At 72.3% G+C, this 115343-nt stretch carries 99 protein-coding genes, 4 tRNA genes and 1 pseudogene (1 of these 104 cut by a window edge); 80 read left to right on the top strand and 24 right to left on the bottom strand.

Features of this window, described 5'->3' with window-relative positions:
• Positions 1-193: 193 nt before the first annotated feature.
• Positions 194-760 carry a CGNR zinc finger domain-containing protein gene (locus AC069X_RS25310; RefSeq protein ID WP_478731682.1) on the bottom strand — a complete coding sequence of 189 codons (567 nt, stop codon included), beginning with the start codon at positions 758-760 and terminating at the stop codon, positions 194-196.
• 131 nt (positions 761-891) lie between these two features.
• On the opposite strand from AC069X_RS25310, the gene AC069X_RS25305 reads away from it, so the two are divergent.
• Both AC069X_RS25305 and AC069X_RS25300 read left to right on the top strand, forming a co-directional pair.
• On the top strand, positions 892-1350 hold the full coding sequence (locus AC069X_RS25305) for a VOC family protein (protein WP_478731680.1): 459 nt from the start codon (positions 892-894) through the stop codon (positions 1348-1350).
• Positions 1351-1373: 23 nt separating this feature from the next.
• Positions 1374-2270, top strand: coding sequence for a pyridoxamine 5'-phosphate oxidase family protein (locus AC069X_RS25300; RefSeq protein WP_478731678.1), 897 nt, complete (start codon positions 1374-1376; stop codon positions 2268-2270).
• Here the strand turns inward: AC069X_RS25300 and AC069X_RS25295 are convergent.
• Positions 2246-3208, bottom strand: a complete 963-nt coding sequence (locus AC069X_RS25295; RefSeq protein ID WP_478731676.1) for a hypothetical protein — start codon at positions 3206-3208, stop codon at positions 2246-2248. The two genes, AC069X_RS25300 and AC069X_RS25295, sit on opposite strands and share 25 nt — an antisense overlap.
• A gap of 221 nt (positions 3209-3429) precedes the next feature.
• Between AC069X_RS25295 and AC069X_RS25290 the strand changes: the two genes are divergently transcribed.
• On the top strand, positions 3430-3822 hold the full coding sequence (locus AC069X_RS25290; protein ID WP_478731674.1) for a peptidase inhibitor family I36 protein: 393 nt from the start codon (positions 3430-3432) through the stop codon (positions 3820-3822).
• A 62-nt stretch (positions 3823-3884) separates the two neighbouring features.
• Here AC069X_RS25290 and pepN read toward each other — a convergent pair whose 3' ends face one another.
• Complete coding sequence (gene pepN / locus AC069X_RS25285; protein ID WP_478731672.1) at positions 3885-6440, bottom strand: aminopeptidase N; 2556 nt, start codon at positions 6438-6440, stop codon at positions 3885-3887.
• A gap of 125 nt (positions 6441-6565) precedes the next feature.
• On the opposite strand from pepN, the gene AC069X_RS25280 reads away from it, so the two are divergent.
• A complete protein-coding gene (locus tag AC069X_RS25280) occupies positions 6566-7213 on the top strand; it encodes a mycothiol-dependent nitroreductase Rv2466c family protein (protein ID WP_478731670.1) in 648 nt (215 codons plus the stop codon).
• A gap of 135 nt (positions 7214-7348) precedes the next feature.
• On the opposite strand, the gene AC069X_RS25275 is transcribed toward AC069X_RS25280, so the two are convergent.
• The 3 genes from AC069X_RS25275 to AC069X_RS25265 all read right to left on the bottom strand — a co-directional run bounded on the left by AC069X_RS25275 (position 7349) and on the right by AC069X_RS25265 (position 11178).
• Positions 7349-8005, bottom strand: coding sequence for a superoxide dismutase (locus AC069X_RS25275; RefSeq protein WP_007264076.1), 657 nt, complete (start codon positions 8003-8005; stop codon positions 7349-7351).
• A gap of 221 nt (positions 8006-8226) precedes the next feature.
• Positions 8227-9645, bottom strand: a complete 1419-nt coding sequence (locus tag AC069X_RS25270) for an amino acid permease (RefSeq protein WP_478731668.1) — start codon at positions 9643-9645, stop codon at positions 8227-8229.
• 144 nt (positions 9646-9789) lie between these two features.
• A complete protein-coding gene (locus AC069X_RS25265; protein WP_478731666.1) occupies positions 9790-11178 on the bottom strand; it encodes an amino acid permease in 1389 nt (462 codons plus the stop codon).
• Between the two features lie 326 nt (positions 11179-11504).
• On the opposite strand from AC069X_RS25265, the gene AC069X_RS25260 reads away from it, so the two are divergent.
• Positions 11505-12089, top strand: coding sequence for a biotin transporter BioY (locus tag AC069X_RS25260; RefSeq protein WP_478731664.1), 585 nt, complete (start codon positions 11505-11507; stop codon positions 12087-12089).
• 87 nt (positions 12090-12176) lie between these two features.
• Here AC069X_RS25260 and AC069X_RS25255 read toward each other — a convergent pair whose 3' ends face one another.
• Positions 12177-13667, bottom strand: coding sequence for an amino acid permease (locus AC069X_RS25255; RefSeq protein WP_478731662.1), 1491 nt, complete (start codon positions 13665-13667; stop codon positions 12177-12179).
• 219 nt (positions 13668-13886) lie between these two features.
• On the opposite strand from AC069X_RS25255, the gene AC069X_RS25250 reads away from it, so the two are divergent.
• Entirely contained in the window at positions 13887-14375 is a 489-nt protein-coding gene (locus tag AC069X_RS25250) for a ribose-5-phosphate isomerase (RefSeq protein ID WP_478731660.1), read from the top strand.
• Between the two features lie 60 nt (positions 14376-14435).
• Positions 14436-15242, top strand: coding sequence for an Fpg/Nei family DNA glycosylase (locus AC069X_RS25245; protein WP_478731658.1), 807 nt, complete (start codon positions 14436-14438; stop codon positions 15240-15242).
• Between the two features lie 43 nt (positions 15243-15285).
• Here AC069X_RS25245 and AC069X_RS25240 read toward each other — a convergent pair whose 3' ends face one another.
• Complete coding sequence (locus tag AC069X_RS25240) at positions 15286-16521, bottom strand: GNAT family N-acetyltransferase (RefSeq protein ID WP_478731656.1); 1236 nt, start codon at positions 16519-16521, stop codon at positions 15286-15288.
• Positions 16522-16638: 117 nt separating this feature from the next.
• On the opposite strand from AC069X_RS25240, the gene AC069X_RS25235 reads away from it, so the two are divergent.
• The 5 genes from AC069X_RS25235 (at position 16639) to AC069X_RS25215 (ending at position 21270) form a co-directional block, all read left to right on the top strand.
• Positions 16639-17781, top strand: a complete 1143-nt coding sequence (locus AC069X_RS25235; RefSeq protein ID WP_478731654.1) for a SpoIIE family protein phosphatase — start codon at positions 16639-16641, stop codon at positions 17779-17781.
• Between the two features lie 118 nt (positions 17782-17899).
• On the top strand, positions 17900-18658 hold the full coding sequence (locus tag AC069X_RS25230; RefSeq protein WP_478731653.1) for an ABC transporter ATP-binding protein: 759 nt from the start codon (positions 17900-17902) through the stop codon (positions 18656-18658).
• 406 nt (positions 18659-19064) lie between these two features.
• A complete protein-coding gene (locus tag AC069X_RS25225; protein ID WP_478731651.1) occupies positions 19065-20450 on the top strand; it encodes a pyridoxal phosphate-dependent decarboxylase family protein in 1386 nt (461 codons plus the stop codon).
• Positions 20447-20911, top strand: coding sequence for an HD domain-containing protein (locus AC069X_RS25220; protein WP_478731649.1), 465 nt, complete (start codon positions 20447-20449; stop codon positions 20909-20911). Before AC069X_RS25225 ends, AC069X_RS25220 begins: the two co-directional genes overlap by 4 nt.
• A 164-nt stretch (positions 20912-21075) precedes the next feature.
• Complete coding sequence (locus AC069X_RS25215; RefSeq protein ID WP_249766035.1) at positions 21076-21270, top strand: hypothetical protein; 195 nt, start codon at positions 21076-21078, stop codon at positions 21268-21270.
• A gap of 119 nt (positions 21271-21389) precedes the next feature.
• Here AC069X_RS25215 and AC069X_RS25210 read toward each other — a convergent pair.
• Positions 21390-21460, bottom strand: a tRNA-Gly gene (locus AC069X_RS25210).
• Between the two features lie 177 nt (positions 21461-21637).
• Between AC069X_RS25210 and AC069X_RS25205 the strand changes: the two genes are divergently transcribed.
• From AC069X_RS25205 to clpX, 5 genes are all read left to right on the top strand, one after another.
• Positions 21638-21714: transfer RNA gene (locus tag AC069X_RS25205), tRNA-Pro, on the top strand.
• A gap of 179 nt (positions 21715-21893) precedes the next feature.
• Positions 21894-23273, top strand: a complete 1380-nt coding sequence (gene tig, locus AC069X_RS25200) for a trigger factor (protein ID WP_478731647.1) — start codon at positions 21894-21896, stop codon at positions 23271-23273.
• Between the two features lie 285 nt (positions 23274-23558).
• Positions 23559-24176, top strand: coding sequence for an ATP-dependent Clp protease proteolytic subunit (locus AC069X_RS25195; RefSeq protein WP_249766033.1), 618 nt, complete (start codon positions 23559-23561; stop codon positions 24174-24176).
• A 103-nt stretch (positions 24177-24279) separates the two neighbouring features.
• Complete coding sequence (locus AC069X_RS25190; RefSeq protein WP_478731644.1) at positions 24280-24933, top strand: ATP-dependent Clp protease proteolytic subunit; 654 nt, start codon at positions 24280-24282, stop codon at positions 24931-24933.
• Positions 24934-25086: 153 nt separating this feature from the next.
• Positions 25087-26373, top strand: coding sequence for an ATP-dependent Clp protease ATP-binding subunit ClpX (gene clpX / locus AC069X_RS25185; protein ID WP_007264060.1), 1287 nt, complete (start codon positions 25087-25089; stop codon positions 26371-26373).
• Positions 26374-26438: 65 nt separating this feature from the next.
• On the opposite strand, the gene AC069X_RS25180 is transcribed toward clpX, so the two are convergent.
• Positions 26439-27449 carry a hypothetical protein gene (locus AC069X_RS25180; protein WP_478731642.1) on the bottom strand — a complete coding sequence of 337 codons (1011 nt, stop codon included), beginning with the start codon at positions 27447-27449 and terminating at the stop codon, positions 26439-26441.
• 127 nt (positions 27450-27576) lie between these two features.
• Between AC069X_RS25180 and AC069X_RS25175 the strand changes: the two genes are divergently transcribed.
• Positions 27577-30198 carry a valine--tRNA ligase gene (locus AC069X_RS25175; protein WP_478731640.1) on the top strand — a complete coding sequence of 874 codons (2622 nt, stop codon included), beginning with the start codon at positions 27577-27579 and terminating at the stop codon, positions 30196-30198.
• A 75-nt stretch (positions 30199-30273) separates the two neighbouring features.
• Here the strand turns inward: AC069X_RS25175 and AC069X_RS25170 are convergent, their stop codons facing one another.
• Positions 30274-30876 (bottom strand): vitamin K epoxide reductase family protein, encoded by a 603-nt coding sequence (locus AC069X_RS25170; RefSeq protein ID WP_478731638.1) that lies wholly within the window; start codon positions 30874-30876, stop codon positions 30274-30276.
• 162 nt (positions 30877-31038) lie between these two features.
• Here AC069X_RS25170 and AC069X_RS25165 point away from each other — a divergent pair, with 162 nt between their 5' ends.
• The gene (locus tag AC069X_RS25165; RefSeq protein WP_478731636.1) at positions 31039-32187 is read left to right on the top strand and encodes a sensor histidine kinase; all 1149 of its coding nucleotides are present in this window, start codon (positions 31039-31041) and stop codon (positions 32185-32187) included.
• Here AC069X_RS25165 and AC069X_RS25160 read toward each other — a convergent pair whose 3' ends face one another.
• Complete coding sequence (locus tag AC069X_RS25160; RefSeq protein ID WP_478731634.1) at positions 32188-33237, bottom strand: rod shape-determining protein; 1050 nt, start codon at positions 33235-33237, stop codon at positions 32188-32190.
• A gap of 117 nt (positions 33238-33354) precedes the next feature.
• Between AC069X_RS25160 and folC the strand changes: the two genes are divergently transcribed.
• From folC to galE, 20 genes are all read left to right on the top strand, one after another.
• Positions 33355-34881, top strand: coding sequence for a bifunctional tetrahydrofolate synthase/dihydrofolate synthase (gene folC / locus AC069X_RS25155; RefSeq protein WP_478731633.1), 1527 nt, complete (start codon positions 33355-33357; stop codon positions 34879-34881).
• A gap of 7 nt (positions 34882-34888) precedes the next feature.
• Positions 34889-35248, top strand: a complete 360-nt coding sequence (locus tag AC069X_RS25150; RefSeq protein ID WP_361601663.1) for a DUF4233 domain-containing protein — start codon at positions 34889-34891, stop codon at positions 35246-35248.
• A gap of 64 nt (positions 35249-35312) precedes the next feature.
• Entirely contained in the window at positions 35313-35723 is a 411-nt protein-coding gene (gene ndk / locus AC069X_RS25145) for a nucleoside-diphosphate kinase (RefSeq protein WP_478731631.1), read from the top strand.
• A gap of 305 nt (positions 35724-36028) precedes the next feature.
• The gene (locus AC069X_RS25140; RefSeq protein WP_030008578.1) at positions 36029-37048 is read left to right on the top strand and encodes a rod shape-determining protein; all 1020 of its coding nucleotides are present in this window, start codon (positions 36029-36031) and stop codon (positions 37046-37048) included.
• A gap of 167 nt (positions 37049-37215) precedes the next feature.
• On the top strand, positions 37216-38166 hold the full coding sequence (gene mreC, locus AC069X_RS25135; RefSeq protein ID WP_478731628.1) for a rod shape-determining protein MreC: 951 nt from the start codon (positions 37216-37218) through the stop codon (positions 38164-38166).
• Positions 38167-38169: 3 nt separating this feature from the next.
• Positions 38170-38865, top strand: coding sequence for a rod shape-determining protein MreD (gene mreD, locus AC069X_RS25130; RefSeq protein ID WP_478731626.1), 696 nt, complete (start codon positions 38170-38172; stop codon positions 38863-38865).
• Positions 38866-38881: 16 nt separating this feature from the next.
• Positions 38882-41044 carry a penicillin-binding protein 2 gene (mrdA, locus tag AC069X_RS25125; RefSeq protein WP_478731624.1) on the top strand — a complete coding sequence of 721 codons (2163 nt, stop codon included), beginning with the start codon at positions 38882-38884 and terminating at the stop codon, positions 41042-41044.
• Between the two features lie 9 nt (positions 41045-41053).
• Positions 41054-42253 (top strand): rod shape-determining protein RodA, encoded by a 1200-nt coding sequence (gene rodA, locus AC069X_RS25120; protein WP_478731703.1) that lies wholly within the window; start codon positions 41054-41056, stop codon positions 42251-42253.
• A 147-nt stretch (positions 42254-42400) separates the two neighbouring features.
• On the top strand, positions 42401-43927 hold the full coding sequence (locus AC069X_RS25115) for a CYTH and CHAD domain-containing protein (RefSeq protein WP_478731622.1): 1527 nt from the start codon (positions 42401-42403) through the stop codon (positions 43925-43927).
• Positions 43928-44116: 189 nt separating this feature from the next.
• Positions 44117-46042 carry a TIGR03960 family B12-binding radical SAM protein gene (locus AC069X_RS25110; protein ID WP_478731620.1) on the top strand — a complete coding sequence of 642 codons (1926 nt, stop codon included), beginning with the start codon at positions 44117-44119 and terminating at the stop codon, positions 46040-46042.
• Positions 46043-46175: 133 nt separating this feature from the next.
• Positions 46176-46406, top strand: a complete 231-nt coding sequence (locus tag AC069X_RS25105) for a type II toxin-antitoxin system VapB family antitoxin (protein WP_478731618.1) — start codon at positions 46176-46178, stop codon at positions 46404-46406.
• Positions 46394-46825: a PIN domain-containing protein gene (locus AC069X_RS25100; RefSeq protein ID WP_478731616.1), complete on the top strand. Its 432-nt coding sequence runs from the start codon at positions 46394-46396 to the stop codon at positions 46823-46825. The genes AC069X_RS25105 and AC069X_RS25100 overlap by 13 nt, the downstream gene beginning before the upstream one ends.
• A gap of 40 nt (positions 46826-46865) precedes the next feature.
• Complete coding sequence (locus AC069X_RS25095) at positions 46866-47873, top strand: hypothetical protein (RefSeq protein WP_478731614.1); 1008 nt, start codon at positions 46866-46868, stop codon at positions 47871-47873.
• A gap of 109 nt (positions 47874-47982) precedes the next feature.
• Positions 47983-48762: a TIGR03936 family radical SAM-associated protein gene (locus tag AC069X_RS25090; protein WP_478731612.1), complete on the top strand. Its 780-nt coding sequence runs from the start codon at positions 47983-47985 to the stop codon at positions 48760-48762.
• Between the two features lie 234 nt (positions 48763-48996).
• Positions 48997-53148, top strand: a complete 4152-nt coding sequence (locus AC069X_RS25085; protein ID WP_478731610.1) for an Rne/Rng family ribonuclease — start codon at positions 48997-48999, stop codon at positions 53146-53148.
• Positions 53149-53428: 280 nt separating this feature from the next.
• Positions 53429-53749 carry a 50S ribosomal protein L21 gene (gene rplU, locus AC069X_RS25080; RefSeq protein WP_007264039.1) on the top strand — a complete coding sequence of 107 codons (321 nt, stop codon included), beginning with the start codon at positions 53429-53431 and terminating at the stop codon, positions 53747-53749.
• Between the two features lie 13 nt (positions 53750-53762).
• Positions 53763-54017, top strand: coding sequence for a 50S ribosomal protein L27 (gene rpmA, locus AC069X_RS25075; RefSeq protein WP_007264038.1), 255 nt, complete (start codon positions 53763-53765; stop codon positions 54015-54017).
• 172 nt (positions 54018-54189) lie between these two features.
• A complete protein-coding gene (gene obgE, locus AC069X_RS25070) occupies positions 54190-55635 on the top strand; it encodes a GTPase ObgE (RefSeq protein WP_478731607.1) in 1446 nt (481 codons plus the stop codon).
• 70 nt (positions 55636-55705) lie between these two features.
• Complete coding sequence (locus AC069X_RS25065) at positions 55706-57334, top strand: glycosyltransferase family 2 protein (protein WP_478731605.1); 1629 nt, start codon at positions 55706-55708, stop codon at positions 57332-57334.
• A gap of 16 nt (positions 57335-57350) precedes the next feature.
• Positions 57351-58364 (top strand): UDP-glucose 4-epimerase GalE, encoded by a 1014-nt coding sequence (galE, locus tag AC069X_RS25060; protein WP_478731603.1) that lies wholly within the window; start codon positions 57351-57353, stop codon positions 58362-58364.
• 70 nt (positions 58365-58434) lie between these two features.
• Here the strand turns inward: galE and AC069X_RS25055 are convergent, their stop codons facing one another.
• Positions 58435-59616 (bottom strand): glycosyltransferase, encoded by a 1182-nt coding sequence (locus AC069X_RS25055; RefSeq protein WP_478731601.1) that lies wholly within the window; start codon positions 59614-59616, stop codon positions 58435-58437.
• Positions 59613-62483, bottom strand: coding sequence for a bifunctional glycosyltransferase/CDP-glycerol:glycerophosphate glycerophosphotransferase (locus AC069X_RS25050; RefSeq protein ID WP_478731599.1), 2871 nt, complete (start codon positions 62481-62483; stop codon positions 59613-59615). Before AC069X_RS25050 ends, AC069X_RS25055 begins: the two co-directional genes overlap by 4 nt.
• 159 nt (positions 62484-62642) lie before the next feature.
• Between AC069X_RS25050 and AC069X_RS25045 the strand changes: the two genes are divergently transcribed.
• The 7 genes from AC069X_RS25045 (at position 62643) to AC069X_RS25015 (ending at position 69145) form a co-directional block, all read left to right on the top strand.
• Positions 62643-63626, top strand: a complete 984-nt coding sequence (locus AC069X_RS25045; protein WP_478731597.1) for a glycosyltransferase family 2 protein — start codon at positions 62643-62645, stop codon at positions 63624-63626.
• Positions 63623-64072 (top strand): GtrA family protein, encoded by a 450-nt coding sequence (locus tag AC069X_RS25040; protein WP_478731595.1) that lies wholly within the window; start codon positions 63623-63625, stop codon positions 64070-64072. The genes AC069X_RS25045 and AC069X_RS25040 overlap by 4 nt, the downstream gene beginning before the upstream one ends.
• Positions 64073-64150: 78 nt before the next feature.
• The gene (proB, locus tag AC069X_RS25035; protein WP_478731593.1) at positions 64151-65278 is read left to right on the top strand and encodes a glutamate 5-kinase; all 1128 of its coding nucleotides are present in this window, start codon (positions 64151-64153) and stop codon (positions 65276-65278) included.
• Between the two features lie 82 nt (positions 65279-65360).
• Entirely contained in the window at positions 65361-65756 is a 396-nt protein-coding gene (locus AC069X_RS25030) for a hypothetical protein (RefSeq protein ID WP_478731701.1), read from the top strand.
• A 227-nt stretch (positions 65757-65983) separates the two neighbouring features.
• Positions 65984-67267 (top strand): glutamate-5-semialdehyde dehydrogenase, encoded by a 1284-nt coding sequence (locus tag AC069X_RS25025; protein WP_478731591.1) that lies wholly within the window; start codon positions 65984-65986, stop codon positions 67265-67267.
• Positions 67268-67344: 77 nt separating this feature from the next.
• The gene (locus AC069X_RS25020) at positions 67345-67893 is read left to right on the top strand and encodes an SCO2584 family spore wall biosynthesis protein (RefSeq protein ID WP_478731589.1); all 549 of its coding nucleotides are present in this window, start codon (positions 67345-67347) and stop codon (positions 67891-67893) included.
• 67 nt (positions 67894-67960) lie between these two features.
• Complete coding sequence (locus tag AC069X_RS25015; RefSeq protein WP_478731588.1) at positions 67961-69145, top strand: SCO2583 family membrane protein; 1185 nt, start codon at positions 67961-67963, stop codon at positions 69143-69145.
• On the opposite strand, the gene AC069X_RS25010 is transcribed toward AC069X_RS25015, so the two are convergent.
• Positions 69129-70229: a M48 family metallopeptidase gene (locus tag AC069X_RS25010; RefSeq protein ID WP_478731586.1), complete on the bottom strand. Its 1101-nt coding sequence runs from the start codon at positions 70227-70229 to the stop codon at positions 69129-69131. The two genes, AC069X_RS25015 and AC069X_RS25010, sit on opposite strands and share 17 nt — an antisense overlap.
• A 140-nt stretch (positions 70230-70369) precedes the next feature.
• Between AC069X_RS25010 and AC069X_RS25005 the strand changes: the two genes are divergently transcribed.
• From AC069X_RS25005 to AC069X_RS24940, 14 genes and pseudogenes are all read left to right on the top strand, one after another.
• Positions 70370-70537 carry a hypothetical protein gene (locus AC069X_RS25005; protein ID WP_037859301.1) on the top strand — a complete coding sequence of 56 codons (168 nt, stop codon included), beginning with the start codon at positions 70370-70372 and terminating at the stop codon, positions 70535-70537.
• A 65-nt stretch (positions 70538-70602) separates the two neighbouring features.
• Complete coding sequence (nadD, locus tag AC069X_RS25000; RefSeq protein WP_007264023.1) at positions 70603-71220, top strand: nicotinate-nucleotide adenylyltransferase; 618 nt, start codon at positions 70603-70605, stop codon at positions 71218-71220.
• Between the two features lie 24 nt (positions 71221-71244).
• The gene (locus AC069X_RS24995) at positions 71245-72945 is read left to right on the top strand and encodes an LCP family protein (RefSeq protein WP_478731583.1); all 1701 of its coding nucleotides are present in this window, start codon (positions 71245-71247) and stop codon (positions 72943-72945) included.
• Positions 72946-73086: 141 nt separating this feature from the next.
• Positions 73087-73533, top strand: a complete 447-nt coding sequence (gene rsfS, locus AC069X_RS24990) for a ribosome silencing factor (RefSeq protein WP_045950430.1) — start codon at positions 73087-73089, stop codon at positions 73531-73533.
• Entirely contained in the window at positions 73530-74192 is a 663-nt protein-coding gene (locus tag AC069X_RS24985) for a histidine phosphatase family protein (protein WP_478731699.1), read from the top strand. Before rsfS ends, AC069X_RS24985 begins: the two co-directional genes overlap by 4 nt.
• A gap of 147 nt (positions 74193-74339) precedes the next feature.
• Positions 74340-74412, top strand: a tRNA-Ala gene (locus tag AC069X_RS24980).
• Positions 74413-74558: 146 nt separating this feature from the next.
• The gene (locus AC069X_RS24975) at positions 74559-74792 is read left to right on the top strand and encodes a hypothetical protein (protein ID WP_008738908.1); all 234 of its coding nucleotides are present in this window, start codon (positions 74559-74561) and stop codon (positions 74790-74792) included.
• 159 nt (positions 74793-74951) lie between these two features.
• A tRNA-Ala gene (locus tag AC069X_RS24970) sits at positions 74952-75024 on the top strand.
• A gap of 257 nt (positions 75025-75281) precedes the next feature.
• Positions 75282-78146: a leucine--tRNA ligase gene (leuS, locus tag AC069X_RS24965; protein ID WP_478731580.1), complete on the top strand. Its 2865-nt coding sequence runs from the start codon at positions 75282-75284 to the stop codon at positions 78144-78146.
• Positions 78147-78279: 133 nt separating this feature from the next.
• The gene (locus AC069X_RS24960) at positions 78280-79080 is read left to right on the top strand and encodes a copper transporter family protein (protein WP_478731578.1); all 801 of its coding nucleotides are present in this window, start codon (positions 78280-78282) and stop codon (positions 79078-79080) included.
• 73 nt (positions 79081-79153) lie between these two features.
• A complete protein-coding gene (locus tag AC069X_RS24955) occupies positions 79154-79999 on the top strand; it encodes a DegV family protein (RefSeq protein ID WP_478731576.1) in 846 nt (281 codons plus the stop codon).
• 547 nt (positions 80000-80546) lie between these two features.
• Positions 80547-81227: a ComEA family DNA-binding protein gene (locus AC069X_RS24950; RefSeq protein WP_478731574.1), complete on the top strand. Its 681-nt coding sequence runs from the start codon at positions 80547-80549 to the stop codon at positions 81225-81227.
• A 101-nt stretch (positions 81228-81328) separates the two neighbouring features.
• A pseudogene (locus AC069X_RS24945) lies at positions 81329-83686 on the top strand (ComEC/Rec2 family competence protein); the annotation flags it as partial.
• Between the two features lie 124 nt (positions 83687-83810).
• The gene (locus AC069X_RS24940; RefSeq protein ID WP_478731572.1) at positions 83811-84692 is read left to right on the top strand and encodes a YceI family protein; all 882 of its coding nucleotides are present in this window, start codon (positions 83811-83813) and stop codon (positions 84690-84692) included.
• A gap of 23 nt (positions 84693-84715) precedes the next feature.
• Here the strand turns inward: AC069X_RS24940 and AC069X_RS24935 are convergent, their stop codons facing one another.
• Positions 84716-84958, bottom strand: a complete 243-nt coding sequence (locus AC069X_RS24935; protein WP_385771612.1) for a hypothetical protein — start codon at positions 84956-84958, stop codon at positions 84716-84718.
• 61 nt (positions 84959-85019) lie between these two features.
• Between AC069X_RS24935 and holA the strand changes: the two genes are divergently transcribed.
• The gene (gene holA / locus AC069X_RS24930; RefSeq protein WP_478731570.1) at positions 85020-86006 is read left to right on the top strand and encodes a DNA polymerase III subunit delta; all 987 of its coding nucleotides are present in this window, start codon (positions 85020-85022) and stop codon (positions 86004-86006) included.
• 564 nt (positions 86007-86570) lie between these two features.
• Here the strand turns inward: holA and rpsT are convergent.
• On the bottom strand, positions 86571-86831 hold the full coding sequence (rpsT, locus tag AC069X_RS24925; RefSeq protein WP_030030523.1) for a 30S ribosomal protein S20: 261 nt from the start codon (positions 86829-86831) through the stop codon (positions 86571-86573).
• Positions 86832-87042: 211 nt separating this feature from the next.
• On the opposite strand from rpsT, the gene lepA reads away from it, so the two are divergent.
• The 3 genes from lepA to hemW all read left to right on the top strand — a co-directional run bounded on the left by lepA (position 87043) and on the right by hemW (position 92282).
• Positions 87043-88908, top strand: a complete 1866-nt coding sequence (lepA, locus tag AC069X_RS24920; RefSeq protein WP_478731568.1) for a translation elongation factor 4 — start codon at positions 87043-87045, stop codon at positions 88906-88908.
• Positions 88909-89100: 192 nt separating this feature from the next.
• Positions 89101-90993, top strand: coding sequence for an AMP-dependent synthetase/ligase (locus tag AC069X_RS24915; RefSeq protein ID WP_478731566.1), 1893 nt, complete (start codon positions 89101-89103; stop codon positions 90991-90993).
• 56 nt (positions 90994-91049) lie between these two features.
• Positions 91050-92282: a radical SAM family heme chaperone HemW gene (gene hemW, locus AC069X_RS24910; protein ID WP_478731564.1), complete on the top strand. Its 1233-nt coding sequence runs from the start codon at positions 91050-91052 to the stop codon at positions 92280-92282.
• 69 nt (positions 92283-92351) lie between these two features.
• Here the strand turns inward: hemW and AC069X_RS24905 are convergent, their stop codons facing one another.
• A complete protein-coding gene (locus tag AC069X_RS24905) occupies positions 92352-93161 on the bottom strand; it encodes a DUF3097 domain-containing protein (RefSeq protein ID WP_478731562.1) in 810 nt (269 codons plus the stop codon).
• 28 nt (positions 93162-93189) lie between these two features.
• Positions 93190-93921 (bottom strand): MBL fold metallo-hydrolase, encoded by a 732-nt coding sequence (locus AC069X_RS24900; RefSeq protein WP_478731560.1) that lies wholly within the window; start codon positions 93919-93921, stop codon positions 93190-93192.
• 162 nt (positions 93922-94083) lie between these two features.
• Here AC069X_RS24900 and hrcA point away from each other — a divergent pair, with 162 nt between their 5' ends.
• From hrcA to AC069X_RS24840, 12 genes are all read left to right on the top strand, one after another.
• Positions 94084-95100 (top strand): heat-inducible transcriptional repressor HrcA, encoded by a 1017-nt coding sequence (gene hrcA, locus AC069X_RS24895; RefSeq protein ID WP_478731558.1) that lies wholly within the window; start codon positions 94084-94086, stop codon positions 95098-95100.
• Positions 95101-96240, top strand: a complete 1140-nt coding sequence (gene dnaJ / locus AC069X_RS24890) for a molecular chaperone DnaJ (protein ID WP_478731556.1) — start codon at positions 95101-95103, stop codon at positions 96238-96240. It abuts the gene before it with no gap.
• Between the two features lie 165 nt (positions 96241-96405).
• Positions 96406-97479, top strand: a complete 1074-nt coding sequence (locus AC069X_RS24885; RefSeq protein WP_478731554.1) for a nitronate monooxygenase — start codon at positions 96406-96408, stop codon at positions 97477-97479.
• A gap of 56 nt (positions 97480-97535) precedes the next feature.
• Positions 97536-98282: a 16S rRNA (uracil(1498)-N(3))-methyltransferase gene (locus AC069X_RS24880; RefSeq protein ID WP_478731552.1), complete on the top strand. Its 747-nt coding sequence runs from the start codon at positions 97536-97538 to the stop codon at positions 98280-98282.
• 459 nt (positions 98283-98741) lie between these two features.
• Complete coding sequence (locus AC069X_RS24875; RefSeq protein WP_478731697.1) at positions 98742-99101, top strand: histidine triad nucleotide-binding protein; 360 nt, start codon at positions 98742-98744, stop codon at positions 99099-99101.
• An 11-nt stretch (positions 99102-99112) separates the two neighbouring features.
• Complete coding sequence (locus AC069X_RS24870; protein WP_478731550.1) at positions 99113-100027, top strand: ribonuclease Z; 915 nt, start codon at positions 99113-99115, stop codon at positions 100025-100027.
• Between the two features lie 150 nt (positions 100028-100177).
• Entirely contained in the window at positions 100178-101263 is a 1086-nt protein-coding gene (locus AC069X_RS24865; protein WP_478731548.1) for a carbohydrate kinase family protein, read from the top strand.
• A gap of 146 nt (positions 101264-101409) precedes the next feature.
• Entirely contained in the window at positions 101410-102447 is a 1038-nt protein-coding gene (locus AC069X_RS24860; RefSeq protein ID WP_478731546.1) for a PhoH family protein, read from the top strand.
• 13 nt (positions 102448-102460) lie between these two features.
• The gene (gene ybeY, locus AC069X_RS24855; protein ID WP_125603535.1) at positions 102461-102958 is read left to right on the top strand and encodes an rRNA maturation RNase YbeY; all 498 of its coding nucleotides are present in this window, start codon (positions 102461-102463) and stop codon (positions 102956-102958) included.
• The gene (locus AC069X_RS24850) at positions 102955-104262 is read left to right on the top strand and encodes a hemolysin family protein (RefSeq protein ID WP_478731543.1); all 1308 of its coding nucleotides are present in this window, start codon (positions 102955-102957) and stop codon (positions 104260-104262) included. Before ybeY ends, AC069X_RS24850 begins: the two co-directional genes overlap by 4 nt.
• On the top strand, positions 104259-104612 hold the full coding sequence (locus tag AC069X_RS24845) for an MmcQ/YjbR family DNA-binding protein (RefSeq protein WP_478731541.1): 354 nt from the start codon (positions 104259-104261) through the stop codon (positions 104610-104612). The genes AC069X_RS24850 and AC069X_RS24845 overlap by 4 nt, the downstream gene beginning before the upstream one ends.
• A gap of 204 nt (positions 104613-104816) precedes the next feature.
• Positions 104817-105182: a cytidine deaminase gene (locus AC069X_RS24840; RefSeq protein WP_478731539.1), complete on the top strand. Its 366-nt coding sequence runs from the start codon at positions 104817-104819 to the stop codon at positions 105180-105182.
• Positions 105183-105215: 33 nt separating this feature from the next.
• Here the strand turns inward: AC069X_RS24840 and AC069X_RS24835 are convergent, their stop codons facing one another.
• Positions 105216-106532, bottom strand: coding sequence for an MFS transporter (locus tag AC069X_RS24835; RefSeq protein WP_478731537.1), 1317 nt, complete (start codon positions 106530-106532; stop codon positions 105216-105218).
• 71 nt (positions 106533-106603) lie between these two features.
• On the opposite strand from AC069X_RS24835, the gene AC069X_RS24830 reads away from it, so the two are divergent.
• From AC069X_RS24830 to era, 3 genes are all read left to right on the top strand, one after another.
• On the top strand, positions 106604-107623 hold the full coding sequence (locus AC069X_RS24830) for a GlxA family transcriptional regulator (RefSeq protein WP_478731536.1): 1020 nt from the start codon (positions 106604-106606) through the stop codon (positions 107621-107623).
• Positions 107624-107729: 106 nt separating this feature from the next.
• The gene (locus AC069X_RS24825) at positions 107730-108956 is read left to right on the top strand and encodes a beta-xylosidase (protein WP_478731534.1); all 1227 of its coding nucleotides are present in this window, start codon (positions 107730-107732) and stop codon (positions 108954-108956) included.
• Positions 108957-109349: 393 nt separating this feature from the next.
• A complete protein-coding gene (gene era / locus AC069X_RS24820) occupies positions 109350-110300 on the top strand; it encodes a GTPase Era (protein WP_478731532.1) in 951 nt (316 codons plus the stop codon).
• Between the two features lie 49 nt (positions 110301-110349).
• Here era and AC069X_RS24815 read toward each other — a convergent pair whose 3' ends face one another.
• The 4 genes from AC069X_RS24815 to AC069X_RS24800 all read right to left on the bottom strand — a co-directional run bounded on the left by AC069X_RS24815 (position 110350) and on the right by AC069X_RS24800 (position 113403).
• Entirely contained in the window at positions 110350-111012 is a 663-nt protein-coding gene (locus AC069X_RS24815; RefSeq protein ID WP_478731530.1) for a class I SAM-dependent methyltransferase, read from the bottom strand.
• 128 nt (positions 111013-111140) lie between these two features.
• Positions 111141-111947: a GNAT family N-acetyltransferase gene (locus tag AC069X_RS24810; RefSeq protein WP_478731528.1), complete on the bottom strand. Its 807-nt coding sequence runs from the start codon at positions 111945-111947 to the stop codon at positions 111141-111143.
• Between the two features lie 64 nt (positions 111948-112011).
• The gene (locus AC069X_RS24805; protein ID WP_478731526.1) at positions 112012-112284 is read right to left on the bottom strand and encodes a protealysin inhibitor emfourin; all 273 of its coding nucleotides are present in this window, start codon (positions 112282-112284) and stop codon (positions 112012-112014) included.
• 36 nt (positions 112285-112320) lie between these two features.
• Positions 112321-113403 carry a M4 family metallopeptidase gene (locus AC069X_RS24800; protein WP_478731524.1) on the bottom strand — a complete coding sequence of 361 codons (1083 nt, stop codon included), beginning with the start codon at positions 113401-113403 and terminating at the stop codon, positions 112321-112323.
• Positions 113404-113768: 365 nt separating this feature from the next.
• Here AC069X_RS24800 and leuA point away from each other — a divergent pair, with 365 nt between their 5' ends.
• Positions 113769-115343, top strand: the 5' portion of a protein-coding gene (leuA, locus tag AC069X_RS24795) for a 2-isopropylmalate synthase (RefSeq protein WP_478731522.1). Its footprint extends 189 nt past the window's final position; only the first 1575 of its 1764 coding nucleotides appear in the window; the start codon lies at positions 113769-113771; its stop codon lies off the right edge, out of view.

The following is a 115343-nucleotide window of genomic DNA, read 5'->3' as shown; positions in this document are numbered from 1 at the left end:
TGGGGAGGGTTGTTATTGACCGAGACCTGACATGGCGGGTTCCCGCCGCCGCGGGGTTTCCGCCGGTGTGGACATGCCGGGGCAAGCCGGGGCGAGTCGCAGCGCCCGGTGAGTGTATTTATCGACTTTCCGACTGTCTTTCACGGTCGGATCGGAGTTCCGTCTCACGACCGGTGTGACAGTTTTCGACCGTTCAGCGCTCGCGCGTGCGCGCGTAGTGCCGCGAGGCCTTGGCGCGGTTGCCGCAGGCGGCCATGGAGCACCAGCGCCGGGTGCCGTTGCGCGAGGTGTCGTGGAAGTGCAGGACGCAGGTCTCCGAGGCGCACTTGCGGATCCGGTCGGGCGCGGTGGCCAGCAGGCCGAGGTAGTCGCGCGCCGCCGTCCATGCCGGGCCCCAGGAGGGGTCGGCGAACTCGGCCCGCTCGCCCGGGCCTTCGGCGGTGAGGGTGGCGCGGATCCGGCCGTGCTCCAGGACGGAGTCCACCAGGGAGCGGGCGCCCTCGTCGGCGGGGTCCGCCACGGCGCGGGCGATCGCCTCGCGCGCGGTCAGCAGGTGGACCAGGGTCGAGGCGTCGGCGCGGAAGCGGCCGGCCAGGCCGGCGCTCTCCAGCCACAGCGCGAGCCCCTCCACCCGGGTCAGCCCGAAGGCCCCCGCGAAGAGGTCGGCGGGCTCGCCGTCCGCCACCCAGCGCGTGTTCAGCAGGTCGAGGGAGACGGGCTCGCCGGTCAGCGGACGTGGGTCCGTGGTCGGTGCCGTCATGTCCGCCTCCTCGCGTCGCCGCTAACCCCTCAAGAGTACGTGACCGGTTGACGGGCACCGTTCTAACCCTTAATCTCGATTTAGAAGGTTAGAACTCCAGGACCTCTGGAACCTCGGGGAAGGGAACCCTCATGTCGACCACCACCGGCACGCTCCGCACCGGGCACATCGGCCTCAACGTCACCGATCTGGACCGCTCGCTCGCCTTCTACCGCGACGCCCTCGGCTTCGGGCTCCTGGGCGAGGGCAAGGAGGAGGGCCGCAGGTTCGCCTTCCTCGGCCACGACGGCGAACTCGCCCTGACCCTCTGGCAGCAGGCCGACGGCGGGTACCGGCCGCAGGCCGCCGGACTGCACCACCTCGCGTTCTCCGCCGGCGCGGTCGAGGAGGTCACGGCGTACGAGGAGCGGCTGCGCGGCCTCGGAGTCGAGTTCGCGTACGAGGGCGTCGTCGCCCACGGCGAGGGCGCCACCTCCGGGGGGATCTTCTTCCACGACCCCGACGGCACCCGTCTGGAGATCTCCGTGCCCGCCGGCCTCGAGGGCGCACCCGCCCCGACGGCTGATGCTCCGACCTGCGGATTCTTCTAGGAACTCACCGATTGGGGGTCGTCATGGGCCGGTACCACCAGGGCTCGCTGGCCGTGCAGGAACGGGTCGGCGTACGCGAGCTCGCCGAACACACCGGACGCTCGATCGGCGCGGACATCCGCGCCGTCGCCGCGGCCTTCCTCGCCCAGCAGCCCCACCTCGTGGTCGGCGCCGCCGACGGCGCGGGGCGGCTGTGGGCCTCGCTCCTCACCGGCGCGCCCGGTTTCGTACGGGCCACCGGGCCGGGCCGCGTCGAGGTCTCGGGCGGCCTCCCCGGGGGCGACCCGCTGACCGGGGCGCTGGCCACCGCCGGCACCCGGGTCGGCACCATCTCCCTCGACCCCCGCACCCGCCGCCGCATGCGGCTCAACGGCACCCTCGCCGTCCTGCCCGGCGGTTTCGCGGTGGAGGCCGAGCAGGTCTTCGCCAACTGCCCGAAGTACCTGCAGAAGCGGCAGCCGCTGGAGCTCGTCGCCGCCGGGCCCGGTGTCGTGGGGCGCGGGGACGCCCTCACCCCCGCCCAGGCGCGGGCCGTGCGCGCCGCCGACACCTTCTTCGTCGCGACCACCGCCGAGGCGGACGGGGCGGACGCCAGCCACCGGGGCGGGATGCCGGGCTTCGTGGAGGTGCTCTCGCCGACGGAACTGCTCTGGCCGGACTACGCGGGCAACGCGATGTTCCTGACCCTGGGCAACCTCGCCGCCGACGAGCGGGCCGGGCTGCTCTTCCCCGACTGGGAGGGCGGCGGGCTGCTCCAGCTGAGCGGGCGGGCCCGGACCGAGTACGGGCCCGGCGGCAGCCGTGCCGTGCGCTTCGAAGTGGAGGCGGTGGTGGAGAGCCTGCATCCGGGGCGGCTGCGCTGGAGCACCCCGGAGTACTCCCCGGCCAACCCGCCTCACCGGGGCAGTACGACCAGGTAGGCGGCGGGCTCGCGGTCGCCGGACGCCGTCAGGGCGGTCCGGACGACCGCGGCCTGCTGCTCGGGCCAGTCGCGCAGCTTGCGCGGCGTCAGGTACAGCACGGTCACCCCGAGCCGCTCCAGGGTCTCCCGCTTGCGGACGGCCTCCGACCAGTCCTCGTCCTCGCCCTGGCGGGGTGCGCGGGTGTCGATCTCGATGGCGACGGCCTGCTCGGGCCAGTACGCGTCCACCCCGCCCAGGTGCGGGCCGCCGGGCAGCCGCAGGTCCACGTTCCAGACGGGCTCCGGAAGCTCGAAGCCGCGTACGAGCTGGTACAGCCGGTCCTCCGCGATGGCCCGGCCCTCGGCGAGCAGGGACTCGACGGCGTCGACCACGTGCGGCCGGTTCAGCAGCCGGGCCACCGTCAGCTCCCGCACGACGGCGGCCGGTTCGCAGTGCCCGCCGCGCACCGCCTCGCTGAGGATCCGGCGCACCGTACCGGCGTCCGAGACCTGCGCGACGGCGTCGGCGACGGCCCGCGCCACCGGGGCCACCGGCAGCCCGGTCACCTCCACGGGGCGGGGCGGCGTGTGGGCGCGGACGATGCGGACGTCGCCGGTGGAGCGCAGGCGGCGGGTGTTCGGGACCAGGACGTCGATGTGCGAGAGGGCGAGCAGGGCGGGGGTCGCGGAGAACCGGTAGAGCGCGAGGGCGGCCAGCCCGGTGATCATGACCTCGCCGCTGCCGCGCCGGCCGGCGTACAGCAGGGCGGCGTGCAGCCGCTCCTCGCTGGTCGCGGGGCCGGAGTGGAGCAGGAACACCCCGGGCAGCACCTGCTGCCAGGGCCGCCCGGCGGCCTCGGAGGCGCTGACGCCGTGCTCGCGCAGCTGGGCGAGGGTCAGCACGCGGGGGCGGCTGGCGGTGAGGTGGGCGAGGGGGAGGGGTGCGTTCTGGTTCATGACGCGGTGATTCCCTCAGGCCATGGCCTTGCTAACCCCTGTTACACGCCCGTCGGCAAATCCGGACAAGCCGGGGCTAAAGTACGGGCGTTCGAGTGCCGAAAGGGGCCTCGTACACCGATCACCCTATGACCTCACAGGTACCGCCGAACGCGGTACCGGGCGAGTGTTTCCCCCGTACCCGGCGCCGACAGGGGCACCGGGCAGGGAGGGAAAACACCATGCGCATCATCAAGACCGCGCTCGCCGCCACCGCGGCCGCGGCCACTGGCGTCCTGCTCCTCACCGCCACCCCGGCGGCCGCACAGCCGGCGGACGCCCAGGCGGGCTCCTGCGCCTACGGCTACCTGTGCCTGTGGGAGCACGCCAACTACAAGGGAGCGAAGCTCAGCCTGACCAAGTGCGGTTCGGCGAACCTCGGGGCCCACCCCTTCCCCGGCGGAGGCACCTGGGCCGACAAGGCGTCGTCCCTGGTGAACAACCAGACCGGCGGTACCGTCTCGTTCTTCTACGACAACGGCGTCCAGGTCCTGGACCAGCACTCCTACGGGTACCGCGACAACCTGGCCTACGACGGCGTCAACGACATCATCGACAGGATCTGGGTCTGCTGAACCACCGCGCCACGGGGGCGGCAGGGTGCGGGACCGCCGGGCCCGCACCCTGCCGGACGGGGTCAGCCCGCGGCCGCGTCGCAGGCCTGGCCGCGCAGCGCGCGGGCCAGGTCGTCGCGGGACTCCAGGACCAGCCGGCGCAGCGCGGGCGCCGCGTCCGGGCGGGCGGCGAGCCACGCGTCGGTGGCGTCCACCGTGTCCCGCGCGTCCTGGAGCATCGGGTAGAGCCCCTTCACCACGTGGATGCCGATCTGGATCGACCGTTCCGCCCAGACTCGCTCGATCACCTCGAAGTAGCGCCCGGTGAAGCCCCCCAGCAGCTCGCGCTGCGAGGCCCGCTGCATCCCGTCGATGGTGGCCTCCACCAGCGCGTTCGACAGCGCGTCCGACTCCACCACCGCCGCCCACGCCTGGTCCTTGACCGCCGCCGACGGCCGGGCGGCCAGGCACCGTACCTGGTGCCGCTTGCCGGAAGCCGTGTCGTCCCGGGCCAGTTCGGCCTCCACCGCCGCCTCGTCCGCCGCGCCGTGCGCGACCAGCGGCAGCAGGAAGTCCCAGCGCAGCTCCTGGTCGACCTCCAGCCCGTCGATCCGCGCGGTGCCGTCCAGCAGGCCCAGCAGCAGCTGGAAGTCGCCCTCCGTCGCCGCGCTCGCCGCGAAGAACCGGGCCCAGGTCAGCTGGTGCTCCGACCCCGGCTCGGCCAGTCGCAGCTCGTGCAGCGCGCCCGCCGCCAGGTCGCGGCCGGTCTGCTCGCGCCGCTCCGCAGGCGTGTAGTGGGTCACCGCGCTCAGCGCCTGTGCGTGCAGCTGCTGGAGCACGCCGACGTCGGTCTCCCGGCCCGCGTGGGCCAGCACCAGCGAGACGAAGTCCCGCGCGGGCATGAGCGCGTCCCGCGTCAGGTTCCACAGCGCCGACCAGCACAGCGCCCGGGCGAGGGGGTCCGTCAGATCGCCGAGGTGGCCGCGCAGCGTCGCCAGGGAGCCCTCGTCGAAGCGGATCTTGCAGTACGTGAGGTCGTCGTCGTTGACCAGGACCAGGGCGGGCCGCTCCAGCCCGGCCGGCACCGCGACCACCGTCCGCGGGCCCGCCACGTCCGTCTCGGTCCGCGCGTACCGCACCAGCGACCCGTCGGCCTCCAGCCGGTACAGGCCCACCGCCACCCGGTGCGGGCGCAGCTCCTCGCCCTCCTGGACCACGGCCAGCTCCGTCAGCCGGCCGGCCGCGTCGGAGGTCACCACCGGCGTCAGCGCGTTCACGCCGGCCGTCTGGAGCCAGGCCCGCGACCACTCGGCCATGTCCCGCCCGGAGACCTCCCCGAGCACCGACAGCAGGTCGTCCAGGGTGGTGTTCCCGTACGCGTGCGCCTTGAAGTAGCGCCGCGCGCCGTCCAGGAACGCCTCCCGGCCCACGTACGCGACGAGCTGCTTGAGCACCGCGGCGCCCTTGGCGTACGTGATGCCGTCGAAGTTCAGCTTCGCGTCCTCCAGGTCACGGATGTCGGCCGTGACCGGGTGCGTGGACGGCAGCTGGTCGGCCCGGTACGCCCACGCCTTGCGGCTGTTGGCGAAGGTGACCCAGGCCTGGTCGAAGCGGGTGGCCTCGACCAGCCCGAAGGAGCCCATGAAGTCCGCGAAGGACTCCTTCAGCCACAGGTCGTCCCACCACTTCATGGTGACCAGGTCGCCGAACCACATGTGCGCCATCTCGTGCAGGATGACGTTCGCGCGCCGCTCGTAGGAGGCCTGCGTGACCTTCCCGCGGAAGATGTACTCCTCGCGGAAGGTCACCATCCCCGGGTTCTCCATCGCGCCGAGGTTGTACTCGGGCACGAAGGCCTGGTCGTACTTCCCGAAGGGGTACGGGTAGTCGAAGATCTCGTGGAAGAGGTCGAAGCCCTGCTTGGTGACCAGGAACACGTCGTCGGCGTCGAAGTGCTTCGCCAGCCCCTTGCGGCACATCGCGCCCAGCGGGATGGTCAGGTCCCCGCGCGTGTAGGTGTCCGTGACGTAGTGGTAGGGCCCCGCCACCACGCAGGTGATGTACGTGGAGATCGGCGCGGTCTCCGCGAAGCGCCGGGTCTGCCCCTCGCGGGACTCCTCGGCGCCGTTGCTCCACACCTGCCAGCCCTCGGGCGCGGTCACCTCGAAGCGGTAGGGCGCCTTCAGGTCGGGCTGCTCGAAGTTGGCGTACACCCGCCGGGCGTCCGCCGGCTCGTACTGGGTGTAGAGGTAGACCTCGCCGTCCTCCGGGTCCACGAAGCGGTGCATGCCCTCGCCGGTCCGGCTGTAGGCGCAGTTCGCGTCGACGACCAGGACGTTCTCGGAGGCGAGCCCGTCCAGCGCGATCCGAGCCCCGTCGAAGACGGCGGCCGGGTCCAGGGCGCGCCCGTTGAGGGTGACCGAGTTCACGGAGGGGGCGATCAGGTCGGCGAAGGAGGAGGCGCCCGGGACGGCGGCCCGGAAGCGCACGGTGGTCACCGAGCGGAAGGTGCGGGGGCCCTCGGCCGGTTCGGCCTCGTCCACCGCGGACCTCAGGTCGAGGACCACCTCGTACCCGTCGACGGACAGCAGCTCGGCCCGCTCGCGGGCCTCGTCGCGGGACAGGTTCTCTCCGGGCACGTTGCACTCCTTCGTGCGTGATCGCGGTCTTCGCTGGAATCCTCCCACGGGGAATGCGCGCGATCCCGGCCTGGTTGGCCAGTTTGAACATGACCCGTGACGCCTTATGTGACTTGAGGAGAGCCATGACCGACACCCAGGTGCGCGAGAAGACCCCGGTCGATTTCTGGTTCGACCCGCTCTGCCCCTGGGCCTGGATGACCTCCCGTTGGATGCTCGAGGTCGAGAAGGTCCGTGACGTCGAGGTCCGCTGGCACGTGATGAGCCTCGCGGTGCTCAACGAGGACAAGCTCGACGAGCTGCCCGAGCGCTACCGCGAGCTGCTCGGCCCCAAGGGCTGGGCTCCGGTGCGCGTGGTCGTCGCGGCGCAGCAGAAGTTCGGCGACGAGGTCACCGGCAAGCTGTACACCGCGCTCGGCACGAAGATCCACAACGAGGACCGGGGCGCGACCCGCGAGGTCATCGCGGACGCGCTGGAGGAGGTCGGCCTGCCGGCCGAGCTGCTCGCGTACGCCGACTCCGACGAGTACGACCAGGTCCTGCGCGACTCCCACAACGACGGCATCGAGCGCGTCGGCCAGGAGGTCGGCACCCCGGTGATCTCCGTGCCCGGCGCCGACGGCGGGGAAGTGGCCTTCTTCGGGCCGGTCGTCACGCCCGCCCCGCGCGGCGAGGCCGCGGCCCGCCTGTGGGACGGAACCCTGCTGGTCGCCTCGACCCCCGGCTTCTACGAGATCAAGCGCACCCGCACCGAGAGCCCGTCCTTCGAGTAGTCCGGAGCCCGGCGCGTACCCGCACGCACAGAAGACCCCCGTGAGTCACGTCCTCACGGGGGTCTTCCGCTGTACACGTCCGCACGCGAAGGCTGAGAAGACGATCACGAGGCGGACGGGTCTACGGGGTGCGGGTCAGCCCTTGACGGGGATCAGCAGCGGGGTGTTCGCCTTGGCGTCGGCGTAGCGCTTGGCCACGTCCTGCCAGTTGACGACGTTCCACATGGCCTCGATGAAGTCGACCTTCTGGTTCTTGTACTGGAGGTAGAAGGCGTGCTCCCAGGCGTCGAAGACCAGGATCGGCGTGCTGGCGACGCCCACGTTGCCCTGGTGGTCGTAGACCTGCTCGACGACCAGGCGGCCGCTGACGGGCTCGTACGCGAGCACGCCCCAGCCGGAGCCCTGCGTCGCGGAGGACGCGAAGGTCAGCTGCTTCTTGAACTTGGCGAAGGAGCCGAAGGACTCGGTGATCGCGTCCGCCAGGTCGCCCACGCCGTCGGCCGCGGTCGGCTCGCCGCCGCCCTCGCCGGTCTTCGGGCTCGCCATGTTGTTCCAGTAAATGCTGTGCAGGATGTGGCCGGAGAGGTGGAACGCCAGGTTCTTCTCCAGGCCGTTGAGCGCGCCCCAGTTCTCCTTGTCGCGCGCCTCCTCCAGCTGTTCCAGCGTGGTGTTGGCACCCGTGACGTAGGCCGCGTGGTGCTTGTCGTGGTGCAGCTCGATGATCTGCGGGTTGATCACCGGCTCGAGCGCCGCGTAGTCGTAAGGAAGCTCAGGAAGCGTGTAGATGGCCATGCGTGTATCCGGTCCCCTCAGCGTGCCAATCGCTTATTGCAATCAATGCGCAACTGCACGCTAGCAGCATCTATTCCCGGTCACACGTAAGGGTTACCTCTGTTGCCGCTGGGCGAAGGGGGCGCGGAGAGGGCGGGAAGACGCGGGAAAAGGGCACGAAGAGAGGCGGACCCCGTGTCGCACTCGGGGTCCGCCTCTTGTCCTCGGGAGGTGCCGGGCCGTCAGCCGCGCGCCGCCCGGCGCTGCAGCGCGTACCCGGTCGCCGCCAGCGCCGCCGTCAGCCCGCCGGTGAAGACCACCTGTACCCGCGTGTCCTCGCCCAGGGCCATCAGCACCAGCACCCCGGCGACGCCCGCCAGCGCCACCCACGTCAGGTACGGGAAGCCCCACATCTTCACGACCAGCTTCTCGGGGGCCTCGCGCTCCAGCCGCCGGCGCAGCACGAACTGCGAGACGGCGATGAAGCCCCAGACGATGAGGATGACCCCGCCGACCATGTTCAGCAGCCAGGCGAACAGGGTGTCCGGGTACCAGTAGGAGAGCAGGACGGTCACGAACCCGAAGCCCGCCGACGCCAGCACCGCCCGGCGCGGCACCCCGCCGGAGACCCTGCCCAGCGAGCGGGGGCCCTGGCCCCGCGCCACCAGGGAGTAGGCCATGCGCGAGGAGCCGTAGATGTTGGCGTTCATCGCGGACAGCAGGGCGATCAGGATCACCACGTTCATGATCTGGCCGGCCGCCGGGATGCCCAGGTGGTCCAGGGTCGCCGCGTACGGCCCGTGCCCGGTGACCGCCGGGTCGTTCCAGGGCAGCAGGGTGACGATCACCAGCATCGAGCCGACGTAGACGATCGCGATCCGCCACATGGTGGTCTTCACGGCCCTGGCCACGCCCTTGACCGGGTTCTCGGACTCGGCGGCCGCGATGGTCACCGTCTCCAGGCCGCCGTACGCGACGACCGAGGCGAGCAGGCCGACCAGCAGCCCGTCGACGCCGTTGGGCAGGAAGCCGCCGTCGTGGAGCAGGTTGCCGGCGCCGGGGGAGGAGGTGCCGGGCAGCAGGCCGAGGACGGCGAGCAGGCCCAGGCCCAGGAAGAGCGCGATGGCACCGATCTTGAGGGCGGCGAACCAGAACTCGAACTCGCCGAAGCGCGCGACGGCGCCCAGGTTGCTCGCGGTGAAGACCACCATCAGGACCAGCACCCACATCCACGACGGGGTGCCGGGGAACCAGCCCGCCAGGATGTGCGCCGCGCCGATCGCCTCGATGGCCACGCCCACGACCAGCAGGGTCCAGAACATCCAGCCGGCGGTGAAGCCCGCCCAGGGCCCGATCGCCCGCTCGGCGTGCACCGAGAAGGAGCCGGACGCCGGGTTCGCGGCGGACATCTCGCCGAGCATCCGCATCACGAACATCACGAGCAGCCCGGACACGGCGTACGCCAGCACGATCGAGGGGCCGGCGGCCGCGATGCCGGCGCCGGAGCCGACGAAGAGGCCGGCGCCGATGACGCCGCCGAGGGCGATCATCGAGAGGTGGCGCTGCTTGAGGCCGTTGCCGAGGGGCGATCCGGCCCCGGAGGCGGCGGGCGCGGTGCCCTGCCGCTGCTCGGGAGGTGTGGTGGTGGTGCTCTGACTCATGGGGCCAGTGTGCCGAGCGTCCGGTTATCGGACGTCGTTCGTCCAGTATCCGGACACCGCTCTCACCGGACGTGATCGCCCGCCCCGGAAACGGGAACGGGCCCGGGACCGAAGTCCCGGGCCCGCGCCCCGTCCGCCGAACGGTCAGGACCGCCGGCCCCGCACCTCCCGGTACCACGCCACCAGCAGCACCACGGCCGCCGCGCCCGAGGACCACAGCAGCTGCGGCCGCGCCGAGTCGTCGAACAGCATCAGCACCAGCACCACCGCCATCCCCGCCAGCGCCGCCCACGTCAGGTACGGGAAGCCCCACATCGGCAGCGTCAGCCGCTCCGGCATGTCCCGCTCCAGCCGGGGCCGCAGCCGCAGCTGCGAGACCGCGATCAGCGCCCACACGAACAGCAGCACCGCGCCGACCGCGTTGAGCATGTACAGGAAGACCGTGTCCGGCCACAGCAGGTTCAGCACCACCGACACGAACCCGAAGGCCACCGACGCCAGCACCGCCCGCGTCGGCACCCCGCTGCCCGACACCTTCAGCAGAGCCTTCGGCGCCTCACCCCGCTCGGCGAGCGAGAACACCATGCGCGAGGAGCCGTACAGATTGGCGTTCAGCGCCGACAGCAGCGCCACGAACACCACGATGTTCATGATCTGACCGGCCGCCGGGATCCCGATCGAGTCCAGCACGGCCACGTACGGGCTCTCACCCGGCTCCAGCGAGTCCCACGGCAGCAGGCTCACGATGACCAGCATCGAGCCGACGTAGAAGAAGAGGATGCGCCACACCGCGCTGCGCACCGCGCGGGACACGGACCTGGCCGGGTCGTCCGACTCGGCGGCCGCGATGGTGACGACCTCCAGGCCGCCGAAGGCGAAGACGACCGCGAGCATGCCGGCGATGACCCCGCCGATGCCGGCCGGGAAGAAGCCGCCCTGCCCGGTCAGGTTGGCCATGCCGACCGGCTCGGTGTCCGGCAGCAGGCCGAAGACCGCCAGGGTGCCCAGGATCAGGAAGAGGACGATCGCGCCGACCTTGAGGGCGGCGAACCAGAACTCGAACTCCCCGAAGTTCCGCACGGCGGCCAGGTTGCTGAGGGTGAAGACCACCATGAAGATCAGCACCCACAGCCACTGGTCGACCGCGGGCACCCAGCCGTGCGCGATGTTCGCGGCGCCGGTCGCCTCCACGGCGAGCACGACGACCAGCAGGAACCAGTACAGCCAGCCGGCCGAGAAGCCGGCCCAGCGCCCGAGGGCCTTCTCCGCGTAGACGGAGAAGGAGCCGGAGGCGGGCATCGCGGCCGACATCTCGCCGAGCATCCGCATCACCAGCATGGCGAGCACACCGGCGAGCAGGTACGAGCAGATGATCGCGGGGCCGGCGATGCCGATGCCGGCGCCGGAGCCGACGAACAGGCCGGCGCCGATCACGCCGCCGAGGCCCAGCATCGTCAGGTGGCGCTGCTTGAGGCTGTGGCTCAGGGGTTCCGGGGGCAGTTCGTCCGCGGTGACGGACAGGTCTTCGCGCATGAGCAGATTCGTACTCTCGGTAGGCAGGCGACGCCCGGGGGCCGCGCAAGGGACGGTCGGGAAGTCCAGGGAATCCGGGGGGTGTCCAGTGGGTTTGGCGGGAACCTACAGTCTGGCTGGAGGGGACCCTCGGGAGCAAAAAGGATGTGCCGTCGAATGTGGGCCGTGATCGGGATCACTTCAACTCGGGTGTAAGCCTGCACCTTTGTGTGGTCCCCACCAAACCGGACAGTATGGCTTTGTCCCGGTCGGCGGTGGGGCGGCCGATTTCCGGCGGCTAACGTCGCGGTGTCCTGCCCGACCACCCCCACCTTCCGGAGCCCTCGATGAGCACTGCTTCCGTCTCCTTCCGGCCCGGCGCCGTCCTCGCCGACCTGCTGCCCGCGAGCCGCGTCAGGGACGCCGCCCTCGTCGTCGGCGGAGCCGCGCTCACCGGCCTGGCCGCGCAGCTCTCCGTACCCGTTCCCGGCTCGCCGGTCCCGGTCACCGGGCAGACCTTCGCGGCCCTGCTCGTCGGCACCGCCTTCGGCGCCCGCCGGGGCTTCCTGGCGCTGGCGCTGTACGCCCTGGCCGGCATCGCCGGCGTGCCGTGGTTCGCGGGCGGCACCTCCGGCGCGGCCGGGGCCTCCTTCGGCTACGTGCTCGGCATGCTGCTGGCCGCGACCGTCGTCGGCGCCCTCGCGCGGCGCGGCGCCGACCGCTCGGTGCCGCGTACGGCGGGCACGATGGTGCTGGGCTCGGCCGTGATCTACGCGGTGGGCGTGCCGTACCTGATGGCCGCCACCGGGATGTCGCTCGGCGCGGCCGTCGCGGCGGGCCTGACCCCGTTCCTGATCGGCGACGCCCTCAAGGCCGCGCTGGCCATGGGCGCGCTGCCGGCCGCCTGGAAGCTGGCCGGCCGCCGCGGCTGACCCCGTACGGCCTTCCCGCCGGTGCCTGCACAGCAGCCCCGGACCGCGAGCGGGCGGTCCGGGGCTGCCGGCGTTGGCGGGGGCCGGTCAGGAGGCGTCGGCCGAGGAGTCGACGGTGACCCCGGCCGGGGCCCCGGCCACGGCGCCGGCCGCGAGCTCGGACTTGCGGCGCGCGTTGCGCACCACGCCGATCACGATCACGATCGCGGCGACCAGCAGGGACAGCACGACCGTCTCGCGGTTGCCGTCGTCGTAGAGCATGTAGCCCAGGACGAAGACGATCATCGCGGCGGTGGCCCAGGTCGGGTACGGGAAGAGCCACATCTTCACCGTCAGCTTCTCCGGGGCCTCGGCGACGAGGATCTTGCGCATGCGCAGCTGGGTCAGGCAGATGACCAGCCAGACGAAGAGCGCGATCGCGCCGGAGGAGTTCAGCAGGAAGCTGAAGACGGTGTCCGGGTTGGTGTAGTTGAAGATCACGGCGACGAAGCCGAAGACCGTGGAGCCGAGGATGGCCGCCACCGGCACGCCGCGCTTGTTGACCTTGGCGAAGGACTTCGGGGCGTCACCGCGCTCGCCCAGCGAGAACGCCATGCGGGAAGCGGTGTAGAGGCCCGAGTTCAGGCAGGACAGCACGGCGGTCAGGACGATCACGTTCATGATCTGGCCGGCGGCCGGGATGCCGATGGAGTCGAGGGCCGCGACGTACGAGCCCTTCTCGACGATCGACTTGTCGTTCCACGGCAGCAGGGTCAGGACGACGAAGATCGAGCCCAGGTAGAAGACGGCGATGCGCCAGATGACCGAGTTGGTGGCCTTGGTGACGGCGCGGCGCGGGTCCTCGGACTCGCCGGCGGCCAGGGTGACGATCTCGCTGCCCATGAAGGAGAAGACGACCATCAGCACACCGGTGAGGACCGATCCCCAGCCGTTCGGCATGAAGCCGCCGGTGTCGGTCAGGTGCGCGAAGCCCGCGCCCGGGTTGTCCGAGCCCGGCAGGACGCCGAAGACGGCGAGCATGCCGATGACCACGAAGGCGCCGATGGCGACGACCTTGATGCCCGCGAACCAGAACTCGAACTCGCCGTAGGAGGCGACCGAGCCGAGGTTGGTGGCGGTCAGCACGGCCATGACGATCAGGGACCAGGCCCACTGCGGGACGGCCGGGATCCAGCTTTCGAGGATGACGGCGCCGGCGGTGGCCTCGACGGCCAGGACGACGACCCAGAAGAACCAGTACAGCCAGCCGATGGAGAAACCGGCCCAGCGGCCCAGCGCGCGGTCGGCGTAGGCGGAGAAGGAGCCCGAGTTCGGGCTCGCGGCGGCCATCTCGCCCAGCATCCGCATGACGAAGACGACCATGGCGCCGACGAGCAAGTAGGACAGGAGGATGGCCGGGCCGGCCTTGGCGATGCCGCCGCCGGAGCCGACGAAGAGGCCGGCGCCGATGACACCGCCGATGGCGATCATGGAAAGGTGGCGGTTCTTGAGACCGGCCTTGAGACCGTCGGAGGGCTGGGCGGAACCGGGGTCGCCGGAGGGTCCGCCTGCCTTCTGAAGGGTCGTCGTCGTGCTCATGGACGAATCCTTAGGTTCTCGGGTGGAGAGTTCCGGCATTCAAACCCGATTTACCGCCAGTACGGAAGACCTTGCTCCGATAGTTACCCAAGGCCCCCATCGCGGGACCAAGGTCCCGACCCCTCCTGTCTGCGTTCTTTGGGTTTACTTGAGGTTTAGAAGTGATTTATGCGACACCCCTCCGAGCTCCCTCGAGGTCTCGCATGCCACACTCGACCCATGCGCGTGTATCTCGGATCCGACCATGCCGGCTTTGAGCTCAAGAACCACCTGGTGGACTGGCTCAAGAACAACGGCCACGAGCCCGTCGACTGCGGGCCCCACATCTACGACGCCGTGGACGACTACCCGCCGTTCTGCCTGCGTGCCGCGGAGAAGACCGCCGCGGACGCCGACAGCCTCGGCATCGTGATCGGCGGCTCCGGCAACGGCGAGCAGATCGCAGCCAACAAGGTCAAGGGCGTCCGCGCCATCCTCGCCTGGAGCGTGGAGACCGCGAAGCTCGGCCGCGAGCACAACAACGCCAACGTCATCTCCGTCGGCGGCCGCATGCACACCCAGGACGAGGCCACCGCCTTCATCGAGGCCTTCCTGGCGACCCCGTACTCCGGCGAGGAGCGCCACACGCGCCGCATCGACATGCTCTCCGCGTACGAGACCACCGGCGACCTCCCGCCGATCCCGGCCCACCACCCGCAGGACCAGTAGGCCGCCCGCGCCGCCGGACGGCCCCGTCCGGCGGCGCACACCCGACGTAGGAGCCCCGCCGTGCCCGAAGGGCATACGATCCACCGCCTCGCCCAGGACCACACCGAGCGCTTCGCCGCCCGGCCGGTACGGGTGAGCAGCCCCCAGGGCCGCTTCGCCGAGAGCGCGGCGCTGCTCGACGGGCGCGAGCTGGAGAGCGCCGAGGCGCACGGCAAGCACCTCTTCCTGGAGCTGGGCGACGCCTGGATCCACATCCACCTCGGCCTCTTCGGCAAGCTCGGTTTCGGCCCCGCACCGGCCCCGCCCGCCGCCGACACGGTCCGGCTGCGCCTGCTGAACGAGGAGCACTACGCCGACCTGCGCGGCCCGACGGCCTGCGCGCTGATCGGCGAGGGCGAGAAGAAGGCGATACACGACCGCCTGGGCCCGGACCCCCTGCGCCCGGCCGACGACCCGGCCCGCGCCTGGTCCCGGATCTCCCGCAGCCGGACCACGATCGCCGCCCTGCTCATGGACCAGAAGATCGTCGCGGGCGTCGGCAACGTCTACCGCGCCGAGGTCCTCTTCCGGCACGGCATCGACCCCTACCGGCCGGGGCGGGACGTCACCCGGGCCGAGTGGGACGCCATGTGGGCCGACCTGGTGGTCCTGATGCGCGAGGGCGTGCGCTTGAACCGCATCGACACCGTCCGCGACGAACACCTCCCCGAGGCCATGGGCCGCCCGCCGAGGGTGGACGACCACGGCGGCGAGGTGTACGTCTACCGGAGGGCGAACATGCCCTGCCACATCTGCGGGGGCGAGATCCGCACCGCCGGCCTCGCCGCCCGCAACCTCTTCTGGTGCCCCGCCTGCCAGCAGCGCTGACCGGGCGTTCCGGCCCCGGCGGCGTTTGCTGCGGCGGTTCCGGCTAGAAGCCGTGCGGGAGCCACGGCGCGACGTCGCCCGCGAAGGCCCGCGAGGCCTCCCGCAGGGCCCCCGCACGCAGCTCGCGCACGCGCCCGGCCGCAGCCAGAGAGGCCAGAGTGACCCCGCCCAGGTACGCCGAGCCCAGCTCCCGCACCGACAGCGCCAGGTCGGCGGCGTCCGCCGACGGCACGCACCGCGCGGCCCCGTCACCCTCGGCGGTCAGCCGCCACCGCCCCGCGTTCCACGGGCAGAACGCGTCCTCGACCTCCATCACCACGTCCACCGCGGCCCCGTACGCCCGTGCCTCCAGCGCCGCCGGCAGGTCCACCAGCCGCAGGTGCAGCGCGTCCCGCTGCGTCGCCCGGGTCCGCCGGATGTCGCTGACCAGGTGCAGCAGCGGATCGTCCACGGGCCGCTTGTACGCCCGTACGCGCCAGGTCAGGTCGATCTCGAAGAGGTAGCGCCACAGTGCCGCGTACACCGCCGGCTCCAGCGCGTGCACCTCGTCGACCTCGACCTTGCCGTCCGAGCCGGCCGGCTCCCAGTCCGGCTTGACCCGGTAGCGCGCGTACCCGGTCACCGCGCCGGTCTCGTCCTCCGCCACCACGCATGTGAGCGGCGACGCCCCGTCCCGGTGCTCCGGTGCGTCCACCAGCGCCTGCCGCTCCCAGCCCGGCTGCCGGGCGAGCATGCCCGGCCGGCCCGCGACCAGGGCCGCGTAGACCCGCTCGCAGTCCGCGAGGGACTTCTCCGGGTCGACGAGGCGCAGCCGCACCCCGTCCGTCCCCGGCGGCACGGAGAGCCGTACCCGGGTGGTGTCGACGTCCACGGTCATGGAGTACGCGGCCGTGCCGTACCCGAAGCGGCCGTAGATCTCCGGCTCCGAGGCCGTCAGCACGGCGATCGGCTCCTCACCCGTACGGATGTCGTCCAATTGGCGCCGCATCATCGAGGTGAGCACCCCGCGCCTGCGGTGGGTCGGCGCGACACCGACCATGGTCACGCCCGACACCGGCACCAGGGCCCCGCCCGGCACGGAGAGGCGGAAGCCGAAGGCCGACGCCGAGCCGACGCAGTCCTCGCCGTCCCACACCCCGAGGGAGCGGTCGACTTCGGTCAGAGAGCGGAACAGCTCACGGCTCTCGGCGGGTTCGGGGACGCCGCCGAACGCCAGTTCCAGGTGATCGAACCAGACATCCCACTCATTCCGCTTCAAAACCCGCATCTCAAGAGGCATGCGGTCATCCTCACGCGGGTGGTCCGCCGCAGTCGAAGGGTTTTCGCCCCGCGAAGCGCCATTGGTCCGGGGGTCCCCCTGCGCAGTCACAGCCAGGATGGATATGGTCCCGAAGCAATGGCCGGAGCACGCGTGGAAACGTTCTCGGCCCGGATGCGCATGCTGTCGCACCGGGCCCGCACAGCGCTGCGCAAATCCGCCGTCGACTACTTCCGCGGCGACGCCTCCGACTGGCTGGCCTTCGCCGGCCTCCTCCTGACCGTGCCCGCCATAGCCTGCGGCACGCTCCTGATGCCCGTCTGGTTCTCCCCGTCGGCCCTCGTCCTGCCCATCGTCGCCGGCGGCCTCCTGCTGCGGCCCGCCAGCCTCCTCGGCCTGTACGCCGCCGCCGCGGCCGCCCTGATCGTCGAGGCCCTCGTCCTCGGCCCCTACACCCAGGGACCCGCCAGGGTCACCCCCGGAACCGTGCTCGTGGTCGCCGCCTGCGGCTTCTTCGGCCTGGTCATCGCCCAGTTCCGCAGCCGCGTCGGCGTGCCCTGGAGACGCGGCGGCACCATGCTCTTCGACCTGCGCGAACGCATCCGGGTCCAGAGCAAGCTCCCCGCCCTGCCCCGCGGCTGGCACCGCGAGATGGCCCTGCGCCCGGCCGGCGGCCAGTCCTTCTCCGGCGACTTCGTCGTCGCCGCCCGCACCAACGGCGGCCGCACCCTGGAGGTCGTCCTCACCGACGTCTCCGGCAAGGGCATGGAAGCCGGCTCCCGCGCCCTCCTCCTCTCCGGCGCCTTCGGCGGCCTCCTCGGCGCCCTCCCGCCCCAGGACTTCCTGCCCGCCGCCAACGGCTACCTGCTCCGCCAGGACTGGGACGAGGGCTTCGCCACCTCCATCCACCTGGTCCTCGACCTGGAGACCGGCGACTACGAACTGCTGTCCGCCGGCCACCTCCCCGCGCTCCAGCTCTCCGCCGGCACCGGACGCTGGCAGGAGGTCGCCGGAGAAGGCCCGCTGCTCGGCGTCTACGACGGCGCCGAATTCGAACCCGCCCGCGGCAACCTGCGGCGCGGCGACGTCCTCATGCTCTTCACCGACGGACTCGTCGAGACCGCCGACCGCGAGATCAGCGAAGGCATCGACCGGCTCACCGGCGAAGCCGACCGCTACGTCGCCGCCGGCTGGGACGGCGCCGCCTGGCACCTCATCGAGAAGGTCGCCAAGGACGTCAACGACGACCGCGCCCTCCTCCTCATCCGCCGTTCGCCCTGACCCGCCGGGGTGGGGTTTACCCCACCCGCCGCCCGCCGGGCCGCTCCATGGCCGCGCCCGCACCCGGATCCGTAGCGTCGGGAACACCAACGGACACCGGTAGGGAAGGCGGCACACCATGGGGCTGAGGCGGACCAGGCGGCACGACGCGCAGACCGGACCCGCCGTGGAGCTGAGCGGCGTACGGCGCGTCTACGGCCGGGGTGCCACCGCCGTACACGCCCTGCGCGGCATCGACCTCACCCTCCCGCGCGGCAGCTTCACCGCCGTGATGGGGCCCTCCGGCTCCGGCAAGTCCACCTTCCTCCAGTGCGCCGCCGGACTCGACGTCCCCACCGAGGGCTCCGTCCGGCTCGGCGGCACCGAGATCAGCTCCATGGGCGAGAACGAGCTCACCGAGCTGCGCCGCAGCCGCCTCGGCTTCGTCTTCCAGGCCTTCAACCTGCTGCCCTCGCTCACCGTCGAGCAGAACGTCCTGCTCCCGCTCAGCCTCGGCGGCGGCCGCCAGGACCGGGCGCGCGCCGCCGAACTGCTCGCGCGCGTCGGCCTGGAGGGCAAGGGACGGCGCCGCCCGGCGGAGCTGTCCGGGGGACAGCAGCAGCGGGTCGCCATCGCCCGGGCCCTGGTCACCCGGCCCGACGTGGTCTTCGCCGACGAGCCGACCGGCGCGCTCGACACCACGACGGCGGGGGAGGTGCTCGGCCTGCTCCGCGACGCCGTGGACTCCCTCGGCGCCACCGTCGTCATGGTCACCCACGACCCGGCGGCCGCCGCCCACGCCGACGAGGTCCTCTTCCTCGCCGACGGCCGCATCGCGGACCGCCTGCCCCGCACCCCCGCCGCCACGATCGCCTCCCGCATGGCCGCCGCCTTCTGACCCCCCGGGTGCGGGCCGGGGCCGGTTCTCCGGCCTGGGGCGGGTGGGTCGTACACGGGCGCCGCCCGGACCCGCCGCCTCAATCGCCGACGCGGCACATTCGAGCCCAGCGCAGCCAAATCCAGCCCCGCCGGCGTGTGAGGCGGCGGGTCCGGGCGGCGCCCGGGGAACGGTGGAAGGGCGGGTAGGGGACACGCCCCGCGCAGCGGCACCGGCGCAGCCGGCCACGGCAGCGGCCGGGCCCACCCGGCCGGGCCGGGCCGGCCCGCCTGGGCCAGGGAGGAGGTCCCACCCCGCCCGGCCAGGGCAGCGGCGTCTCGGGTCCCGGCCAGGGCGGCGGCGGTGGGAGGCCACTTGGGGGCGATTGGCCCGTCCGGGCGGGGGCCGCGGGGGCTAGCGTCCCGGCATGGACCGCACGCTCGCCGCCGACCTCGCCCGCCTCCCCGCCCTCCTCGACGCCACCCGCCGCGCCGCCGCCGAAACCCTCAAGACCCTGGACGACCGCCCCGTCGTACCGCCGCAGGGCGCCCCGCCGCCGGCGCCGCTCCCCGCGCACGGCACCGGCACGGAAGCCGCCCTCGCCGACTTCGGGACCCGCTGGGCCCCGCGCCTCTCCGCCTCCGCCGGCCCCCGCTACCTCGGCTTCGTCACCGGCGGCGCCACCCCCGCCGCCCTCGCCGGGGACTGGCTGACCGCCGTGCACGACCAGAACTCCAACTCCGCCATGGACGGCGCCGGCCAGCACCTCGAACGCGAGACCGCCGGCTGGCTGCGCGAGCTCTTCGGCCTCTCCGAAGCCCACACCGGCACCTTCGTCAGCGGCGCCACCATGTCCAACACCGCCGGCCTCGCCATCGCCCGCGAGTGGCTCGGCGAACGCCTCGGCGTCTCCCCGGCCCAGGACGGCGTCGCCGCCCTCGGCCCCGTCCGGGTCCTCTCCGGCGCCCCGCACTCCTCCATCGCCAAGGCCCTCTCCGTCCTCGGGCTCGGCCGCGCCGCCCTCGTCCAGGTGCCCACCCTCCCGGGCCGGGAGGCCGTCGACCCCGACGCGCTCGACCGGGCCCTGGCCGACACGCCCGGCCCGGCCGTCGTCGTCGCCAACGCCGGCACCGTCAACACCGTCGACTTCGACGACCTGCGGGCCGTCGCCGCGCTCAAGGACCGCCACGACTTCTGGCTCCACACCGACGCCGCCTTCGGCGCCTTCGCGGCCCTCTCACCGGAGCACGCCCACCTCACGGACGGGCTCGACGCCTCCGACTCCGTCTGCGTCGACCTGCACAAGTGGCTCAACGTCCCCTACGACAGCGCCGTCCAGTTCACCCGCCGCCGCGACCTCCAGACCCGGGTCTTCGCCAACTCCGCCGCCTACCTCGGCCCCCTCGGCGCCGACCCCGACCTCGTCCACCTCACCCCGGAGAACTCCCACCGGCTGCGGGCCCTCGCCGCCTGGTTCACCCTCCGCGCCTACGGCCGCGAGGGCCACCGGGAGATCGTCGAACGGGACATCGCCTGCGCCCGCTCCCTCGGCGAACAACTCGACCGGGACCCGGCCTTCCGGCTGCTGGCGCCGGTCCGCCTCAACGTCGTCTGCTTCACCCTCGCCGAGGCCCCCACCGCCGAACGGCTGACCGCCCTGCGCGAGGCCGTCGCCGCCGACGTCTTCGTCACCCCCACCGTCCTCGGGGGAACCCCCGGCCTGCGCGCCGCGTTCTCCAACTGGCGCACCACGCAGGCCGACGTACGCCGGGCCGCCGAGGCCCTGGGCACGGCAGTGAAGGAGATCGGATGACGGACCGCCCCCTGACCCTGGCCGAGGTGGAGGCCCTCGCCCGCTCCGCGCACGAGGGCCAGACCGACAAGGCCGGCCGGCCCTACGCCGAGCACCTCGCGGCCGTGGCCGAGGGCGTCCGCCTGCGCGGCGGCAGCCCCGCCCAGCAGGCCGCGGCCTGGCTCCACGACTCCGTCGAGGACGACGCGCTCAGCCCGGAGCAGCTCGCGGCGGCCGCGCTCCCGGAGGAGGTCAAGGCCATGGTCCTGGCCCTGACGAAGCGCCCTGGAGAACCGCTGGAGGAGTACGCGTCCCGCGTCCTCGCCACGCCCGGCGCCCTCCTGGTCAAGGAGGCCGACCTCGCGCACAACGCCGACCCCGTACGGCTGTCCGTACTGGACGCGCCCACCCGCGACCGGCTGACCGCGAAGTACGCGTACGTCCGCTCCCTGCTCGGCATCACCGCGCCGCCCGCACCCTGACGTCCGAAATGTGCCCGTTGCGTGGGGGCTTGACGGAAAAGGCGGGTTGGCGATTCGTCACGAGGCGGATAGCGGGGCCCGGTTGGTGGGAGGATGGTGCATGTGGGGCGCGCAACGCCGCGCGCGCCGGGCCGGCCAGGGGACGACCGAAGGTGTGATCAGTAGTGGCCATTTCGCTGTCAGTGGTGGTTCTGTTGGCGATCATCCTGGTGATCCTGATCCGCGGCAAGCACATCAAGGCCGGTCCCGCGATCGTCGCGGTCCTCTTCGGCTTCTTCCTCGCGTCCAGCTCCATCGCCCCGGACGTCAACCGCTTCCTGAACTCCCTCGCGGACACCATCGCGGGCATCAAGCTCTGAGGGCTGCGGCTGCGGCTGCGGCTGGGGCCGTGGCCGGTAGCGGGCCCGGGCGCGCGGCGCGGAAACGACTCGGGGCCAGGTCCTGGAGAAGATCTCCGGCCTGGCCCCGAGTCATCGAGAGCGGGTGACGGGAATCGAACCCGCGTAGCTAGTTTGGAAGACTAGGGCTCTACCATTGAGCTACACCCGCAACACGCGCGCCGCCGGTCCGTGGACCGCGGCACGGACAGCATCCTAGCGGGTCGCGCGGGGGGAGTGCACACGGCTTTCCCGGAGTGCCGGGCTCCGCTCCGCGCGCGCGTGCGCCCGCCGGGAAAACCGGGGGCGTCGGAGGGTCTCCGGGCATGTACCCTACGTGTCGCACCGACGGGGTGTGGCGCAGCTTGGTAGCGCGTCCGCTTTGGGAGCGGAAGGTCGTCGGTTCGAATCCGGCCACCCCGACCACCAGTACCGCCCGCCACAGGGATCGTTCGCCAAGATCGCGTTGTGGGCTGATTGCCGCTTGCGGTTACTATGCAAGCTGCGTGCCCGTGTGTCTGATGTACCGGGCCGAATCCGCCGAGACCGCTGAATCGCAGCGTTCCGGCAGAACCCCCAGCAGTCAGCCACAAGGAGACCGAACCGTGAAGAGCGCCGTGGAGACCCTGAACCCGACTCGGGTTCGGCTCACTGTCGAGGTGCCCTTCGAGGAGCTCAAGGACAGCCTCGACGCGGCGTACAAGAAGATCAACCAGCAGGTCACGGTGAAGGGCTTCCGCAAGGGCAAGATCCCTGCCCGCGTCATCGACCAGCGCTTCGGCCGCGGTGCGGTGCTGGAGGAGGCCGTCAACGACGCCCTCCCGAAGTTCTACACCGAGGCCGTCAACGAGGCCGACCTGAACCCGCTGGGCCAGCCCGAGGTCGACATCACCGAGCTGAAGGACGGCGAGCTGCTGACCTTCACCGCCGAGGTGGACGTCCGCCCCGAGATCGAGATCCCGGACTACTCCGGCATCGAGGTCGAGGTCGACGCGGTCGAGGTCTCGGACGAGGACGTCGAGAAGTCCGTCGAGCAGCTGCGCGGCCGCTTCGCGTCCACCAAGGACGTCGAGCGCGCCGCCGCCGAGGGTGACGTCGTCACCATCGACCTCGAGGCCAAGGTCGACGGCGAGGTCCTCGCGGACGGTGTCGCCACCGACGTCTCCTACACCATCGGCTCGGGCGAGCTCCTCGACGGCATCGACGAGGCCGTCAAGGGCCTCGAGGCCGGCGGCGAGGCCACCTTCACCTCGCAGCTGAAGGGCGGCTCCGCCGAGGGCAAGGACGCCGAGGTCACCGTCAAGGTCACCAAGGTCTCCGCCCGCGAGCTGCCGGAGCTGGACGACGAGTTCGCCCAGATGGCGAGCGAGTTCGACACCCTCGACGAGCTGAAGGCCGACAGCCGCAAGCGCCTCGAGAACATGAAGCAGTACGACCAGGCCACGCAGGCCCAGGAGCGCGTCCTGGAGAAGCTGCTGGAGCTCGTCGAGGTCCCGATCCCCGAGAAGCTCCTCGCGGACGAGGTCCAGACCCGCAAGCACAACCTGGAGCACCACCAGCTCGGCCAGATGGGCCTGAACCTGGAGAAGTTCCTCGAGATCCAGGGCAAGACGGTCGAGGAGTTCGACGCCGAGACGACCGAGCAGGCCGTCAAGGGCATCAAGACCCAGTTCGTCCTCGACGCGCTGGTCAACAAGGAGAAGCTGGGCGTCAACCAGGAGGAGCTCACCGAGCACCTCATGCGCCGTGCCCAGTCCTCCGGCATGTCCCCCGACCAGTTCGCCCAGGCCGTCGTCGAGGGCGGCCAGGTCCCGATGCTGGTCGGCGAGGTCGCCCGCGGCAAGGCCCTCGCGGTCGTCGTCGAGGCCGCCAAGGTCGTCGACACCAACGGTGAGACCGTCGACCTCTCGGACGACGAGGACGAGACCGAGACGGCCGCCGAGGTCGTCGAGGCCGCCGTCGAGGGTGACACCGAGGCCAAGTAACACCCCGGGGAGGCCCCCTTACGGAGCCCCCTGAGCAGTGCCCCGAAGGGCCCGGACGCAGCCGCGTCCGGGCCCTTGCGCGTGCCCTCGCGGACCGCTCGCGAGCTTGCGCTCCGAGCGAACAGTTCGGGAAGCGGGATGGCGTTGTCCTACCTGCGCGTTAGGGTCCATGAATACGAGGGCACGGGAGTACCCGACGCCGCGGGCATCGCCCCCCGGTAGGTCCGCGCCCCAGAACGAGACGCTGAGACGGCATGTGGCCGTCGGAGACGAGCAGGTGGATACGTGACGAATCTGAAGCCTTACGCCGCGGGTGAGCCGTCCATCGGTGGCGGCCTCGGCGACCATGTCTACAACCGGCTGCTCGGCGAACGCATCATCTTCCTCGGCCAGCAGGTCGACGACGAGATCGCCAACAAGATCACGGCGCAGCTCCTCCTCCTGGCCGCGGAGCCGGAGAAGGACATCTACCTGTACATCAACAGCCCCGGTGGCTCCGTGACGGCGGGCATGGCGGTCTACGACACCATGCAGTACATCCCGAACGACGTCGTCACCATCGGTATGGGCATGGCGGCCTCCATGGGCCAGTTCCTCCTCACCGGCGGCGCGCAGGGCAAGCGCTTCGCGCTGCCCAACACCGACATCCTGATGCACCAGGGCTCCGCCGGCATCGGCGGCACCGCCTCGGACATCAAGATCCAGGCCCAGTACCTGCTGCGCACCAAGCAGCGCATGGCGGAGATCACCGCGCACCACTCGGGCCAGACCGTGGAGGCGATCATCCGCGACGGCGACCGCGACCGCTGGTTCACGGCGGAGGAGGCCAAGGACTACGGCCTCATCGACGAGATCATCTCCGCCGCGTCCCTGGTCCCGGGCGGCGGCGGCACCGGGGCCTGATCCCGGCCCGGCGCACGGGGTCCCGTACGGGGACCCTTGCGCCCGCCCGCCCGACCCAGGCACCCACAGCCCGCAGAACGCCACCAGGACGGTGAACACCCAGATGCAGAACAACCTCTCCGCGAGCGGCCTCTACTCCGGCCCTCAGGTCGACAACCGCTACGTCATCCCGCGCTTCGTCGAGCGCACCTCGCAGGGTGTGCGCGAGTACGACCCGTACGCGAAGCTCTTCGAGGAGCGCGTGATCTTCCTCGGCGTGCAGATCGACGACGCCTCCGCCAACGACGTGATGGCGCAGCTGCTGTGCCTGGAGTCGATGGACCCGGACCGCGACATCTCGATCTACATCAACAGCCCCGGTGGTTCCTTCACCGCGCTGACGGCCATCTACGACACGATGCAGTTCGTGAAGCCGGACATCCAGACGGTCTGCATGGGCCAGGCGGCCTCCGCCGCCGCGGTCCTGCTCGCCGCCGGCACCCCCGGCAAGCGCATGGCCCTGCCGAACGCCCGCGTGCTGATCCACCAGCCCTCCGGCGGCACCGGCCGCGAGCAGCTCTCCGACCTGGAGATCGCGGCCAACGAGATCCTGCGCATGCGCGACCAGCTGGAGTCCATGCTGGCCAAGCACTCGTCCACGCCGATCGAGAAGATCCGCGAGGACATCGAGCGCGACAAGATCCTCACGGCCGAGGACGCGCTCGCGTACGGCCTGATCGACCAGATCGTCTCGACCCGCAAGATGAACGCGGTCTGATCCTTGCCACCAGTTGGCGCGGCGGCATGGCGGAATCCCGCGATGTGAACCGCGTCAAGGGGGCCCCGAACGGGGCCCCCGGCAAGGTACCGTCGGATATGAGGCACCAGGAGCGCTGAACCAGGCGTCTCCCAGGCGAAGGGGAAGCACCTCGTGGCACGCATCGGTGACGGCGGCGACCTGCTCAAGTGCTCGTTCTGCGGAAAGAGCCAGAAGCAGGTGAAGAAGCTCATCGCAGGACCCGGTGTGTACATCTGCGACGAGTGCATCGACCTCTGCAACGAGATCATCGAAGAGGAACTCGCGGAGACCTCCGAGGTCCGGTGGGAGGAACTCCCCAAGCCCCGTGAGATCTACGAGTTCCTGGAGAGCTACGTCGTCGGCCAGGAGCCGGCGAAGAAGGCGCTCTCGGTCGCGGTGTACAACCACTACAAGCGCGTGCAGGCCGGCGAGAACGGCGGCGCGCAGGGCCGTGACGACGCGATCGAACTCGCGAAGTCCAACATCCTCCTGCTGGGCCCCACGGGCTCCGGCAAGACCCTGCTGGCCCAGACCCTGGCCCGCATGCTCAACGTCCCGTTCGCCATCGCCGACGCGACGGCGCTGACGGAGGCGGGCTATGTGGGCGAGGACGTAGAGAACATCCTGCTCAAGCTGATCCAGGCGGCCGACTACGACGTCAAGAAGGCCGAGACCGGGATCATCTACATCGACGAGATCGACAAGGTCGCCCGCAAGAGCGAGAACCCGTCGATCACGCGCGACGTGAGCGGGGAGGGCGTGCAGCAGGCCCTGCTGAAGATCCTGGAAGGCACGACGGCGTCCGTCCCCCCGCAGGGCGGTCGCAAGCACCCGCACCAGGAGTTCATCCAGATCGACACGACGAACGTGCTCTTCATCGTGGGCGGCGCCTTCGCCGGCCTGGAGAAGATCATCGAGTCGCGTGCGGGCGCCAAGGGCATCGGCTTCGGCGCGACGATCCGCTCGAAGCGCGAGATCGAGGCGAGCGACCAGTTCCAGGAGGTCATGCCGGAGGACCTGGTGAAGTTCGGGATGATCCCGGAGTTCATCGGCCGTCTGCCCGTCATCACCTCGGTGCACAACCTGGACCGCGAGGCGCTCCTCCAGATCCTGGTGGAGCCGCGCAACGCGCTGGTGAAGCAGTACCAGCGGCTGTTCGAACTCGACGGCGTCGAGCTGGACTTCGAGCGCGAGGCCCTGGAGGCCATCGCCGACCAGGCGATCCTCCGCCAGACGGGCGCGCGCGGCCTGCGCGCCATCATGGAAGAGGTCCTGATGTCGGTGATGTACGAGGTCCCGTCCCGCAAGGACGTGGCCCGCGTGGTCATCACCGCCGACGTGGTCCGCTCCAACGTCAACCCGACGCTGGTCCCGCGCATCGTCCCGAAGGACCAGGGCCCGCACGAGAAGTCGGCGTAGCGGCAAGGGCATACGAGAAGGGGCGCTCCCGGTCGGGAGCGCCCCTTCCGTGCGAGTGCGCGCGGTTACTTCTTGACGCGGGCGGACTTGTAGAGCTGCGCGGCGAGTTCCGCGTCCTGTTCCAGGGTGTAGCCCGGCTTGCTGGCCAGGATGGAGGCCGCGTCGTTGGCGCTGACCGCGGCCAGGGTGCTGTAGTCGCCCCAGATGCAGACGGGCAGGATGAATTCCTTGATCCCCTTGCTCGGGTCCTTCGGAGTGGCCTTGATCTCCTGGCACTTGAGCACGGCGCCATCGAACCCGTCGGGCGTGATCTCCTTCGGGGTGCCGACCAGCTCGACCGTCGACTTGTCGTTGTTCTGCGCGGCGTTCATCTTGAACATGGCGAAGTAGGCGTCGACCGACTTCTCCGGGTCGGCGATCTCACCGTAAAGGCCGCTGAAGGTGAGGCCCTTCTGCGTCAGCGGGTTCTTCGGGTCGCCGGCGATGTAGCTCATGCCCACCTGGGTGGGGTTCTTGATGCCGACGGACTCGGCTTCCTGCTTATCCTTGTCGCTCATGGGCTTCTCTTGGTACTTCGGGTTCTTCTGGAACTCGCCCACCGACTCCGGCGCGACCAGCTTGTAGCCCTTCGTGTCGTCCGAGACGGAGCCGCCGGCGCCGAGGAACCACCAGGCGCCTCCACCGATCAAGGCCACCGCCACGACCGCCGCGATGACCGGCACGGCCTTCGACTTCTTCGGCGGCGCCGGCGGGGGGACGTACGACGGCTGCTGCTGCGGCGTCGTCTGGTAGCCGCCGTACGCCGGCTGCGGGGGCGGCGGGGGCTGCTGGCCGTACGCGGGCTGCGGCGCCGGCGGGGGCGGGGGAGGCGTCTGGTAGCCGCCCTGCTGGGGGTAGGCGGGGGCCGCGGGCTGCTGGGGGTAGGACGGGGGCGGGGGCGGGGACTGCTGGGGGTAGCCGTAGCCGGGCTGCGGGGCGGGCTGGCCGTACGGGTTCGGCTGCTGCGGGGGCTGCTGCCCGTAGGGGCCCGGCTGCTGCGGCTGCTGGCCGTAAGGCCCCGGCTGGTTGTAACTCATCCCGCGTCCCCCTGTGAGGTGTGCTTATCCGTTTCACACATCCTGGCCGACGGCGGGTGCCCGGGGGGACCCGGGCCCCTGGATTACCGGTTTCAATACCGGACCGTTACGCCTCTAAACTGTGCCCGTGACCGAGAACACGCAGACACCCAGCAGCCCCGACTCCGAACTGCCGACCGCCTACGCGCCGGCCGAGGTAGAGGGGAAGCTCTACGAGCGCTGGGTAGAGCGTGGGTACTTCACGGCCGACCCCGCGAGCGAGAAGCCCCCGTACACGATCGTCATCCCGCCGCCGAACGTCACCGGTTCGCTCCACCTGGGCCACGCCTTCCAGCACACGCTGATGGACGCCCTGACCCGCCGCAAGCGCATGCAGGGCTACGAGTCCCTGTGGCTGCCCGGCATGGACCACGCCGGCATCGCCACCCAGAACAAGGTCGAGCAGCAGCTCGCCGAGGAGGGCAAGTCCCGCCACGACCTGGGCCGCGAGGAGTTCGTCGAGCGCGTCTGGCAGTGGAAGGAAGAGTACGGCGGCAAGATCCTCGGCCAGATGCGCCGCCTCGGCGACGGCGTCGACTGGAGCCGTGAGCGCTTCACGATGGACGAGGGCCTGTCCAAGGCCGTCCAGACCATCTTCAAGAAGCTCTTCGACGACGGTCTGATCTACCGCGCCGAGCGCATCATCAACTGGTGCCCCCGCTGTCTGACGGCCATCTCCGACATCGAGGTGGAGTACCAGGAGGACGCGGGCGAGCTCGTCTCCATCCGCTACGGCGAGGGCGAGGACTCCCTCGTCGTCGCCACCACGCGCGCCGAGACGATGCTCGGTGACACCGCCATCGCCGTCCACCCCGACGACGAGCGCTACAAGCACCTCGTGGGCCGGCTCATCAAGCTGCCGCTCACCGACCGCTCGATCCCGGTCGTCGCGGACGCGCACGTCGACCCGGAGTTCGGCACCGGATGCGTCAAGGTGACCCCGGCGCACGACCCGAACGACTTCGCCATCGGGCAGCGCCACAACCTGCCCAACATGACGATCATGGACGAGCACGGTGTCATCACCGTCCACGGCCCCTTCCTCGGCCTGGACCGCTTCGAGGCCCGTTCCGCCGTCGTCGGCGCGCTGCGCCAGCAGGGCCGGATCGTCGCCGAGAAGCGCCCGTACCTGCACTCCGTCGGACACTGCTCGCGCTGCAGCACCACCGTCGAGCCGCGTCTCTCGCTCCAGTGGTGGGTCAAGGTCGAGACCCTCGCCAAGGCCGCCGGTGACGCGGTCCGCGACGGCCGCGTCGCGATCCACCCGGTGGAGATGGAGAAGCGCTACTTCGACTGGGTCGACAACCTCAACGACTGGTGCATCTCGCGCCAGCTGTGGTGGGGCCACCGCATCCCGGTCTGGTACGGCCCGGACGGCGAGGTCGTCTGCCTCGGCCCCGACGACGAGGCGCCCACCGGCGAGGGATGGACGCAGGACACCGACGTCCTCGACACCTGGTTCTCCTCCGGCCTGTGGCCGTTCTCCACGCTCGGCTGGCCGGAGAAGACCCCGGACCTGGAGAAGTTCTACTCCACCGACGTCCTGGTCACCGGCCACGACATCATCTTCTTCTGGGTCGCCCGGATGATGATGTTCGGCCTGTACGCCATGGACGGCGAGGTCCCCTTCAAGACGATCGCGCTGACCGGCCTGGTCCGCGACGAGCGCGGCAAGAAGATGTCGAAGTCCTTCGGCAACGTCGTCGACCCGCTCGACTGGATGGACAAGTACGGCTCCGACGCCGTCCGCTTCACCCTGGCCAAGGGCGCCAACCCCGGCACCGACGTCCCGATCGGCGAGGACTGGGTCCAGGCGTCCAGCAAGTTCGCCAACAAGATCTGGAACGCCACGCGCTTCGCGCTGATGAACGGCGCCACGATCGAGGGCGAGCTGCCGCCGGCCGAGCGGCTGTCGGCGACCGACCGCTGGATCCTTTCCCGGCTGAACAAGACGATCGCGCAGGTCGACGGCTACTACGACGACTTCCAGTTCTCGAAGCTCAGCGAGGCGCTGTACCACTTCGCGTGGGACGAGGTCTTCGACTGGTACGTCGAGCTGTCGAAGACGACGTTCTTCGCGGGCGGCGAGCAGGCCAAGGTCTCCAGCCGGGTCCTCGGCGAGGTCCTGGACGTCATGCTGCGCCTGCTGCACCCGGTGGTCCCGTTCGTCACCGAGACGCTGTGGACCACGCTGACCGGTGGTGAGTCCCTCGTGGTCGCCGACTGGCCGAAGGACAGCGGCTTCCGCGACGAGGCCGCCGAGGCCGAGATCGAGAGCGTCCAGAACCTGGTCCGCGAGGTCCGCCGCTTCCGCAAGGAGCAGGGCCTCGACGACAAGCAGAAGGTCCCGGCGCGCCTCGACCTGTCCGCTACGTCGCTGGCCGCGCACGAGGCGGCCATCCGCCAGGTGCTGCGCCTCCAGCCGGAGGGCGACGCCTTCAGCGCCTCCGCGACCCTGCCGGTCGCCGGTGCCACCGTGGCGCTTGACCTGTCGGGCACCATCGACGTCGAGGCCGAGCGCAAGCGCCTGACGAAGGACCTGGGCGCGGCCGAGAAGGAGAAGCAGCAGGCCGAGGCGAAGCTGGGGAACGAGGCCTTCCTGGCCAAGGCCCCCGACAACGTCGTGGACAAGATCAAGGGCCGGCTCGCCAAGGCCGAGGCGGACATCGCCCGGATCCAGGCGCAGCTGGCCGGGCTCCCCGCCGCGTAGCCGCCTGGCCGCGTACGGGGTACGACGTACGAAGGCCCCCGCACCGTCCCGGACGGTGCGGGGGCCTTCGCGCGTTCAGAGCAGCAGGTTCGTCCCGAAGCGCGTCACGACGAGCGCGGCCACCGCCAGGTAGAGGGCGACGGGGACCAGCCAGTGGGGGAGGGCCCGCAGCGGGGAGCCGGGGCGGGTCAGGTGCCGGGTGACGTACCAGAACACCGGGATCGTCACCGCCCAGACGGCCGTGCACCACGGGCAGAGCGCGCCGATGACGTACAGGCACTGGCCGATCAGCCACAGGGTGAGGACGAAGCCGGCCGTGACGGCGGCCCACAGCCCCTGCCAGAGCCGGCGCGGCAGCCGGGCCCCGGCCGCCAGTGCCAGGCCCAGGCCCGCGAGCCCGGCGAAGGCTCCGAGGCCGAGCAGGGCGTTGGGCGGGCCCAGCAGCTCGCTCTGCCAGGCGGTCATCACGTCGCCGCAGCTCAGCACGGCGTTGATGTCGCAGCCGGGGGTGAAGAGGGGGTCCTCCAGGGTCCGGATGCGGTCGTAGGCCAGGACGCCGGAGGCGAGGGCTCCGATGAGGCCGCCGACGAGGAGGAGCAGGCCGGTGCGGCGGGCCTCGGCGGACCGGTCGGGGGTGAGGGCGGTGGCTCCGGCGGTCCCGGGGGCGGGGGTGGTCATTCTGCCGACGCTACGGCGGCCGGATCGGGCGCGGGGAGGGCGGAAGGTCGCTTCCGGCGGGGGCTTTGGGCCCTGATCCGAAGACAACCGGAGTGCCGCATATCACTTCATATGTCCGACCCGCCGATCGGATACCGGGCCCCGACCACCGATGATGGGGGAATGCACGTCAAGCCCGCCTCCTCGGCGTTCCACCGGGCCGTGGCCTCCGGCCGCCGGATGGCGGAGGGCCGGGGTGCCTCCCCCCGGGCGCAGGACGCCCTCGCGGCGCTGGGCTGCCTGGCCCTGATGGCGCTGGACCTGCCCGGCCTCGCCGCCGCCGACAACTCGCTCAGCGGGGCGGGGGCCGCCGTCGTGCTCACCGTGGGCTGCGCGACGCTGCTGCTGCGCCGCCGGATGCCGTGGGCGGCGTACCTCACCGCCCTGGTGTTCATCGGCTGGCTCCACGAGCTGACCCTGATCCAGTTCGCCCTGTACTCCGTCGGCCGCTACCGGGGCCGCCGCGCCGCGGTCCTGGCCACCACCGTGTACGTGGCCTTCGCGCTCTCGGCGTTCTGCGTGCCGGGCTGGCCCGAGCCGCGGGCCGCGACGCTCAGCTCATACCTCGGCCTGGTGGTGCCGATCGGGGTGCTCGCCTCGGCCGTCGGCATCGCCGCCTACCGGCACGACCTGGTGCGCGAGCTGGAGGCCCGGCGGGCCGAGTCGGCGGTGCTGAACGCGGTGCAGGAGGAGCGGACCTCCGTGGCCCGCGACGTCCACGACTTCGTCGGGCGCGAGCTGACCCTGCTGACGGTGCGCTCGGAGGTGCTGTCGATGCGGGCGCGCGAGACCCCGTACGCGAAGGACTTCGAGGAGCTGTCGGACACGGCCCGGCGGGCGCACCTGGTGCTCAACGAGATCATCGTGCAGCGCGGGGAGCGGGCGGCGACCCCCGGCGTGGACGGGCTGGCGGCGCTGGCGGAGGAGAGCGGGCGGGCCGGTTCGCCGGTCCGGCTGGCGATGGACCCGCAGGCGCACGCGCTGTCGCCGCTGCGGCAGGCGGCGGTCTACCGGGTGGTGCAGGAGTGCCTGACGAACGCGGCCAAGCACGCGCGCGGGGAGACCATCGAGGTGTCGGTCCGCGCGGAGGGTCCGCACGTGCGCATCGCCGTCAGCAACGGCCTGCCGGCGGGTGTCCCGGGCCGGGCCCCGGTCTCGGCGGGCTCGGGCACGGCGAGCATGGCGGAGCGGGTCCGCAGCCTGGGGGGCACGCTGACGGCGACGCGGACCGCGGACTCGTACGAGGTCGTCGCGACGCTGCCGCGCGGCTGATCAGGCCTTGGCGGGGGCCAGCAGGCCGCTGAGGGTGTCGAGGTCCTCGACGCAGCGGCCGGAACCGAGGGCCACGCAGTCCAGCGGGGCGTCCGCGACGAAGACCGGGATGCCGGTGGCGGAGGCGATGCGCAGGTCCAGGCCGGGCAGGAGCGCGCCGCCGCCGGTGAGGACGATGCCGTGCTCCATCACGTCGCCGGACAGCTCCGGCGGGCAGTCCTCCAGGGTGGTGCGGACGGCGGCGATGATCGCCTCGACGGGCTCGTCGAGGGCGGCCCGCACGTCGGGTGCGGTCAGCTCCAGGGTCTTGGGCATGCCGCCGACCTTCTCGCGGCCGCGCACGGTGAAGCCGCGGGTCTCCAGTTCGGGCCGCTCGGGGACGGGCCAGGCGGAGCCGATGGCGACCTTGACGTCCTCGGCGGTGCGCTCGCCGATGAGCAGGGAGTGCTCCTTGCGGACGTAGTCCATGATCGCGGCGTCCAGCCGGTCGCCGCCGACGCGCAGGGACTGGGAGGTGACGATCCCGCCGAGGGAGATGACGGCGACCTCGGAGGTGCCGCCGCCGATGTCCACCACCATCGAGCCGCGCGGTTCGGACACCGGCAGGCCGGCGCCGATCGCGGCCGCCATGGGCTCCTCGATCAGGTGGACCGTCTTGGCGCCGGCCCGGGTGGAGGCGTGGACGATGGCCCGCCGCTCGACGGGGGTCACCCCGGACGGCACGCAGATCACCATGCGGGTGCGGGGGCGGCGGCCGGGCACCGCCTTGCGGACGAAGTGCCGGATCATCTCCTCGGCGGCCTCGTAGTCGCAGATCACGCCGTCCTTGAGGGGGCGGATGGCGGTGATGGAGCCCGGGGTGCGGCCGATGGTCTCCTTGGCCTCGGCCCCGACGGCCAGGGCGGTGGTGGTGCCGGCCTTGACCGCCACCACGGACGGCTCATTGAGGACGATTCCGTGACCGCGCGCGTAGACGAGGGTGTTCGCGGTCCCCAGGTCTATGCCTATGTCGCGGCTGGAAGCGGTCGTGGTGGTGCTGGCCTGCGGCATTTGTTCCCCTATCTGCTGTCCGCAAGGCTTGCATAACGATCAGGTCGCTTTCGCGGCCGAAGGTCCCGAAACGGCCGGGCCGAAAGTCCTGTGGGCCCTCGTCCGTAGACTGGACCCGTGAGTGAGCAGCAGCCCGAGAGCCACGACCGCGACCGTGACCGTCCCTTCGACGAGTTCGACCAGATAGTGGCGGAAGAGTCCGACCGCGACCCCGACCTGGCGGTGATCGAGGCCGGCAGCCGCACCCTGCGCGCCCAGGCCGGTCCGCCCTCGGGCGACCCCGTGCCGGCCCGCCCCGAGGACCCCGAGGTGGCGAAGGCGCTGCTGGAGGTGGAGCAGGAGCTCGCCACCCGCTGGGGCGAGACCAAGCTGGAGCCGTCCGTCAGCCGTATCGCCGCCCTGATGGACGTCCTGGGCGAGCCGCAGCGCGCGTACCCGTCCATCCACGTCACCGGCACCAACGGCAAGACCAGCACGGCCCGCATGATCGAGGCCCTGCTGAACGCCTTCGACCTGCGCACGGGCCGCTACACCAGCCCGCACGTGCAGTCGGTGACCGAGCGCATCAGCCTGGACGGCGCGCCGATCAGCGCCGAACGCTTCATCGAGACCTACCACGACGTGAAGCCGTACGTGGAGATGGTCGACGCGGCCGAGGAGTACCGGCTGTCGTTCTTCGAGGTGCTCACCGGAATGGCGTACGCGGCCTTCGCGGACGCCCCGGTGGACGTCGCCGTCGTCGAGGTCGGCATGGGCGGCAGCTGGGACGCCACCAACGTGATCGACGGCGACGTCGCGGTGATCACCCCGATCAGCCTGGACCACACGGACCGGCTCGGCTCCACGCCCGGCGAGATCGCCCAGGAGAAGGGCGGCATCATCAAGCAGGACGCCACCGTGATCCTGGCGCAGCAGCCGGTGGACGCGGCGCAGGTGCTGCTGAAGAAGGCCGTGGAGGTCGACGCGACCGTGGCCCGCGAGGGCATGGAGTTCGGCGTCGTCTCCCGCGAGGTGGCGGTGGGCGGCCAGATGCTGACCCTGCGCGGGATGGGCGGCGAGTACGACGGCATCTTCCTGCCGCTGTACGGCGCCCACATGGCGCACAACGCGGCGGTGGCGCTGGCCGCCGTCGAGGCCTTCTTCGGCGTCGGCGGGGAGCACGCGCGGGAGCTGGACGCGGACACGGTGCGGCAGGCCTTCGCCTCGGTGACCTCGCCGGGCCGCATGGAGGTCGTGCGCCGCAGCCCGACCGTGATCCTGGACGCCGCGCACAACCCGGCGGGCGCGCAGGTCACGGCGGAGGCGGTCACCGAGGCGTTCGGCTTCAGCCGGCTGATCGGTGTCGTGGCCGCGAGCGAGGGCAAGGACGTCAAGGGCGTCTTCGAGGCCTTCGAGCCGATCTTCGCGGAGGTCGTGGTCACCGAGAACACCAGCCACCGGGCGATGGGCGCCGACGAGCTGGCGGCGATCGCGGTCGAGGTCTTCGGGCCGGACCGGGTGCAGGTGGAACCGCGGCTCGACGACGCGCTGGAGGCGGCCGTCACCCTTGCGGAGGAAGAGGCCGAATACGGTGGGGCCGGCGTCCTGGTGACCGGTTCCGTGATCACGGTGGGCGAGGCCCGCCTGCTGTTCAAGAAGGGCTGAGGGATCGATGCGCACGCTCTGCGCGAGCACGCTGATCGGTGAATTCTTCATCGTCGGCTTCGCGGGCCTGGTGGCCATGAAGAACCCGGACCTGACCCAGGCCCAGGTGTGGACGGTCTGCGGTGTGACGATGCTGGTGTCGGTGCTGCTCTGCGGGATGCTGTCGCGCCCCGGCGCGGTGCAGCTCGGCTGGGCGCTGCAGATCGGGCTGATCGCGAGCGGTTTCGTGGTCCCGACGATGTTCTTCCTCGGCGCGGTCTTCGCGGGCCTGTGGTGGTGCTCGGTGCACTACGGCCGCAAGATCGACGCGATCAAGGCGAGCTGGGCCGCGCGTCAGGCTGAAGCGGCCGCTCCTGACGCTGCGTGACGGTTCACCGTTTCGGCCCTGTAGATTCGTCGCACCGCACCCGTTTGCCGCAAGGAGCTACCAAATGACCCAGCGCACTCTCGTCATCCTCAAGCCGGACGCCGTCAGGCGCGGTCTGGTCGGCGAGATCATCGGCCGCATCGAGCGGAAGGCCGGCTGGACCATTCCGGCGATGGAGCTGCGTACGCTCGACCGCGAGATCCTTGAGACGCACTACGCCGAGCACGTCGGCCGCCCCTTCTACGAGCCCCTGATGGGCTTCATGGCGAGCGGTCCCGTCGTCGTCCTGGTGGTGGAAGGGGAACGCGCGATCGACGGCGTCCGCCAGCTGGCCGGACCCACCGACCCGATCGCCGCGGCGCCCGGTTCCATCCGCGGGGACTACGGCACCATCGTCCGCGAGAACCTGATCCACGCCTCGGATTCCGAGGAGTCCGCGGAGCGCGAGCTCAAGCTCTTCTTCCCCGCGCTCTGATTTCCCGGAACAGTCTTTCCTGACGAGACATCAGCCAAATAGCGCTCATGACCTGGGGCGACCGAAGTAATTTCGGTCGCCCTTCGGTATTGCGGGCACCGGCCGGGAACGCATGGCAAGGACACGACGTCACCACTAAGGGGGCGGGTCGCCGTTCCGGCGGTATCGCCGGAGTCCCGTCGCGCGGTACCGGTACTCGCGGCCTTACGATGGGGCCTCCACCCACACACCCACCTCGCCGACCTGACAGCAGCCGCTATCAACTGGAAGGCCAGACGCTCCTCATGGGGAACAAGGGGAACAACATGTCGTTCATCGGCCGTGACATGGCGATCGACCTCGGGACCGCCAACACGCTGGTGTACGTGAGGGGCCGGGGAATCGTTCTGAACGAGCCGTCCGTGGTCGCCATCAACACGAACACCGGTGGAATCCTGGCGGTCGGCTCCGAGGCGAAGAAGATGATCGGGCGCACGCCCGGCAACATCGTCGCCGTACGGCCCCTCAAGGACGGCGTGATCGCCGACTTCGAGATCACCGAGCGCATGCTCCGGTACTTCATCCTCAAGATCCACAAGCGTCGCTACCTGGCGCGACCGCGCGTCGTGGTCTGCGTACCCTCCGGCATCACCGGAGTGGAGCGGCGCGCCGTCATCGAGGCGTCCACGCAGGCGGGCGCCCGTCAGGTGCACATCATCGAAGAGCCCATGGCCGCCGCCATCGGGTCGGGCCTGCCCGTCCACGAGGCCACCGGCAACATGGTCGTGGACATCGGCGGCGGCACCACCGAGGTGGCCGTCATCTCCCTCGGCGGAATCGTCACGGCGCAGTCCATCCGCGTGGCCGGCGACGAGCTGGACAACGCGATCATCCAGCACATCAAGAAGGAGTACTCGCTCCTCCTCGGCGAGCGCACCGCCGAACAGATCAAGATCACCATCGGGTCGGCGTACGACCTCGACAAGGACGAGCACACCGAGATCCGCGGCCGCGACCTGGTCTCCGGCCTGCCGAAGACCGTCGTCATCTCCGCGGCCGAAGTGCGCAAGGCCATCGAGGAGCCCGTCAACTCCATCGTCGACGCCGTCAAGACCACCCTCGACAAGTGCCCGCCGGAACTCTCCGGCGACATCATGGACCGCGGCATCGTCCTCACCGGCGGCGGCGCCCTGCTGCGCGGCCTCGACGAGCGGCTGCGCCGCGAGACCGGCATGCCGATCCACATCGCAGAGGACCCCCTCGACTCCGTGGCCCTCGGCTCCGGCAAGTGCGTCGAGGAGTTCGAAGCCCTCCAGCAGGTCCTGGACGCCCAGCCCCGGCGGTGATCAAAACCCCTCCAACGGGGCATGCGGAACACAAGGATCCGCCGTACGGGTGCTACCGCGCCCGTGCGGCGGATCGTTGATATACAGGCACAGTCCGGTGCAGCCCCGGCTCCGCCGGAGCGGCTCCGCCGCACGGGTTTTCTACGAGGAAGGCACGGCCGCCGCACGTGAGGGACACACGAGAGAGCCGGCTGCTCCTGGTGCTGCTGATCGCCATCGCGTTCGCATTGATCACGGTGGACATCAGAGCGGGCGAGGAGTCACCGGTCGACGGTGCCCGCAAGGCCGCGGCAGCGGTCTTCGGCCCGGTGGAGAAGGGCGTCGCGACCGCCGTGAGCCCGGTCGCCAACGCCATAGGGGCCGTACGCGACTCCGACGAACGCCACAACCGCCTCACCCGCCTCGAACGCGAGAACGCCCTCCTGAAGACCAGGATGGGCAGCGACGAGCGCGCCAAGAGCCGCATCCGCGAACTCGACGAGATGCTCAAGCGGGCCGGCGCCGGACAGTACGGCATCAAGGGCGCCGAGGTCATCGCCATAGGAGCCGCCCAGGGGTTCTCCTGGACGGTCACCATCGACGCCGGCAGCAAGGACGGCATCGAACGCGACATGACCGTCCTCAACGGCGACGGACTCGTCGGCCGGGTCACCACCGTCGGCCCCGAGACCTCCACCGTGCTGCTCGCCAACGACCCTGACTTCACCGTCGGCACCCGCCTGGAGCAGAGCGGCGAGCTCGGCTTCGCCACCGGCCAGGGCGACCGCGCCCTCTCCGTCCAGATGCTCAACGGCCGCGCCCGGATCAGCCCCGGCGACCGCCTGGTCACCTTCGGCTCCCGCGCCAACAAGCCCTTCGTCCCCGGCGTCCCCCTCGGCGAGGTCGTCCGCGTCGACCCCTCCAACGGCGGCCTCACCCGCACCATCCACGTCCGGCCCTTCGTCGGCTTCACCCGCCTCGACATCGTCGGCGTCGTCGTCATGCCGCCCCGCGAGGACCCGCGCGACGCCGTCCTGCCCCCCAAGCCCGAACCCCCCAAGCCCACGCCGACGGTCACCGTCACGGTCACGCCCTCCCCGAGCGTCTCCGGCCGGCCCGCGGACGAGGAGGAACGCTGAGCCATGCGCTTCAACCGGATCCTGCTCTCCGCCACCCTCGTCGTGGTCGCCCTCGTCCTCCAGGTCACCATCCTCGGCCGGCTCCAGCTCCCCGGCGCCGTCCCCGACCTGATGCTGCTCACCGTCGTCGCCCTGTCCCTGGTGTACGGACCGACCTCCGGCGCCGTCCTCGGCTTCGGCGCCGGACTCCTCGCCGACCTGGCCCCGCCCGCCGACCACGCCGCCGGCCGCTACGCCCTCGTCCTGTGCATCATCGGCTACCTCGTCGGCCTGGCCCGCCCCGACAACGGCCGGTTCCGCTCCGCCTGGGGCCCCATGCTCACCGTGCTCGCCGCCGCCGTCGGATCGATCCTTCTCTACGTGGGCGTCGGCGCCCTCGTCGGCGACACCGCCGAACGCCACGTCGGCCTCGGCGGCCTGCTGTTCACCGCCGTCCTCTACGACCTCCTGCTGGCCCCGTTCACCGTCCCGTGGATCATGGCCCTCGCCCGCCGCGCCGAGAACGACCCGATGGCCGTCGAAGCGAACGGCGGCCCGCCGCAGGGAGCCGACGTGTCCACCGGCTGGCTCGCCGGCGGCACCGGCCTCAGGATCGGCAGCCAGCGCGGCGGCCTGCGGCTGCGCACCGCACGCGGCCGCGCCAACCGGGCCGGCCGGATAAAGGGCGTCAAAGGCGTGAAGAACGTCAAGAAGCTGTGACGGGGGAGCGACAGCCATGACCAACATTCCCGAGACCGGCCGCACCCCCCGGGTGCAGATCCGCCTCGTCATCATCCAGATCCTCGTCTTCTCGCTCCTCTTCACCCTCGGCGGCCGCCTCTGGTACCTCCAGATCCGCAACGGCCACGAATACGCCGACGAGGCCCGCAGCAACCACGTCCAGCGCGTCGTACAGCCCGCCGTGCGCGGCGACGTCCTCGACGCCCGCGGCGTCCCCCTCGCCGACAACGAGACCCGCCTGGTCGTCTCCGCGTCCCGCACCGACCTCATGCGGATAAAGGACCGGGGCAAGGCCGTCCTGACCCGCCTCGCCGGAGTCCTGGACATGAAGCCGCAGGACGTCATGGACAAGATCCGGCTCTGCGACTCCCAGACCCCCAAGCCCTGCTGGAACGGCTCCCCCTACCAGCCCATCCCCGTCACCACCGAGGCCACCACCCAGCAGGCCCTCCAGATCCGCGAACGCCCCGAGGACTTCCCCGGCATCACCGCCGAACCCACCGCCGTGCGCCGCTACCCGGCCGTCGGCGGCGGCCGCGCCGCACAGGTCCTCGGCTACCTCTCGCCCGTCACCGACGAAGAGATCCAGAAGGCCAAGGACACCGACTCCCCGCACCTGCGCTCCGACCAGGTGGGCCGCTCCGGCATCGAACGCACGTATGACAAGGAGTTGCGCGGCAAGGCCCAGGTGACCTCCTACGAGGTCGACAACCTCGGCCGCGTCATGGGCGAGACCAAGTCCGACCCCGGCGTCGCCGGATCCACCCTCATCACCAGCATCGACGCCCGCGTCCAGGCCGTCGCCGAATACGAGCTCGCCGAGGCGATGAAGGTCGTCCGCAACGAGACCGACAACATCACCGGCCGCAAGTACGAGGCCGACTCCGGCGCCGTCGTCGTCATGGAGACCAAGACCGGCCGCGTCGTCGCCATGGCCTCCCAGCCCGACTACGACCCCAACGTCTGGGTCGGCGGCATCTCCGGCAAGGACTACGCCAAGTTCACCAGCAAGGACTCCAACTACCCCCTGCTCAACCGGGCCATCCAGGGCCAGGCCCCGGCCGGCTCCATCTTCAAGGTCGTCTCCGCCAGCGCGGCCGTCCGCGCCGGCTACCCCTTCAACGACAAGTACAACTGCAGCGCCTCCTACAACATGGGCGGCCGCAGCTTCGCGAACTTCGAGTCCAAGGGCCACGGCCCCATCACCCTCGGCGAAGCCCTCAAGTTCTCCTGCAACACCGTCTTCTACGCCCTCGGCCACAAGGAATGGCAGCGCGACGGCGGCCTCGAACCCAAGAGCCCCCACGACTGGTTCTACAAGACCGCCCGCGAGTTCGGACTCGGCTCCGAGACGGGCATCGACCTGCCCAACGAGGTCACCGGCCGCATCCCCGACCGCCACTGGAAGCAGAGCTTCTGGGAGGCCAACAAGGACTCCTGGTGCAAGCAGGGCAAGAAGGGCGGCACCTACGTCGAGCAGATCGCCTACGAGAGCTGCCTCGAAGGCAACCAGCTCAAGGCCTACGACAGCATCAACTTCGCCATCGGCCAGGGCGACGTCCTCGTCACCCCCATCCAGATGGCCACCGCCTACGCCGCCATCAGCAACGGCGGCACCCTCTACAACCCCACCGTCGGCAAGGCCGTCGTCAGCCCCGACGGCAAGGTCCAGGAGATCAAGCCCGAATCCCACGGCAAGCTCCCCGTCGACGCCAAGACCGTCGCCGACCTCGACAAGGGCCTGCGCATGGTCGTCGAACCCGGCGGCACCGCCGCCTGGCGGTTCATCGGCTGGCCGCTCGACAAGGTCGCCCTGCGCGCCAAGACCGGCACCGCCCAGGTCTACGGCAAGCAGACCACCTCCTGGCTCGCGACCTACACCGACGACTTCACCATCGTGATGACGATCTCCCAGGGCGGCACCGGCTCCGGCGCCTCGGGCCCGGCCGTCCGCAACATCTACAACGCGATGTACGGATTCACCATGGACGGCAAGGAGACCGGCAAGGCCCTCCTGCCCAGGCCGCAGGCCCAGCTCCCCACCGTCCACCCCGACGGCACCATCGACGCCCCCGAGATCAAGCCGTACGTGCCCCCCACCCCGGAGGAGCTGGCGCCGCCCGCGCTCGCCGGCCCGCCGCCCCTGCGGCATGACTGAGACGTGATGATGCAGACCGCCAACAACTTCTCCGTATCCCGGTACGCGCCCCAGAAGGGCCCCCTCGCCCGGCTGACCGCCCGCGACTCGGTCCTGCGCCGGCTCGACTGGCCGATACTGCTGTCGGCACTCGCCCTGTCCCTGATCGGTGCCCTGCTGGTGTGGTCCGCGACCCGCCACCGCGACACCCTCAACCAGGGCGACCCGCAGTACTTCCTCTGGCGCCACCTGCTCAACACCGGCATCGGGTTCGTCCTGATGATCGGCACGGTCCTCCTCGGCCACCGCAACCTGCGCGGCGCGGTCCCGGTCCTCTACGGCCTGTCGCTCCTGCTCGTCTCCGCCGTGCTCACCCCGCTCGGCGCCACCATCAACGGCGCCCACGCCTGGATCGTCATCGGCGGCGGCTTCTCCCTCCAGCCCTCGGAGTTCGTGAAGGTCACGATCATCCTGGTCATGGCGATGCTGCTGGCGGCCCGGGTGGACGCCGGCGACCTGGAACACCCCGAACACCGCACCGTCGTCAAGGCGCTCTGCCTGGCCGCCGCACCCATGGGCATCGTCATGCTGATGCCCGACCTCGGCTCGGTCATGGTGATGGTCGTGATCGTGCTCGGAGTCCTGCTGGCCTCCGGCGCCTCCAACCGCTGGGTGCTCGGACTGATCGGCGCCGGCACCGCCGGAGCGATCCTGATCTGGCAGCTCGGCGTCCTCGACCAGTACCAGATCAACCGCTTCGCCGCCTTCGCCAACCCCGAGCTCGACCCCTCCGGCGCCGGCTACAACACCAACCAGGCCCGCATCGCCATCGGCGGCGGCGGCCTGACCGGCTCCGGCCTGTTCAAGGGCCCGCAGACCACCGGACAGTTCGTCCCCGAACAGCAGACCGACTTCGTGTTCACCGTCGCGGGCGAGGAGCTCGGCTTCGTCGGCGGCATCGTGATCCTCGGGCTGCTCGGCGTGGTCCTGTGGCGGGCCTGCGTCATCGCCCTCGCCACCACCGAGCTGTACGGCACCATCGTGGCCGCCGGGATCATCGCCTGGTTCGCCTTCCAGTCCTTCGAGAACATCGGGATGAACCTGGGGATCATGCCCGTCGCCGGCCTCCCGCTGCCCTTCGTGTCCTACGGAGGATCCTCGATGTTCGCCGTCTGGGTGGCCATCGGACTCCTCCAGTCGATCAAGGTCCAACGCCCCCTGTCGGCCTGACCCGGCCCCCGGTGCCGCCCGCCGGGGGCCGCACCGGGGCCGAACCGGGGCCGCACCGGGGCGGAACGGGCGACGGCACCAGGGCGCAACCGGCCCGAATCCGCCGTCGCCACCGCACCGCGCACCGTTCAGGACTAGATTCGATCCATGGCGGACACGAAGCGCGAGATCGAGCGGAAATTCGAGTTCACGAAGCCCAAGGCGGAGCGGCGCGGGGTCCCCGACCTCACCGGCACGGCCGGCATCGCCTCCGTCGCCGACCGCGGCGTCGCCGACCTCGACGCCGTCTACTACGACACCCCCGACCAACGGCTCGCCGCCGACGGACTCACCCTGCGCCGCCGCACCGGTGGCCACGACGCCGGCTGGCACCTCAAACTCCCCGTCGCCCCCGGCGTCCGCGACGAGGTCACCGCCGCCCTCGGCGACACGGTGCCCGCCCCCCTCGCCGCCCTCGTCCGCTCCCGGGTCCGCAACCGCCGCCTGGAACCCCAGGTCCGGCTGCTCTCCTCCCGCCGCATCAGCCACCTCCTCGACGCCGACGGCAGACTCCTCGCCGAACTCAGCACCGACGCCGTCACCGCCGAACGCGACGACACCACCGCCGGCTGGACCGAGGTCGAGGTCGAACTCGCGGACGACACCGACCCCGGCCTCCTCGACGCCGTCGAGAAGACCTTCAAGAAGGCCGGAATCAAGGTCTCCGACGCCCCCTCCAAACTCGCCCGCGCCCTCGCCGAGACCGGCGCCGAGCCCCCCGCCCGACCCCGCCCCGACCCCGCCGACGACGGAACCGCCGGCGCGTACGTCCTGGCGTACCTGCACGAACAGGTCGACGCCCTGATCGCCTACGACCCCGCCGTACGGCGCGACCAGCCCGACGCCGTGCACCAGATGCGCGTGGCCTCCCGCCGCCTCCGCAGCGCCTTCAAGACCTACCGCAAGGTCCTCGACCGCGAGGTGACCGACCCCATCGGCGAAGAACTGCGCCGGCTCGGCGCGGAACTCGGCGTCGACCGCGACCGGGAAGTCCTCCACGACCACTTCCGCACCGCCGTCGCCGAGCTGCCCCGCACCCTCCTCGCCGGACCCGTCCGCAAACGCCTGCGCACCTGGAACAACACCCAACGCACCGCCTCACGGCGCCTCGCCCTCGCCGCCCTCGACAGCCCGCGCCACCTCGCCCTCCTCGACACCCTGGAGGCCCTGCTCGCCGACCCGCCGCTGCTGCCCGGCGCCGGGAAACCCGCCGGCAAGGCCCTGCCGAAGGCGATGCTCCGCGACTACGACAGGCTCGCCCGCCGCGTCGACCACGCCCTCGCCCTCGACCCCGGGCCGGAGGCCGACCACGCGCTGCACGAAGCCCGCAAGGCCGCCAAACGCGCCCGCTACGCCGGGGAGGCCGCCGAAGCCGCCCTCGGGAAGCCCGCCGAGAAGTTCGCCAAGGCCATGAAGAAGGTCCAGAACCTGCTCGGCGAACACCAGGACAGCGTCGTCGCCCGCACCGCCCTGCGTGACCTGGCCCACCAGGCCCACGGCGCCGGCGAACCCTCCTTCACCTGGGGCCTGCTCCACGGCCGCGAGGAGGCACGGGCGGAACGCTGCGAACGCGCCCTCCCGCACACCTGGGCCGAGGCCTCCGCCCCCGGGCTGCGGGCAGCCCTGCGCATGTGACCGCAGGACAGCCGCGTCGTTGTACGGCCTGAGTGCCACCCCCGCCCCCGCCATCGCGGGGGTGACCCGCCGTGCGAGGCGTGCGACGTCCGGTGAGCGCTCTGCTCCCCGCCGATGGCGGGGATTCAGGGGGCGGCTCCGATCGGGTTACGCTAGAGAGTCGCCCCCTGCCCGCTCACGAAGGTCGCTATGCCCGCCGAGTCAGTCTTTCCTCAGCTCGAGGCCCTGCTTCCGCACGTTCAGAAGCCGATCCAGTACGTCGGCGGTGAGCTCAACTCCACCGTCAAGGACTGGGACGCGTGCGACGTCCGCTGGGCGCTCATGTACCCGGACGCGTACGAGGTGGGCCTGCCCAACCAGGGCGTCATGATCCTCTACGAAGTGCTCAACGAGCGCGAGGGCGTCCTCGCCGAGCGCACCTACTCGGTGTGGCCCGACCTGGAGGCCCTGATGCGCGAGCACCAGGTGCCCCAGTTCACCGTCGACAGCCACCGCCCGGTCTCCGCCTTCGACGTGTTCGGCCTGTCCTTCTCCACGGAGCTGGGCTACACGAACATGCTCACGGCGCTGGACCTCGCGGGCATCCCGCTGGAGGCGAAGAACCGTACGGTCGACCACCCCATCGTCCTCGCGGGCGGCCACGCGGCCTTCAACCCCGAGCCGATCGCGGAGTTCATCGACTGCGCCGTCATCGGCGACGGCGAGCAGGCCGTCCTCGACATGACCGAGATCATCCGCACCTGGAAGGCCGAGGGCCGCCCGGGCGGACGCGAAGAGGTCCTGCTGCGCCTCGCGAAGACCGGCAACGTCTACGTGCCGGGCTTCTACGACGTCGAGTACCTGGAGGACGGCCGCATCGGCCGTGTCGTGCCGAACCGCTCCGGCGTGCCGTGGCGTGTCTCCAAGCACACCGTCATGGACCTCGACGAGTGGCCGTACCCCAAGCAGCCCCTGGTCCCGCTCGCCGAGACCGTCCACGAGCGCATGTCCGTGGAGATCTTCCGCGGCTGCACCCGCGGCTGCCGTTTCTGCCAGGCCGGCATGATCACGCGCCCCGTGCGGGAGCGAAGCATCACCGGCATCGGCGAAATGGTCGAGAAGGGCCTCAAGGCGACGGGCTTCGAGGAGGTCGGCCTCCTCTCCCTGTCCTCCGCGGACCACACCGAGATCGCCGACATCGCCAAGGGCCTCGCGGACCGCTACGCGGACGAGAAGGTGGGTCTGTCCCTGCCCTCCACCCGCGTGGACGCCTTCAACGTGGACCTGGCGAACGAGCTGACCCGCAACGGCCGCCGCTCCGGCCTCACCTTCGCCCCCGAGGGCGGCTCCGAGCGCATGCGCAAGGTCATCAACAAGATGGTCTCGGAAGAGGACCTGATCCGCACGGTCGCCACCGCGTACGGCAACGGCTGGCGCCAGGTGAAGCTGTACTTCATGTGCGGTCTGCCGACCGAGACCGACGAGGACGTCCTCCAGATCGGCGACATGGCGGTCAACGTCATCGCCAAGGGCCGCGAGGTCTCCGGCCAGAACGACATCCGCTGCACGGTGTCGATCGGCGGATTCGTCCCCAAGCCCCACACCCCCTTCCAGTGGGCCCCGCAGCTCTCGGCCGAGGAGACGGACGCCCGCCTGGGCAAGCTCCGCGACAAGATCCGCGGCGACAAGAAGTACGGCCGCTCGATCGGCTTCCGCTACCACGACGGCAAGCCGGGCATCGTCGAGGGCCTGCTCTCGCGCGGCGACCGCCGCGTCGGCGACGTCATCCGCGCGGTGTACGAGGACGGCGGCCGCTTCGACGGCTGGCGCGAGCACTTCTCGTACGACCGCTGGATGCGGGCGGCCGAGAAGGCCCTGCCGGCGTACGGCGTGGACGTGGCCTGGTACACGACCCGCGAGCGCACGTACGAGGAGGTCCTGCCCTGGGACCACCTGGACTCGGGCCTGGACAAGGACTGGCTCTGGGAGGACTGGCAGGACGCCCTCGACGAGACCGAGGTCGACGACTGCCGCTGGACCCCGTGCTTCGACTGTGGGGTGTGTCCTCAGCTGGACACTCACATCCAGATCGGCCCCACCGGCAAGAAGCTGCTCCCGTTGTCGGTCGTGAAGTAGCCCGTAGCGCCTGTGCCCCCACCGTAAGACGGTGGGGGCACAGGCGTTCGTACGATGCGGGGATGTTTCTGCACGTGTCGGGGCTGGATATCCTGAGAGTGTTGCTTGGGAAATACCCCGGGAGGTGTGCTGTATGGCCAAGACGGTGATCGATCTCGACGAGGAAGCGCTCGCGCTCGCCGCCGAAGCGCTCGGAACCAAGACCAAGAAGGACACGGTCAACGCCGCCCTCGCCGAAATAGGCGCACGGGTCCGTCGGCAGCGGGCGCTCGAAGAGCTCGTCAAGCTCGACGAGGAGGGCGCCTTCGACAAGGGGCGTGAGCCCGGTTTCAAGCGGGAGGCGCGGGGGGTATGGGGCAGCTGACCGAGGGCTCGTACCTCATCGACACCTCGGCCGCGCACCGGATCACCCTTCCCGGCCCCTTCGCGGCCTGGCGGTCGGTGCTGGCCGCAGGCCGCGTCGGCATGTGCGCCGCGACCGAGGCGGAGGCCCTGTACTCCGCCCGGTCTGCCGCCCAGTACGCGCAGATGCGGAGGGCGTTCGCGGATCTCTACGTGTGGCACGAGGTCCCGGACAACGTGTGGACGAGGGTTCAGGAAGCGCAGGCCGCGCTGGCCGCTGCCGGGTGTCTGCGATCGGCGGGGGTGGTCGACCTCGTGGTGGCCGCCACTGCTGCACGGCACCGGCTGACCGTGCTGCACTACGACCGGGACTTCGAGACGCTGGCCAAGCACATCGACCTGCGGACCTGCTGGCTGGCCGAGCCCGGGTCGATTGACTGACCGGCGCAACGGAAGCCGGGATTCTGGTGTCCTTAGCGGCATGCAGATGGAGAAGGCGCAGGCCGCGCCGGGTGGGGACGGGTGTCTGACCGGGGTGGTCCGGGTGCCCGTGAAGGTCGTCGCCGTGCTCGTGGTGTTGCCCCTGCGGGCCCTGTGGGACCTGCTCGTGCTCGGGGCGCGGGCCGCGCAGCGGCATGTGCTGGCGCCGCTCGGCCATGCCCTCGGGTGGGTTCTGGTGCGGTTGTGGCGGTACCTGCTGCGGCCGCTGTTGCTCGTCCTCTTCTACTGGCCCTGGGTCGGGTTGTGGCGCCATGTCGTCGTGCCCGTCGCAGGGGTGACCTACAGGTACGTGCTGCGGCCCCTCGGCCTGGGGGTCGCCTGGGCGTGCGTCGCCTTCGGGCGGTACGTGCTGGTGCCGCTGGGGACCGGGACCGCCTGGGTGCTGCGGCACCTGGTGGTGCTGCCGTCGGGGTGGCTGTACCGGGAGGTGCTGACGCCCGTCGGGCACGGGCTGCGGTGGCTGGTGCGCGGGCTCTGCCTGCTGGTCTTCGTGTGGCCCTGGGTGGGGCTGTGGCGGTACGGGGTGGTGCCGGCCGGACACGCGCTGCTCTGGGCGTGGCGGTACACCGCGGTGCCCGTCGGGCACGGGCTGGCCTGGGTGGGGCGGTGCGTGCTCCTGCCGCCGCTCTCCCTGCTGGGGCGGTACGTGCTCCTGCCGCTCTGGGAGCTCCTCGTCGGCGCCTGGCACATCGCCGGCCGCATCACCCGCGCCCTCGGCCGCGGGCTGCGTCTGCTGTGGCTCGCCTGCGTCGCCCGCCCCGCCGCGTGGGTGTACCGGCGGGTGGCGACACCCGTCGGGCACGCCCTGCGCGAGGTGTGGCGTACCTCCCGCGCCGCGGTGCGGGAGGCGCGCGCGGAGGTGCGGCGTGCGCTGTTCGGGGGACCGCCCCGGGAACCGGCGAGGTCACGGGCGCGTACTCTGGGTAGTACGACAGCCGCCGACGCGGCACCCGCTCCCGAGATCTCCCCGCGCAAACAGCGGGGGTGAGCCGGACGGGTCGACAGACCTCAGGGCGGCGCGCGAGCCGCGACGCCCCGCACAAGGAGAAGAACCACTGGGCAAGCGACAGCCCGAAGGCCCGCCTCCCGCACCGGTGGTGCAGCGCATCCGACTGCGCTACACCAAGCGTGGCCGCCTCCGGTTCACCAGCCACCGAGACTTCCAGCGCGCCTTCGAGCGGGCCCTGCGCCGCGCCGAGGTGCCCATGGCGTACTCGGCGGGCTTCACCCCGCACCCCCGCGTCTCGTACGCGAACGCCGCTCCCACCGGGACCGGCAGTGAGGCCGAGTACCTGGAGATCGGCCTCGCCGAGGCCCGTGACCCCGAGAAGCTCCGCGAGCTGCTCGACGAGTCCATGCCGGTCGGCCTCGACATCGTCGACGCCGTCGAGGCCCGCACCTCCGGTCTCGCGGACCGGCTGACGGCCTCCGTCTGGGAGCTGCGCCTGGAGGGCGTGGAGCCCGCCGACGCCGCCCGCGCGGTGGAGGTCTTCCTCGCCGCGGAGACGGTGGAGGTGCAGCGCCGGACCAAGAACGGCATGCGGACCTTCGACACCCGGGGCGCCGTCGTCAGTCTCGACGCCCTTCCTGCCCAGGCTGATAGGCCGCTGGACAGTGCCTGTGCGATACTGCGGCTGGTTGTTCGGCATTTGACACCTGCCGTGCGACCCGACGACGTCCTGTCCGGTCTCCAAGCTGTGGCCGACCTGGCGCCGCCGGTCCCCGCAGCGGTGACCAGGCTGGCGCAGGGGCTCTTCGACGAGGAGTCCGGCACGGTGACCGACCCGCTCGCGCCCGACCGCGAGGCTGTCACGGCCGCCCCACCCACGGCCGCCGTGAACGCCGACGCGAAGGCGCCGGAAGGTCCCGCCGCGTAGGGATCGTCGTCGTCGCGCAGCCCTGGCACTCGGGAGCCACCTGGGTCGGGCAGCGCACTGACCTGAAGACTTCCGCCAGGCCGTACGACAAGACGTACGGAACCGGCGGCCATGGACTACAGCTCCCGTGTGGCGAACGCGCCCCGGAGGCCGGCTCCGCGCCCCATCGCGCGGAGCCGTGCCGGACCGGACGTCAGCCGCGGCGCCCGGGAGCGTGACGGGAGAACCGCCCGCATGCTCAACAACGAAAACGAGAACACCCCCGCCGCCGACAGTGGCAGCCCCAGCGACAACCTGCCTCCGCGCAGGCGCCGCCGCGCTGCCTCCCGGCCGGCCGGCCCGCCCGGCGGTGTCGCCGCCGAGGCGCCCGCAGCCGCCGCTCCTGCCGCCGCTCCTGCCGCCGCTCCCGTTCCGGTCGCCGAGGAGGCTCCGGCCGCTTCGGCGCCGCGTGCCCGCCGTCGTGCCACCCGCGCCGTGACCGCTCCGGCCGCCGAGGCCGCCGCTCCGGCTGCCGTGGTCGAGGCCCCTGCCGCCGAGGCCGCGCCCGCCGCCGCTCCGGCCGTCGAGGAGGCTCCGGCCGCTCCGGCGCCGCGTGCCCGCCGTCGTGCCACCCGCGCCGCCACCGCTCCCGCCGCCGAGGCCGCCGCCATCGAGGCCCCTGCCGCCGAGGCTGCGCCCGCCGCCGCTGCGGCCGCTGCTCCGGCCGTCGAGGAGGCTCCGGCCGCTCCGGCGCCGCGTGCCCGCCGTCGTGCCACCCGCGCCGCCACCGCTCCGGCCGCCGTGGCCGAGGCCGCTCCGGCCGCCGAGGCCGTCGTCGAGCCGGCTCCGGCGCCCGTCGCCGAGGAGGCTCCGGCCGCTCCGGCGCCGCGCACCCGCCGTCGTGCCACCCGCGCCGTCGCCGCTCCGGCCGCCGCCGAGCCGGTCGAGGCCGTCGTGGAGGAGGCCCCCGCCCCGGTGGTGGAGGAGGAGGCTCCGGCCGCTCCCGCCCCGCGTGCCCGCCGTCGTGCCACCCGCGCAGTCGCCGCTCCCGTCGCCGTCCCGGCCGTGGCCGAGGCCGTCGCCGAGGAAGAGGAGGCGGAGGAGGCGCAGGCCCCGGCCGTCGCGGAGGAGGCCCCCAAGGCCGCCACCCGCGCCGTCACCGTCGCCGACGCCGTGGACGCCCCGAAGCGCGGCCGCCGCCGCGCCACCCGCTCCGCCGCCGCCCCGGCCGCCCCCGCCGCCGCGCAGCCGGCCGCGCCCGCGCAGCCCGCGGCCGCCGCCGAGCCGGAGGCGCCCGCCGCCCCGAACCGTGCCGCCCGCCGTGCCGCGCGTCCCGCGGTGGCCGTCTTCCAGGCCCCGGTGTTCGCCGAGCCGATGTTCCAGACCCCGGAGACCGCCGCCCTCGCCGCCGCGGCCGCTGCCGCCGCCGCTTCCGCGGAGGAGGCCGAGGAGGAAGAGGAGACCGAGGCCGCCGCCGAGGTCCAGGCGCCCGCCGCGCAGCCGGCCGGCCGTCGCCGCCGCCGTCGCGGTGCCGCCGAGCCCGTGGCCCCGGCCGAGCCGGAGCTCGTGGAGGAGGAGCCGGAGGCCGAGGCCGACGGGTTCGACGAGGACGAGACCGACGAGTCGGGCGAGCGCCCCTCGCGCCGCCGTCGCCGCGGTGGCCGTCGCCGCCGTCGCGGTGAGGCCGCCGACCTCGACGAGAGCGCCGAGGAGGAGGCCGAGGCCGAGGCGGAGTCCGCCGAGGCGCAGGAGGCCGAGCAGGAGGACGAGGACGAGGAGTCCGAGGAGGCCCTCGGCTCCACCTCCAGCCGTCGTCGCCGCCGTCGTCGCCGCCGTAGCGGTGACTCCGCCGCCGAGGTCGAGGCCGCCGACGAGGACGGCGTCCGCACGGTGGTCAAGGTCCGCGAGCCGCGTCCGGCGCGGGAGAAGGCCGAGCCGTCCGACGAGGTCCAGTCCATCAAGGGCTCGACGCGCCTGGAGGCGAAGAAGCAGCGCCGCCGCGAGGGCCGCGAGCAGGGCCGCCGCCGCGTGCCGATCATCACCGAGGCCGAGTTCCTGGCGCGCCGCGAGGCCGTCGAGCGCGTGATGGTCGTCCGCCAGTCCGGTGAGCGCACCCAGATCGGCGTCCTTGAGGACAACGTGCTCGTCGAGCACTACGTCAACAAGGAAGAGGCCACCTCGTACGTCGGCAACGTCTACCTGGGCAAGGTCCAGAACGTGCTGCCGTCGATGGAGGCCGCGTTCATCGACATCGGCAAGGGCCGCAACGCCGTCCTGTACGCCGGTGAGGTGAACTTCGAGGCGCTCGGCATGGCCAACGGGCCGCGCCGCATCGAGTCCGCCCTGAAGTCCGGCCAGTCCGTGCTGGTCCAGGTCACCAAGGACCCGATCGGCCACAAGGGCGCCCGCCTGACCAGCCAGGTCTCGCTGCCCGGCCGCTACCTGGTCTACGTGCCCGAGGGCTCGATGACCGGCATCAGCCGCAAGCTGCCCGACACCGAGCGCGCGCGTCTGAAGACCATCCTCAAGAAGATCGTCCCCGAGGACGCGGGCGTCATCGTGCGCACCGCCGCCGAGGGCGCGAGCGAGGAGGAGCTGCGCCGCGACGTCGAGCGTCTGCAGGCGCAGTGGGAGGACATCCAGAAGAAGTCGAAGCAGATCACGACGTCGTCGCCGAGCCTGCTGTACGGCGAGCCGGACATGACCGTCCGCGTCGTGCGCGACATCTTCAACGAGGACTTCTCCAAGGTCATCATCAGCGGTGACCAGGCGTGGGAGACCATCCACGGCTACGTGTCCCACGTGGCTCCGGACCTGGCCGGCCGGCTGTCGCGCTGGACCTCCGAGGTCGACGTCTTCGCGACGTACCGGATCGACGAGCAGCTCGCCAAGGCGCTCGACCGCAAGGTGTGGCTGCCCTCGGGCGGTTCCCTCGTGATCGACAAGACCGAGGCGATGATCGTCATCGACGTCAACACCGGCAAGTTCACCGGTCAGGGCGGCAACCTCGAGGAGACCGTCACCAGGAACAACCTGGAGGCGGCCGAGGAGATCGTGCGCCAGCTGCGGCTGCGCGACCTGGGCGGCATCGTCGTCATCGACTTCATCGACATGGTCCTGGAGTCCAACCGCGACCTGGTGCTGCGGCGCATGCTGGAGTGCCTGGGCCGTGACCGTACGAAGCACCAGGTGGCCGAGGTCACCTCGCTGGGCCTGGTCCAGATGACCCGCAAGCGGGTGGGCCAGGGTCTGCTGGAGTCCTTCTCCGAGACCTGCGTCCACTGCAACGGGCGCGGCGTGATCGTGCACATGGAGACCCCGACCGCGGTCGGCGGCGGTGGCAACGGCAAGCGTGCCAAGCGCCGTGGCGGCCGTGCCGTGGAGCACGAGCACGGGCACGAGCTGGAGACGGTCGAGACCGTCGACGCCGAGGTGCTGGAGGCCGAGACCGAGGCCGAGGTGGCCGCCGAGCTCGCCGCGCCGCGCGCGCTGCCGGAGCCGGCGTTCGTCCCGGACGAGGAGCTTTACAGCAGCCCGGCCGAGGCCGAGGCCGCCGCCGGTATCAGCGGGCGCCGCAATCGCCGCCGTGCCACCCGGAAGGCGACCGCTCCGGCGGGTGCCCCCCGTGGTGCGGAGCGGGCTGCCGCCCCGGCGCCGGTGACCCCGGTGGTGGAGGCGGAGCCGGTCACGGAGCCCGCCGACACGGTGCTGGAGCCGGCCGCCGAGGTCGTCGCCGAGGCCGTGGAGGCCGCGGGGACCGTCGAGGCCGCCCCGGCCGCGCCGGTGGAGGAGGCCGCGCCGAAGGGCCGCACCCGTCGCCGGGCGACCCGCAAGGCGACCGCCCCGGAGCCGGAGCCCGTCGTGGCGCCGGAGTCCGTGGTGGTGGCCGAGACCGAGCCGGAGCCGGTCGTGGAGGCCGTCGCCGAGCCGGTGGCCGTGCCCGTGGCCGAGGAGCCGGTCGTCGAGCCCGAGCCGGTCGTCGAGCCCGAGCCCGTGGTCGAGCAGGCCCCGGCGGAGCCCGTCGTGGAGGCCGCCCCGGCCCGTCCGCGCCGTCGTGCCGTACGCAAGGCCACGGCGCCCGCGGGTGCGGCCGAGGCCGCCATCGTGGTCGTCGAGGCCCCGGCCCCGGAGTCCGCGCCGGCCGCCCCGGCGGAGGCTCCGGCCGAAGCCCCGGCCGCCGAGGCCGAGGCCGAGGCGCCGGCTCCCGCCAAGAAGGCCACCCGCAAGGCTCCGGCCAAGAAGGCGGCCACCACGGCGAAGAAGGCCCCGGCCAAGAAGGCGGCGGCCGCCAAGAAGACCGTCGCGAAGAAGGCGACGGCCAAGAAGACCACGGCGAAGCGGGCCACGAAGAAGACCGCGGCGGCGGAGCAGAGCGCTCCGTCCGTCTCGGCTCCGACCGAGGCCTGACCCGTTCCGTGACCGTGGACCCCGCCTCCGGGCGGGGTCCACGGTGCCGCGGGGCCCGGTTTGACCCTCCGGAATCAGCCCCGTAACCTAGACCGTCGGCGTGTCTTGAACGATTACCCGTTCAGCGTGCGTCGCGCTCCTGAGCACCTTCCTCCCGCACGACCGTGCAAGCGGCCGGGTCACGGGAGAGGCCGCTCGTCCAATCCGGATCACCGTGGGCCCAGGCCCGTGTGAGCGGCTGGCTTCAGGAGCATCCGTCCCGAGTGAGAGAGAGATCCGCGTGTACGCCATCGTGCGCAGCGGTGGTCGCCAGCACAAGGTTGCTGTCGGCGACATCGTTGAGGTTGACAAGATTTCCACTGCCAAGGCTGGCGACACGGTCGAGCTCTCGACCCTGCTCGTTGTCGACGGCGACGCCGTGACCAGCGACCCGTGGGTGCTGGCCGGGATCAAGGTCACGGCTGAGGTCGTGGACCACACCAAGGGCGCCAAGATCGACATCCTGCGCTACAAGAACAAGACCGGCTACCGCCGTCGCCAGGGTCACCGTCAGCAGTACACGGCGATCAAGGTCACCGGTATCCCCACGGCTGCGAAGTAAGAGGGACTGAGACATGGCACACAAGAAGGGCGCATCGTCCACCCGGAACGGGCGCGATTCCAATGCTCAGCGGCTCGGCGTGAAGCGCTTCGGCGGTCAGGTCGTTTCCGCTGGTGAGATCCTCGTCCGCCAGCGCGGCACCCACTTCCACCCGGGTGCGGGTGTCGGTCGCGGTGGCGACGACACGCTGTTCGCGCTGCTGCCGGGTGCGGTGCAGTTCGGCACGCACCGTGGCCGCAAGGTCGTCAACATCGTTCCGGCCGCCTGATCCAGCCTTCCCGCTGAATCACACGCGTTCGTAACAGCCCGAGGGCGGATCTCAGCTCTTCCCGGCGCATGCCGGGAAGAGGGGTCCGCCCTCGGCGCGTTGTCACATAGACACGTTTAATGGGCAGCAAGGCCTGCCCGGGACATTCCCGTATGTATCTGGAGGAACACCCATGACCACCTTCGTGGACCGCGTCGAGCTGCACGTCGCCGCGGGTAACGGGGGCCACGGCTGCGCCTCCGTTCACCGGGAGAAGTTCAAGCCGCTCGGCGGGCCCGACGGCGGCAACGGCGGCCGTGGCGGCGACGTCATCCTGGTGGTGGAGCAGGCGATCACCACCCTGCTGGACTATCACCACAGCCCGCACCGCAAGGCCACGAACGGCAAGCCCGGCGAGGGCGGCAACCGCTCCGGCAAGGACGGCCAGGACCTGGTCCTGCCCGTGCCGGACGGCACCGTCGTCCTCGACAAGCAGGGCAACGTCCTCGCGGACCTCGTCGGCCAGGGCACCACGTACGTGGCCGCCGAGGGCGGCCGCGGCGGCCTCGGCAACGCCGCGCTGGCCTCCGCCCGCCGCAAGGCGCCCGGTTTCGCCCTCCTCGGCGTCTCCGGTGACAGCGGCGACATCGTCCTGGAGCTCAAGACCGTCGCCGACGTGGCGCTGGTCGGCTTCCCGAGCGCCGGCAAGTCCTCGCTGATCTCGGTGCTCTCCGCCGCCAAGCCGAAGATCGCGGACTACCCCTTCACCACCCTCGTCCCGAACCTGGGCGTGGTCACCGCCGGCTCGACCGTCTACACGATCGCCGACGTCCCGGGCCTGATCCCCGGCGCCAGCCAGGGCAAGGGCCTCGGCCTGGAGTTCCTGCGCCACGTCGAGCGCTGCTCGATCCTCGTGCACGTGCTGGACACCGCGACCCTGGAGTCCGACCGCGACCCGGTGGGCGACCTCGACCTGATCGAGGAGGAGCTCAAGCTCTACGGCGGCGGTCTGGAGAAGCGTCCGCGCCTGGTCGTCCTGAACAAGGTCGACATCCCCGACGGCCAGGACCTCGCCGAGATGGTCCGCCCGGACCTGGAGGCCCGCGGCTACAAGGTGTTCGAGGTCTCCGCGGTCGCCCGTACGGGTCTGAAGGAGCTCTCCTACTTCCTCGCCGAGGTCGTCGCCAAGGCGCGCGCCCGCAAGCCCAAGCAGGAGGCGACCCGTATCGTCATCCGCCCGAAGGCCGTGGACGACGCCGGCTTCACCGTCGCCTACGACGAGGTCGAGGACGTCTACCGCGTGCGCGGTGAGAAGCCGGAGCGCTGGGTGCGCCAGACCGACTTCAACAACGACGAGGCCGTCGGCTACCTCGCCGACCGGCTCAACCGCCTCGGTGTCGAGGACGCGCTGAAGAAGGCCGGTGCCAAGGCGGGCGACGGCGTGGCGATCGGCTCCGAGGAGAACGCGGTCGTCTTCGACTGGGAGCCGACCATGATGGCCGGCGCCGAGATGCTGGGCCGCCGCGGTGAGGACCACCGCATGGAGGCGCCGCGTCCGGCCACCCAGCGCCGCAAGGAGAAGGAAGCCCGTCGCGGTGACTCCGCCCAGCAGGAGTACGACGAGTTCCGCCCCTTCTGACCGGCCGCCCCGGTCCGGTTCGAGGCCGGCTTTGAAGTCGGCTTTACGCCGTTCGCCTAGGATCCTGCGGGTGAGCAGCAGCAATTCCAGCAGTGACACCCCCTCGGTGTCCGTGGTCGTGATCGCGTACAACGACGCCGGGCTCGTGGGCGAGGCCGTTTCCTCGGCCCTCGCCCAGGGCCCGGCCGTCGCCGAGGTCATCGCGGTGAACGACGCCTCCTCGGACGGGACCGCGGAGGTGCTGGACGGGCTGGCCGCCGCCCATCCGCGCCTGAGGGTCATCCACCGCACGGAGAACAGCGGTGGCTGCGGCACCCCCCGCAATGACGGGATCGCCGCCGCGGCCTCCCCGTACGTCCTCTTCCTCGACAGTGACGACGTCCTGCCGCCGGGCGCCGCCGGGGCGCTGCTGCGGGCGGCGGAGGAGCACCGCGCCCCGGTCACGGTGGGCGCGTGCGTGCGGCGCGAGCTGCCCGAGGGCCGCGAGGTGCCCTGGATGCCCGGCCTGTACACGCCGGACGAGGTCATCGAGCGGCCCGCGGACCGGCCCGAGCTGGTCCGCGACACGCTCTGCGTCAACAAGCTGTACGACCGTTCCTTCCTGGAGGAGCACGGGATCCGTTTTCCCGACGGCCGGTTCGTCTACGAGGACTTCGTCTTCACCTCCCGCGTGCTGGCGGCCGCGCCGCGGATCGCCGTCATCGGTGACCTCGTCTACGTGTGGCACGTGCGCCGCGCCGCCGCCCGGGTGTCGATCTCCCTGGACCGCAAGGACGTCGGCAACTGGCGGTCCCGCGTCGAGGCCCACCGCACCGCCTCCCGCACCCTGGCCGCCGCGTCCCCGGAGCTGGGCCGCGCCTGCCAGGTGAAGTTCCTCGACTACGACCTGCGCATGTACCTGCGCGAGCTCGGCGAGGACCCCGAGTACCGGGCCGCCTGGTGGACCCTGACCCGGGAGTACCTGGCCGGCTTCGACCCCGCCGACGTCGCGGCCGCCCCCGCCCGGGCCCGCTGGACCGCCCGGGTGATCGCGGCCGCCGAGGCCCCGCCCGGGGACGTGGAGCGGCTCACGCGGTTCGCCGCCGAGCCCGCCCGGCTGCTGCCCCCGTACGCCCGGGACGCGGCCGGGGCGCCGGTGTGGAGCGCGGGGCTGCCGGTGCCGCTGGACGGGCTCGACGCCCTGCCGGTGGCGGAGCTGCCCGTGACCGTCGACGCCGAGCCCGCCGGGGGCGGGGCCGTCCGGCTGCGGGTGCGCGACCTGTACGGGCGGCTCGCCGCCGCGGGGCCGCGGACGGTTCAGCTGAGCTTCCCGCCCCGGGCGGGGGGCGATCCCGTCCTGGTGCGTCCGGTGGAGCTGCGGGCCGCCGCCGACGGGGACGGGTGGACCGCCGAGGTGCCGTTCCGGCTCGCCGGGCTGGCCGCCGAGGGGCGCCGCCGGGGGCTGCGCGGGATGCAGGCCTGGGACGTCCGGGTGGGCGTGCGCTGCGCCGACGGGAGCTCCCTGCTCACCTCCCTGCGCCCCCTGGGCGGTCTGCTCCGCCGCAGGGCCCTGCTCAGCAGCCGGTACGGTGTTCTGCTGGCGCAGCCCTACCGCACGGCCGCCGGAGCGCTGGCCGTGCGCCTCGCGCCCGGTGCCGGGGGCGCGCTGACCTTCGTACGCAACCGCCTCGACCGCGCCCGCACGCGCAGGTCACGCTAGAGCTCGGGAGATACGCATGACATTTCTGATCACCGGTGGTGCCGGCTACATCGGCGCGCACGTCGTCCGGGCGATGCTGCTCGCGGGTGAGAAGGTCGTGGTCTTCGACGACCTCTCCACGGGCCGGGAGGAGCGCGTCCCCGAGGGTGTTCCGCTGGTGACGGCGTCGGTGCTGGACCGGCTGGCCCTGGACGAGGCCCTTCGCGAGCACAAGATCACCGGTGTGGTGCACCTGGCGGGCAAGAAGCAGGTCGGCGAGTCCGTCGAGAAGCCGCTGTACTACTACCGGGAGAACGTGCAGGGCCTCACCGTGCTGCTGGAGGCCGTGGCGGCCGCGGGCATCCGCAACTTCCTCTTCTCCTCCTCCGCCTCCGTGTACGGCATGCCGGACGTGGACTCCGTCACGGAGGAGACCCCCTGCAAGCCGCTGAGCCCGTACGGCGAGACGAAGCTGGCCGGTGAGTGGCTGGTCCGCGCCGCCGGAAAGGCGCACGGCATCTCCACCGCCTGCCTGCGCTACTTCAACGTGGCGGGCGCGGCCACCCCCGAGCTCGCGGACACCGGGGTCTTCAACCTGGTCCCGATGGTCTTCGAGCGCTACGACGCCGGCGAGGGCGCCCGGATCTTCGGCGACGACTACCCGACCCCGGACGGCACCTGCATCCGCGACTACATCCACGTCGAGGACCTCGCGGACGCCCATGTGGTGGCCGCGCGCCGGCTCGCCGAGTGGGGCGCGGCCGGCGACCACAAGGACCTCACCCTCAACATCGGGCGGGGCGAGGGCGTCTCGGTCAAGGAGATGGTCGAGCTGCTGAACGAGGGCACCGGGCACACCTACGCGCCGGTCGTCACCCCGCGCCGCCCCGGCGACCCGGCGAAGGTCGTGGCCTCGGCCGACCGGATCGCGAGCGAGCTGGGCTGGAAGGCGCGGCACGACGTCCGCGAGATGATCACCTCCGCGTGGGCGGGCTGGGAGGCCAACCGCCGGGCCCAGCGGGACCCCCACCGGGACGTCCACGCGGTCTGAGCCCCGTACGTACGCAGCCGCCCGCCCCGGACCTGTTCCGGGGCGGGCGGCTTTCGTGTGAGGGAGGGGCTCAGCGCTCCAGGAAGGCGAACAGCGCCTCCCACCGGTCGGTGATCTCCGCGCTGGAGTAGCGCCGTACCCGGCGGAAGGCCTCGTCGCCGAGCGCCTCGCGCGTCTCGCGGTCCGACATCAGGGTGTCCAGGTGTCCGGCCAGCTCCATCGTGTTGCCCAGGCGGGCGAGCAGCCCGTCCTCGCCGTGCCGGACGATCTCGCGCACGCCCGGCGCGCAGTCGAAGGCGGCCACGGGCAGGCCCGCCGCCATCGCCTCCAGCAGGGTGATCGGGAACCCCTCGGCGCGGGAGGCCTGCGCGAAGACGGACGCCTCGCGCAGCGCGCCCAGGACGTCGGCGGTGCTGCCCATCCACTCCACGGAGTCGTCGAGGCCGAGCGAGGTGCAGTGCGCCCGCAGCGTCGCCTCCTCGGAGCCCGCGCCGTAGATGCGCAGGGTCCAGTCCGGGTGGCGGGGGGCCGCGTCCGCCCAGGCGTCGAGAAGCAGGTCGACGCCCTTCTCGAAGGCGAGGCGGCCGACGCTCGCCACGACCTTCGCGGTGCGCGGGGCGGGGGAGTCCGGCATGAACGGCAGCGGGTTCGGCATGCTGGCGACGTTCTCCATGCCGGCCCGGATCCACAGGTCCGCGTCCTCGGGGGTGAGGACCAGCATCCGGTCGACCTCGGGGTAGAAGCGTCGGACCCGCTCGCCCCGGGTGGACTTGTGGCTGGCCTCGAAGGACTCGTGGCTCATCCCGATGACCGACAGCCCCTTGGTGTCCGCGAGGGCCACCCACTCCATCGCCCACACCTGGGTGACGATCACGACGGAGCCGGGCCGCGCCGCGCGGAATAGGCCGCTCAGCGTCTCCGCCTTGGCCCGCATCCCCGCCCGGCGGGCGGCCTGGCGGCGCCGCTCGGGGGCGTTGAGGCGGCCCTTGATGCCGCGCAGCCGGCGTGCCTTCGGCGGGTGGGTCGCGTACAGGGTGGTCATCTCGTACGGGAGGTCGTCCGGGAGCCGCTGGCGGATCTCCTCGGCGACGGGCGCGATGCCCACGACGTGCACCCGGTGGCCCCGGTCGGTGAAGAGCCGGGCCATCTGGTGCGACCAAGTGGTCACGCCGCCGAGCTCGTCCACGCTGTTGGAGACGAGGAAGACGTCGCGGCCGCCCGGCACCGCGGGCTCGTGGGGCTGCTGGCTCACTTGCCGCTCCTGGTGAAGAACTTCTCGACGATCTGGCGGGCCGCGTCCCCGCGGTCGTACTCGCCGAACTCGGCGAGGAACCGCTGGCGGGCCTCGGCGTACTTGGCGTCGGCCTCGTCGAAGGCGGAGACGGCCTGCATCAGCTCGTCGGCCGTGGCCACCACCGGGCCGGGCGCCTTCTCCTTCAGGTCGAAGTAGGTGCCCCGGATGTCGGTGGAGTACTTCTCGTAGTCGTAGGCGAAGAACAGCATCGGCCGGTCCAGGACCGCGTAGTCGAACATCACGGAGGAGTAGTCGGTGATCAGCCCGTCGGCGAGCGCCAGCAGCGGGGTGATGTCGTGGTGCCGGGACACGTCGACCACCCGGCCCGCCACCGACGGGGGCAGCGAGACGCTGTTGAGGTAGTGGGTGCGCACCAGCAGCGTGAAACGGTCGCCGAGCCGGTCCGCGAACTCCTCGACGTCGAAGGGGAACTCGAAGCCCTCCACCGTGCCGTCCGCGCTCGCCCGGAAGGTCGGCGCGTACAGCAGCACCCGCTTGTCCGGGTCGATGCCCAGTTCGGCGGCGAGCGGACCGCGGACCCGCTCCCCGCTGTCCGCTTCGGCGCGGTGCGCCTCGACGAGGGCGTCGTTGCGCGGGTAGCCGGTGCGCAGCAGCACCTCGTCACGGAGGCGGAAGCCCTTGGCGAGGGTCCGTACGTCGTGCTCGGAGCGGATCAGGAAGTGGTCGAAGCGGTCGACGGCCTTCTGGAAGCGGTCCTGTGCGGGCTTGCCCTGCGCCTTGGTGCGGGGTTCGTGGAAGCCCATCCGCTTGAGCGCGGAGCCGTGCCAGGTCTGGATGTACGTGGTCCCGGGGCGCTTGGCCAGCGCGAGCGGGAAGCCCTGGTTGTCGACCCAGTACTCGGCCTGGGCGAGCGCCCGCAGGTACTGCCAGCTCCACCGCTTGACCAGGGTGGCCCCCTCGGGGAAGCCGGTGGGCTTGGCGCCCGCGTAGGACCAGATCGCCTCGAAGGGCGCGCCCTGGCGGACGAGCTCCTCGTAGATCGCCTTGGGGCTGTCGCTGTACTGCTTGCCCATGTGGCTCTCGAAGACGACCGTGCCCTTCCTGACCGGCAGCTTCGAGAAGACCTCGTGGTAGACCTTCACCTTCTGCTCGCCCGAGCCGATGCTGCGGCGCGCCTTCAGGGCCCGGCGCAGGCTGCGCTTGACGACGCCCGCGGTCTTGCCGTGCATCGCGCTGCCGAGCAGCGTCTGCGTGCGCACGGCGGCGGGGCCCTCGGCGGTCAGGACGTAGGAGAGGTTGCCCTTCTTGGTCACCTCGGGCTCGAAGCGGTCGGAGACCAGCCGGGTCAGGCGCGGGCGGACCCGCAGGCGGGCCGCGGACTCCAGGTCGACGCCGCCGACCGAGACCCGGGTGGTGAGGCGGTCGCCGCCGGCCGTGAGCTTGAGGCGTACGTCCCAGACGGCGTCGATGATGCCGAGGGGGCGGACGGTGCTGCCGATGTCGGCGGTGGCGGTCCACTCGATCGTGCTACCGGCGTGGCGCACGGTTGCCACCGGGAAGCTGAAGGAGCGCACGCCGATCTGCCGGCGGGCCCGGAGCTCCAGGGAGGCCTTGAGCTCGGCGTCCTCCGGGATGCGGCCCAGGGGGTTCACGACGGAGCCGGACAGGGTGACGGTGCCGCGCCCGTCGTCCTCGTACGAGTCGAGGCGGTTTCCGAGGACCAGGGAGGGCAGCGGCGTGGTGTGGAAGCCCTGGTCGGTGACGTCCAGTATCCGGCGGCCCTCGGCGTCGTCGAGGTGTTCGGCGCACCAGTAGACGCGTCCGTCGCGCTCGGCGAGCGGGGAGGACAGCCGGCCCTTGTTGGTCATCGCGTCGGCGGCGGCCAGGAGGTTCTTCCAGTCCTCCTTGCCGAGCAGGTAGGCGCAGATGGCCTGGAGGTGGGTGACGTTCTCGTACGCGGCCGGGTCGATGCCGGCCAGGTAGCCGTTGGCGAGCCGGGCGAACTCCTGGCGGTAGGCGTCGCCGAGGAGCGGCAGGTCGCGCAGGTGGAGCACCAGGTCGTGCTTGAGGAACTTGGCGTCCTTGGCGGTCTTGATCGCGGTGTGGCCCTTGGCGGCGAGCAGCTCGTCGACGCGGCGGTGGATCTCCATCCGGTGGACGAAGTTCGCGATCTCGTGGCGCCGGTTGCTGATCGACTTGGCGGCGGCCTTCTCGACCACGTTCCAGAAGTAGACGTGGTTCGGGATCAGGGTGATCCGGCGGGCGGCGACGTAGGCCTGTGCCGAGAACAGCAGGTCCTCGTAGTGGATGCCGACCGGGAACTCCAGGCCCTGTTCCAGCAGGAACGCGCGCCGGTAGCACTTGTTCGTGGAGAGGGTGTCGTAGACCAGCAGGTCCGGGTACTCGGTGATCGACTCCAGGGTGCGGGTCCGGGAGTAGATCCACGGGTACCACTCGGTGGTCTTGCCCCACCGGTTGTCGAGGTGGACGCGTACGCACATGCCCGAGACCAGGTCGGATCCGGTGCTCTCGGCGGCCGCGAGCATGTTGCGGCAGGCGTTGCGCTCCAGGACGTCGTCGCTGTCCAGGAACATGACGTAGGTGCCGGTGGCCTGCTTGATGCCGTGGTTGCGCGGGGCTCCGCAGCCGCCGCTGTTCTCGGGCAGCTGGAAGGCGCGCACCCGTCCCGGGTTCGCCGCTTCCAGCTCGCGGGCGACCGCGTAGGAACGGTCCTTGCTGCAATCGTCCACGATCACGACTTCGACCCCGCGCAGGGTCTGGTCCAAAACCGACTGGACGGCCGCCTGCAGACGCTCTGCGTCGTTGTAGACGATGACGACCACGGAGACGTCAGGCACGTGCACCTCGATCCCTTCGTTCCATTCCGCTTATTCAGTCAAAGCTACCGTGTGCCGCACGCGACTCGGGCAGGCCGACCACCGGCGTGCATACTTCTAAGGAAGAGGTGAGTGGCGGGTCCGGTCGCCGACAATCACCCGTTAGGACGCCAGCAGGAAGTGCTCATGACCAAGCTGTCGGTAGTTGTCCCCTGTTACAACGAAGAAGCCGTCATCGACCGGTTCGACGCCGAGATCCGCAAGGTGCTGGACGCCCTGCCCGTCGAGTACGAGGTCTGCTACGTCGACGACGGCAGCCGCGACGGGACCCTCGGCAAGCTCCGCAAGATCGCCGCCGAGCACGGGGAGCGGACCCGCTACGTGTCCTTCAGCCGGAACTTCGGCAAGGAGGCCGGCATGCTCGCCGGGCTCCGCGAGGCCACCGGCGACGCCGTGGTGATCATGGACGCGGACCTCCAGCACCCGCCCGAGCTGATCGCCACCATGCTGGAGCACTACCGGCAGGGCCACGACCAGATCATCGCCCGGCGCACCCGCGAGGGCGACAAGAAGGTCCGCTCCGCCCTCAGCCGCCTCTACTACCGCGGGGTCAACCGCTGGGTCGACGTGGAGCTCACCGACGGGGTCGGGGACTTCCGCATGCTCTCCCGCCCGGCCGTCGACGCGCTGCTCGCGCTCCCCGAGTACAACCGCTTCTCCAAGGGCCTCTTCTCCTGGATCGGCTTCGACACCGTCCACTTCGACTACCAGAACGCCCAGCGCGAGGCGGGCGAGACCAAGTGGAAGTTCGGCTCCCTGCTGAATTACGGCATGGACGGGCTGATCTCGTTCAACAACAAGCCGCTGCGCCTCGGCATCTGGCTCGGGGTGTCGCTGGTCGCGCTGACCGGCCTGTACGCGCTGTGGATCACCGTCATGGCGATCACCAACGGCATCGACTCGCCCGGTTACGTCACGATCATCGCGATGATCGCCGGCATCGGCGGCATGCAGATGATCATGCTGGGCCTGATCGGCGAGTACATCGGCCGCATCTACTACGAGACCAAGCGCCGCCCGCACTTCCTCGTCAAGGAAGCCCACGGCGCCGACGCCGAACGGATGCCCGGGATCTCCGAAGCCGTGATCGCGGAGCGCAGCCGCCGATGAGCGACCGCAGCCGACGGGACCAGCTCGGCCAGATCTTCCGCTTCGCCCTGGTGGGCGGGGTCAACACCGGCACCTTCTTCGGCATCTACCTGCTGCTGCACCCGTGGATGCCCTACTTCGCCGCCTACACGCTGGCCTTCGTGCTGTCGATGGTCGGGTCGTTCTTCATGAACACCTACTTCACCTACCGCACCCGGCCCACCTGGAAGAAGTTCCTCCTCTTCCCGCTGACGAACATCACGAACTACGTGATCCAGTCCGCCGGCCTCTACGCCCTGGTCAGCTGGGCCAGGATGGACACCCGGATCGCCCCCCTGGTCGCCGCCGTCGTCGCCATCCCGTTCACCTTCCTGCTCTCCCGCAAGATCCTCATCCCGGGCACCGGCGCCGCCGCCCCCGGCCCCGGGCCGGAGCCCGCGGCGGAGCGTTCCTCGTCCACGGTCTGAAACCGGCGGGCGGCCCCGCCGCCCCACCCCGTAGATTGGGCCAGTCGGTCAGAAGGTCTCTGCGGTGAGGGGAAAGACGTGTCAACGGCTAGGCAAGGTGTCGTGGACGCCCGCAGGATCGTGGTCAAGGTCGGCTCCTCCTCCCTGACCACCGCCGCAGGCGGGCTCGACGCCGACCGGGTGGACGCACTCGTCGACGTACTCGCCAAGGCCCGCAGCGGCGGCGAGAAGGAGATCGTGCTCGTCTCCTCCGGAGCCATCGCCGCCGGCCTCTCCCCGCTCGGCCTGGCCCGCCGCCCCAAGGACCTCGCCCGGCAGCAGGCCGCCGCCAGCGTCGGCCAGGGCCTCCTCGTCGCCCGGTACACCGCCTCCTTCGCCCGCTACGGAGTCCGCGTCGGCCAGGTCCTGCTGACCACCGACGACACCAGCCGGCGCGCCCACTACCGCAACGCCTACCGCACCCTCGACCAGCTCCTGGCCATGGGCGCCCTCCCCGTCGTCAACGAGAACGACACCGTCGCCACCGACGAGATCCGCTTCGGAGACAACGACCGGCTGGCCGCCCTCGTGGCCCACCTGGTCCGCGCCGACCTCCTCGTCCTCCTCTCCGACGTCGACGGGCTCTACGACGGAGACCCCTCCCTGCCCGGCACCACCCGCATCGACGAGGTGCGCGGCCCCGAGGACATCGCCCACGTCTCCATCGGCAGCGCCGGCAAGGCCGGCGTCGGCACCGGCGGCATGGTCACCAAGGTCGAAGCCGCCCGCATCGCCGCCGCCGCCGGGATCCCCGTCGTCCTCACCTCCGCCAGCCACGCCGCCGACGCACTCGCCGGCCGCGAGACCGGCACGCACTTCCACGCCACCGGCCGCCGCTCCGCCGACCGGCTGCTCTGGCTCCAGCACGCGTCGACCCCGCAGGGACACCTCGTCCTGGACGACGGCGCCGTACGGGCCGTCACCGAGCGCGGCAGCTCGCTCCTGCCCGCCGGCATCGCCGCCGTCGAAGGCGACTTCAGCGCCGGCGACCCCGTCGAGCTGCGCGCCGCCGACGGCCGGGCCGTGGCCCGGGGCCTGGTCAACTTCGACGCGAAGGAACTCCCGCAGCTCCTCGGCCGCTCCACCCGCGAGCTTGCGCGGGAGCTCGGACCCGCGTACGAGCGGGAGGTCGTCCACCGCGACGATCTGGTGCTGCTCCAGGGCTGAGGTTCTGCAAAACCGCCGCGCGGCGGGCCGGGGACTGGTCAACTGTGTGGGGCGGACACGCGTAGCGCAGACAGGAGGCGGGCTGGTGAGAGGAGCGCTGACCAGCGTCAACGGCGGAGGGGACGGGCAGGCCGAGGTCTCCCGGCTGTGGCACGTCACCCTGAGCGTCTCCGGCAAGCCGGCGCCGCTGTCCGAGGTGCGGCGCGGGCTGGAGCAGCTCGCACACGACCACCCCTTCCTGCTGACCAGCCGGTACGCCGACGACCACGCGGAGATCCGGTACTGGGAGGAGGCCCGCGACCTCCACGACGCGGCGGCCGTCGCCCTGCGGCTCTGGGGCGAACACCGCTCGTCGGCGCAGCTGCCGCCGTGGGAGATCGTCGGGCTGGAGGTCATCGACCGGCCGACGTACCACCAGCGCGTCGCGGAAGGCTACGGCCCACCCCCGGCCCACCCGGTGGGCGTGCACCCTTACTGACGCGGTCCTCGCGCCGACCGCTCAGCGCCGGGGCGCTTCGCGGGCTCCGGGCCCGCGGCGACCGCCACCGGCCCCGCCCCGCGGGCCGACGGACGCAGTCCGGCGCGGCGGCGCGGAGCCCGGGGGCCCGTCAGGGCCGGGCGGTGCGGGCGGCGCGTCAAGAGGAGCCGTCTCGGGGGATGGAAACCCTGGCGGGGCCCACGACGCCGGGGATTACCCTGGGCGGCATGACCTCGCTCGACGACGCCACCGCGACCTCCCCCGTCACCGCCACCGCGCAGGCGGCCCGCACCGCCGCCGCCACCATCGCCCCACTCCCGCGGTCCGCCAAGGACGCGGCCCTGCTGGCCATCGCGGACGCGCTGGAGGCCCGTACGGCCGAGATCGTCGAGGCCAACGCCAAGGACATCGACAAGGCCCGCGCCGCCGGCACCAGCGAGACCGTCATCGACCGCCTCACCCTCACCCCCGAGCGGGTCGCCGCCATCGCCTCCGACGTGCGCGACGTGGCGGCGCTCCCCGACCCCGTCGGCGAGGTCGTCCGCGGCTCCACCCTCCCCAACGGCATCGACCTCCGCCAGATCCGCGTCCCCCTCGGGGTCGTCGGCATCATCTACGAGGCCCGCCCCAACGTCACCGTCGACGCCGCCGCGCTCTGCCTGAAGTCCGGCAACGCCGTCCTGCTCCGCGGCAGCTCCTCCGCCTACGCCTCCAACACCGCCCTCGTCGCCATCCTGCGCGACGCCGTCGAGGCCGCCGGGCTGCCCGCCGACGCGATCCAGCTCGTCCCCGGCGAGTCCCGCGACTCCGTCCGCGAGCTGATGCGCGCCCGCGGCCTCGTCGACGTGCTCATCCCGCGCGGCGGTGCCTCCCTCATCAAGACCGTCGTCGAGGAGTCCATCGTCCCGGTCATCGAGACCGGTACCGGCAACTGCCACGTCTACGTCGACGCCCAGGCCGACCTCGACATGGCCGTGGACATCCTCGTCAACTCCAAGGCCCAGCGGCCCTCCGTCTGCAACGCCGCCGAGACCCTCCTCGTGCACCGCGACATCGCCGACGCCTTCCTGCCGCGCGCCCTCGACGCGCTCGCCGAGGCCGGCGTGACCGTCCACGGCGACGAGCGGGTGCTGGCCGCGGCCGAAGGGGGCAAGGTCACCGCCCTGCCCGCCACCGACGAGGACTGGGCCGCCGAGTACCTGTCGTACGACATCGCCGCCGGCGTCGTGGACTCCCTCGACGACGCCGTCGCACACATCCGCCGCTGGACCTCCGGCCACACCGAGGCGATCGTCACCACCTCGCAGGCCGCCGCCCGCCGCTTCACCCAGCTGGTCGACTCGACCACGGTCGCCGTGAACGCCTCCACCCGGTTCACGGACGGTGGCCAGTTCGGCTTCGGCGCCGAGATCGGGATCTCCACCCAGAAGCTGCACGCCCGGGGCCCGATGGGCCTTCCCGAGCTGACCTCCACCAAGTACATCGTCACCGGCGACGGTCACGTCCGGTAACCGGCGCGGGGACACGGTGTGGCCGGAATCGGGCTTACACCCTGCCCAAAGCGGCCCCCCAGGTCTAGGCTGGTCCCGTGCCGGACGACGTGGGGGGCAAGCCGTTCCCGGACGACGGGACCCCCGAAGACCATGGAAACGACCGCGGAGGCGCGGATCACGACTTCGCCTCCGTGGTGTTCGACGAGGCCTTCGTCCGGAACGCCGAGATCCATGAACCGAGCGCGGCCGAGCGCCAGCGCGCCGCCGACCGGGCGCGCGCCGAGGCCGAAGCCGCCCGCGTCGCCGGCGGCTGGGCGTCCGACGACGACTACGGCTACCCCGACGGCTACGGCGTCGACGACCCCGGATGGGAGCCCGGCCAGTACGGCCACGGCTACGCCGAAGGCCCGTACGGCGCGTACGGCGGAGCCATGCGCCCCTACCGCGGCCGCGCGCCCTGGCTGCGTCCCGTCGCCTGGGTGCTCGCCGTCGTGATGGGGCTCGGCATGGTCGCGCTGGCCTTCAGCGCCGTCTACCGCAGCGCCTCCGGCGACCAGGACCCCGCACCCGCCCCGGCCAGTACTCCGCTCAGGGAAGTCACCGGCGTCGGCGCGTTTACGCACCCCGTCGGCCGCCAACCCTGAAGGTACGACCCCACTCGTTCGCTCCGGAGCCGGGGGCTTCTCTGAAGCGGGGACAGCGGGAGAAGCGATGGCCGTACCAGGAGATCCGCCCAACGGCACCCCCGAAGGCATCGGCGGGGGTGACGACGAACCGCGCCCGGACGAGTACCGCTCCGTGGTGTTCGACGAGGACTTCGTCCGCGCCGCCCGGCTCCAGGAGTTCTCCGCCCAGGAACGCATGGGCGAGCACGCCCGGGCCGTCCGCAGCCGGTCCATCTGGTCCGGCGCCGGCGGCGGCTCCGGCCCCCGCACCGGCACCCCCGGCCGCGGCGCCCGCCAAGGCATGCTGCTCGTGCTGCTCGTCGCCACGGCCTTCGCGATCGCCGTGTACATGGGCATGCGCAACCCGTACATGCCCCCGGCCGGAGGCAACGCCGAGCCGCTGAGCAGCACCGTCGTGCCCCTGGCCCCGGCCACCCCGGTGCCGGGCGGCCGGCCGGCCGACCTCTACGCGAGCAGCCCGGCGGCCGAGTACCGGATCGGGGCGGCCGGGATCACCCTCCCGGCCGTGCGCCGCACCCACCACTTCACCGAGGGGCAGGTCGTCGCGGCCCTGTCCATCGCCAAGGACTACCTGGTGCAGTCCTCGCTCGACCCGGACGTGCTCTCCGGCGCCGCCTCCCGGCCCGTGCGGGTGCTCCTGGACCCCGGGCAGCTCGCCCAGTTCGACGAGAGCATGGCCACGCCCTCCGGCGACGGCAGGCACGCCGCCACAGGCTGGCTGGTCCGCTTCGACCCGGGCACCGCCGTCATGGCCGACTCCCGGGTCCGGGTCAGCGGGACCCTGGCCTTCCAGGAGCTGAACCCGGAGGTGCTGGAGGTCAGCACCGACCACACTTTCGTGTACGCCGTACGGCCGTCGGCCGGTCCGTCCGCCGCACCCGACGGGGCCTCGCTCTTCACCGTCCGCCGCGAGCTGCGTCTGCGCTTCGACCGGGAGGACCTCACGGCCCGCCGGGCCGAGGTGTCCTCGGCCTACGTGATGGCCGGGCCGCAGGACTGCGCCACCGAGCCCGCCGAGGGCTTCCGCCCGCTCACGGCCGGAGCCGGGCCCACCACCGTGGGCCCGCCCGCCAGCGACCCGTACGCCAGCGGCCAGCCCAGGCGCACCGCCGGGCTGTGCGGCGTACTGGCCCCGGGCGCGGCGGCGAGCAGCCCGCCGGCCGGCTCGGAGCCGCCGGAACCTCCGGCCTCCGTCAGTCCCGCTCCGTAGAGCCGGCCGGGCCCGTGGGACCGGTGGAGTCCTTGGGGGCGCCGGAGCCGCGGGCGGCGCCGCCCGTTCCGGTGAACTTGTCGCGCAGCTTGCCGCCGAGGTCGCCCGCGCCGCCCGCGATGTCGCCGACCAGCTTCATCAGCGGGTCCTTGCTGGTGCGCACCGACTCCGCGTAGTGCGAGGCGGACTGGCGGAAGGAATCGGTCACCGAGGTGTCCTTGTCCTCCTCCCGCCGCGGGTAGTGGCCGTCCATGATCCGCTGGTACTCGCGGCTCTGGGACCACTTCTTCAGCTCGGCGGCCCGCACCGTCGTGAAGGGGTGGGTCCGCGGCAGCATGTTCAGGATCTTCAGGACGGAGTCGCGCAGGTCGCCGCTCTCCTCGTACTCCTCGGCCTGGGCGAGGAAGGCGTCCACGTTCATCTCGTGGAGGTGGTTGCCGCCCGCGATCTTCATCAGGCCCCGCATCGAGGCGTTCACGTCCTGCCCCACCAGCAGACCGGCCCGGTCCGCCGACAGCTCGGACTTGCGGAACCACTCGCGCAGCGCGGTGACGATCGCCGTGATCGCCACATTGCCGAGCGGTATCCACGCGACCTTCAGCGCCAGGTTCGTCAGGAACAGCAGCACCGTGCGGTACACGGAGTGCCCGGACAGCGCGTGGCCCACCTCGTGGCCCACCACCGCCCGCATCTCCTCCTCGTCGAGGAGCTCCACCAGCGCCGTCGTCACGACGATGATCGGCTCGTCCAGCCCGATGCACATCGCGTTGGGCTTCGGGTCCTGCTGCACGTACATCTGGGGGACCTTCTCCAGGTCCAGGATGTAGCAGGCGTCGCGCAGCATCTCGTGCAGGTGCGGGAACTGGGCCTCGCCCACCCGCACCGAGTCCGACAGGAACAGCAGCCGCAGGCTGCGCTCCGGAAGCAGGCCGCTGAGGGCCTTGAACACCGTGTCGAAACCGGCGAGTTTGCGCAGCGCGACCAGCGCCGAGCGGTCCGCCGGGTGTTCGTAGGCCCGCGAGGAAATCCCCGGGAACCTCTTGCGATTGCGTGCCGGTGACGTCTCGGCTGCGGTGTCCGTCATGGCGTCCTCCCCCTGGATCGGCTGTGGTGACGTGTGTCCATACTCTCCAACGCCTGAGTCGGCGTGAGCGTGCCCCGGGCCCCCGCATACGATGTGAGGGAAGTCTCCGCTCGCTCCCCGACTCGATAGGTACCTGCCTGATGAGCCTCGCCTCCACCGCCCACAACCTGGTCGTCCTCGCCTCGGAGGGGGCCGAGCAGCACGGCGGCAACCACGACAGCCTGAACCCGTACCTGACCGGCGGTGCCGCCTTCGTGATCCTGATGCTGATGCTCTGGGTCACCACGCGCCTGAACCGCGACCGCTAGGCCGCACAGTCCCGTCCGTACCGGGCCGCCGCGCACGCGCCACCGGGCCAGTAGGCTCTGCGCTCATGGGAGAGCAGGAAATGCCTACGGGCCCGGTCAAGCGCCGGCTCGGAGTGATGGGCGGGACGTTCGACCCGATCCACCACGGACACCTGGTGGCCGCCAGTGAGGTAGCCGCCCTTTTCCACCTCGACGAGGTGGTCTTCGTACCCACGGGCGAACCGTGGCAGAAGTCGCAGCGGGCCGTGTCCCCCGCCGAGGACCGCTACCTCATGACGGTCATCGCGACGGCCTCCAACCCGCAGTTCTCCGTCAGCCGCATCGACATCGACCGCGGCGGGCCGACGTACACCATCGACACCCTGCGGGACCTGAGCGCGCTCAACGCCGACGCCGACCTGTTCTTCATCACCGGTGCCGATGCCCTCGCCCAGATCCTGACCTGGCGCAACGCGGACGAGCTGTTCTCCCTCGCCCACTTCATCGGAGTGACCCGGCCCGGCCACGTCCTCACGGACGACGGACTGCCCGAGGGCGGTGTCTCGCTGGTCGAGGTGCCCGCGCTCGCCATCTCCTCCACGGACTGCCGCACACGGGTCGCCCAGGGAGATCCGGTCTGGTATCTGGTTCCGGACGGTGTGGTGCGCTACATCGACAAGCGCGAGCTGTACCGGGGAGCCTGAGCTTCCGGAGAGAGGGGCCCCGCGGTGAACGAACCACAGGATCCGTACGACCCGTACGCCGCCCAGCAGCAGCTCATCGGATACGACGCGTCCGGCAGACCCGTGTACGGCCAGGTGACCGCGCAGCCCGTGCAGCCCGCCCCGCCCCCGTACGGGCAGCAGTACCCGCTGCACCAGCAGTACCCGCAGTACCCGCAGTACGAGCAGCCGTACCAGGAGCCCCAGGGCCACGACCCGTACCAGCAGGGGTACCCGCAGGCCGCCGCCCACGGGTACGACGTCCGGCAGGACCAGTCGCAGCAGCCCCAGCAGCCCCAGCAGTGGATCCCGCAGCAGAACACCCCCCAGCACCCCCCGGTCCAGGCCCGGCCGCCGGCGCAGGCGCCGGTTCCCGAGCCGCGCCGGGCGGCCCCCGCCGAGACCGCCGCCGGGACCGCCGCCGGGCCGGACGGCGACCGGGGCCGCGACTACCGCACGGAGCAGTTCGCCTTCATCGACCAGCCCGACGAGGACTCCGAGGACGTCATCGACTGGCTCGCCTTCACCGAGAGCCGGACCGAGCGCCGCGAGGAGGCCCGGCGCCGCGGCCGCAACAGGGTCGTCGCCCTGGCCGTCGTCCTCGCCCTCGCCGCCGCCGGCGGCCTCGGCTGCCTCTGGTACGCGGGCGGCCTGCCCTTCCTCGACGGCCCCGGACAGAAGAAGGGCGCCGCGGCCGCCGCAGGCGCCCAGCAGCGCGACATCATCGTCGTCCACCTGCACAACACGAAGCGGGGCGGCAGCTCGACCGCCCTCCTCGTGGACAACGTCACCACCGGGCAGGGCGCCACCGTCCTGATCCCCAACACCCTGGGCGTCCCCAAGCAGGACGGCACCGCGACGTCCCTCGGCAAGGCGGTGGAGGAGGGCGGGCTCGGCACCCGCGAGTCCCTCGACACCGTGCTCGGCACCCGTATCGGCGGCACCTGGCGCCTGGACACCCCCTTCCTGGAACGGCTCGTCGAGCTCGTCGGGGGCATCGAGGTCGACACCGACGCGGCGGTCCCGGCCGACGAGCAGGCCAAGACCCCGGCCGTGGCCCAGGGCGGCCGGCAGAGCCTGACCGGGGCGATGGCCGTCGCCTACGCCACCCACCGGGGCCAGGGCGAGCCCGAGGCCAGGCAGCTGGAGCGCACCGGCAGGGTGCTCCACGCCGTCCTCCGCAAGATCCCCGGCGACCCGAAGGCGGCCGCCACCACCGTCGAGAGCATGGGCCAGATCCTCGACCCGGGGCTCGACGCGCAGAACCTCGGCGGGCTGCTGGCGCGGATCGGCGAGCACGCGAAGGTCGCCGCGTACCGCACCGAGGTCCTCACGGTGAAGCCGGACGGCGGCCTGACCGACGAGGCCGGCCGTACGGTGGTCAAGGAGATCCTCGGCGGCTCCTTCACCGCGGCCCAGCCGGGCGCCGCCCCCCGCGTCGGCCTCAAGGACGCCACCGGGGACGAGAAGGCGCAGGTCGCGGCGAAGGCGGCGCTGATCAACGGCGGCTACGGCTTCGTGGACGGCGGCAAGGCCGACCGGACGGCTGCCACCACGCGGATCACGTACCAGGACGACGCGCAGCGGGACCGGGCGGTCGACGTGGCCAAGACGCTGGGGCTGCCGGAGACGGCCGTGAAGAAGGCCGAGACGGCGGTGAACGCGGACGTCGTGGTGACCCTGGGCAGGGACTACGAGGCGTCCTGACGCGGCGGGCCGGGCCGGGCAGCGCCCGCCCGGCCGGCCCCCGACCTGGGCCTTCGCCCGCGCCGGACGTTCCGCGCGGGCGGCGTCGGCGGTACGTGAGACCCTTGTAGGCATCTGTCCGCCAACCCGAAAGCATGGCCAGTGACCGCCACGGACCGCTCCATCGAGCTCATCACCACCGCCGCCCAGGCGGCGGCCGACCGGCTCGCGCACGACATCATCGCGTACGACGTCAGCGACGTGCTGTCGATCACCGATGCCTTCCTGCTCGCCTCGGCGCCCAACGACCGCCAGGTCAAGTCGATCGTCGACGAGATCGAGGAGCGCCTCCTGAAGGAGCTCGGCGCCAAGCCGGTGCGCCGCGAGGGCGACCGCGACGCCCGCTGGATCCTGCTCGACTACGTCGACATCGTGGTGCACGTCCAGCACAGCGAGGAGCGCGTCTTCTACGCGCTGGAGCGCCTGTGGAAGGACTGCCCCGAGATCGAGCTCCCCGAGGACGCCAAGCTCACCATCGGCAAGGCCGAGGAGCACGCCAAGCTGCGCGAGGCGCAGGGCGACGACGAACTGGACGGTGATCTGTTCTGAGCACGACCACGACGTCCGCCGGCAAGCCCGGCAGGAAGATCGTCCTCTGGCGGCACGGCCAGACCTCGTGGAACCTGGAGCGCCGCTTCCAGGGCTCCACGGACATCGAGCTGACCGAGACGGGTGTGGCGCAGGCGCGCCGCGCCGCCCGGCTGCTGGCCTCGCTGAGGCCCGACGCCATCGTCGCCTCGGACCTGCGGCGGGCCGCCGACACGGCTGCCGAGCTGGCCGCCGTCACGGGCCTGACCGTGGCACACGACGAGGCGCTGCGCGAGACGTACGCCGGCGAGTGGCAGGGGCTCACCCACGAGGAGATCCTCGCGAAGTACGGCGAGCAGTACGCGGCGTGGAAGCGCGGCGAGCCCGTCCGCCGCGGTGGCGGCGAGCTGGAGACCGAGGTCGCCGACCGCGCCGCTCCGGTGGTGCTGGACCACGCGGACCGGCTGCCCGGGAACGGCACGCTCGTCGTCGTCAGCCACGGCGGCACGATCCGTACGACGATCGGCCGCCTGCTGGGCCTGGAGCCGTCCCACTGGGAGGGCCTGGGCGGGCTCTCCAACTGCTGCTGGTCCGTCCTCGGCGAGGGCGCGCGCGGCTGGCGGCTGCTGGAGCACAACGCCGGCACGCTGCCGGAGCCGGTGCTCGGCGACGACGACTGAGGTCCTCCGCCGGGCCCTCCGCAGGCCCGTCCGCGGCGCCCCGAGGGGGCCCTCGGACCCGGATTTCACTTTCCGGCTGGTCACAGGCTAGAGTTCTTCTTGTTCGCAGCGAAGAACACCGGAAACGGGGGGAACGCGGCGGAGAGCGGGGCTATAGCTCAGTTGGTAGAGCGCCTGCATGGCATGCAGGAGGTCAGGAGTTCAATTCTCCTTAGCTCCACAATCAGGATCCCGTCCCCAACAGGGGGCGGGATCCTTGCGTTTGTTCCCCTTCGTGCGCTTGCTGCCCCGTCCGCTGCCGACGTGGCAGAATCGGACGGCCGGAGGGGGACACGACGGCCCGATGCGGGAGGGAGTCGCTGACGGATGGGTGCACACCGGCGGCGGTGCGACTGGTGCAACAACGGCACGCCGATCGTGCGGGACATGGACCCGGTCAATCCCGACTACCAGTACTGGTGCGAGGAATGCGCGCGGGCGCTGATCATAAAAGGCGACCCGATCGAGACGTACCGGGAGCTGGAGGGCGAGCCGATCTACGGCCGGCTGCTCGACGAACACTGCACGCTGAAGCGGTTCTACCAGTTCGCCCGGGCGTGAGGTCCGGGTCAAAACGCCTGAATCGGACAGTTCCCGGGCTCCCCGGAGGGGCCGGGGAAACCGATTTTTGGACTGGGGCCATGACCGTGTAATGTTCTCGATGTCGCCAGGGGGAACCGGCAAGGGAAACCGAGAAGGGGCCCGGCGGCAGAGAAGCAAGGGGCTATAGCTCAGTTGGTAGAGCGCCTGCATGGCATGCAGGAGGTCAGGAGTTCAATTCTCCTTAGCTCCACAGGAAGGAAGCGGGCCACCCGGATCGGGTGGCCCGCTTCTCGTTGTGCCCGGTCGGTGGAACGTCCGAGCGCCCGCGGGGACCGCTGCGGTACCCTGACGCCATGCGTGCCGTACGCCTTCTGCTTACCGAGCCGCGCTGATCAGTACCGACCCTTCGAGAAGGTCGGCATCGGCGCGGCGTCCCCTCCTGTGCGAGGGGCTTTTTCGTTTGGGCGGGCAGAGACGGCAGAGACGATCGATGGAGCTTCAGAAATCATGAGCGAGACGAACACCCCGGCCCCCGAGGCGGCCGAGGGGCACCGTTACACGGCTGCCATGGCCGCCGACATCGAGGCACGCTGGCAGGACGTATGGGACGCCGAGGGCACGTACGAGGCGCCGAACCCGACCGGTGACCTGGCCGGCGACCCGGCGGTCGTCGCGCGGCCCAAGAAGTTCATCATGGACATGTTTCCGTACCCCTCCGGTGCGGGCCTGCACGTGGGCCACCCGCTGGGCTACATCGCCACCGACGTCTTCGCGCGCCACCAGCGGATGTCCGGCCACAACGTCCTGCACACCCTGGGCTTCGACGCCTTCGGCCTGCCGGCCGAGCAGTACGCCGTGCAGACCGGCACCCACCCGCGCGTGTCGACCGAGGCGAACATCGAGAACATGAAGGTCCAGCTGCGCCGGCTGGGCCTGGGCCACGACAAGCGCCGGTCCTTCGCGACGATCGACCCCGAGTACTACAAGTGGACCCAGTGGATCTTCCTGCAGATCTACAACTCCTGGTACGACGCCGCCGCGAAGAAGGCCCGGCCGATCGCCGAGCTGGTCGCCGACTTCGAGAACGGCAGCCGTGAGGTTCCCGGCGGCCGTGCCTGGGCGGACCTGACCGCCGCCGAGCGGGCCGACGTGCTGAACGGCTTCCGCCTGGCCTACGCCTCGGACGCGCCCGTCAACTGGTGCCCCGGGCTGGGCACCGTCCTGGCCAACGAGGAGGTCACCGCCGACGGCCGGTCCGAGCGCGGCAACTTCCCCGTCTTCAAGTCCCGCCTGAGCCAGTGGAACATGCGGATCACGGCCTACGCCGACCGCCTGCTGGACGACCTGGACGCCCTGGACTGGCCCGAGGCCATCAAGCTGCAGCAGCGCAACTGGATCGGCCGCAGCGAGGGCGCGCGCGTCGACTTCGCGCTGGGCGACGAGGCCATCACCGTCTTCACGACCCGCCCGGACACGCTGTTCGGCGCCACCTACATGGTCCTGGCGCCGGAGCACCCGCTGGTCGAGCGGTTCATCCCGGCAGCCTGGCCCGAGGGCACCCACGACGTGTGGACCGGCGGCTACGCCACCCCCGCCGAGGCCGTGGCCGCGTACCGCAAGCAGGCCGCCTCGAAGTCGGACGTCGAGCGGCAGGCCGAGGCCAAGGACAAGACCGGCGTCTTCACCGGTGAGTACGCGATCAACCCCGTCAGCGGCGACAAGGTCCCCGTCTTCATCGCCGACTACGTGCTGATGGGCTACGGCACCGGCGCGATCATGGCCGTCCCCGCGCACGACAGCCGCGACTTCGAGTTCGCCCGCGCCTTCGAGCTGCCCGTCCGCTGCGTGGTCGAGCCCACGGACGGCCGTGGCACCGACACGGCCGAGTGGGAGGACGCGTTCGTCTCCTACGACGCCAAGCTGGTGAACTCCTCCGGCGAGGGCATCTCGCTGGACGGCCTGGGCGTGGTCGAGGCCAAGGCCGCCATCACCGAGTGGCTGGCCGAGCGCGGCATCGGCGAGGGCACCGTCAACTTCCGCCTGCGCGACTGGCTGTTCAGCCGCCAGCGCTACTGGGGCGAGCCCTTCCCGATCGTCTACGACGAGGCCGGCGTCGCCCACCCGCTGCCCGAGTCGATGCTGCCGCTGGAGCTGCCGGAGGTCGAGGACTACTCGCCGCGCACCTTCGAGCCCGACGACGCCACGTCGAAGCCGGAGACCCCGCTGTCGCGCAACGAGGCGTGGGTCAACGTGGAGCTGGACCTGGGCGACGGCGTGAAGTCCTACCGCCGCGAGACCAACACCATGCCGAACTGGGCCGGTTCCTGCTGGTACGAGCTGCGCTACCTGGACCCGGACAACGCGTCCGCCCTGGTGGACCCGGAGATCGAGCAGTACTGGATGGGCCCGCGCGAGGGCGCGCCGCACGGCGGCGTCGACCTGTACGTCGGCGGCGCCGAGCACGCGGTGCTGCACCTGCTGTACGCCCGCTTCTGGTCCAAGGTGCTGTTCGACCTGGGCCACGTCTCGTCGGCCGAGCCGTTCCACAAGCTGTTCAACCAGGGCATGATCCAGGCGTACGCCTACACCGACGCGCGCGGCGTGTACGTCCCGGCGGCCGAGGTCGAGGAGCGCGACGGCGGCTGGTTCTACCAGGGCGAGCCCGTCAAGCGTGAGCACGGCAAGATGGGCAAGTCCCTGAAGAACGCCGTCACGCCCGACGAGATCTGCGAGGAGTACGGCGCGGACACCCTGCGCCTGTACGAGATGGCGATGGGCCCCCTGGACGTCTCCCGTCCCTGGGACACCCGCGCCGTCGTCGGCCAGTACCGCCTGCTGCAGCGCCTGTGGCGCAACATCGTGGACGAGGAGACCGGCGAGGTCACCGTCGTCGACGGCGAGCCCGACGAGGCCACCCTGCGCGCCCTGCACAAGGCCATCGACGGGGCCGGCTCGGACATGGCGGGCCTGCGCTTCAACACGGCGATCGCGAAGATCACCGAGCTGAACAACGCCCTGACCAAGGCGGGCCGCCCGCTGGAGCGTTCCGTGGCCGAGCGGCTGGTGCTGCTGGTCGCCCCGCTGGCCCCGCACATCGCGGAGGAGCTGTGGCACCGCCTGGGCCACACCGACTCGGTCGTCCACCAGGACTTCCCCGTCGCGGACCCGGCGTACGTCGTGGACGAGACGGTCACCTGCGTGGTCCAGGTCAAGGGCAAGGTCAAGGCGCGCCTGGAGGTCCCGCCGAGCATCTCGGAGGCCGACCTGGAGCAGCTGGCCGTCACCGACGCGGGCGTCGTCGCCGCACTGGGCGGTGCCGAGATCCGCAAGGTGATCGTGCGCGCGCCGAAGCTGGTCAACATCGTCATCTGACGGGTGGCGCGGGGCGTCGGGTCCTCGGGGTGATCCCGTACGGGCAGGTTGGGGGTTCGATGGGAACCCCTGGCCTGCCCGTGGCGTTTACGGTGGAGGGGACGAGAACAGGCCGGCCGGGGAAGGGAACCTCATGGAGGTAGGCGCGTTGATCATCATCTTTGCCTTGGTGGTGCTGTTCGCCTTCCTGGGGCTGGGCGCCTGGGCCACGGTCAAGGCGGTCGGCGCGGCGAAGCGCGGGGTGGACCGGACGATCACGCAGGCCCGCCGGACGGTGGAGGACACCACCCTGAAGGCCAAGAGCATCGGCCAGGTCGGCGTCACCGGATCGCTGGCCCAGCTCCGGCTCGACCTGCGGACGTCGATGCGCGCCACGCAGGCCGCCCTCTACCAGGGCGTGCAGGCCGACAGCTCGCTGACGGAGTCCATCGCCCTCTTCGAGCGGCTGAGCCGGCACGGGCACGAGCTGGACGACGAGATGAAGCGGCTGGAGCAGGAGCCCGACCGCAAGAAGCTCGCGGAGCGTCTGCCCGAGCTGCGGGAGCGCACCCTCAAGATCACGAAGTCGGCCGAGTCGCTGAGGTGGGCCGCGCGCGACCGCGCCCGGCGGCTCGCGGACGACGACCTGACGCTCCTGTCGGAGCAGATCGAGATGGAGTCGGGCGCACTGCGCGACTGGTCCCCGGAGTCCGTCGACGAGCTGGCGGCCGCCGCGGCGGCGTGGGACGCGCGTCAGGCGGCCGCCGGGGCGTCGGCCCCGGCCGCCGGGCCCGGCGCCCCGTCGGGCTCGGAGCCCGTCACCGGGGCGGCCGGCGGGTCGGGCGCGCAGCCCTCGCAGCGGGTCGGCGAGCCGGAGCGGGCCGCGCTGGACGCCGCCGCTCCGGCCCCGTCGTACCCCTGGCAGAAGGCCCCCAGGCCGGAGGCCACCACCTGAGACGGGGACGGTCCGATGGGGCGGGGGAGGCCCGGGCTGCCGGAACACCCCCGGTGCCGGTAACCTCCGGCTCATGTCCCGCCATGTCGCGATCGTCACCGATTCCACGGCCTACCTGCCCCCGCAGGCGATGGCGCGGCACGGGATCACCGCCGTCCCCCTGACCGTGGTCCTGGGGGACGAGGCCCTGGAGGAGGGGACCGAGATCTCGGCCCGCAGCCTCGCCGCGGCCCTGCAGAAGCGCCGCCCGGTCACCACCTCCCGCCCCGGCCCGGAACAGTTCGTACGCGCCTACCGGGCCGCCGCCGACGCCGGTGCCACCGCCATCGTGAGCCTGCACCTGTCCGCCGAGTTCTCCGGCACCTACGACGCCGCCGTCGTCGCCGCCCAGACCGCCCCCGTGCCGGTCCGCGTCGTCGACACCGGCATGGTCGCCATGGCCCTCGGCTTCTGCGCCCTCGCCGCCGCCGAGACGGCCGAAGCCGGGGGTTCCGCGGACGAGGCCGTGGCCGCCGCCGAGAAGCGGGCCGCGGAGATGTCGGCGTACTTCTACGTGGACACCCTCGACTACCTCCGCCGCGGCGGCCGGATCGGAGCCGCGCAGGCCCTCCTCGGGTCGGCCCTGGCGGTCAAGCCGCTGCTCACGCTGGACGGCGGGCGGATCGAGATGCTGGAGAAGGTGCGCACGGCCTCCAAGGCCATCGCCCGGCTGGAGGAGCTGGCCGTCGAAAGGGCCGGCGCGCGCAGCGTCGACGTCGCCGTCCACCACCTCGCGGCCCCGGAGCGGGCCGAGAAGCTCGCCCAGCGGCTGGGGGAACGGATCCCCGGGCTGGTCGAGCTGCACGTGAGCGAGGTCGGCGCGGTGATCGGCGCGCACACCGGGCCGGGGCTGCTGGCCGCGGTGGTGTCACCCCGCTGATCACCGGAACGGGTGGCCGGGTTGTCCACAACGGGGCCGTCATCCACCGGAATTGAGGGCTCCGAGCGGGCGTCCCGGGACCGGCCCTAGTTTCGGTGGCATGACTCTTCGAACGCGTACTTCAGGTACTTCAGGTACTTCAGGCACTTCCGGTATGCCGTCGTCGGTTCCGGGGGTGGGTTCATCCTCCGCGTCCTCGTCCTCGTCCTCCGCGTCCTCCGCGTCTGCTGGTGCTGGTGCTGGTGCTGGTGGTGGCAGTGGGCCGGGGCGGGGGCGGGGGTCCGACGGCAGGCTCCGGGACCGGCGCCGCGCCCGGGCCAGGCCCCGGCCCGACCCCGCCGAGGTGCGGCGCCGGGCCGAGGCCCTGATGGCGGGCGGGCCGCCCGGGGGAGGAGAAGAGACCCGGGCCAGGCGGGTGGCCGACCCGCCGGGCGGGGCCCACTTCGAGCCGCCGGAGCCGGAGGCAGATCCGGAGCCTGAGGCGGTCCCTGTGTCGGGGGCGGTGCCGGAACCGGCGTTACCCGGGCCGGAGCAGGGGCCGGGGCTGGTGTTGGGGGCCGGGGAGGCGGGGCGGCTGGCCCTGCGGGAGCGGCTGCCCGTGTGGGTGCAGGTCCGGTGTGGGGTGGAGCCGCGGACGGTGGCCGCCGTCGCGGTGGTGCTGGTGGTGGCGGTCGGTTTCGCCGTCCAGCAGTACTGGTCGGGGCGGCCGCAGCCGGTGACGGCCCCCGCCGTGGTCGGCCCGGTGCCCGCTCCTTCGGCTCCGGCGTCGGCAGCGGGTCCGGCGGGTGGGGCGGCCCGGATCGTGGTGGACGTCGGCGGCAAGGTCCGCGACCCCGGCGTGCGGCGGCTGCCCGGCGGTTCCCGGGTGGAGGACGCGCTGGCCGCCGCCGGGGGAGTGCGGCCGGGCACGGACACCACCGGGCTCAACCGGGCGCGGCTGCTGGTGGACGGCGAACAGGTGCTGGTGGGGGTGACCGCGCCGCCGCCCGCGGGCGGGCCGGCCCCCGGCGGGGGTGCGGGAGGCGGCGCGGGTGCCGGGCCGCTGAGCCTCGCCAGCGCGACCGTCGAGCAGCTGGACGGACTGCCCGGAGTGGGGCCCGTGCTCGCCCGGAACATCGTCGCCTTCCGCACCGCCCGGGGCGGGTTCCGGGCCGTGGAGGACCTCCGGCAGGTCGACGGCATCGGCGAGCGGCGGTTCGCCGAGCTGCGTGGGCTGGTGCGGCCGTGAGCGCCGCCGGGGAGCGGGCCGGCGCTGGACCGGCCGGGGCTGAACGGGTCCCGGCTGATTCGGCCGGGGGCGGGCCGGGCGGGGCTGAGCCGGCCGGGCCGGTGGATCTGCGGTTGGCGGTGCCCGCCGTGGCGGCCTGGGGGGCGGCGGCCCTGGCGCTCGGGGTGCCGGCCGGGTGGTGCGCCGCCGGGGCGGGGCTCGCGGTGGCCGCGGCGGGGGCGCTGCTGCTCGCCGGAGCCGGGCGTCCGCAGCCGCTGTGGAGGGTCGGGCCCGCCGTGGCCGCCGCGCTGCTCTGCGCCGCCGCGGGGGCCGGGGTGGCCGGGCTGGAGCGGGCCGAGGCGCGGGCGGGGCCGGTGGCCCGGCTGGCCGGGGAACACGCCCGGGTGCGTGCGGAGCTCACCGTCGGCTCCGACCCCCGGGTGGCCCGGAGCGGGGGCGGTCCGCCGCTGGTGGTGCTGGACGCGGTGGTGACCGGGGTCAGCGGCCCCGACGGCGCGCGGATCCGGGTGGAGACCCCGGTACGGGTGCTGGCCGGGCATCCGGGGTGGGCCGCGCTGGAGCCCTCGACCCGGGTCGAGGTGGTGGCCCGGCTGGCGCCGGCGCGGGAAGGGGAGCGGGCCGTGGCGCTGCTCCGCCCGGCGGCGGACACCCCGCCCGGGGTGTCGGGCGGCCCCGACCGGGTGCAACGCCTCGCCGGGAGGCTGCGGGCCGGGCTGCGCGAGGCCACCGAGGGGCTCCCGCGGGACGCCAGGGCCCTGCTGCCGGGGCTGGTGGTCGGGGACACCTCCCGGGTCCCGCCCGACCTGCACGAGGCGTTCAGGGCCACCGACCTGCTGCACCTGCTGGCCGTCTCCGGCTCGAACCTGACCGTGGTGCTGTACCTGCTGATCGGGCCGCCGGCCCGCGCGCAGCACGCCGAGCGGAGCGGGCTCGCGCCCCGGCTGGGGCTCTCGCTGCGGGCCACCGCCCTGGGCGGGGCCGCGCTGACGCTGGCCTTCGTGGTGGTGTGCCGGCCCGACCCGAGCGTCCTGAGGGCCGCCGCCTGCGGGGCGGTCACCCTGCTGGCCCTCGCCACCGGGCGGCGCAGGTCCCTCATTCCGGCGCTGGCCGGGGCCGTGCTGCTGCTGGTGCTGTACGACCCGTGGCTGGCCCGCAGCGTCGGGTTCCTCCTCTCGGTGCTGGCCACCGGCGCACTGCTGACCCTCGGACCCCGCTGGGGCGAGGCCCTGCGGCGGCGCGGGACGCCGCCGCGGCTCGCCGACGCCCTGGGGGCGGCCCTGGCGGCGCAGGCCGTGTGCGCGCCGGTGGTGGCGGTGCTCTCCGCCCGGGTGAGCCTGGTCGCTGTGCCGTGCAACCTCCTGGCCGAGCTGGCGGCGGGGCCCGCCACCGTGCTCGGCTTCGCGGTGCTCGCCGTGGCCCCGGTGTGCCTGCCCGCGGCGCAGGCGCTCGCCTGGTGCGCGGGGGTGCCGGCCGGGTGGATCGCCGTGGTGGCGCGGGCCGGGGCGCGGCTTCCGGGGGCCGAGCTGCCGTGGCCGGGCGGGCTCGCGGGCGGGCTGCTGCTGGGCGCGGCCACGGTGGCCGCGGTGGGGCTCGGCGTCCGGTTCGGGCGGCGGCGCGGGGTGTGTGCCGCCGTGGCCGTGCTGCTGCTGGTCGCGGTGGTACGGCCGCCGCAGCTGGTCCGTACGGTCACGGGGTGGCCGCCGCCGGACTGGAGCTACGTGCAGTGCGCCGTGGGCCAGGGCGACGCCGCCGTGCTCGCCGCCGGTCCCGGGACGGCCGTCGTGGTGGACGCCGGGCCGGAACCGGGGCCGGTGGACGACTGCCTGCGCGCCCTGGGTGTGAGCCGGATCCCATTGGTCCTGCTGACGCACTTTCACGCCGACCACGTGGGAGGGCTCGCCGGGGTGCTGCGGGGCCGGTCCGTGGGTGTGATCGAAACCACGGTGCTGGAGGAGCCGGCCGGGCAGGCCGCGGCGGTCCGGCGGGCCGCGGCGCGGGCGCGGGTGCCCGTCGTGGCGGCGGTCCCCGGGGAGCGGCGGCGGGCCGGGCGGCTGGAGTGGCAGGTGCTGTGGCCGTCGGCGACGGCCCCGCCGCCGGAGGGCCCGAACGACGCGAGCGTGGCCCTGCTGGTGCGGACCTCGGGCCTGACGCTGCTGTTGCTCGGGGATCTCGAACCGCCCGCGCAGGAAGCGCTGTTGAGGGAGCATCCGGAGCTGGGGCCGGTGGACGTGCTCAAGGTCGCCCACCACGGTTCGGCGCGCCAGGACCCGGGTCTGCAGGACCGGATCCGGCCCCGCCTGGCGATCGTCCCCGTCGGCGCCGGCAACCGTTACGGGCACCCCGCGCCGGGTACCCTCGCGCAGCTCAGGGCCGGTGGTGCGACGGTGTTGCGCACCGATGAGGACGGTTCCGTGGCGGTCTCGGGGAGCGGTCCGGGGATGCGTGCGTTTCCAGCCGGGAGGCGTCCGGAACGGCGCGGTCATACCGGGCGCGACCGCTCTGTTTGCCCACAACCCGGCAGCATGATCGAATGCGTCGTCGCCAGAACGGTCCAAGTCCACACAGCACGGGGGTGCATTAGCCATGTTCGGTCGCAGGCGGGGGACGGATCCGGCCGCGGGTGCCGGGCCGCAGACATCCGCGACTCTGACGCTGCCGCCCACGGCGCGGCTGTTGAGCTGCCGGGTGCTCGACACGGTCCACCAGCCGATCCGCCAGGCCAAGTTCGAGGTCACCGATCCGATCGGCCGACGGGTCGTCAGCGGGGAGACCGATCCGTACGGGGGGTTCACGGCGGCCATGCCGGAGGGCGAGTACCGGCTCTCCGTCACCGCCGAGGGCTACGCGCCCTTCCACGGGGCGACGCTGGTGGGGGACCAGGCGCAGCCCGGTACGGCGGAGATCGTCCTGGACTCGGTGGAGCCGCCGCTGCTGCCGCAGCCCGGGCACTGGGAGCTCGACCCCACGCATTCGTCGATCGCCTTCACCGCCCGGCACATCGGCTTCGCCCGGATCCAGGGACGGTTCACCACCTTCGCCGGCGCGGTACGGATAGCCGAGCGCATGGAGGACTCCTCCATGCACGTGATCATCGACGCGGCGAGCATCGACACGGGGCTGCGCAGGCGGGACGACCACCTGCGGTCCGCGGACTTCCTCGACGCCGCCCGGCACCCGAGGGTGGAGTTCTACAGCGAGCGCTTCATCCACCGCAGCGGCAGCCGCTGGGCGGTCGCGGGCGCGCTCACCCTGCACGGCATCAGCCGCACGGTCACCCTCGACACCCAGTACCTGGGGCACGGGACGGGCCTGGAGGGCGAACCGCGCGCCGCCTGCCGGGCCACGGCCGAGCTGAACCGCGGGGACTTCGCCCTGAACTGGCAGTCGGTGCTGGCGCAGGGGATCGCGGCGATCGGCCCGAGCGTGGAAGTGGAGCTGGACGTCCAGATCGTCCACAAGGCGTAGCGGGAGAGCGCGGGCGCGCCGTCCTACGGGGCTTCCAGCCAGCCTTCGTACTCGGCGGCGAGCTCGTCCAGCGAGGTGGCGTCGAGCCGCTCCCGGGGGTCCTCGACGACCACCAGCCACTGGGCGTCCTCGGCGTCGTCCTCGCCGGCGAGGGCGTCGCGCACGAGCTGGGGTTCCTCCGGGAGGCCGAAGCGGTCGACGACCTCCTGGGCCACCTCCTCGGCGGCGTCGCGGTCGGGCAGGACCAGTACATGTCGCACGTTCACCCGACCATTCTCGGGCACCGGGCGCGGGGCCCTGTCAGTGCGGCGTGGGATGCTGGGGACGATGGCCACCAGGAAGAACCCCACCGACGATCCGCTCGCTCCGCTCACCCTCGCGGTGGGGCAGGAGGACCTGCTGCTCGACCGCGCCGTACGGGACGTGGTGACGGCCGCCCGCGCGGCCGACGCCGACACCGACGTACGGGACCTCACCTCCGACCAGCTCCAGCCGGGCACGCTGGCCGAGCTGACCAGCCCGTCGCTGTTCGCCGAGCGCAAGGTCCTGATCGTCCGCAACGCGCAGGACCTCGGCGCGGACGCGGTGAAGGAACTCAAGGCGTACATCGCCGCGCCGTACGAGGAGATCACCCTCGTCCTGCTGCACGCGGGCGGGGTCAAGGGCAAGGGCCTGCTGGACGCGGCCCGCAAGGCGGGTGCCCGCGAGGTCGCCTGCCCGAAGATGACCAAGGCGGCGGACCGGCTGTCGTTCGTGCGCGGGGAGTTCCGGACGCTGGGGCGCTCGGCGACGCCCGAGGCGTGCCAGACGCTGGTCGACGCGATCGGCAGCGACCTGCGGGAGCTGGCGAGCGCGGCGGCGCAGCTGTGCGCGGACGTCGAGGGCACCATCGACGAGGCCGTGGTCGGCCGCTACTACACGGGCCGGGCCGAGGCCTCCAGCTTCACGGTGGCCGACCGGGCGGTCGAGGGCCGGGCCGCGGAGGCCCTCGAAGCCCTCCGCTGGTCCCTGGCGACCGGTGTCGCCCCCGTCCTGATCACCAGCGCGCTGGCGCAGGCCGTCCGGGCCATCGGCAAGCTCGCCTCCGCCCCGCGCGGGGCCCGGCCGGGTGACCTGGCGCGGGACCTCGGCATGCCGCCGTGGAAGATCGACCGGGTGAGGCAGCAGATGCGGGGCTGGTCGGCGGACGGGGTCGCGGAAGCGCTGCGGGCCGTTGCGCTGGCCGACGCGGGGGTCAAGGGGGGCGGGGACGACCCCGAGTACGCGTTGGAGAAGGCGGTCGTGGCCGTCGCGCGGGCCTCGCGGGGGCGTTAGCGGGTCCGGGTCCGGGGTGCCGTGCCGGTGCGGGGCTGTGTGCCGCTGCGCGGGGTGTGTCCCCTACCCGCCCTTCCTCCGTTCCCCGGGCTGCGCCCGGACCCCTTCCCGGGGGCTCCGCCCCCAGGCCCCCGCGCCTCAAGCGCCGGCGGGGCTGGGGTGGGCTGACGCCAGCGGGGCTGGGGAAGGGCCAACGTCGATGGGGCTGAGGGTGTGGGTCAACGCCGGCGGGGCTGGGTGGGCTGACGCCTGCGGGGCTGGGGGTGGGTCAACGCCGGCGGGGCCGGGTGTGGGCCGGCGCCGGCGGGGCGGGATGCTGCCGGCCGGGCGGGTGGGGGTGGGGCAGCGTCGGCCGGGCCGGGGCGGCGGGGTGGACGGTGTGCCCGGGGTACGCGAAGGCCCCGGCTTCCGTCCTGGGGAAGGACGGGGGCCGGGGCCTTCGGTCACTGCTGTGTGCGCCGCACCCGCGTGGCGAACGCAGGCCGCGTGCGGCGCGGGGTGCCGGTCAGGAGCGGATGAGAGGGCCCGCTTGGTCCGTCCCGGCGTTCACATCGAGTGCGGAACTCAGATGGCGGCAACCTTGGAGGCCAGCGCCGACTTCTTGTTGGCGGCGGCGTTCTTGTGGATGACACCCTTCGAGACGGCCTTGTCCAGCTTCTTGGAAGCCAGGCGGGCCGCAGCGGTGGCCTTCTCCGCGTCGCCGGCGAGGATGGCCTCGTTGGCCTTGCGGATGAAGGTGCGCAGCTCGGACTTGACCGACTTGTTGCGAAGGCGAGCCTTCTCGTTGGTCTTGTTCCGCTTGATCTGGGACTTGATGTTCGCCACGAAAGAGCCTTTTCAGGTTCAGAGTATTTTCCGGATCGTGCCTCTTCTGCTGAGAGGGCATGAGAGACACAGCCACCCAGGCTACCAGGCGCGCTTCGACCGGCCCAAACCGAGCGCATCCCCGCGTCCATGGGACCATGGGAGTCTGCGTACAAGTCTGCCTACCGATCCGACAGCAGATCCGACAGCGACCCGAGAATCAGGACACTGCGTGCCCGCCATCCCCAGCCACGTGCCCGAGCCGAGCCGTACCGACCCGGCGCTGATCCGTAACTTCTGCATCATCGCGCACATCGACCACGGCAAGTCGACCCTCGCCGACCGGATGCTCCAGCTCACCGGTGTCGTCGACTCGCGGCAGATGCGCGCCCAGTACCTCGACCGCATGGACATCGAGCGTGAGCGCGGCATCACGATCAAGTCGCAGGCGGTCCGCCTGCCCTGGGCGCCCACGGAGGGCACCGGCACGGGCACCACGCACATCCTGAACATGATCGACACGCCCGGTCACGTCGACTTCACCTACGAGGTCTCGCGCTCCCTCGCCGCGTGCGAGGGCACGATCCTCCTGGTGGACGCCGCGCAGGGCATCGAGGCCCAGACCCTCGCCAACCTGTACCTGGCGATGGAGAACGACCTCGCGATCGTCCCGGTCCTCAACAAGATCGACCTGCCGGCCGCCCAGCCGGAGAAGTTCGCCGAGGAGCTGGCGAACCTGGTCGGCTGCGACCCGGACGACGTCCTGCGCGTCTCGGCCAAGACCGGCCTCGGCGTCGACGCGCTGCTCAACCGCGTCGTCGAGACCGTCCCGGCCCCGGTCGGCGTCAAGGACGCCCCCGCCCGCGCGATGATCTTCGACTCGGTCTACGACTCGTACCGGGGCGTCGTCACGTACGTCCGTGTGGTCGACGGCACGCTCAACAAGCGCGAGCGCATCCGGATGATGTCCACGAACGCCACGCACGAGCTGCTGGAGATCGGCACCAACTCGCCCGAGATGCTGCCGGCCGACGGCCTCTCCGTCGGCGAGGTGGGCTACCTGATCACCGGTGTGAAGGACGTCCGCCAGTCCAAGGTCGGTGACACGATCACCCAGCAGACGGGCGGTGCCACCGAGTCCCTGGGCGGCTACAAGGACCCGAAGCCGATGGTCTTCTCGGGCCTGTACCCGCTCGACGGCTCGGACTACCCGGAGCTGCGCGAGGCCCTGGACAAGCTCCAGCTCAACGACGCCGCTCTCGTCTACGAGCCGGAGACCTCTGCGGCGCTCGGCTTCGGCTTCCGCGTCGGCTTCCTCGGCCTGCTGCACCTGGACGTGGTCCGCGAGCGCCTGGAGCGGGAGTTCGGCCTCGACCTGATCGCCACCGCGCCCAACGTGGTCTACCGGGTGGTGATGGAGGACCGCACGGAGGTCACCGTCACCAACCCGAGCGAGTTCCCCGAAGGCAAGATCAAGGACGTCTTCGAGCCGGTCGTGCGGGCCACCGTGCTCGCGCCGACCGAGTTCATCGGCGCGATCATGGAGCTGTGCCAGCAGCGCCGCGGCACCCTCCTCGGCATGGACTACCTCTCCGAGGACCGCGTCGAGATCCGTTACACGCTCCCCCTCGCGGAGATCGTGTTCGACTTCTTCGACCAGCTGAAGTCCAAGACGCGCGGTTACGCCTCCCTCGACTACGAGCCCACGGGCGAGCAGGCCTCCAGCCTGGTCAAGGTCGACATCCTGCTGCACGGCGACAAGGTCGACGCGTTCTCCGCCGTCTGCCACAAGGACGCCGCCTACGCGTACGGCGTGCGCCTGGTGGCCAAGCTGCGCGAGCTCATCCCGCGGCAGGCCTTCGAGGTGCCGATCCAGGCCGCCGTCGGCTCCCGCGTCATCGCCCGCGAGACGATCCGCGCCATCCGCAAGGACGTCCTCGCCAAGTGCTACGGCGGTGACATCTCCCGTAAGCGGAAGCTGCTGGAGAAGCAGAAGGAAGGCAAGAAGCGGATGAAGATGGTCGGCTCCGTGGAGGTCCCGCAGGAGGCCTTCATCGCCGTCCTGTCCAGCGACGAGTCCGGCGGCAAGAAGAAGTAGCCGGTGTATCCGAAACAGGCCCCCGAGCGTACGCTCGGGGGCCTGTTTCGTTATGAATCGGCCGCCGGTTGGCTCTTACGCGCCAGGCGGACGGCCCCTACTCTGAGCACTGGTTACCCGCCAGTTACAAGCCCGTAGTCATGCCCCTAGTCATGCCCGAGCAGGCCCTGCCGCGTGGTCCGGAGGACGTCCGTGAGCGACACACAGACCTTGATCGAGAACCGTCCGCCCTCCGTGGCGGCCCTCTTCCTTGACCGCGTCGCCGCCACGCCGAACGCGGAGGCCTACCGCTATCCCGTGGCCGCGGCCGGCCGCGAGGGCGGCCCCGACGACTGGAAGTCGCTGAGCTGGGGGCAGGCGGCCGACCGGGTCTTCGCCATCGCCGCGGGACTCGTCTCCCTCGGCCTGCACGCCGAGGAGCGGGTCGCCCTCGCCTCCAACACCCGTGTCGAGTGGATCCTGTGCGACCTCGGCGTCATGTGCGCGGGCGGCGCGGTGACCACCATCTACCCCAGCACCAACGCCGACGAGTCCGCCTTCATCCTCTCGGACTCCGAGAGCCGGGTGCTGATCGCCGAGGACGCCGCCCAGCTGGCCAAGGCCCGCGAGCGCCGCGCCGACCTGCCCGACCTCGCCCACGTGGTGGTCCTGGAGGCGGCGGACGCCGTCCCCGCCGAGGGCGACCCGCAGGGCTGGGTGCTCTCCCTCGCCGACCTGGAGGAGCGCGGCAAGGAGTACCTCGCCAAGCACCCCGCGGCGGTCAAGGAGCGGATCGCGGCCATCACCCCCGACCAGCTCGCCACCCTCATCTACACCTCCGGCACCACCGGCCGCCCCAAGGGCGTCCGCCTGCCGCACGACAACTGGTCGTACATGGCCAAGGCCACCGTGGCCACCGGCCTGATCCTGTCCAGCGACGTCCAGTACCTGTGGCTGCCGCTGGCCCACGTCTTCGGCAAGGTGCTCACCTCCGGCCAGATCGAGGTCGGGCACGTCACCGCCGTCGACGGACGCATCGACAAGATCATCGAGAACCTGCCGGTCGTCCAGCCCACCTACATGGCGGCCGTCCCGCGCATCTTCGAGAAGGTCTACAACGGCGTGGCCGCCAAGGCCCGGGCCGGCGGCGGAGCCAAGTACAAGATCTTCCAGTGGTCGGTCGGCGTCGCCCGCGAGTACGCCAAGGTCACCCAGGACAACTACCGCCGCACCGGCCGGGCGACCGCGCCCTTCGCCCTCTCCGCCAAGCACAAGATCGCCGACACGCTCGTCTACTCCAAGCTCCGCGAGGCCTTCGGCGGCCGGCTGCGCGCCGCCGTCTCCGGCGCCTCCGCCCTCGCCCCCGAGATCGGCTTCTTCTTCTCCGGCGCCGGCATCCACATCCTGGAGGGCTACGGACTGACCGAGTCCAGCGCCGCCTCCTTCGTCAACCCGGGCGAGGCCTACCGCACCGGCACCGTCGGCAAGCCGCTCCCCGGCACCGAGGTCCGCATCGCCGACGACGGCGAGGTCATGCTGCGCGGCCCCGGCATCATGCAGGGCTACCACGGCCAGCCCGAGAAGACCGCCGAGGTCCTGGAGAGCGACGGCTGGCTGCACACCGGCGACATCGGCGAGCTCTCCCCGGACGGCTACCTGCGCATCACCGACCGCAAGAAGGACCTGATCAAGACCTCGGGCGGCAAGTACGTCGCCCCGGCGGAGATCGAGGGCCAGTTCAAGGCGATCTGCCCGTACGTGTCGAGCATCGTCGTCCACGGAGCCGACCGGAACTTCTGCTCGGCCCTGATCGCCCTCGACGAGCCCGCCATCCTGGGCTGGGCCGCCGAGAACGGCCTGGAGGGCAGGACGTACGGCGAGGTCCTCGCCGCGCCGGAGACCGACCGCCTGATCGAGACCTACGTCCAGACCCTCAACGAGAACCTCCAGCGCTGGCAGACGATCAAGAAGTTCCGGATCCTGCCCCGTGACCTCGACGTCGAGCACGGCGACCTCACGCCCAGCCTCAAGCTGAAGCGCCCGGTCGTCGAGCGCGAGTTCAAGCACCTCATCGAGGAGATGTACGAGGGCTCCCGGGAGGCCTGAGCCCGGCCCGGGCCGAGGGCGTAAACGACCATGGGGCAGTGCGGGACAATGGGTCCATGCCTTCCGCACTGCCCGATGGTGACCCCATGCCCGAAGACGGCTCGCTGCCGTCGCACGCCCTGGAGGGCGCCGGGGAGCGGCCGCTCGGGTTCTACCTGCACGTCCCGTACTGCGCCACCCGCTGCGGGTACTGCGACTTCAACACCTACACCGCCACCGAGCTGCGCGGCACCGGCGGCGTGCTCGCCTCCCGGGAGAACTACGCCGACACCCTGATCGACGAGGTCCGCCTCGCCCGCAAGGTGCTCGGCGACGACCCGCGCGCCGTGCGGACCGTCTTCGTCGGCGGCGGCACGCCCACGCTGCTGCCCGCCCGGGACCTCGTACGGATGCTCGCGGCGATCCGCGACGAGTTCGGGCTGGCCGAGGACGCCGAGGTCACCACCGAGGCCAACCCGGAGTCCGTGAACCCGGAGTACCTGGCCGAGCTGCGGGCCGGCGGGTTCAACCGGATCTCCTTCGGCATGCAGAGCGCCAGGCAGCACGTCCTGAAGGTCCTCGACCGCACCCACACCCCCGGCCGCCCCGAGGCCTGCGTCGCCGAGGCGCGGGCGGCGGGCTTCGAGCACGTCAACCTGGACCTGATCTACGGCACCCCCGGCGAGTCCGACGACGACTGGCGGGCCTCCCTGGAGGCCGCGCTCGGCGCCGGACCCGACCACATCAGCGCGTACGCCCTGATCGTCGAGGAGGGCACCCAGCTGGCCCGCCGGATCCGCCGCGGCGAGGTCCCGATGACCGACGACGACGTCCACGCCGACCGGTACCTGATCGCGGACTCCGTCATGGCCGAGGCCGGCTACTCCTGGTACGAGGTCTCGAACTGGGCCACCACCGAGGCCGGCCGCTGCCTGCACAACGAGCTGTACTGGCGCGGCGCCGACTGGTGGGGCGCCGGCCCCGGCGCGCACTCGCACGTGGGCGGGGTGCGCTGGTGGAACGTCAAGCACCCCGGAGCCTACGCCGCCGCCCTCGCGGAGGGCCGCTCCCCGGGCGCGGGCCGCGAGCTGCTGTCGCAGGAGGACCGCCGCGTGGAGCGGATCCTGCTGGAGCTCCGCCTCGTCGACGGCGTCCCGCTGTCCCTGCTGGCCCCGGCGGGCCTGACGGCCTCCCGCCGCGCCCTGGCCGACGGACTGCTGGAGCCGGCCCCGTACGAGGCCGGACGGGCGGTCCTGACCCTGCGCGGCCGGCTGCTGGCGGACGCGGTGGTGCGGGACCTGGTGGACTGATCCCCCGCCTGGGTGAATCCCCCCCCCCGCGACGGGGCCCGTGCCGCGCGGGCCGTCCCCGGGCCGCCGTCAGGCCCCGCCGCCGTCCGTGACGAAGTCGATCAGCTCCTCCACCCGCCCCAGCAGCGTCGGCTCCAGGTCGCGGTAGGACGTCACGCGGGACAGGACGTGCTGCCAGGCGGCCCCGGTGTTCTCCGGCCAGCCCAGGGCCCGGCAGACGCCCGTCTTCCAGTCCTGGCCGCGCGGGATCTCCGGCCAGGCCCGGATGCCCAGTGCCGACGGCTTCACCGCCTGCCACACGTCCACGTACGGGTGGCCCACCACCAGCACGTCCGGCCCCGTCACCGAGGCGGCGATCCGGGACTCCTTCGAACCCGGCACCAGATGGTCCACCAGCACCCCGAGGCGCGCGTCCGGGCCCGGGGCGAACTCCGCCACCACCGCCGCGAGGTCGTCCACGCCCTCCAGGTACTCCACCACCACGCCCTCGATCCGCAGGTCGTCACCCCAGACCCGCTCGACCAGCTCGGCGTCGTGCCGTCCCTCTACGTAGATCCGCCCGGCCCGCGCCACCCGGGCCCGCGCCCCCGGCACGGCGATCGAGCCCGAGGCCGTACGGGCGGGCGCGGCGGGCCCGCGCGAAGGGCGGGTCAGGGTCACCACCGCGCCGTCCAGCAGGAACCCGCGCGGCTCCAGCGGGAACACCCGGCGCTTGCCGAATCGGTCCTCCAGGGTCACCGTGCCCGCCTCGCAGGCCACCACCGCGCCGCAGAAGTCCGTACCCGCCACCTCGACCACCAGATCGGGGTCCGCCGGCACCTCCGGCACGGGCTTGGAGCGCTTCCACTGCGGGGTCAGGTCGGGGGAGTACTCACGCATCCGGCCGACACTAGGAGAGCCGGCGTCCTCACGCCCCCGACACGCCGAACCGGGCCGCCAGTGTGTCGCGTTGCGCACGCACGAAACCCGCGTCCACCAGCGCTCCGTGACCCGGCACGTACACCGCGTCGTCACCGCCCAGCGACAGCAGCCGGTCCAGGGCGGCCGGCCACTGGCCCGGCACCGCGTCCGAACCGGCCTGCGGCTCGCCCGACTCCTCGACCAGGTCCCCGCAGAACACCGCCTCCCGCTCGCCCGGCACGAAGACCGCCAGGTCGTGCTGGGAGTGCGCGGGACCCACGTTCGCCAGCAGCACCTGCACCCCGCCCAGCTCCAGCGTCCACTCGCCCGACACCAGGTGCCGGGGCGCCTGGAGCAGGTCGGCCGCCTCCGCGGCCTCCGCCTCCGCCAGACCGTGCCGGACCGCGCTCGCCCGCACCTCCTCGCGGCCCGTCGGGGCCGACAGCAGCCGCTCCAGGCCGACCGCCCCGAAGACCTCGGCGCCCGCGAAGGCCGCACCGCCCAGCACGTGGTCGAAATGTCCGTGGGTGAATGCGATATGGGTCACGCGGCGGCCCGTCAGCCGCTCCGCCTCCGCCCGCACCCCGGCGCCCTCCCGCACGCACGATCCGGGGTCGATCAGCAGGACCGATGCGTCCCCCACCACCAGTCCCACGGTGCAGTCCCACACCGGGAGCCGCCGCCGGCCGACCCGTCCGGTGACCCGTTCCCAGCCCGCCTCTTCCCAACGCACGTCCATGCGGCGACGCTACCCTGGCGGGCCGCCCTTGCCCGGGGCGTACTACCCGGCCGTACACTGACCGGGGGATCTCTGGCACTCACACGAACAGAGTGCCAACAAGCCAGGACCGGCCCACGACGGCCACGACCGACGACCGACCCGCATCCGGAGGTGTGCGCGATGCTCAGCGAACGCAGACTCGAGGTGCTGCGCGCCATCGTCCAGGACTACGTCGGCACCGAGGAGCCCGTCGGCTCGAAGGCCCTCACCGAGCGGCACAAGCTCGGCGTCTCGCCCGCCACCGTGCGCAACGACATGGCCGTGCTGGAGGAGGAGGGCTACATCGCCCAGCCCCACACCAGCGCCGGCCGGATCCCCACCGACAAGGGCTACCGGCTCTTCGTCGACAAGCTGGCCGGAGTCAAGCCGCTGTCGACGCCCGAGCGCCGGGCCATCCAGAACTTCCTCGACGGCGCCGTCGACCTCGACGACGTGGTCGGCCGCACGGTACGGCTGCTCGCGCAGCTCACCCGCCAGGTCGCCGTCGTCCAGTACCCGTCGCTCACCCGCTCCACCGTGCGGCACGTCGAGCTGCTGTCGCTGGCCCCGGCCCGGCTGATGCTCGTACTGATCACCGACACCGGGCGGGTCGAGCAGCGCCTGGTCGACACCCAGACCCCCTTCGGCGAGAACTCCCTCGCCGACCTGCGGGCGCGGCTGAACAGCAGGGTCGTAGGCCGCCGGTTCACCGACGTCCCGAACCTGGTGCAGGACCTTCCGGAGTCGTTCGAGATCGAGGACCGGGCGACCGTCAAGGCCGTCCTCGCGACCCTTCTCGAAACGCTGGCAGAGGAGGCGGAGGAGCGGCTGATGATCGGCGGCACCGCCAACCTCACTCGCTTCGGACATGACTTCCCCTTGACGATCAGGCCGGTGCTGGAAGCGCTCGAAGAGCACGTGGTGCTCCTCAAGCTGCTCGGCGAGGCCGGAGAGTCGGGGATGGCCGTACGAATCGGGCACGAGAACGCCTACGAGGGGCTCAACTCCACGTCGGTCGTGTCCGTCGGCTACGGTTCGGGCGGCGAAGCAGTCGCCAAACTCGGCGTGGTCGGACCGACCCGCATGGACTACCCCGGAACGATGGGAGCGGTACGCGCAGTGGCACGTTACGTCGGACAGATCCTGGCGGAGTCGTAAGTGGCCACGGACTACTACGCCGTACTCGGCGTGCGCCGCGACGCATCGCAGGACGAGATCAAGAAGGCCTTCCGCCGCCTCGCGCGTGAACTCCACCCGGACGTGAACCCGGACCCGAAGACGCAGGAGCGCTTCAAGGAGATCAACGCGGCCTACGAGGTCCTCTCGGACCCGCAGAAGAAGCAGGTCTACGACCTCGGCGGCGACCCGCTGTCCTCCTCGGGCGGCGGTGGCGGCGCGGGCGGCTTCGGAGCGGGCGGCTTCGGCAACTTCTCCGACATCATGGACGCCTTCTTCGGCCAGGCCTCGCAGCGCGGCCCGCGCTCGCGGACCCGCCGCGGCCAGGACGCCATGATCCGCCTCGACCTGGAACTGGACGAGGCCGCCTTCGGCACGACCAAGGACATCCAGGTCGACACGGCCGTCGTCTGCGGCACCTGCTCCGGCGAGGGCGCCGCCCCCGGCACCTCGGCGCAGACCTGTGACATGTGCCGCGGCCGCGGTGAGGTCTCCCAGGTCACCCGGTCCTTCCTCGGCCAGGTCATGACCTCGCGCCCCTGCCCGCAGTGCCAGGGCTTCGGCACCGTCGTCCCGACCCCGTGCCCCGAGTGCGCGGGCGACGGCCGGGTCCGCTCCCGCCGCAGCCTCACCGTCAAGATCCCCGCCGGTGTCGAGAACGGCACCCGGATCCAGCTCGCGGGCGAAGGCGAGGTCGGCCCCGGCGGCGGCCCCGCCGGCGACCTGTACGTGGAGATCCACGAGCTGCCGCACCCGACCTTCCAGCGCCGCGGGGACGACCTGCACTGCACGGTCACCATCCCCATGACGGCCGCGGCCCTGGGCACCAAGTGCCCGCTGGAGACGCTGGACGGCCTGGAGGAGATCGACATCCGCCCCGGCACCCAGTCCGGGCAGGCCATCCCGCTGCACGGGCGCGGTGTCACCCACCTGCGCGGCGGCGGCCGGGGCGACCTGATCGTCCACGTCGAGGTCACCACCCCCGGCAAGCTGGACGCCCAGCAGGAGGAGCTGCTGCGCCAGCTCGCGAAGCTCCGCGGCGAGGAGCGCCCCATGGGCCAGTTCGCGCCCGGCCAGCAGGGCCTGTTCAGCCGCCTGAAGGACGCGTTCAACGGCCGCTGAGCGGCCCGAGGGACCCGTACGGGCCCGGTCCGGGGACACCCCGGACCGGGCCCGTCGCATTCCGCGCGCCGCCCCCGGCGATTCCCGGACACCCCGGGGAAGCGGACTATGCCAGGCGAATACGGTGATTCGGCGGCGTGGACGGGACGTGGCACGATGCAGTCCATGTCCTCCACGCCGAACGGTCTCCACCGGTACCCGATCGTGCAGGCTCCCATGGCGGGCGGCGCCTCCTGTCCGCCGCTCGTCGCCGCCGTGTGCGACGCGGGCGGGTTCGGCTACCTCGCCGGCGGCTACAAGACCGCCGACGGCATGTACCAGGAGATCAAGCGGACGCGCGGCCTCACCCGGCGGCCCTTCGGCGTGAACCTCTTCCTGCCGCAGACCGGCTACGTCGACCCGGCCGCCGTCGAGTCCTACCGCGGGCAGCTGGCCGGCGAAGCGAGCTGGTACGAGGTCTCGCTCGCCCCCGAGGACATCATGGGCACCGCGGACGACGGCTACGAGGCCAAGCTGGCCATCCTGCTGGAGGACCCCGTACCGGTGGTCTCCTTCACCTTCGGCACGCCCGCCCCCGACGTGCTCGCGCGCCTGCGCCGGGCCGGTACGCGCACCGTCGTCACCGTCACCTCGGTCGAGGAGGCCCGTACCGCGCAGGCCGCCGGCGCCGACGCCGTCTGCGTCCAGGGCGTCGAGGCGGGCGGCCACCAGGGCACCCACCGCGACGACCCGGAGGCCGACGGCACGGCCGGAGTCGGCCTGCTCGCGCTCGTGGCGCAGGTACGGGAGGCCGTGGCCCTGCCGATCACCGCGGCGGGCGGGCTGATGCGCGGCGCGCAGATCGCGGCGCTGCTGGCGGCGGGCGCGGAGTCGGCGCAGCTCGGCACGGCCTTCCTGGCGTGCCCGGAGTCGGGCGCGCACCCGCTGCACAAGAAGGCCCTGACCGATCCGCTGTTCCCGCACACCGAAATGACCCGGGCCTTCTCGGGCCGGCCCGCGCGGGGCCTGGTCAACCGCTTCATGCGGGAGCACGGGCCGTACGCCCCGGCCGCCTACCCGCAGGTCCACCACATGACCTCGGGCCTGCGCAAGGCGGCCGCAGCGGCCGGGGACCCGCAGGGGATGTCGCTGTGGGCGGGCCAGGGGCACCGGCTCGCCCGGGCGCTGCCGGCGGGGGAGCTGGTGGAGGTGCTGGTGGCCGAACTGGCCGAGGCACAGAACGCGTTGAAGGTCCTGTAGCTGTTTCAGGTGTTGCATGTGGTGCATGTGTTGCGTGTGTGGATGAGGAGAACGTCATGACGGCCCCCGTGTTCGTGGTCGAAGAGGTTCCGGCGGGGCCGGAGTTCGTGCTGGAGGGACCCGAGGGGCGGCACGCGGTGTCCGTGAAGCGGCTCAACCCGGGCGAGGACGTGGTCCTCACGGACGGGTGCGGCCGGTGGACGGAGGGCGTCGTCAAGGCCGCCGAGGGCAAGGACCGCCTGGTGGTGGCGGTACCGGGGCCCGTGCGGGAGGAGCCGGAGCCCGGCGTCCGGATCACCGTGGTGCAGGCGCTGCCGAAGGGCGACCGGGGCGAGGTGGCCGTCGAGACGATGACGGAGACCGGCGTCGACGCGATCGTGCCGTGGCAGGCCTCACGGTGCATCACCCAGTGGCGCGGCGACCGGGGCGCGAAGTCCCTGGCCAAGTGGCGCTCCACGGCCCGGGAGTCGGGCAAGCAGTCGCGCCGGGTCCGCTTCCCGGAGGTGACCGAGGCGATGTCCACGAAGCAGGTGGCCGCGCTGCTGGCGGGGGCCGATCTGGCGGTGGTGCTGCACGAGGACCGTGACGCGCCGTCGGCGGCGCTGGCGACGGCGGCACTGCCGGAGAAGGGGTCCGTGGTGCTGGTGGTCGGTCCCGAGGGCGGGGTCTCGCCGGAGGAACTGGCGGTCTTCGCGGAGGCCGGGGCCCTGCCGTACCGGCTGGGCCGGTCGGTGCTGCGCACGTCGACGGCCGGCACGGCGGCGACGGCGGTCCTCCTGGCGAGGACGGGGCGCTGGTCGTAGCCCCTGCCGGTGCCCTGGCCGGGCGGTGTCGGGGCGGGTCCGTGCCCCGTCGGGGTCTTGTCCTGGCCGGGCGGTGTCGGGGTGGGTTCTTGTCCCGTCGGGGTCTTGTTCTGGCCCGGCGGCAGCGGGCGGGCCCTGCCGCGCGGGAGCCGTTTCCCTGCCCCGGGGCGGGGGCGCTGCGCGGGCTGCTCCCCGCCCCGCCCTTCGCCCGTTCCCCGGGGCTCTGCCCCGGACCCCTTCCCGGGGGCTTTGCCCCGGACCCTTTCCCGGGGGCTCCGCCCCAAGACCCCCTTCCCGGGGGCTCCGCCCCCAGGCGCCCGCGCCTCGATCGCCGGCGGGGCTGTTCACAGCCCCGCCGGCGATCGAGGGACCGGCTCCGCGCGGCGGGGAATCCCGATTCCGCACGGCCGGGGCAGGGGTAGCATGCTGCGACCGATCATCGTCACGGGAGGCGCAGCAATGGCCGGGGAACCGCAGGCGGACTGCCTGTTCTGCAAGATCGTCGCGGGGTCCGTCCCGGCGACGCTGGTCCGCGAGACCGAGACCACCGTCGCCTTCCGGGACATCAACCCCCAGGCGCCGACCCACGTGCTCGTGATCCCCAAGGTGCACTACCCCGACGCCGCCACCCTCGCCGCCGCCGAGCCGGCCATCGCCGCCGACGTCCTGCGCGAGGCCGGACAGGTCGCCACCGACGAGAAGGTCGACGGCCACGGCTACCGGATCGTGTTCAACACCGGCGCCGGCGCCGGCCAGACCGTCTTCCACGCCCACGCGCACGTCCTCGGGGGCCGCGGCCTCCAGTGGCCGCCCGGATAGCCGGACCGCTCATGTCAGTACGAGAGTTCGTGGTCCTCGGCACCGCCAGCCAGGTCCCCACCCGCCACCGCAACCACAACGGCTACCTGCTGCGCTGGGACGGCGAGGGCATCCTCTTCGACCCGGGCGAGGGCACGCAGCGGCAGATGCTGCGGGCCGGGGTCGCCGCGCACGACATCAACCGGATCTGCGTCACGCACTTCCACGGCGACCACAGCCTCGGCCTGGCCGGGGTGATCCAGCGGATCAACCTCGACCAGGTCCCGCACCCCGTCACGGCGCACTACCCGGCCTCGGGGCAGAAGTTCTTCGACCGGCTGCGGTACGCCACCGCCTACCGGGAGACCGTGCCGCTCCGGGAGGAGCCGGTCGCCGCGGACGGGGTGCTCGCGCGCGGGCCCTCGTACGTCCTGGAGGCGCGGCGGCTCTCCCACCCGGTGGAGTCCTTCGGGTACCGGCTGACCGAGCCCGACGGGCGCCGGATGGTGCCGGAGCTGCTCGCGCGGTACGGGATCAAGGGGCCGGACGTCGGCCGCATCCAGCGCGAGGGGCGGCTGGAGCGGCCGGAGGGCGAGGTCACGCTGGAGGCCGTCAGCGAGCACCGGGCGGGGCAGCGGTTCGCCTTCGTCATGGACACCCGGCTCTGCGAGGGCGTGGACGCGCTGGCGGAGGGCTGCGACATGCTGGTCATCGAGTCGACCTTCCTCGACGCCGACGTCCGCCTGGCCTCCGACCACGGCCACCTCACCGCCGGACAGGCGGCGCGGGTGGCGCGGGACGCGGGCGTCCGGCACCTCGTGCTGACGCACTTCTCGCAGCGGTACGCGGATCCGTCGGAGTTCGAACGCGAGGCCCGCGCGGCGGGGTTCGAGGGCGAGCTGACCATCGCGGCGGACCTGGGGCGGGTGGCGCTCCCGAAGCGGTAGGTGACGGCGTTTCTCCAGTGGGGCTTGGGGGGAAGGAGAGCGGCGCTCCGGTGATGTGCGTCACACTGGGTTTTGGTCCTGCCGGGCCCGGGCAGCGCCGGCAGCTTTCCAGCCCGCCCGCAGAAACGACACTTCAACGGGGAGTACACCGTGACCAGTCGGGACAGCCGCCTCACCCTCGACCCGCTCGGCCCGGTGCGGGACCCCCAAGAGCCGGGCTGTGACGTCTTCCTGACCGGCACGGTATTCCTCGACATCATCTTCACCGGCCTCGACTCCGCCCCCGTCCGCGGTACGGAGTCCTGGGCGCGCGGCATGGGGTCCAGCCCCGGCGGCGTCGCCAACATGGCCACCGCCCTCGCCCGCCTGGGCCTGCGCACCTCGCTGGCCGCCGCCTTCGGGGACGACCACTACGGCGAGTACTGCTGGGACGCCCTCGAACAGGGCGAGGGCATCGACCTGTCCATGTCGCGCACCATCCCCGGCTGGCACAGCCCCGTCACGGTCTCCATGGCGTACGAGGGCGAGCGCACGATGGTCTCCCACGGCCACGAGGCCCCGCCCCCGGCCGGCCCCGGCCCCTTCCCGTGGTGCCCCCCGAAGGCGCGGGCGGCCGTGGCCTCGCTGGGCGCCGGGCAGACGGAGGACTGGATTTCGGAGGCGGCCCGCCGGGGCTCGCGGATCTTCGCGGACGTCGGCTGGGACGAGACCGGGCGCTGGGACCTGGGCGCCCTGGCCGACCTCCAGCACTGCGAGGCGTTCCTGCCCAACGCGGGAGAGGCGATGCGCTACACGCGGACCGAGTGTCCGCGCGCCGCGGCCAGGGCCCTCGCGGAGAAGGTGCCGGTCGCGGTGGTGACCATGGGCTCGGAGGGCTCGTACGCGGTCGACGGCCGCACCGGGGAGACGGCGGAGGTCCCCGCGATCACGGTGGACGCCCTGGACCCGACCGGCGCGGGGGACGTGTACGTGGCCGGGTTCGTCACCGGCAGCCTCGCGGGGTGGCCGCTGGCCGACCGGCTGGCCTTCGCCGGGCTGACCGCCGCCCTGTCGGTGCAGGAGTTCGGCGGCTCCCTCTCGGCCCCGGGCTGGCCCGAGGTGGCCCACTGGTGGCGCACGGCCCCCGACGGCCTCCGGGACCGCTACGCCTTCCTGGACGCCCTCGTCCCGCCCGGCGCCGCCCCCGCGCCCCGCCGCCGCGCCGTCCCCACGATCGGCTTCCGGCACCCGGCCTGATCCGAAGGACACGGCCCAGGGCCGCGCGGGTCCGCCCGGAAAACCCCTCGGGCCCGCCCCGGGGTGGACGTACCCTTGGTACTCCGGAGGTCGGCGATCGGCGCGGCCCCTCAGCGGGAGGTATGTGCAGGCCACAGTGCCGGCCCATGACTCAGACACCCACAGCCCACACCCCGGCGCAGGGCCAGGCGCGAGCCCACTTCACGGTCCCCGCGACGCACCCGATGGTGACCGTGCTCGGCTCGGGCGACGCCCTGTTGCGCGTGATCGAGAAGGCTTTCCCGAAGGCCGACATCCATGTTCGGGGCAATCAGGTCAGCGCGGTCGGCGCGGCGGCGGAAGTCGCCCTGATCCAGCGCCTGTTCGACGAGATGATGCTGGTGCTCCGCACCGGGCAGCCGATGACGGAGGACGCAGTGGAACGCTCGATCGCCATGCTCAAGGCGAACGGCAGCGGTGGCGGTGACACGGAGACCCCGGCCGAGGTGCTCACCCAGAACATCCTCTCCAACCGCGGCCGCACCATCCGTCCCAAGACCCTCAACCAGAAGCGGTACGTCGACGCGATCGACAAGAACACGATCGTCTTCGGCATCGGCCCCGCCGGTACCGGCAAGACCTACCTCGCGATGGCGAAGGCGGTGCAGGCGCTCCAGTCCAAGCAGGTCAGCCGGATCATCCTGACCCGCCCCGCCGTCGAGGCGGGCGAGCGGCTCGGCTTCCTGCCGGGCACGCTCTTCGACAAGATCGACCCGTACCTGCGGCCGCTCTACGACGCCCTGCACGACATGATGGACCCGGACTCCATCCCCCGCCTGATGGCGGCGGGCACCATCGAGGTGGCGCCCCTGGCCTACATGAGGGGTCGCACCCTTAATGACGCCTTCGTCGTCCTGGACGAGGCGCAGAACACCACCGTCGAGCAGATGAAGATGTTTCTGACGCGCCTCGGCTTCGATTCGAAGATCGTCATCACCGGTGACGTGACCCAGATCGACCTGCCGGGCGGCGCCAAGAGCGGTCTGCGGCAGGTTCAGGAGATCCTCGACGGAGTGCCGGACATCCACTTCTCGCGGCTCACGTCCGAGGATGTCGTCCGGCACAAGCTGGTCGGCCGTATCGTCGACGCGTACGCGAAGTACGACGATGCCCACCCGGCCCAGAACGGCCACCAGCGGAAGTAGAACCCAGCGCACCATGTCGATCGACGTCAACAACGAGTCCGGAACCGAGGTCGACGAGCAGGCGATCCTCGACATCGCCCGCTACGCGCTCACCCGGATGAGGATCCACCCGCTGTCCGAGCTCTCCGTCATCGTCATCGACGAGGACGCCATGGAGCAGCTCCACATCCAGTGGATGGACCTCCCCGGACCGACCGACGTCATGTCCTTCCCGATGGACGAGCTCCGTCCGCCGGCGAAGGACGACGAGGAGCCCCCGCAGGGGCTCCTCGGCGACATCGTGCTCTGCCCCGAGGTGGCCAAGAAGCAGGGCGACGAGGCGCCGACGCGGCACTCCATGGACGAGGAGCTCCAGCTCCTGACCGTTCACGGGGTGCTGCACCTGCTCGGCTACGACCACGAGGAGCCGGACGAGAAGGCCGAGATGTTCGGTCTCCAGGCGGCCATCGTCGACGGCTGGCGCGCCGAGCGCGGCCTGACCGGTCCCTCCCCGGCCCCGACCGTCTCGTGACCGGGGCCGCCCAGCTGATCACGGGGGCGGTGCTGCTGACCGTGGTGGCCTGGTTCGCGGCGTGCGCCGAGTCCGGGATCGCCCGCGTCTCCAGCTTCCGCGCCGAGCAGGCCGTACGGGAGGGCCGGCGCGGCAGCGCGAAGCTCGCGCAGGTCGCCGGCGACCCCACCCGCTACGTCAACGTGGCCCTGCTGGTGCGCGTGACCTGCGAGATGGCGGCGGGCGTGCTCGTCACGTACGTCTGCCTCGACGCGTTCGGCGAGAACTGGACCGCGCTGCTCGTCGCCATCGGCGTGATGGTGCTGGTGTCGTTCGTGGCGGTGGGCGTCTCCCCCCGTACGATCGGCCGCCAGCACCCGCTGAACACCGCGACGGCGGCCGCGTACGTGCTCGTGCCGCTCGCGCGGGTGATGGGCCCCGTTCCGCAGCTGCTGATCCTCCTCGGCAACGCGCTCACGCCCGGTAAGGGCTTCCGCAAGGGGCCCTTCGCCTCCGAGGCCGAGCTGCGCGCGATGGTGGACCTCGCCGAGAAGGAATCCCTGATCGAGGACGACGAGCGCCGGATGGTGCACCAGGTCTTCGAGCTGGGGGACACCCTGGTGCGCGAGGTGATGGTGCCGCGCACCGACCTGGTCTGCATCGAGCGGTACAAGACGATCCGTCAGGCGACGACGCTCGCGCTGCGGTCCGGCTTCTCGCGCATCCCGGTCACCGGCGAGAACGAGGACGACATCGTCGGGATCGTGTACCTGAAGGACCTCGTCCGCAGGACGCACATCAACCGGGACGCCGAGTCCGACCTGGTCTCCACGGTGATGCGGCCGGCGGTCTTCGTGCCCGACACGAAGAACGCGGGCGACCTGCTGCGGGAGATGCAGTCGGTGCGCAACCACGTGGCCGTCGTCATCGACGAGTACGGCGGCACGGCCGGCATCGTCACGATCGAGGACATCCTGGAGGAGATCGTCGGCGAGATCACCGACGAGTACGACCGGGAGATCCCGCCCGTGGAGGAGCTGGGCCAGGGCTGCTACCGGGTCACGGCGCGGCTCGACATCACCGACCTCGGCGAGCTGTTCGGGGTGGAGGCCTTCGACGACGAGGACGTGGAGACGGTCGGCGGTCTGCTGGCCAAGGCGCTGGGCCGGGTTCCGATCGCGGGTGCCTCGGCGGTGGTGGACCTGCCCGACGGGCGTCCGCTGCGGTTGACGGCAGAGTCCCCGGCGGGGCGCCGGAACAAGATCGTGACGGTGCTGGTGGAGCCGGTGGCCGGGGCGCCGGCCGAAGGGGAGGAGGGGGAATGACCCCTGCGGAGCTGCGCGCGTTCTGCCTGGGCTTCAACGCGGCGGTGGAGGAGTTCCCCTTCACCCCGGAGACCTCGGTCTTCAAGGTGCTGGGGAAGGTGTTCGCCCTGTCGGCGCTGGACGCCGAGCCGCTGAAGGTCAACCTCAAGTGCGAGCCGGAGGCGGCCGTGCGGCTGCGGGCCGAGCACGAGGCGATCGTGCCGGGCTGGCACATGAACAAGCGGCACTGGAACACCGTGACGGTGGGCGGTCTGCCGGACGCGCTGGTGCGGGAGCTGGTGGAGGACTCGTACGACCTGGTCGTGGCGGGACTGCCGAGGGCGGAGCGGCTGCGGCTCGACCGGCCGTGAGCGTGCGTTCCGAAGGACCAGGGTCCCGAACCGAACAGGGTCAAAGGTCATAGGGTGTCGGGACCTTTGGATCGCAGGAGTCTCTTGGTTCTCGCTTAGGTTTGTTCTGCTCCACGGGGGAACGGCGGGGGGCGGGGAGCGCAAGAGGGCGCCCCGGCGGGGTCGTTGCACGGCCGCGCAGGGGCGCTCCCTATGCTTTCGCCTATGAGCGAGAGCACCGTGGGCAACGGGATCGACCCCGAGGACAGCAAGATCATCACGCTGGCGCGCAGCGCCCGGGCCCGCAACGGAGTCCCGGAAGGGGCGGCGGTGCGGGACGAGACCGGCCGCACCTACGTCGCCGGCACCGTCGAGCTGGACTCCCTGAAGCTGAGCGCCCTCCAGACGGCCGTCGCCATGGCGGTCGCCAGCGGCGCGCGCTCCCTGGAGGCCGCCGCCGTGGTCAGCGCGGCCGACGCCCCCGCCGACGCCGACCGCGCCGCGGTCCGCGACCTGGGCGGCCCCGCCACCCCGGTCCTCCTCGCCGGCCCGGACGGCACCCTGAAGTCCACCACCCCCGCCGGAGCCTGACCCGGGGGCGGGCCCGCCGGCCGCGCGGGCCGCTCAGGCGGCCGCCGCCGTGGCCGGCCCGCCCGCCCGGCGGCGGATCACCATCGACATCAGCGCGGCCACCGCGCACAGCCCGCCCGCCGCGTACCAGACGAGGTCGTACGAGCCGAAGGCGTCGCGGGCCACGCCGCCCAGGAAGGCCACCAGGGCCGCGCCGACCTGGTGCGAGGCCAGGACCCAGCCGAAGACGATCGCGCCGTCCGGCCCGTAGTGCTCGCGGCACAGGGCGATGGTCGGCGGCACGGTGGCCACCCAGTCCAGGCCGTAGAAGACGATGAAGAACACCATCGGCGGGTGCACGGACGGCGCCAGCAGCATCGGCAGGAACATCAGGGACACCCCGCGCAGGGCGTAGTACACGGCCAGGAGCCGGCGTGCCTCGAAGCGGTCGGTGAACCAGCCGGAGGCGATGGTTCCGAGGACGTCGAACACGCCGATCACCGCGAGCAGCCCGGCGGCGGTCGTCACCGGCATGCCGTGGTCGTGGGCGGCCGGGGTGAAGTGCGTGCGCACCAGTCCGTTGGTCGAGGCCCCGCAGATCGCGAAGGTGCCCGCCAGCAGCCAGAACGGGCCGGTCCGGGCCGCTCGGAAGAGCACGGTCACGGCCCGCCGGGCCGCCCCCTGGAGGGGCGCGGGCTTGGGCTCGTACGCGCCCCCGTACGGGGCGAGGCCCACGTCGGCCGGGTGGTCGCGCAGCAGCAGCCAGACGAACGGGACGACGGCCAGGGCCGCCAGCGCCACCGTGACCGAGGCCGGGCGCCAGCCGTGGTTCTCCACCAGCCAGGACAGCAGCGGCAGGAAGACCAGCTGCCCCGAGGCGCCCGCCGCGGTCAGGATGCCGGTGACCAGCCCGCGCCGGGCGGTGAACCAGCGGTTGGTCACCGTCGCCGCGAAGGCCAGCGCCATGGACCCGCTGCCCAGGCCCACCAGCACGCCCCAGAACAGCACCAGCTGCCAGGCGGCCGTCATCCACACCGTGGCCAGCGAGCCGCCCGCGATGACGGTCAGGGCCAGGGCGACGACCTTGCGTATGCCGAAGCGGTCCATCAGCGCGGCGGCGAAGGGCGCGGTGAGCCCGTACAGCGCCAGGTTCACCGAGACCGCGAAGCCGATCGTGCCGCGCGACCAGTCGAACTCCTGGTGCAGCGGCTCGATGAGCAGTCCGGGGAGGGAGGCGGAGGCGGCCGCGCCGATGATCGTCACGAAGGCCACGGCGGCGGCGTACCAGGCCCGGTGGACGCGGCCGGGCCGGCGGGGGGCCTGCGGGGCGGCGGTGGAGGAGGCGGTGGAGGTGGGTGCTGTCTGGGTCACGCCGACAGCTTCCGGCCCGGGGGGCGCCGTACGACAGTGGCCTGACCGACATGCTTCGATACGATCGGGCCATGGCCACCGTCGCGCAACCGCACCGTGTCGTCGTCCTCGCCCTCGCCGGGCTGCTGCCCTTCGAACTCGGCATCCCGCACCGGATCTTCGGCCGGGCCCGGGACGCCGAGGGGCGCCACCTCTACGAGATCCTCACCTGCGGCCTCGCCCCCGGCCCGGTGGCCACCGACGCCGACTTCTCCGTGTACGTCGGCCACGGCCCGGAGCTCCTGGCGACCGCCGACACGGTGGTGGTGCCCGCCTCGCACGAGCTGGGGCCGGTCCACGAAGAGGGCCGCCTGACCGACGAGCTGGCCGCGGCCCTGGCCCACGTCCGGCCCGGCACCCGGATGGTGTCGATCTGCACGGGCGGCTACGTCCTGGCCGCCGCCGGCTACCTCGACGGCCGCAGGGCCACCACCCACTGGGCCCACGCCGAGCACTTCCAGCGGATGTTCCCGGCCGTCCGGGTCGACGCGGACGTGCTCTACACCGACGAAGGGGACGTGCTGACCTCCGCCGGGGTCGCCGCCGGCATAGACCTGTGCCTGCACATCGTGCGCCGCGACCACGGCGCCGCGATCGCCAACGACACCGCCCGGCGGACCGTCGTACCGCCCCACCGCGAGGGCGGTCAGGCGCAGTTCGTGCAGCGCCCCGTGCCCGCGCCGCAGCAGGCCAGTACCACGGCCGCGCGGGCCTGGGTGCTGGACCGGCTGCACGAGCCCCTGCGGCTGACCGACATCGCCCGGCAGGAGGCCATGTCGGTACGGACCTTCACGCGCCGCTTCCGTGAGGAGTGCGGGATGAGCCCGGGCGAGTGGATCACCGGGCAGCGGGTGGAACGCGCCCGGCAGCTGCTGGAGCGGACCGAGCTGCCGGTGGAGGCGGTCGCGCGGGAGGCGGGCTTCGGGACGGCGCAGTCGCTGCGCAAGCACGTGCAGGCGGCGCTCGGGGTCAGCCCGACCGCCTACCGGCGCACGTTCCGGGAGGGCGGGGGTGCGGGGCGGGCGGGGGCGGCTGAGGGTGCCGTCTTCTGATGGGCCATCAGTCGGGGTGAGGGCCGTGCATTGACTTCTCCCGCCGCCCGCTCGTGAATGGCCCTGCCGGGGTGACGGACCCCGGGGGCGGGGCAGGGGGCGGACGGTGCCGGGACGCGCGCGCAGCGGGGGGTGGCCGGCGGCCGTCGGCATGGCGGTGCTCGCCGCGACGGCGGGGGGTGCGCTGAGCACGCCCGCGGCAGCCGGGGGTGAACCGCCTCCGCCGCAGGCCGCGACCCCGGCGCCCTGCCGCGCGCCCGCCGAGGGGCCGGACAGCGCCCGGATCTCCGTGTCCGACCCGGCCCCGAGGGTCGGGGACACCGTCACCGTGACCTACCGGGTGACCGGGAGCCCCGGCGGCCCCGGCGGCCCCGGCGGCCCCGCAGGCCCTGCCGGCGGGCCGGCCCCGGCCGGGAAGGTGCTGCTGGGCGGCGCACAGAGCGGCGAGGTCGCGGTGAGGGGGGAGGCGACGGGGGATCCCGCCGCCGCCGGACCGGGCGGCGTGACGATGACCGGCGCCTTCACCGTCACCGCGCCCGGCGAGATCACCCTCACCCCGGGGGGCCACACCCCGCCGGACGGGGCGTGCGCCGCGGCGCCGGCCCGCCCGGTCGCGCAGCGGCTCACCGCCGTCCCGCTGCCCACCATGAACCTGCGCGGCATCACCCTCGGCGCGGCGGGCGGGGAGCCGGGCGCCCGGGTCCGCGTCACCGGCGTCGGCTTCACCCCGGGCGCGGCGGTGACGGTGGCCGGCCGCGCGGGTGCCGCGGGGACGGCCGACCGGGCGCAGGCCACCGCCGACGCCGGCGGGGGCTTCGTGGCGGAGCTGGCCGTCACGGACCGGGCCACGACGGGGGTGGTGGCGTACGAGGGCCCGGCCTGGTCGGCGCCGCAGGGCTCGCGCCCGGCGCCGTACGCGGTCACGGGCGCGGCAGAGCCGGGCTCGCTGTCGATGACGCAGGCCGGTGCGGCGGTGACCCTCGGGGCGGTCGGATACGGGGGCGGCGGCGCGGCCCCCGGGCGGATCGGCACCGTCACCGTCAAGGACACCCGGGGCGGGGCCGCGGGGTGGGAGCTGACCGGGAGGCTCACCGGGTTCACGGGCCCGGACGGCGTCCGCGTGCCCGGCGCCGTGCTGTCCTGGACGCCGGCCTGCCGGGGCGGCGGCTGCGTGCCGGGCCGCGCGGGGGTGGTCGGGCCGGAGGGCGTGCCGCTGGCGTCGGGGGCCGGCGGAACCTTCACCGTCGACGCCGCGCTGACGCTCGCGCTGCCGCCGTACACCCCGCCGGGCGCCTACCGCGCGGACCTGGAACTGACCCTGCGGCCCTCGTGACGCGGTCCGCGCCTCCCCGACGCGCGCCCGCCGCCGCCCGCCCGCCGGCCTCCGCCTGCCCGCCGGCCTCCGACTGCCCGTCTCCTGCCTCCGCCGGTCTCCGGCTGCCGCCGGTCTCCTGCCGCCGTCCGCTGCCCGTCTCCGCCGGCCTCCGCCTGCCCGTCTCCGGCCGCCGGCCGTCTCCGGTCTCCGGCCGCCGCCGTCTCCGGCCTCCGCCTCCCGTCTCCGGCCGCCGGGCGCCCCGCCCCACGCGGTGCCGGGGCGAAGCGGCGGACGGACGGGGCGGGGAGAAGGCTCCGGGTGCCCTCCCGGGCACCGCGCGGCCGGGCCCGGGGGAGGCGTACGGCGCCCGGGGTGCCGGTCTGGTCGGCGCGGGGGGCCGCATCGGGGAGAATGGCCCGTATGAGCGATCGTTCCCCCGAGCCCACCGCCCCGCACCGCGCGGGCTTCGCCTGCTTCGTCGGCCGCCCCAACGCGGGCAAGTCGACCCTGACCAACGCGCTCGTGGGCACCAAGGTCGCGATCACCTCGAACCGGCCGCAGACCACCCGCCACACCGTCCGCGGCATCGTGCACCGCCCCGACGCACAGCTGGTCCTGGTGGACACCCCCGGCCTGCACAAGCCGCGCACGCTGCTCGGCGAGCGGCTGAACGACGTCGTGCGGACCACCTGGGCCGAGGTCGACGTCATCGGCTTCTGCCTCCCCGCCGACCAGAAGCTCGGCCCCGGCGACAAGTTCATCGCCAAGGAGCTCGCGGGGATCAAGAAGACCCCCAAGATCGCCATCGTCACCAAGACCGACCTGGTCGAGTCCAAGCAGCTGGCCGAGCAGCTCCTCGCCATCCACCAGCTGGGCGCCGAGCTCGGCATCGAGTGGGCCGAGATCGTCCCCGTCTCGGCGGTCGGCGACAACCAGGTGCAGCTGCTGGCCGACCTGATCGCGCCGCTGCTGCCCGAAAGCCCCCCGCTGTACCCGGAGGGCGACCTCACCGACGAGCCCGAGATGGTGATGGTCGCGGAGCTGATCCGCGAGGCCGCGCTGGAAGGCGTGCGGGACGAGCTGCCGCACTCCATCGCCGTCGTCGTCGAGGAGATGATCCCGCGCGAGAACCGGCCCGCGGACCGGCCGCTGCTGGACATCCACGCCAACGTCTACATCGAGCGCCCCAGCCAGAAGGGCATCATCATCGGCCCCAAGGGCTCGCGCCTGAAGGAGGTCGGCATGAAGTCCCGCAAGCACATCGAGGCGCTGCTCGGCACGCCGGTCTTCCTCGACCTGCACGTGAAGGTCGCCAAGGACTGGCAGCGCGACCCCAAGCAGCTCCGCAAGCTCGGGTTCTAGGCCCCCTGGGCCAGGCCCCCTGGGCCCCTGCGCCCCCCACGGGCCCCCGCTACAGGACGCGGCGCAGCTTCAGCGCGTTGTCCGTACGGGTCCCCGGCCGCCCGTCGGGGGCCGTCATGGCCTGGACGTGCTCGGCCGCGAGCAGCACCTCCCAGCCGCCCTCCGGCAGCTCCAGCTGCGCGAGGACCTCGTCCGGGGTCGGGAAGTGGAGGTCGGCGTGCGCGTCCGGGTCCCAGGACGGACCGCCGGCGTGGCCCGCGATCAGCAGGATCCCGCCGGGGGCCACGGCGGACGCCGCCGCGCGCAGGATCCGCTCGCGCGGGAAGTCGCCGTACGAGTGCAGGAAGCACGCCGAGACCAGGTCGAACTCCCCGTCGGGGAAGGACTCCGCCAGGTCGTGGCGCCGCAGTTCGACGCGGTCGCCGAGGTCCGCCTCGGCGGCGTGCTCGGCCGCCCGCTCCAGGGCCACCCCCGAGATGTCGGTCCCGGTGACCCGCCAGCCCTGCCGGGCCAGCCACACGGCGTCGGCGCCCTCGCCGCAGCCGAGGTCGAGGGCGCGGCCGGGCGTGAGGCCGGCGGTCTCGCGGACCAGGACCTCGTTGGGCTTGCCGCTCCAGATGCGGGTGCTCTCGCGGTAGCGGGCGTCCCACCACTCCTCGCCCGCGGGGTGGTCCCCGTCCTGGTGGTGGCCGTGGCGCTGCTGCTGGGACATGGGGTCCTCTTCCTGTACGGGGCTGCCGGTACGGCCGATGCTGCGCCGCGGCCACCGCACGGGCAACTTCCGTTGCCGAACCGGCAACAACGCAGGGCCCGGGCCCGCATCCGGGCCCGGTGCGGCCCCTATGCCTCCGGTTCGGCGATCAGGGCCGTCCCGACCCTGCGGAAGCCGGCGCGGGCGTAGACGCGGGCCACGTCCTCGTCGCCGGCCGAGAGGAAGACCGTACGGGCGCCCCGCGCGCGGGCCTCGGCGACCAGGGCCGCCGTCACCCCGAGGGCCAGCCCCTGGCGGCGGGCCGTGGGCAGGGTGCCGACGCCGACGACCTCGGCGACGTCCCCGACGGGGTTGTACTGGCCCGAGCACAGCACCTGGCCGTCGCGCACGGCGGCGGCCATCGCGGTGCGGCCGTCCGCGAGCATCGCCGAGACGCGGGCCCGGCGCTCCTCGGCCCCCGGGTCGGCCAGCGCCGTCGCCAGCTCCGCCGGCCCGGCGGTGCCCAGGGCGGTGCCCGGCTCGCGGAAGGCCAGCGCCGGCACGGTCACGGCGGCCCCCAGCAGCGGGTCCCCGGGGCCGAGCAGTCGTACCTCGGGATGCGGCGGGAGCGGCTCGGCACCGGCGTCCAGCGCCATCAGCGGGTGGGCGTGCACGTGCAGGCCCGCGGCCTCCACCGCGGCCCGCAGCGAGGGGGTGGTTTCGGCCACCCACTCGATGGACTCGGGCACCTTCAGTTCCCGCTGTCTCTCCAGCACCCTGAGCACGTCCGCGGCGTTCGCGTCGGCGCCGCCGAGCGCGGGGCGCGCGTAGTACTGCCAGCCCTGCCCCTCCTGCACGAACAGGGTCAGCGGCCCGAAGTCCTCGCCGCGCGCACCGCCCCGGCGGGGGACGGCGTCGTAGTACTGCTCCAGGGTGGCCAAGATCGTTTCGGTCATCCCGCCATCCAAGCAGGACCGCCCCGGGCGGGCACCCCGTTTGCCGGGGGCCGGCCGCCCGCCGCTACGCGCCTTCCTTGAGGACCCGGGAGACCAGGCTCCGCTGGGCGTCCGAGAGGTGCGGGTCCTGGCAGGACACCGTCCGCCCGTCCACCGTGATCCGGTACGAGAACCCGTCCCGCACCCCGCCCTGCCCCTGCCCGGCCCGCGGGTCCGGCCGCAGGGCCAGCAGGGCCAGCGCCTGCCACTCCTCCTCGTCGGGCCGGCCCGAGGTGTCCACCTCGGCCCGGCGCTCGATCCCGGCGAAACCGCCCGTCCGCACCACTTCGATCCGCATGGTGCCCCTTCTACCCGAGAACGGCCCGCCCGGACATCACTCCTGGGCCAGGCCGACGGACGACCAGGCCTTCTGGAGCGCCTGGTGCTCCGCGCCGCCCTCGCCGTACCGGGCGACGGCCGCGGCCGTCGACAGCCGGGCGAAGGTCTTGAAGTCGGCCCGCTCGCCCAGTTCCCCGCCGGTCAGCGTGTCGTACCAGATCTGCCCGGCCCGCTCCCAGGCCTTGCCGCCCAGTTCGGTGGCCGCGATGTAGAAGGCGTGGTTGGGGATGCCCGAGTTGATGTGGACGCCGCCGTTGTCGCGGCTGGTGTCGACGTAGTCGTCCATCGTCGCGGGCTGCGGGTCCTTGCCGAGCTCGTCGTCGTCGTACGCGGTGCCGGGCGCCTTCATCGAGCGCAGCGCGACCCCGGTGACGTTCGGCCCCAGCAGCCCGGCACCGATCAGCCAGTCCGCCTGGTCGGCGGTCTGCCCCAGGGAGTACTGCTTGATCAGCGAGCCGAAGACGTCCGACATGGACTCGTTGAGCGCCCCGGACTGGCCGTGGTAGTCGAGGTTGGCCGTGTACTGGGTGACGCCGTGGGCCAGCTCGTGCCCGATGACGTCCACCGACACGGTGAAGTCGAGGAACAGGTCCCCGTCGCCGTCGCCGAAGACCATCTGGCGGCCGTCCCAGAAGGCGTTGTTGTAGTCCTGGCCGTAGTGGACGGTCGCGTCCAGCGGAAGTCCGGAGTCGTCGATGGAGTGCCGGCCGAAGGCCTTCAGGAAGAGTTCGTACGTCGCCCCGAGCCCGGCGTAGGCGCGGTTGACGGTGGCGTCCTTGCCCGGTTCGGAGCCCTCCCCGCGGACCTTCTTCCCCGGCAGGCGGGTGCGGTGCTGGGCGTCGTAGACGGTCCGGGCCGGCCCTTCGGCGGGCGCGTCGACCAGGGAGGGGGCGATGCCCCTGAGGGCGTTGACCTGCCGCCGCTCGCGCAGGCCGCTGTCGTGTTCGAGGGTCCGCAGGGCGGCCTCGGCCCGGGTGCCGTCCGGGGACTGGGCGGCCCTGCGGAGCAGGTGCGGCGGCACGACGGTGCAGAAGACGGGGTGGTGGGGGGTGTGGACGGGGGAAAGGAAGGCATCCATGCACGGCAATGTGGCAGTGGGTCATGACGCTGTCACTACCGGCGACCATGATTCATTCGGTTGTCTCAAACCTGGCGCGCCGCGTTGACGGATCGCCCTGACCTGGGCGCACGGAAGGAGTCGTAGCTCACAAAAGGTGCAAATCGGGCACCCGGGTCTTGCATACTGAAACAGGTCCTCGCGATACGGCGCGGCTCGGTTAGGCTCGGCCCATCATGCGTTTCGGGCTGCTTCTCCTTAGCTGCCGCGGCGAGGGTCTGTAGTCGTAGGCCGGCCCCCTCCCCGCGGAGTTTGGTGTTGCGGTTTTTACGACCGCCGTCGGCCGTTCAGCGAACTACACGCGGACACGCGAGGAGCCCAACGCCATGAGCCAGCACACTTTCGTCGGTCGCCCCACGCCCATCACGAACGCGACCCACTCCCAGAAGCCCTCCGGCATGCCGATCCACAAGTACGGCGTCTACGAGCAGGTGGACATCCCGGACCGCACCTGGCCGGACGCCCGGATCACCAAGGCTCCCCGCTGGCTCTCCACCGACCTGCGCGACGGCAACCAGTCGCTGATCGACCCGATGACCCCCGCCCGCAAGCGCGAGATGTTCGACCTGCTGGTGCGCATGGGCTACAAGGAGATCGAGGTCGGCTTCCCGTCCTCCGGCGAGACCGACTTCGCCTTCGTGCGCTCCATCATCGAAGAGGGCGCGATCCCGGACGACGTCACCATCTCCGTACTGACCCAGGCCCGCGAGGACCTGATCGAGCGGACCGTCGAGTCGCTGATCGGCGCCAAGCGCGCCACCGTGCACCTGTACAACGCGACCGCGCCGACCTTCCGCCGGGTGGTCTTCCGCGGCTCCAAGGAGCAGATCAAGCAGATCGCCGTCGACGGCACCCGCCTGGTCATGGAGTACGCCGAGAAGCTGCTGGGCCCCGAGACGGTCTTCGGCTACCAGTACAGCCCGGAGATCTTCACCGACACCGAGCTGGACTTCGCCCTGGAGGTCTGCGAGGCCGTCTGCGACGTCTGGCAGCCGGGCGAGGGCCGCGAGATCATCCTGAACCTGCCCGCCACCGTGGAGCGCTCGACGCCGTCCACCCACGCGGACCGCTTCGAGTGGATGGCCCGCAACCTGACCCGCCGCGAGCACATCTGCATCTCCGTGCACCCGCACAACGACCGGGGCACCGCCGTCGCCGCCGCCGAGCTGGCGCTGATGGCCGGCGCCGACCGCGTCGAGGGCTGCCTGTTCGGGCAGGGCGAGCGCACCGGGAACGTCGACCTGATCACCCTGGGCATGAACCTCTTCTCGCAGGGCATCGACCCGCAGATCGACTTCTCGCAGATCGACGAGATCCGCCGCACCAGCGAGTACTGCAACCAGATGGAGGTCCACCCGCGCCACCCCTACGCGGGCGACCTGGTCTACACCGCCTTCTCCGGCTCCCACCAGGACGCCATCAAGAAGGGCTTCGACGCCATGGAGGCCGACGCGGCCGCCCAGGGCAAGACCGTCGACGAGATCGAGTGGGCGGTCCCGTACCTGCCCATCGACCCGAAGGACGTCGGCCGCTCCTACGAGGCGGTCATCCGGGTCAACTCGCAGTCCGGCAAGGGCGGCATCGCGTACGTCCTGAAGAACGACCACAAGCTGGACCTGCCGCGCCGCATGCAGATCGAGTTCTCGCGGATCATCCAGGCCAAGACCGACGCCGAGGGCGGCGAGGTCACGCCGAAGGCGATCTGGGAGGTCTTCTCGGACGAGTACCTGCCCAACCCCGAGAACCCGTGGGGCCGCATCCAGCTGCGCTCCGGCTCCACCGCCACCGACAAGGACGGCACCGACACGCTGACCGTCGAGGCGGTCGTGGACGGCGTGGAGACGATCCTGAACGGCACCGGCAACGGTCCGATCTCGGCCTTCTTCGACGCGCTGGCCGGC

Source organism: Streptomyces sp. NPDC043896 (assembly GCF_056435605.1).
This window is presented reverse-complemented; position numbering and strand designations above follow the sequence as displayed.

Bases quoted from the DNA above. Each gene is read 5' to 3' on its own strand.
- AC069X_RS25310 (WP_478731682.1), bottom strand. From the start codon at position 760: ATGACGGCACCGACCACGGACCCACGTCCGCTGACCGGCGAGCCCGTC.
- AC069X_RS25305 (WP_478731680.1), top strand. From the start codon at position 892: ATGTCGACCACCACCGGCACGCTCCGCACCGGGCACATCGGCCTCAAC.
- AC069X_RS25300 (WP_478731678.1), top strand. From the start codon at position 1,374: ATGGGCCGGTACCACCAGGGCTCGCTGGCCGTGCAGGAACGGGTCGGC.
- AC069X_RS25295 (WP_478731676.1), bottom strand. From the start codon at position 3,208: ATGAACCAGAACGCACCCCTCCCCCTCGCCCACCTCACCGCCAGCCGC.
- AC069X_RS25290 (WP_478731674.1), top strand. From the start codon at position 3,430: ATGCGCATCATCAAGACCGCGCTCGCCGCCACCGCGGCCGCGGCCACT.
- AC069X_RS25280 (WP_478731670.1), top strand. From the start codon at position 6,566: ATGACCGACACCCAGGTGCGCGAGAAGACCCCGGTCGATTTCTGGTTC.
- AC069X_RS25275 (WP_007264076.1), bottom strand. From the start codon at position 8,005: ATGGCCATCTACACGCTTCCTGAGCTTCCTTACGACTACGCGGCGCTC.
- AC069X_RS25270 (WP_478731668.1), bottom strand. From the start codon at position 9,645: ATGAGTCAGAGCACCACCACCACACCTCCCGAGCAGCGGCAGGGCACC.
- AC069X_RS25265 (WP_478731666.1), bottom strand. From the start codon at position 11,178: ATGCGCGAAGACCTGTCCGTCACCGCGGACGAACTGCCCCCGGAACCC.
- AC069X_RS25260 (WP_478731664.1), top strand. From the start codon at position 11,505: ATGAGCACTGCTTCCGTCTCCTTCCGGCCCGGCGCCGTCCTCGCCGAC.
- AC069X_RS25255 (WP_478731662.1), bottom strand. From the start codon at position 13,667: ATGAGCACGACGACGACCCTTCAGAAGGCAGGCGGACCCTCCGGCGAC.
- AC069X_RS25250 (WP_478731660.1), top strand. From the start codon at position 13,887: ATGCGCGTGTATCTCGGATCCGACCATGCCGGCTTTGAGCTCAAGAAC.
- AC069X_RS25240 (WP_478731656.1), bottom strand. From the start codon at position 16,521: ATGCCTCTTGAGATGCGGGTTTTGAAGCGGAATGAGTGGGATGTCTGG.
- AC069X_RS25235 (WP_478731654.1), top strand. From the start codon at position 16,639: ATGGCCGGAGCACGCGTGGAAACGTTCTCGGCCCGGATGCGCATGCTG.
- AC069X_RS25230 (WP_478731653.1), top strand. From the start codon at position 17,900: ATGGGGCTGAGGCGGACCAGGCGGCACGACGCGCAGACCGGACCCGCC.
- AC069X_RS25225 (WP_478731651.1), top strand. From the start codon at position 19,065: ATGGACCGCACGCTCGCCGCCGACCTCGCCCGCCTCCCCGCCCTCCTC.
- AC069X_RS25220 (WP_478731649.1), top strand. From the start codon at position 20,447: ATGACGGACCGCCCCCTGACCCTGGCCGAGGTGGAGGCCCTCGCCCGC.
- AC069X_RS25190 (WP_478731644.1), top strand. From the start codon at position 24,280: ATGCAGAACAACCTCTCCGCGAGCGGCCTCTACTCCGGCCCTCAGGTC.
- AC069X_RS25180 (WP_478731642.1), bottom strand. From the start codon at position 27,449: ATGAGTTACAACCAGCCGGGGCCTTACGGCCAGCAGCCGCAGCAGCCG.
- AC069X_RS25170 (WP_478731638.1), bottom strand. From the start codon at position 30,876: ATGACCACCCCCGCCCCCGGGACCGCCGGAGCCACCGCCCTCACCCCC.
- AC069X_RS25165 (WP_478731636.1), top strand. From the start codon at position 31,039: ATGCACGTCAAGCCCGCCTCCTCGGCGTTCCACCGGGCCGTGGCCTCC.
- AC069X_RS25160 (WP_478731634.1), bottom strand. From the start codon at position 33,237: ATGCCGCAGGCCAGCACCACCACGACCGCTTCCAGCCGCGACATAGGC.
- AC069X_RS25150 (WP_361601663.1), top strand. From the start codon at position 34,889: ATGCGCACGCTCTGCGCGAGCACGCTGATCGGTGAATTCTTCATCGTC.
- ndk (WP_478731631.1), top strand. From the start codon at position 35,313: ATGACCCAGCGCACTCTCGTCATCCTCAAGCCGGACGCCGTCAGGCGC.
- AC069X_RS25140 (WP_030008578.1), top strand. From the start codon at position 36,029: ATGTCGTTCATCGGCCGTGACATGGCGATCGACCTCGGGACCGCCAAC.
- mreD (WP_478731626.1), top strand. From the start codon at position 38,170: ATGCGCTTCAACCGGATCCTGCTCTCCGCCACCCTCGTCGTGGTCGCC.
- mrdA (WP_478731624.1), top strand. From the start codon at position 38,882: ATGACCAACATTCCCGAGACCGGCCGCACCCCCCGGGTGCAGATCCGC.
- rodA (WP_478731703.1), top strand. From the start codon at position 41,054: ATGCAGACCGCCAACAACTTCTCCGTATCCCGGTACGCGCCCCAGAAG.
- AC069X_RS25115 (WP_478731622.1), top strand. From the start codon at position 42,401: ATGGCGGACACGAAGCGCGAGATCGAGCGGAAATTCGAGTTCACGAAG.
- AC069X_RS25110 (WP_478731620.1), top strand. From the start codon at position 44,117: ATGCCCGCCGAGTCAGTCTTTCCTCAGCTCGAGGCCCTGCTTCCGCAC.
- AC069X_RS25105 (WP_478731618.1), top strand. From the start codon at position 46,176: ATGGCCAAGACGGTGATCGATCTCGACGAGGAAGCGCTCGCGCTCGCC.
- AC069X_RS25100 (WP_478731616.1), top strand. From the start codon at position 46,394: ATGGGGCAGCTGACCGAGGGCTCGTACCTCATCGACACCTCGGCCGCG.
- AC069X_RS25095 (WP_478731614.1), top strand. From the start codon at position 46,866: ATGCAGATGGAGAAGGCGCAGGCCGCGCCGGGTGGGGACGGGTGTCTG.
- AC069X_RS25085 (WP_478731610.1), top strand. From the start codon at position 48,997: ATGCTCAACAACGAAAACGAGAACACCCCCGCCGCCGACAGTGGCAGC.
- rpmA (WP_007264038.1), top strand. From the start codon at position 53,763: ATGGCACACAAGAAGGGCGCATCGTCCACCCGGAACGGGCGCGATTCC.
- obgE (WP_478731607.1), top strand. From the start codon at position 54,190: ATGACCACCTTCGTGGACCGCGTCGAGCTGCACGTCGCCGCGGGTAAC.
- galE (WP_478731603.1), top strand. From the start codon at position 57,351: ATGACATTTCTGATCACCGGTGGTGCCGGCTACATCGGCGCGCACGTC.
- AC069X_RS25045 (WP_478731597.1), top strand. From the start codon at position 62,643: ATGACCAAGCTGTCGGTAGTTGTCCCCTGTTACAACGAAGAAGCCGTC.
- AC069X_RS25040 (WP_478731595.1), top strand. From the start codon at position 63,623: ATGAGCGACCGCAGCCGACGGGACCAGCTCGGCCAGATCTTCCGCTTC.
- AC069X_RS25025 (WP_478731591.1), top strand. From the start codon at position 65,984: ATGACCTCGCTCGACGACGCCACCGCGACCTCCCCCGTCACCGCCACC.
- AC069X_RS25015 (WP_478731588.1), top strand. From the start codon at position 67,961: ATGGCCGTACCAGGAGATCCGCCCAACGGCACCCCCGAAGGCATCGGC.
- AC069X_RS25010 (WP_478731586.1), bottom strand. From the start codon at position 70,229: ATGACGGACACCGCAGCCGAGACGTCACCGGCACGCAATCGCAAGAGG.
- AC069X_RS25005 (WP_037859301.1), top strand. From the start codon at position 70,370: ATGAGCCTCGCCTCCACCGCCCACAACCTGGTCGTCCTCGCCTCGGAG.
- nadD (WP_007264023.1), top strand. From the start codon at position 70,603: ATGGGAGAGCAGGAAATGCCTACGGGCCCGGTCAAGCGCCGGCTCGGA.
- AC069X_RS24975 (WP_008738908.1), top strand. From the start codon at position 74,559: ATGGGTGCACACCGGCGGCGGTGCGACTGGTGCAACAACGGCACGCCG.
- leuS (WP_478731580.1), top strand. From the start codon at position 75,282: ATGAGCGAGACGAACACCCCGGCCCCCGAGGCGGCCGAGGGGCACCGT.
- AC069X_RS24960 (WP_478731578.1), top strand. From the start codon at position 78,280: ATGGAGGTAGGCGCGTTGATCATCATCTTTGCCTTGGTGGTGCTGTTC.
- AC069X_RS24955 (WP_478731576.1), top strand. From the start codon at position 79,154: ATGTCCCGCCATGTCGCGATCGTCACCGATTCCACGGCCTACCTGCCC.
- AC069X_RS24940 (WP_478731572.1), top strand. From the start codon at position 83,811: ATGTTCGGTCGCAGGCGGGGGACGGATCCGGCCGCGGGTGCCGGGCCG.
- holA (WP_478731570.1), top strand. From the start codon at position 85,020: ATGGCCACCAGGAAGAACCCCACCGACGATCCGCTCGCTCCGCTCACC.
- hemW (WP_478731564.1), top strand. From the start codon at position 91,050: ATGCCTTCCGCACTGCCCGATGGTGACCCCATGCCCGAAGACGGCTCG.
- AC069X_RS24905 (WP_478731562.1), bottom strand. From the start codon at position 93,161: ATGCGTGAGTACTCCCCCGACCTGACCCCGCAGTGGAAGCGCTCCAAG.
- AC069X_RS24900 (WP_478731560.1), bottom strand. From the start codon at position 93,921: ATGGACGTGCGTTGGGAAGAGGCGGGCTGGGAACGGGTCACCGGACGG.
- hrcA (WP_478731558.1), top strand. From the start codon at position 94,084: ATGCTCAGCGAACGCAGACTCGAGGTGCTGCGCGCCATCGTCCAGGAC.
- AC069X_RS24885 (WP_478731554.1), top strand. From the start codon at position 96,406: ATGTCCTCCACGCCGAACGGTCTCCACCGGTACCCGATCGTGCAGGCT.
- AC069X_RS24880 (WP_478731552.1), top strand. From the start codon at position 97,536: ATGACGGCCCCCGTGTTCGTGGTCGAAGAGGTTCCGGCGGGGCCGGAG.
- AC069X_RS24875 (WP_478731697.1), top strand. From the start codon at position 98,742: ATGGCCGGGGAACCGCAGGCGGACTGCCTGTTCTGCAAGATCGTCGCG.
- AC069X_RS24870 (WP_478731550.1), top strand. From the start codon at position 99,113: ATGTCAGTACGAGAGTTCGTGGTCCTCGGCACCGCCAGCCAGGTCCCC.
- AC069X_RS24860 (WP_478731546.1), top strand. From the start codon at position 101,410: ATGACTCAGACACCCACAGCCCACACCCCGGCGCAGGGCCAGGCGCGA.
- ybeY (WP_125603535.1), top strand. From the start codon at position 102,461: ATGTCGATCGACGTCAACAACGAGTCCGGAACCGAGGTCGACGAGCAG.
- AC069X_RS24845 (WP_478731541.1), top strand. From the start codon at position 104,259: ATGACCCCTGCGGAGCTGCGCGCGTTCTGCCTGGGCTTCAACGCGGCG.
- AC069X_RS24840 (WP_478731539.1), top strand. From the start codon at position 104,817: ATGAGCGAGAGCACCGTGGGCAACGGGATCGACCCCGAGGACAGCAAG.
- AC069X_RS24830 (WP_478731536.1), top strand. From the start codon at position 106,604: ATGGCCACCGTCGCGCAACCGCACCGTGTCGTCGTCCTCGCCCTCGCC.
- era (WP_478731532.1), top strand. From the start codon at position 109,350: ATGGCCCGTATGAGCGATCGTTCCCCCGAGCCCACCGCCCCGCACCGC.
- AC069X_RS24815 (WP_478731530.1), bottom strand. From the start codon at position 111,012: ATGTCCCAGCAGCAGCGCCACGGCCACCACCAGGACGGGGACCACCCC.
- AC069X_RS24810 (WP_478731528.1), bottom strand. From the start codon at position 111,947: ATGACCGAAACGATCTTGGCCACCCTGGAGCAGTACTACGACGCCGTC.
- AC069X_RS24805 (WP_478731526.1), bottom strand. From the start codon at position 112,284: ATGCGGATCGAAGTGGTGCGGACGGGCGGTTTCGCCGGGATCGAGCGC.
- AC069X_RS24800 (WP_478731524.1), bottom strand. From the start codon at position 113,403: ATGGATGCCTTCCTTTCCCCCGTCCACACCCCCCACCACCCCGTCTTC.